The 115,343-nt window shown below is 25.2% G+C and carries 145 protein-coding genes, 3 rRNA genes, 7 pseudogenes and 2 riboswitches; of the genes and pseudogenes, 47 read left to right on the forward strand and 108 right to left on the reverse strand.

Annotation, left to right across the window (positions count from 1 at the left end; translation table 4 throughout):
- Positions 1–174 precede the first annotated feature (174 nt).
- A complete protein-coding gene (locus SDAV_RS06100) occupies positions 175–1,503 on the forward strand; it encodes an Mbov_0401 family ICE element transposase-like protein (protein ID WP_114564904.1) in 1,329 nt (442 codons plus the stop codon).
- A gap of 122 nt (positions 1,504–1,625) precedes the next feature.
- On the opposite strand, the gene SDAV_RS06105 is transcribed toward SDAV_RS06100, so the two are convergent.
- From SDAV_RS06105 to SDAV_RS06225, 29 genes and pseudogenes are all read right to left on the reverse strand, one after another.
- Positions 1,626–2,360: a hypothetical protein gene (locus SDAV_RS06105; protein ID WP_114564906.1), complete on the reverse strand. Its 735-nt coding sequence runs from the start codon at positions 2,358–2,360 to the stop codon at positions 1,626–1,628.
- 12 nt (positions 2,361–2,372) lie between these two features.
- Entirely contained in the window at positions 2,373–2,609 is a 237-nt protein-coding gene (locus SDAV_RS06110) for a hypothetical protein (RefSeq protein WP_071937724.1), read from the reverse strand.
- Complete coding sequence (locus tag SDAV_RS06115; protein WP_114564135.1) at positions 2,609–2,902, reverse strand: hypothetical protein; 294 nt, start codon at positions 2,900–2,902, stop codon at positions 2,609–2,611. The genes SDAV_RS06110 and SDAV_RS06115 overlap by 1 nt, the downstream gene beginning before the upstream one ends.
- Positions 2,895–3,905, reverse strand: coding sequence for a hypothetical protein (locus SDAV_RS06120; protein ID WP_114564134.1), 1,011 nt, complete (start codon positions 3,903–3,905; stop codon positions 2,895–2,897). Before SDAV_RS06120 ends, SDAV_RS06115 begins: the two co-directional genes overlap by 8 nt.
- 4 nt (positions 3,906–3,909) lie before the next feature.
- Positions 3,910–4,119 (reverse strand): DUF2649 family protein, encoded by a 210-nt coding sequence (locus SDAV_RS06125; RefSeq protein ID WP_114564133.1) that lies wholly within the window; start codon positions 4,117–4,119, stop codon positions 3,910–3,912.
- Between the two features lie 220 nt (positions 4,120–4,339).
- Positions 4,340–4,543 carry a hypothetical protein gene (locus tag SDAV_RS06130; protein ID WP_114564132.1) on the reverse strand — a complete coding sequence of 68 codons (204 nt, stop codon included), beginning with the start codon at positions 4,541–4,543 and terminating at the stop codon, positions 4,340–4,342.
- Positions 4,544–4,674: 131 nt separating this feature from the next.
- Positions 4,675–4,857 carry a hypothetical protein gene (locus SDAV_RS06135; protein ID WP_114564131.1) on the reverse strand — a complete coding sequence of 61 codons (183 nt, stop codon included), beginning with the start codon at positions 4,855–4,857 and terminating at the stop codon, positions 4,675–4,677.
- A 19-nt stretch (positions 4,858–4,876) separates the two neighbouring features.
- Positions 4,877–5,098, reverse strand: a complete 222-nt coding sequence (locus tag SDAV_RS06140) for a hypothetical protein (protein ID WP_114564130.1) — start codon at positions 5,096–5,098, stop codon at positions 4,877–4,879.
- A gap of 194 nt (positions 5,099–5,292) precedes the next feature.
- On the reverse strand, positions 5,293–5,424 hold the full coding sequence (locus tag SDAV_RS14045; RefSeq protein WP_281268771.1) for a hypothetical protein: 132 nt from the start codon (positions 5,422–5,424) through the stop codon (positions 5,293–5,295).
- Between the two features lies 1 nt (position 5,425).
- A complete protein-coding gene (locus tag SDAV_RS06145) occupies positions 5,426–5,740 on the reverse strand; it encodes a hypothetical protein (protein WP_114564129.1) in 315 nt (104 codons plus the stop codon).
- A 377-nt stretch (positions 5,741–6,117) separates the two neighbouring features.
- Complete coding sequence (locus SDAV_RS06150; RefSeq protein WP_114564128.1) at positions 6,118–7,125, reverse strand: rolling circle replication-associated protein; 1,008 nt, start codon at positions 7,123–7,125, stop codon at positions 6,118–6,120.
- A gap of 136 nt (positions 7,126–7,261) precedes the next feature.
- Positions 7,262–7,540, reverse strand: a complete 279-nt coding sequence (locus SDAV_RS06155; protein WP_114564127.1) for a hypothetical protein — start codon at positions 7,538–7,540, stop codon at positions 7,262–7,264.
- Positions 7,541–7,673: 133 nt separating this feature from the next.
- Positions 7,674–8,135, reverse strand: coding sequence for a hypothetical protein (locus SDAV_RS06160; RefSeq protein WP_114564907.1), 462 nt, complete (start codon positions 8,133–8,135; stop codon positions 7,674–7,676).
- A gap of 274 nt (positions 8,136–8,409) precedes the next feature.
- Positions 8,410–8,631, reverse strand: a complete 222-nt coding sequence (locus tag SDAV_RS06165; RefSeq protein ID WP_114564908.1) for a hypothetical protein — start codon at positions 8,629–8,631, stop codon at positions 8,410–8,412.
- Positions 8,632–8,648: 17 nt separating this feature from the next.
- Positions 8,649–8,939: a hypothetical protein gene (locus SDAV_RS06170; RefSeq protein WP_114564909.1), complete on the reverse strand. Its 291-nt coding sequence runs from the start codon at positions 8,937–8,939 to the stop codon at positions 8,649–8,651.
- 57 nt (positions 8,940–8,996) lie between these two features.
- Entirely contained in the window at positions 8,997–9,251 is a 255-nt protein-coding gene (locus SDAV_RS06175; protein ID WP_114564910.1) for a hypothetical protein, read from the reverse strand.
- 26 nt (positions 9,252–9,277) lie between these two features.
- Positions 9,278–9,400, reverse strand: a complete 123-nt coding sequence (locus SDAV_RS14050; protein ID WP_281268772.1) for a hypothetical protein — start codon at positions 9,398–9,400, stop codon at positions 9,278–9,280.
- Between the two features lie 256 nt (positions 9,401–9,656).
- Positions 9,657–9,947, reverse strand: a complete 291-nt coding sequence (locus SDAV_RS06185) for a hypothetical protein (protein WP_114564911.1) — start codon at positions 9,945–9,947, stop codon at positions 9,657–9,659.
- 2 nt (positions 9,948–9,949) lie between these two features.
- The gene (locus SDAV_RS13280; RefSeq protein WP_245938304.1) at positions 9,950–10,591 is read right to left on the reverse strand and encodes a hypothetical protein; all 642 of its coding nucleotides are present in this window, start codon (positions 10,589–10,591) and stop codon (positions 9,950–9,952) included.
- Positions 10,592–10,665: 74 nt separating this feature from the next.
- Positions 10,666–10,956, reverse strand: a complete 291-nt coding sequence (locus tag SDAV_RS13285) for a hypothetical protein (RefSeq protein ID WP_245938305.1) — start codon at positions 10,954–10,956, stop codon at positions 10,666–10,668.
- A 426-nt stretch (positions 10,957–11,382) separates the two neighbouring features.
- The gene (locus tag SDAV_RS06200; RefSeq protein WP_114564913.1) at positions 11,383–11,574 is read right to left on the reverse strand and encodes a hypothetical protein; all 192 of its coding nucleotides are present in this window, start codon (positions 11,572–11,574) and stop codon (positions 11,383–11,385) included.
- A gap of 86 nt (positions 11,575–11,660) precedes the next feature.
- Complete coding sequence (locus SDAV_RS12025; protein WP_155522136.1) at positions 11,661–11,834, reverse strand: hypothetical protein; 174 nt, start codon at positions 11,832–11,834, stop codon at positions 11,661–11,663.
- A 1-nt stretch (position 11,835) separates the two neighbouring features.
- Positions 11,836–12,015, reverse strand: a complete 180-nt coding sequence (locus SDAV_RS06205; RefSeq protein ID WP_114564914.1) for a hypothetical protein — start codon at positions 12,013–12,015, stop codon at positions 11,836–11,838.
- Positions 12,016–12,488: 473 nt separating this feature from the next.
- Positions 12,489–12,620 (reverse strand): hypothetical protein, encoded by a 132-nt coding sequence (locus tag SDAV_RS14055; protein ID WP_281268773.1) that lies wholly within the window; start codon positions 12,618–12,620, stop codon positions 12,489–12,491.
- A 1-nt stretch (position 12,621) separates the two neighbouring features.
- A complete protein-coding gene (locus SDAV_RS12030) occupies positions 12,622–12,795 on the reverse strand; it encodes a hypothetical protein (protein WP_186823329.1) in 174 nt (57 codons plus the stop codon).
- Positions 12,771–12,986: a hypothetical protein gene (locus SDAV_RS06215; RefSeq protein WP_114564916.1), complete on the reverse strand. Its 216-nt coding sequence runs from the start codon at positions 12,984–12,986 to the stop codon at positions 12,771–12,773. The genes SDAV_RS12030 and SDAV_RS06215 overlap by 25 nt, the downstream gene beginning before the upstream one ends.
- 391 nt (positions 12,987–13,377) lie before the next feature.
- Positions 13,378–13,677, reverse strand: a complete 300-nt coding sequence (locus tag SDAV_RS06220; RefSeq protein WP_114564917.1) for a hypothetical protein — start codon at positions 13,675–13,677, stop codon at positions 13,378–13,380.
- A gap of 117 nt (positions 13,678–13,794) precedes the next feature.
- Positions 13,795–13,971, reverse strand: a pseudogene (locus SDAV_RS14710) (rolling circle replication-associated protein); the annotation flags it as partial.
- 284 nt (positions 13,972–14,255) lie between these two features.
- Positions 14,256–15,338 carry a DDE-type integrase/transposase/recombinase gene (locus tag SDAV_RS06225; protein WP_114564918.1) on the reverse strand — a complete coding sequence of 361 codons (1,083 nt, stop codon included), beginning with the start codon at positions 15,336–15,338 and terminating at the stop codon, positions 14,256–14,258.
- 116 nt (positions 15,339–15,454) lie between these two features.
- Here SDAV_RS06225 and SDAV_RS12035 point away from each other — a divergent pair, with 116 nt between their 5' ends.
- Entirely contained in the window at positions 15,455–15,925 is a 471-nt protein-coding gene (locus SDAV_RS12035) for a lipoprotein (protein WP_186823330.1), read from the forward strand.
- Positions 15,926–15,936: 11 nt separating this feature from the next.
- Here SDAV_RS12035 and SDAV_RS06235 read toward each other — a convergent pair whose 3' ends face one another.
- The 10 genes and pseudogenes from SDAV_RS06235 to SDAV_RS06280 form a co-directional block, all read right to left on the reverse strand.
- Positions 15,937–18,126, reverse strand: coding sequence for a spiroplasma phage ORF1-like family protein (locus SDAV_RS06235; protein ID WP_114564919.1), 2,190 nt, complete (start codon positions 18,124–18,126; stop codon positions 15,937–15,939).
- Between the two features lie 11 nt (positions 18,127–18,137).
- On the reverse strand, positions 18,138–18,374 hold the full coding sequence (locus tag SDAV_RS06240) for a hypothetical protein (RefSeq protein ID WP_114564276.1): 237 nt from the start codon (positions 18,372–18,374) through the stop codon (positions 18,138–18,140).
- A 64-nt stretch (positions 18,375–18,438) separates the two neighbouring features.
- Positions 18,439–18,852: pseudogene (locus tag SDAV_RS14430) on the reverse strand (hypothetical protein); the annotation flags it as partial.
- Positions 18,852–19,055 (reverse strand): DUF2649 domain-containing protein, encoded by a 204-nt coding sequence (locus SDAV_RS06250; protein ID WP_105299284.1) that lies wholly within the window; start codon positions 19,053–19,055, stop codon positions 18,852–18,854. The gene SDAV_RS06250 and the pseudogene SDAV_RS14430, both read right to left, overlap by 1 nt.
- 152 nt (positions 19,056–19,207) lie before the next feature.
- Positions 19,208–19,657, reverse strand: a complete 450-nt coding sequence (locus tag SDAV_RS06255) for a DUF3627 domain-containing protein (protein ID WP_114564920.1) — start codon at positions 19,655–19,657, stop codon at positions 19,208–19,210.
- On the reverse strand, positions 19,641–20,000 hold the full coding sequence (locus SDAV_RS06260; RefSeq protein WP_114564921.1) for a hypothetical protein: 360 nt from the start codon (positions 19,998–20,000) through the stop codon (positions 19,641–19,643). The genes SDAV_RS06255 and SDAV_RS06260 overlap by 17 nt, the downstream gene beginning before the upstream one ends.
- A 380-nt stretch (positions 20,001–20,380) precedes the next feature.
- The gene (locus SDAV_RS06265) at positions 20,381–20,632 is read right to left on the reverse strand and encodes a hypothetical protein (protein WP_071937632.1); all 252 of its coding nucleotides are present in this window, start codon (positions 20,630–20,632) and stop codon (positions 20,381–20,383) included.
- Positions 20,632–20,781: a hypothetical protein gene (locus SDAV_RS06270; protein ID WP_015979229.1), complete on the reverse strand. Its 150-nt coding sequence runs from the start codon at positions 20,779–20,781 to the stop codon at positions 20,632–20,634. The genes SDAV_RS06265 and SDAV_RS06270 overlap by 1 nt, the downstream gene beginning before the upstream one ends.
- Positions 20,782–20,911: 130 nt before the next feature.
- Positions 20,912–21,406 carry a hypothetical protein gene (locus SDAV_RS06275; protein WP_114564922.1) on the reverse strand — a complete coding sequence of 165 codons (495 nt, stop codon included), beginning with the start codon at positions 21,404–21,406 and terminating at the stop codon, positions 20,912–20,914.
- Between the two features lie 267 nt (positions 21,407–21,673).
- Positions 21,674–22,285, reverse strand: coding sequence for a hypothetical protein (locus SDAV_RS06280; RefSeq protein ID WP_114564923.1), 612 nt, complete (start codon positions 22,283–22,285; stop codon positions 21,674–21,676).
- A gap of 1,025 nt (positions 22,286–23,310) precedes the next feature.
- Between SDAV_RS06280 and SDAV_RS06285 the strand changes: the two genes are divergently transcribed.
- The 6 genes from SDAV_RS06285 (at position 23,311) to SDAV_RS06310 (ending at position 27,078) form a co-directional block, all read left to right on the forward strand.
- A complete protein-coding gene (locus SDAV_RS06285) occupies positions 23,311–23,520 on the forward strand; it encodes a DUF2649 family protein (protein ID WP_114564924.1) in 210 nt (69 codons plus the stop codon).
- Between the two features lie 249 nt (positions 23,521–23,769).
- On the forward strand, positions 23,770–24,534 hold the full coding sequence (locus SDAV_RS06290) for a hypothetical protein (RefSeq protein ID WP_245938582.1): 765 nt from the start codon (positions 23,770–23,772) through the stop codon (positions 24,532–24,534).
- Positions 24,527–24,889, forward strand: coding sequence for a hypothetical protein (locus SDAV_RS06295; RefSeq protein ID WP_245938307.1), 363 nt, complete (start codon positions 24,527–24,529; stop codon positions 24,887–24,889). The genes SDAV_RS06290 and SDAV_RS06295 overlap by 8 nt, the downstream gene beginning before the upstream one ends.
- Complete coding sequence (locus SDAV_RS06300; RefSeq protein WP_114564925.1) at positions 24,889–25,158, forward strand: hypothetical protein; 270 nt, start codon at positions 24,889–24,891, stop codon at positions 25,156–25,158. Before SDAV_RS06295 ends, SDAV_RS06300 begins: the two co-directional genes overlap by 1 nt.
- On the forward strand, positions 25,140–26,543 hold the full coding sequence (locus SDAV_RS06305; RefSeq protein ID WP_114564926.1) for a spiroplasma phage ORF1-like family protein: 1,404 nt from the start codon (positions 25,140–25,142) through the stop codon (positions 26,541–26,543). The genes SDAV_RS06300 and SDAV_RS06305 overlap by 19 nt, the downstream gene beginning before the upstream one ends.
- 145 nt (positions 26,544–26,688) lie before the next feature.
- On the forward strand, positions 26,689–27,078 hold the full coding sequence (locus tag SDAV_RS06310; RefSeq protein WP_114564927.1) for a lipoprotein: 390 nt from the start codon (positions 26,689–26,691) through the stop codon (positions 27,076–27,078).
- 14 nt (positions 27,079–27,092) lie between these two features.
- Here the strand turns inward: SDAV_RS06310 and SDAV_RS14650 are convergent.
- Positions 27,093–29,127 (reverse strand): annotated as a pseudogene (locus tag SDAV_RS14650) (spiroplasma phage ORF1-like family protein).
- Positions 29,128–29,211: 84 nt separating this feature from the next.
- On the opposite strand from SDAV_RS14650, the gene SDAV_RS06320 reads away from it, so the two are divergent.
- The 6 genes and pseudogenes from SDAV_RS06320 to SDAV_RS06340 all read left to right on the forward strand — a co-directional run.
- Complete coding sequence (locus SDAV_RS06320) at positions 29,212–29,427, forward strand: hypothetical protein (RefSeq protein WP_114564928.1); 216 nt, start codon at positions 29,212–29,214, stop codon at positions 29,425–29,427.
- Entirely contained in the window at positions 29,427–29,633 is a 207-nt protein-coding gene (locus SDAV_RS06325; RefSeq protein WP_114564929.1) for a hypothetical protein, read from the forward strand. Before SDAV_RS06320 ends, SDAV_RS06325 begins: the two co-directional genes overlap by 1 nt.
- A gap of 143 nt (positions 29,634–29,776) precedes the next feature.
- Positions 29,777–29,923 carry a hypothetical protein gene (locus SDAV_RS12040; RefSeq protein ID WP_186823331.1) on the forward strand — a complete coding sequence of 49 codons (147 nt, stop codon included), beginning with the start codon at positions 29,777–29,779 and terminating at the stop codon, positions 29,921–29,923.
- The gene (locus SDAV_RS06330) at positions 29,880–30,932 is read left to right on the forward strand and encodes a hypothetical protein (protein ID WP_151202509.1); all 1,053 of its coding nucleotides are present in this window, start codon (positions 29,880–29,882) and stop codon (positions 30,930–30,932) included. The genes SDAV_RS12040 and SDAV_RS06330 overlap by 44 nt, the downstream gene beginning before the upstream one ends.
- Positions 30,899–31,525 (forward strand): DUF3688 family protein, encoded by a 627-nt coding sequence (locus tag SDAV_RS06335; RefSeq protein ID WP_114564931.1) that lies wholly within the window; start codon positions 30,899–30,901, stop codon positions 31,523–31,525. The genes SDAV_RS06330 and SDAV_RS06335 overlap by 34 nt, the downstream gene beginning before the upstream one ends.
- Before the next feature lie 200 nt (positions 31,526–31,725).
- Positions 31,726–32,040: pseudogene (locus tag SDAV_RS06340) on the forward strand (transposase); the annotation flags it as partial.
- A 195-nt stretch (positions 32,041–32,235) separates the two neighbouring features.
- Here SDAV_RS06340 and SDAV_RS06345 read toward each other — a convergent pair.
- Both SDAV_RS06345 and SDAV_RS06350 read right to left on the reverse strand, forming a co-directional pair.
- Positions 32,236–32,445, reverse strand: a complete 210-nt coding sequence (locus SDAV_RS06345; RefSeq protein ID WP_114564932.1) for a hypothetical protein — start codon at positions 32,443–32,445, stop codon at positions 32,236–32,238.
- 14 nt (positions 32,446–32,459) lie between these two features.
- Positions 32,460–33,860, reverse strand: coding sequence for a BMP family ABC transporter substrate-binding protein (locus SDAV_RS06350; protein WP_114564933.1), 1,401 nt, complete (start codon positions 33,858–33,860; stop codon positions 32,460–32,462).
- A gap of 84 nt (positions 33,861–33,944) precedes the next feature.
- Positions 33,945–34,044, reverse strand: a riboswitch (purine riboswitch).
- Between the two features lie 540 nt (positions 34,045–34,584).
- On the opposite strand from SDAV_RS06350, the gene ispG reads away from it, so the two are divergent.
- On the forward strand, positions 34,585–35,655 hold the full coding sequence (ispG, locus tag SDAV_RS06355) for a flavodoxin-dependent (E)-4-hydroxy-3-methylbut-2-enyl-diphosphate synthase (RefSeq protein ID WP_114564934.1): 1,071 nt from the start codon (positions 34,585–34,587) through the stop codon (positions 35,653–35,655).
- Between the two features lie 32 nt (positions 35,656–35,687).
- Here the strand turns inward: ispG and SDAV_RS06360 are convergent, their stop codons facing one another.
- Positions 35,688–36,161 carry a dual specificity protein phosphatase family protein gene (locus SDAV_RS06360; RefSeq protein ID WP_114564935.1) on the reverse strand — a complete coding sequence of 158 codons (474 nt, stop codon included), beginning with the start codon at positions 36,159–36,161 and terminating at the stop codon, positions 35,688–35,690.
- Positions 36,162–36,163: 2 nt separating this feature from the next.
- Entirely contained in the window at positions 36,164–37,090 is a 927-nt protein-coding gene (locus SDAV_RS06365) for a deoxyribonuclease IV (RefSeq protein WP_114564936.1), read from the reverse strand.
- A gap of 79 nt (positions 37,091–37,169) precedes the next feature.
- Here SDAV_RS06365 and SDAV_RS06370 point away from each other — a divergent pair, with 79 nt between their 5' ends.
- Entirely contained in the window at positions 37,170–38,150 is a 981-nt protein-coding gene (locus SDAV_RS06370) for a hypothetical protein (protein WP_114564937.1), read from the forward strand.
- Here the strand turns inward: SDAV_RS06370 and SDAV_RS06375 are convergent.
- The 6 genes from SDAV_RS06375 to greA all read right to left on the reverse strand — a co-directional run bounded on the left by SDAV_RS06375 (position 38,147) and on the right by greA (position 43,132).
- A complete protein-coding gene (locus SDAV_RS06375; RefSeq protein WP_114564938.1) occupies positions 38,147–39,433 on the reverse strand; it encodes a YitT family protein in 1,287 nt (428 codons plus the stop codon). The two genes, SDAV_RS06370 and SDAV_RS06375, sit on opposite strands and share 4 nt — an antisense overlap.
- A 104-nt stretch (positions 39,434–39,537) precedes the next feature.
- The gene (gene fib, locus SDAV_RS06380; protein ID WP_114564939.1) at positions 39,538–41,076 is read right to left on the reverse strand and encodes a cytoskeletal motor fibril protein Fib; all 1,539 of its coding nucleotides are present in this window, start codon (positions 41,074–41,076) and stop codon (positions 39,538–39,540) included.
- A 279-nt stretch (positions 41,077–41,355) separates the two neighbouring features.
- The gene (locus SDAV_RS06385) at positions 41,356–41,598 is read right to left on the reverse strand and encodes a hypothetical protein (RefSeq protein WP_114564940.1); all 243 of its coding nucleotides are present in this window, start codon (positions 41,596–41,598) and stop codon (positions 41,356–41,358) included.
- A gap of 63 nt (positions 41,599–41,661) precedes the next feature.
- On the reverse strand, positions 41,662–42,216 hold the full coding sequence (locus tag SDAV_RS06390) for a hypothetical protein (RefSeq protein WP_186823332.1): 555 nt from the start codon (positions 42,214–42,216) through the stop codon (positions 41,662–41,664).
- The gene (locus SDAV_RS14060) at positions 42,198–42,329 is read right to left on the reverse strand and encodes a hypothetical protein (RefSeq protein ID WP_281268776.1); all 132 of its coding nucleotides are present in this window, start codon (positions 42,327–42,329) and stop codon (positions 42,198–42,200) included. The genes SDAV_RS06390 and SDAV_RS14060 overlap by 19 nt, the downstream gene beginning before the upstream one ends.
- A gap of 332 nt (positions 42,330–42,661) precedes the next feature.
- Entirely contained in the window at positions 42,662–43,132 is a 471-nt protein-coding gene (greA, locus tag SDAV_RS06400; RefSeq protein WP_053391013.1) for a transcription elongation factor GreA, read from the reverse strand.
- A 131-nt stretch (positions 43,133–43,263) separates the two neighbouring features.
- Between greA and SDAV_RS14655 the strand changes: the two genes are divergently transcribed.
- The 5 genes and pseudogenes from SDAV_RS14655 (at position 43,264) to SDAV_RS13310 (ending at position 46,722) form a co-directional block, all read left to right on the forward strand.
- The gene (locus tag SDAV_RS14655) at positions 43,264–43,464 is read left to right on the forward strand and encodes an N-6 DNA methylase (protein WP_222611532.1); all 201 of its coding nucleotides are present in this window, start codon (positions 43,264–43,266) and stop codon (positions 43,462–43,464) included.
- Positions 43,465–43,476: 12 nt separating this feature from the next.
- A pseudogene (locus SDAV_RS14435) lies at positions 43,477–43,942 on the forward strand (hypothetical protein); the annotation flags it as partial.
- A complete protein-coding gene (locus SDAV_RS06415; RefSeq protein WP_114564943.1) occupies positions 43,935–44,339 on the forward strand; it encodes a hypothetical protein in 405 nt (134 codons plus the stop codon). The pseudogene SDAV_RS14435 and the gene SDAV_RS06415, both read left to right, overlap by 8 nt.
- Positions 44,339–44,575 (forward strand): hypothetical protein, encoded by a 237-nt coding sequence (locus SDAV_RS06420; protein WP_114564944.1) that lies wholly within the window; start codon positions 44,339–44,341, stop codon positions 44,573–44,575. Before SDAV_RS06415 ends, SDAV_RS06420 begins: the two co-directional genes overlap by 1 nt.
- 11 nt (positions 44,576–44,586) lie before the next feature.
- A pseudogene (locus tag SDAV_RS13310) lies at positions 44,587–46,722 on the forward strand (spiroplasma phage ORF1-like family protein).
- Positions 46,723–46,748: 26 nt separating this feature from the next.
- On the opposite strand, the gene SDAV_RS06430 reads toward SDAV_RS13310, so the two are convergent.
- On the reverse strand, positions 46,749–47,174 hold the full coding sequence (locus tag SDAV_RS06430) for a lipoprotein (protein WP_114564945.1): 426 nt from the start codon (positions 47,172–47,174) through the stop codon (positions 46,749–46,751).
- A 116-nt stretch (positions 47,175–47,290) separates the two neighbouring features.
- On the opposite strand from SDAV_RS06430, the gene SDAV_RS06435 reads away from it, so the two are divergent.
- Positions 47,291–48,391 carry a DDE-type integrase/transposase/recombinase gene (locus SDAV_RS06435; RefSeq protein ID WP_114564946.1) on the forward strand — a complete coding sequence of 367 codons (1,101 nt, stop codon included), beginning with the start codon at positions 47,291–47,293 and terminating at the stop codon, positions 48,389–48,391.
- Positions 48,392–48,617: 226 nt separating this feature from the next.
- Here SDAV_RS06435 and SDAV_RS06440 read toward each other — a convergent pair whose 3' ends face one another.
- The 9 genes from SDAV_RS06440 to oppB form a co-directional block, all read right to left on the reverse strand.
- Complete coding sequence (locus SDAV_RS06440; protein WP_114564947.1) at positions 48,618–48,836, reverse strand: hypothetical protein; 219 nt, start codon at positions 48,834–48,836, stop codon at positions 48,618–48,620.
- A gap of 185 nt (positions 48,837–49,021) precedes the next feature.
- Positions 49,022–49,327: an MMB_0454 family protein gene (locus tag SDAV_RS06445; RefSeq protein ID WP_114564948.1), complete on the reverse strand. Its 306-nt coding sequence runs from the start codon at positions 49,325–49,327 to the stop codon at positions 49,022–49,024.
- A gap of 31 nt (positions 49,328–49,358) precedes the next feature.
- Positions 49,359–49,916 carry an elongation factor P gene (efp, locus tag SDAV_RS06450; RefSeq protein ID WP_114564949.1) on the reverse strand — a complete coding sequence of 186 codons (558 nt, stop codon included), beginning with the start codon at positions 49,914–49,916 and terminating at the stop codon, positions 49,359–49,361.
- 141 nt (positions 49,917–50,057) lie between these two features.
- On the reverse strand, positions 50,058–50,705 hold the full coding sequence (locus SDAV_RS06455) for a hypothetical protein (protein WP_114564950.1): 648 nt from the start codon (positions 50,703–50,705) through the stop codon (positions 50,058–50,060).
- A 1-nt stretch (position 50,706) separates the two neighbouring features.
- Entirely contained in the window at positions 50,707–52,884 is a 2,178-nt protein-coding gene (locus SDAV_RS06460; protein ID WP_114564951.1) for an ABC transporter substrate-binding protein, read from the reverse strand.
- 2 nt (positions 52,885–52,886) lie between these two features.
- Positions 52,887–55,121, reverse strand: a complete 2,235-nt coding sequence (gene oppF / locus SDAV_RS14065) for an oligopeptide ABC transporter ATP-binding protein OppF (RefSeq protein ID WP_114564952.1) — start codon at positions 55,119–55,121, stop codon at positions 52,887–52,889.
- A gap of 1 nt (position 55,122) precedes the next feature.
- Positions 55,123–56,826, reverse strand: a complete 1,704-nt coding sequence (gene oppD / locus SDAV_RS14070) for an oligopeptide ABC transporter ATP-binding protein OppD (protein WP_114564953.1) — start codon at positions 56,824–56,826, stop codon at positions 55,123–55,125.
- A 30-nt stretch (positions 56,827–56,856) separates the two neighbouring features.
- Positions 56,857–57,849, reverse strand: coding sequence for an oligopeptide ABC transporter permease OppC (gene oppC, locus SDAV_RS06475; RefSeq protein ID WP_245938313.1), 993 nt, complete (start codon positions 57,847–57,849; stop codon positions 56,857–56,859).
- A gap of 14 nt (positions 57,850–57,863) precedes the next feature.
- On the reverse strand, positions 57,864–59,108 hold the full coding sequence (gene oppB, locus SDAV_RS06480) for an oligopeptide ABC transporter permease OppB (RefSeq protein WP_114564955.1): 1,245 nt from the start codon (positions 59,106–59,108) through the stop codon (positions 57,864–57,866).
- Between the two features lie 205 nt (positions 59,109–59,313).
- Here oppB and SDAV_RS06485 point away from each other — a divergent pair, with 205 nt between their 5' ends.
- Positions 59,314–59,793, forward strand: coding sequence for a hypothetical protein (locus tag SDAV_RS06485; RefSeq protein ID WP_114564956.1), 480 nt, complete (start codon positions 59,314–59,316; stop codon positions 59,791–59,793).
- 144 nt (positions 59,794–59,937) lie between these two features.
- On the opposite strand, the gene SDAV_RS06490 is transcribed toward SDAV_RS06485, so the two are convergent.
- Positions 59,938–60,156 (reverse strand): hypothetical protein, encoded by a 219-nt coding sequence (locus SDAV_RS06490; protein WP_151202510.1) that lies wholly within the window; start codon positions 60,154–60,156, stop codon positions 59,938–59,940.
- 1,073 nt (positions 60,157–61,229) lie between these two features.
- On the opposite strand from SDAV_RS06490, the gene SDAV_RS06505 reads away from it, so the two are divergent.
- The 8 genes from SDAV_RS06505 to SDAV_RS06525 are packed head-to-tail and all read left to right on the forward strand — an operon-like array spanning position 61,230 to position 63,035.
- A complete protein-coding gene (locus SDAV_RS06505) occupies positions 61,230–61,427 on the forward strand; it encodes a hypothetical protein (protein ID WP_114564960.1) in 198 nt (65 codons plus the stop codon).
- Positions 61,421–61,618, forward strand: a complete 198-nt coding sequence (locus tag SDAV_RS06510) for a hypothetical protein (RefSeq protein ID WP_114564961.1) — start codon at positions 61,421–61,423, stop codon at positions 61,616–61,618. The genes SDAV_RS06505 and SDAV_RS06510 overlap by 7 nt, the downstream gene beginning before the upstream one ends.
- Positions 61,619–61,627: 9 nt before the next feature.
- Positions 61,628–61,798 (forward strand): hypothetical protein, encoded by a 171-nt coding sequence (locus SDAV_RS12045; RefSeq protein WP_186823333.1) that lies wholly within the window; start codon positions 61,628–61,630, stop codon positions 61,796–61,798.
- A 3-nt stretch (positions 61,799–61,801) separates the two neighbouring features.
- Positions 61,802–61,939, forward strand: coding sequence for a hypothetical protein (locus SDAV_RS12050; RefSeq protein WP_186823334.1), 138 nt, complete (start codon positions 61,802–61,804; stop codon positions 61,937–61,939).
- Between the two features lies 1 nt (position 61,940).
- Complete coding sequence (locus tag SDAV_RS06515) at positions 61,941–62,129, forward strand: hypothetical protein (protein ID WP_114564962.1); 189 nt, start codon at positions 61,941–61,943, stop codon at positions 62,127–62,129.
- A complete protein-coding gene (locus tag SDAV_RS14075) occupies positions 62,129–62,257 on the forward strand; it encodes a hypothetical protein (protein WP_281268777.1) in 129 nt (42 codons plus the stop codon). Before SDAV_RS06515 ends, SDAV_RS14075 begins: the two co-directional genes overlap by 1 nt.
- On the forward strand, positions 62,257–62,637 hold the full coding sequence (locus SDAV_RS06520; protein WP_114564963.1) for a hypothetical protein: 381 nt from the start codon (positions 62,257–62,259) through the stop codon (positions 62,635–62,637). Before SDAV_RS14075 ends, SDAV_RS06520 begins: the two co-directional genes overlap by 1 nt.
- Before the next feature lie 59 nt (positions 62,638–62,696).
- Positions 62,697–63,035, forward strand: coding sequence for a hypothetical protein (locus SDAV_RS06525; protein ID WP_114564964.1), 339 nt, complete (start codon positions 62,697–62,699; stop codon positions 63,033–63,035).
- Positions 63,036–63,403: 368 nt separating this feature from the next.
- Here SDAV_RS06525 and SDAV_RS06530 read toward each other — a convergent pair whose 3' ends face one another.
- The 21 genes from SDAV_RS06530 to SDAV_RS06625 all read right to left on the reverse strand — a co-directional run bounded on the left by SDAV_RS06530 (position 63,404) and on the right by SDAV_RS06625 (position 82,649).
- Positions 63,404–65,179 (reverse strand): hypothetical protein, encoded by a 1,776-nt coding sequence (locus SDAV_RS06530; RefSeq protein WP_114564965.1) that lies wholly within the window; start codon positions 65,177–65,179, stop codon positions 63,404–63,406.
- Complete coding sequence (locus tag SDAV_RS06535; protein WP_114564966.1) at positions 65,107–65,733, reverse strand: hypothetical protein; 627 nt, start codon at positions 65,731–65,733, stop codon at positions 65,107–65,109. Before SDAV_RS06535 ends, SDAV_RS06530 begins: the two co-directional genes overlap by 73 nt.
- Positions 65,703–66,053: a hypothetical protein gene (locus SDAV_RS06540; protein ID WP_114564967.1), complete on the reverse strand. Its 351-nt coding sequence runs from the start codon at positions 66,051–66,053 to the stop codon at positions 65,703–65,705. Before SDAV_RS06540 ends, SDAV_RS06535 begins: the two co-directional genes overlap by 31 nt.
- A gap of 25 nt (positions 66,054–66,078) precedes the next feature.
- Positions 66,079–66,258 (reverse strand): hypothetical protein, encoded by a 180-nt coding sequence (locus tag SDAV_RS06545; protein ID WP_114564968.1) that lies wholly within the window; start codon positions 66,256–66,258, stop codon positions 66,079–66,081.
- On the reverse strand, positions 66,258–67,391 hold the full coding sequence (locus SDAV_RS06550; protein WP_186823335.1) for a hypothetical protein: 1,134 nt from the start codon (positions 67,389–67,391) through the stop codon (positions 66,258–66,260). The genes SDAV_RS06545 and SDAV_RS06550 overlap by 1 nt, the downstream gene beginning before the upstream one ends.
- Complete coding sequence (locus SDAV_RS06555; RefSeq protein ID WP_151202511.1) at positions 67,297–68,166, reverse strand: hypothetical protein; 870 nt, start codon at positions 68,164–68,166, stop codon at positions 67,297–67,299. Before SDAV_RS06555 ends, SDAV_RS06550 begins: the two co-directional genes overlap by 95 nt.
- 20 nt (positions 68,167–68,186) lie before the next feature.
- Positions 68,187–68,345: a hypothetical protein gene (locus SDAV_RS06560; protein ID WP_186823336.1), complete on the reverse strand. Its 159-nt coding sequence runs from the start codon at positions 68,343–68,345 to the stop codon at positions 68,187–68,189.
- Positions 68,311–68,505 (reverse strand): pyridoxal-phosphate dependent enzyme, encoded by a 195-nt coding sequence (locus tag SDAV_RS06565; protein WP_114564972.1) that lies wholly within the window; start codon positions 68,503–68,505, stop codon positions 68,311–68,313. Before SDAV_RS06565 ends, SDAV_RS06560 begins: the two co-directional genes overlap by 35 nt.
- A gap of 30 nt (positions 68,506–68,535) precedes the next feature.
- The gene (locus tag SDAV_RS06570) at positions 68,536–68,784 is read right to left on the reverse strand and encodes a pyridoxal-phosphate dependent enzyme (RefSeq protein WP_334199354.1); all 249 of its coding nucleotides are present in this window, start codon (positions 68,782–68,784) and stop codon (positions 68,536–68,538) included.
- An 88-nt stretch (positions 68,785–68,872) separates the two neighbouring features.
- The gene (locus SDAV_RS06575) at positions 68,873–69,850 is read right to left on the reverse strand and encodes an ABC transporter ATP-binding protein (RefSeq protein ID WP_114564974.1); all 978 of its coding nucleotides are present in this window, start codon (positions 69,848–69,850) and stop codon (positions 68,873–68,875) included.
- A 25-nt stretch (positions 69,851–69,875) separates the two neighbouring features.
- Positions 69,876–71,729, reverse strand: a complete 1,854-nt coding sequence (locus SDAV_RS06580) for an ABC transporter permease (protein ID WP_114564975.1) — start codon at positions 71,727–71,729, stop codon at positions 69,876–69,878.
- 359 nt (positions 71,730–72,088) lie between these two features.
- A complete protein-coding gene (locus SDAV_RS06590) occupies positions 72,089–72,676 on the reverse strand; it encodes a nucleoside 2-deoxyribosyltransferase (protein WP_114564977.1) in 588 nt (195 codons plus the stop codon).
- Between the two features lie 16 nt (positions 72,677–72,692).
- Positions 72,693–73,304: a bifunctional 4-hydroxy-2-oxoglutarate aldolase/2-dehydro-3-deoxy-phosphogluconate aldolase gene (locus SDAV_RS06595; protein WP_114564978.1), complete on the reverse strand. Its 612-nt coding sequence runs from the start codon at positions 73,302–73,304 to the stop codon at positions 72,693–72,695.
- On the reverse strand, positions 73,304–75,292 hold the full coding sequence (gene tkt, locus SDAV_RS06600) for a transketolase (protein ID WP_114564979.1): 1,989 nt from the start codon (positions 75,290–75,292) through the stop codon (positions 73,304–73,306). Before tkt ends, SDAV_RS06595 begins: the two co-directional genes overlap by 1 nt.
- Positions 75,293–75,339: 47 nt before the next feature.
- Positions 75,340–75,963, reverse strand: a complete 624-nt coding sequence (locus SDAV_RS06605; protein WP_114564980.1) for a deoxynucleoside kinase — start codon at positions 75,961–75,963, stop codon at positions 75,340–75,342.
- Positions 75,964–75,982: 19 nt separating this feature from the next.
- Positions 75,983–76,693 carry a purine-nucleoside phosphorylase gene (gene deoD, locus SDAV_RS06610; RefSeq protein ID WP_114564981.1) on the reverse strand — a complete coding sequence of 237 codons (711 nt, stop codon included), beginning with the start codon at positions 76,691–76,693 and terminating at the stop codon, positions 75,983–75,985.
- A gap of 401 nt (positions 76,694–77,094) precedes the next feature.
- Positions 77,095–77,279: riboswitch (cobalamin riboswitch) on the reverse strand.
- 104 nt (positions 77,280–77,383) lie between these two features.
- Positions 77,384–78,160 (reverse strand): hypothetical protein, encoded by a 777-nt coding sequence (locus tag SDAV_RS06615; RefSeq protein ID WP_114564982.1) that lies wholly within the window; start codon positions 78,158–78,160, stop codon positions 77,384–77,386.
- 54 nt (positions 78,161–78,214) lie between these two features.
- Positions 78,215–78,943, reverse strand: coding sequence for a hypothetical protein (locus SDAV_RS06620; protein ID WP_151202513.1), 729 nt, complete (start codon positions 78,941–78,943; stop codon positions 78,215–78,217).
- Between the two features lie 746 nt (positions 78,944–79,689).
- Complete coding sequence (locus SDAV_RS12055) at positions 79,690–79,830, reverse strand: hypothetical protein (protein ID WP_186823337.1); 141 nt, start codon at positions 79,828–79,830, stop codon at positions 79,690–79,692.
- A 14-nt stretch (positions 79,831–79,844) separates the two neighbouring features.
- Positions 79,845–79,967, reverse strand: a complete 123-nt coding sequence (locus tag SDAV_RS14080; RefSeq protein ID WP_281268778.1) for a hypothetical protein — start codon at positions 79,965–79,967, stop codon at positions 79,845–79,847.
- A gap of 1,128 nt (positions 79,968–81,095) precedes the next feature.
- Entirely contained in the window at positions 81,096–82,649 is a 1,554-nt protein-coding gene (locus SDAV_RS06625) for a hypothetical protein (protein WP_114564984.1), read from the reverse strand.
- A 618-nt stretch (positions 82,650–83,267) separates the two neighbouring features.
- Between SDAV_RS06625 and SDAV_RS06630 the strand changes: the two genes are divergently transcribed.
- Entirely contained in the window at positions 83,268–83,765 is a 498-nt protein-coding gene (locus SDAV_RS06630; protein WP_114564985.1) for a hypothetical protein, read from the forward strand.
- A gap of 60 nt (positions 83,766–83,825) precedes the next feature.
- Here SDAV_RS06630 and recD2 read toward each other — a convergent pair whose 3' ends face one another.
- From recD2 to SDAV_RS13335, 5 genes are all read right to left on the reverse strand, one after another.
- Positions 83,826–85,988: an SF1B family DNA helicase RecD2 gene (recD2, locus tag SDAV_RS06635; RefSeq protein ID WP_114564986.1), complete on the reverse strand. Its 2,163-nt coding sequence runs from the start codon at positions 85,986–85,988 to the stop codon at positions 83,826–83,828.
- 15 nt (positions 85,989–86,003) lie between these two features.
- Positions 86,004–87,137: a tRNA 2-thiouridine(34) synthase MnmA gene (gene mnmA, locus SDAV_RS06640; protein WP_114564987.1), complete on the reverse strand. Its 1,134-nt coding sequence runs from the start codon at positions 87,135–87,137 to the stop codon at positions 86,004–86,006.
- A gap of 122 nt (positions 87,138–87,259) precedes the next feature.
- Positions 87,260–89,032: a PMP-22/EMP/MP20 family protein gene (locus SDAV_RS06645; protein ID WP_114564988.1), complete on the reverse strand. Its 1,773-nt coding sequence runs from the start codon at positions 89,030–89,032 to the stop codon at positions 87,260–87,262.
- 169 nt (positions 89,033–89,201) lie between these two features.
- Complete coding sequence (locus SDAV_RS06650; protein WP_245938314.1) at positions 89,202–89,813, reverse strand: hypothetical protein; 612 nt, start codon at positions 89,811–89,813, stop codon at positions 89,202–89,204.
- A 464-nt stretch (positions 89,814–90,277) separates the two neighbouring features.
- Positions 90,278–90,652: a hypothetical protein gene (locus SDAV_RS13335; RefSeq protein ID WP_245938315.1), complete on the reverse strand. Its 375-nt coding sequence runs from the start codon at positions 90,650–90,652 to the stop codon at positions 90,278–90,280.
- A 260-nt stretch (positions 90,653–90,912) separates the two neighbouring features.
- Here SDAV_RS13335 and SDAV_RS06660 point away from each other — a divergent pair, with 260 nt between their 5' ends.
- From SDAV_RS06660 to SDAV_RS06665, 3 genes are read left to right on the forward strand one after another with little or no spacing between them, the layout of a single operon-like run.
- Positions 90,913–91,566, forward strand: coding sequence for a DNA-methyltransferase (locus tag SDAV_RS06660; protein ID WP_186823338.1), 654 nt, complete (start codon positions 90,913–90,915; stop codon positions 91,564–91,566).
- Between the two features lie 31 nt (positions 91,567–91,597).
- A complete protein-coding gene (locus tag SDAV_RS12060; protein WP_186823339.1) occupies positions 91,598–91,762 on the forward strand; it encodes a hypothetical protein in 165 nt (54 codons plus the stop codon).
- Complete coding sequence (locus tag SDAV_RS06665; RefSeq protein ID WP_114564990.1) at positions 91,755–91,940, forward strand: hypothetical protein; 186 nt, start codon at positions 91,755–91,757, stop codon at positions 91,938–91,940. The genes SDAV_RS12060 and SDAV_RS06665 overlap by 8 nt, the downstream gene beginning before the upstream one ends.
- 132 nt (positions 91,941–92,072) lie before the next feature.
- Here SDAV_RS06665 and SDAV_RS06670 read toward each other — a convergent pair whose 3' ends face one another.
- The 3 genes from SDAV_RS06670 to SDAV_RS06680 form a co-directional block, all read right to left on the reverse strand.
- Entirely contained in the window at positions 92,073–92,567 is a 495-nt protein-coding gene (locus SDAV_RS06670) for a hypothetical protein (RefSeq protein ID WP_114564991.1), read from the reverse strand.
- A 2-nt stretch (positions 92,568–92,569) separates the two neighbouring features.
- Positions 92,570–92,812, reverse strand: a complete 243-nt coding sequence (locus tag SDAV_RS06675) for a hypothetical protein (protein ID WP_114564992.1) — start codon at positions 92,810–92,812, stop codon at positions 92,570–92,572.
- A 378-nt stretch (positions 92,813–93,190) separates the two neighbouring features.
- On the reverse strand, positions 93,191–93,412 hold the full coding sequence (locus SDAV_RS06680; RefSeq protein ID WP_114564993.1) for a hypothetical protein: 222 nt from the start codon (positions 93,410–93,412) through the stop codon (positions 93,191–93,193).
- Here SDAV_RS06680 and SDAV_RS06685 point away from each other — a divergent pair.
- Positions 93,396–94,157 (forward strand): hypothetical protein, encoded by a 762-nt coding sequence (locus tag SDAV_RS06685; RefSeq protein WP_114564994.1) that lies wholly within the window; start codon positions 93,396–93,398, stop codon positions 94,155–94,157. The two genes, SDAV_RS06680 and SDAV_RS06685, sit on opposite strands and share 17 nt — an antisense overlap.
- Positions 94,158–94,246: 89 nt before the next feature.
- On the opposite strand, the gene SDAV_RS06690 is transcribed toward SDAV_RS06685, so the two are convergent.
- Positions 94,247–94,720: a hypothetical protein gene (locus SDAV_RS06690; RefSeq protein ID WP_114564995.1), complete on the reverse strand. Its 474-nt coding sequence runs from the start codon at positions 94,718–94,720 to the stop codon at positions 94,247–94,249.
- A 462-nt stretch (positions 94,721–95,182) separates the two neighbouring features.
- Here SDAV_RS06690 and SDAV_RS06695 point away from each other — a divergent pair, with 462 nt between their 5' ends.
- From SDAV_RS06695 to SDAV_RS06730, 7 genes and pseudogenes are all read left to right on the forward strand, one after another.
- A complete protein-coding gene (locus SDAV_RS06695) occupies positions 95,183–95,332 on the forward strand; it encodes a hypothetical protein (RefSeq protein ID WP_071890527.1) in 150 nt (49 codons plus the stop codon).
- Complete coding sequence (locus SDAV_RS06700) at positions 95,332–95,589, forward strand: hypothetical protein (RefSeq protein ID WP_105299281.1); 258 nt, start codon at positions 95,332–95,334, stop codon at positions 95,587–95,589. The genes SDAV_RS06695 and SDAV_RS06700 overlap by 1 nt, the downstream gene beginning before the upstream one ends.
- A 324-nt stretch (positions 95,590–95,913) precedes the next feature.
- Positions 95,914–96,264, forward strand: a complete 351-nt coding sequence (locus tag SDAV_RS06705) for a hypothetical protein (RefSeq protein WP_114564996.1) — start codon at positions 95,914–95,916, stop codon at positions 96,262–96,264.
- Positions 96,248–96,700: a DUF3627 domain-containing protein gene (locus tag SDAV_RS06710; protein ID WP_114564997.1), complete on the forward strand. Its 453-nt coding sequence runs from the start codon at positions 96,248–96,250 to the stop codon at positions 96,698–96,700. Before SDAV_RS06705 ends, SDAV_RS06710 begins: the two co-directional genes overlap by 17 nt.
- A gap of 152 nt (positions 96,701–96,852) precedes the next feature.
- Positions 96,853–97,056 carry a DUF2649 domain-containing protein gene (locus SDAV_RS06720; protein ID WP_105298526.1) on the forward strand — a complete coding sequence of 68 codons (204 nt, stop codon included), beginning with the start codon at positions 96,853–96,855 and terminating at the stop codon, positions 97,054–97,056.
- Complete coding sequence (locus SDAV_RS06725) at positions 97,056–98,069, forward strand: hypothetical protein (protein ID WP_114564998.1); 1,014 nt, start codon at positions 97,056–97,058, stop codon at positions 98,067–98,069. The genes SDAV_RS06720 and SDAV_RS06725 overlap by 1 nt, the downstream gene beginning before the upstream one ends.
- A gap of 100 nt (positions 98,070–98,169) precedes the next feature.
- Positions 98,170–99,411 (forward strand): annotated as a pseudogene (locus SDAV_RS06730) (spiroplasma phage ORF1-like family protein); the annotation flags it as partial.
- Between the two features lie 11 nt (positions 99,412–99,422).
- On the opposite strand, the gene SDAV_RS12655 reads toward SDAV_RS06730, so the two are convergent.
- From SDAV_RS12655 to SDAV_RS06785, 12 genes are all read right to left on the reverse strand, one after another.
- Positions 99,423–99,875 carry a lipoprotein gene (locus SDAV_RS12655; RefSeq protein ID WP_222611536.1) on the reverse strand — a complete coding sequence of 151 codons (453 nt, stop codon included), beginning with the start codon at positions 99,873–99,875 and terminating at the stop codon, positions 99,423–99,425.
- Between the two features lie 145 nt (positions 99,876–100,020).
- Positions 100,021–101,427 carry a spiroplasma phage ORF1-like family protein gene (locus tag SDAV_RS06740; RefSeq protein ID WP_114565000.1) on the reverse strand — a complete coding sequence of 469 codons (1,407 nt, stop codon included), beginning with the start codon at positions 101,425–101,427 and terminating at the stop codon, positions 100,021–100,023.
- A 12-nt stretch (positions 101,428–101,439) separates the two neighbouring features.
- A complete protein-coding gene (locus tag SDAV_RS06745) occupies positions 101,440–101,676 on the reverse strand; it encodes a hypothetical protein (protein ID WP_071937724.1) in 237 nt (78 codons plus the stop codon).
- Positions 101,676–101,969, reverse strand: a complete 294-nt coding sequence (locus SDAV_RS06750) for a hypothetical protein (protein ID WP_114565001.1) — start codon at positions 101,967–101,969, stop codon at positions 101,676–101,678. Before SDAV_RS06750 ends, SDAV_RS06745 begins: the two co-directional genes overlap by 1 nt.
- Positions 101,962–102,972 carry a hypothetical protein gene (locus SDAV_RS06755; RefSeq protein ID WP_114565002.1) on the reverse strand — a complete coding sequence of 337 codons (1,011 nt, stop codon included), beginning with the start codon at positions 102,970–102,972 and terminating at the stop codon, positions 101,962–101,964. The genes SDAV_RS06750 and SDAV_RS06755 overlap by 8 nt, the downstream gene beginning before the upstream one ends.
- 4 nt (positions 102,973–102,976) lie before the next feature.
- Entirely contained in the window at positions 102,977–103,186 is a 210-nt protein-coding gene (locus SDAV_RS06760) for a DUF2649 family protein (RefSeq protein ID WP_114565003.1), read from the reverse strand.
- 220 nt (positions 103,187–103,406) lie between these two features.
- Positions 103,407–103,610, reverse strand: a complete 204-nt coding sequence (locus SDAV_RS06765; protein WP_071937759.1) for a hypothetical protein — start codon at positions 103,608–103,610, stop codon at positions 103,407–103,409.
- A 131-nt stretch (positions 103,611–103,741) separates the two neighbouring features.
- Complete coding sequence (locus SDAV_RS06770; protein ID WP_114565004.1) at positions 103,742–103,924, reverse strand: hypothetical protein; 183 nt, start codon at positions 103,922–103,924, stop codon at positions 103,742–103,744.
- Between the two features lie 19 nt (positions 103,925–103,943).
- The gene (locus SDAV_RS06775; protein ID WP_114565005.1) at positions 103,944–104,165 is read right to left on the reverse strand and encodes a hypothetical protein; all 222 of its coding nucleotides are present in this window, start codon (positions 104,163–104,165) and stop codon (positions 103,944–103,946) included.
- Positions 104,166–104,267: 102 nt separating this feature from the next.
- Positions 104,268–104,405, reverse strand: coding sequence for a hypothetical protein (locus tag SDAV_RS12065; RefSeq protein ID WP_186823340.1), 138 nt, complete (start codon positions 104,403–104,405; stop codon positions 104,268–104,270).
- Between the two features lies 1 nt (position 104,406).
- Complete coding sequence (locus tag SDAV_RS06780) at positions 104,407–104,754, reverse strand: hypothetical protein (RefSeq protein ID WP_114565006.1); 348 nt, start codon at positions 104,752–104,754, stop codon at positions 104,407–104,409.
- A 473-nt stretch (positions 104,755–105,227) separates the two neighbouring features.
- On the reverse strand, positions 105,228–106,157 hold the full coding sequence (locus tag SDAV_RS06785; RefSeq protein ID WP_114565007.1) for a rolling circle replication-associated protein: 930 nt from the start codon (positions 106,155–106,157) through the stop codon (positions 105,228–105,230).
- A 276-nt stretch (positions 106,158–106,433) separates the two neighbouring features.
- Between SDAV_RS06785 and SDAV_RS06790 the strand changes: the two genes are divergently transcribed.
- The 3 genes from SDAV_RS06790 (at position 106,434) to SDAV_RS13345 (ending at position 108,666) form a co-directional block, all read left to right on the forward strand.
- A complete protein-coding gene (locus tag SDAV_RS06790) occupies positions 106,434–107,522 on the forward strand; it encodes a DDE-type integrase/transposase/recombinase (RefSeq protein ID WP_114565008.1) in 1,089 nt (362 codons plus the stop codon).
- A 334-nt stretch (positions 107,523–107,856) separates the two neighbouring features.
- Entirely contained in the window at positions 107,857–108,183 is a 327-nt protein-coding gene (locus SDAV_RS13340) for a hypothetical protein (protein WP_245938316.1), read from the forward strand.
- 12 nt (positions 108,184–108,195) lie between these two features.
- Complete coding sequence (locus SDAV_RS13345) at positions 108,196–108,666, forward strand: GNAT family N-acetyltransferase (RefSeq protein ID WP_245938317.1); 471 nt, start codon at positions 108,196–108,198, stop codon at positions 108,664–108,666.
- Between the two features lie 138 nt (positions 108,667–108,804).
- Here the strand turns inward: SDAV_RS13345 and SDAV_RS06800 are convergent, their stop codons facing one another.
- Positions 108,805–109,149 (reverse strand): hypothetical protein, encoded by a 345-nt coding sequence (locus SDAV_RS06800; protein WP_114565009.1) that lies wholly within the window; start codon positions 109,147–109,149, stop codon positions 108,805–108,807.
- On the opposite strand from SDAV_RS06800, the gene SDAV_RS12660 reads away from it, so the two are divergent.
- Positions 109,138–109,440 carry a DDE-type integrase/transposase/recombinase gene (locus SDAV_RS12660; RefSeq protein ID WP_222611537.1) on the forward strand — a complete coding sequence of 101 codons (303 nt, stop codon included), beginning with the start codon at positions 109,138–109,140 and terminating at the stop codon, positions 109,438–109,440. The genes SDAV_RS06800 and SDAV_RS12660 overlap by 12 nt on opposite strands.
- A gap of 376 nt (positions 109,441–109,816) precedes the next feature.
- On the opposite strand, the gene SDAV_RS06810 is transcribed toward SDAV_RS12660, so the two are convergent.
- The 4 genes from SDAV_RS06810 to SDAV_RS06825 form a co-directional block, all read right to left on the reverse strand.
- Positions 109,817–110,065, reverse strand: a complete 249-nt coding sequence (locus tag SDAV_RS06810; RefSeq protein WP_114565010.1) for a lipoprotein — start codon at positions 110,063–110,065, stop codon at positions 109,817–109,819.
- Positions 110,066–110,184: 119 nt separating this feature from the next.
- Positions 110,185–110,291, reverse strand: a 5S ribosomal RNA gene (gene rrf / locus SDAV_RS06815).
- 72 nt (positions 110,292–110,363) lie between these two features.
- Positions 110,364–113,281 (reverse strand): 23S ribosomal RNA (locus tag SDAV_RS06820).
- A 272-nt stretch (positions 113,282–113,553) separates the two neighbouring features.
- Positions 113,554–115,072: ribosomal RNA gene (locus tag SDAV_RS06825) — 16S ribosomal RNA — on the reverse strand.
- The 16S, 23S and 5S rRNA genes sit together here, the layout of an rRNA operon.
- Positions 115,073–115,343 lie beyond the last annotated feature (271 nt).

Below are 115,343 nucleotides of genomic sequence, written 5' to 3' on the forward strand. Positions count from 1 at the left end.
TTTTAAATTAAGATATAATGTTTTTGTTATCAAAAAAGTATCAAAATTGTATTAAATAATATTAAAAAAATTAAATATTGAAAAAACAAGTTAAAAATAACTTGCTTTTTTTAGGTGTTTATTTTAATGTGTGTGATGATTTATTTTTAAATCAAGAAAGGAAACAACTTTAAAATGGATATTAATAATATTATTAATGGGGAAAACTTTTTTAATAAAACATATGAAGATTTGAATAGATATGCTGTTGGAGAAATTGCATATAGGTTAGAAAAGTACGATGATCTTATTTTTCAAAATTATCAAAAATATGATAAATTTAAACATTATCGAGTAAAAGAAATAAGAACAAAAACATTAATTACTTTAAAAGGTAAAATAACATTACGCAGACGACGATATTATAAAATTAATCCAATAACAGGGAAAGAAGAATATATTTTTATTTTAGATAAATTTTTAGGAATTAAAAAATGACAAAGACTGGGGAATGACGTCAAAGAAAGAATTTTATTGTTTTTAAGTGATGATAAAAAATACCGCGATATTTCAGATGCATTAGAACAAGCAAAAATTAGTTTAATGACAATTTCAAATACAATAAAAAACGCAACAACAAACGACAAATATTATATTAATGATACCAATATCAAAATAAATGTTCCGCATACTTTATATATTCAAGTGGATGGAACATACTTAAAAATGAAAGTGTGATATGAAGGAAAAAAGATTAAAAAACACACCTTAATTTCTACCGTTCACACTGGATATGATCAAGAAAAATCAACCGAAAAAAGACATGTAATTGCAAATAAGTTAGGTGTTTACGAAATAGATAATATTCCAATTTATATTTCTAAAAAAACAAAATTAACCCGTTTTGTTGTTAAATTAATACTTTTGATAATAAGTAATTATAATATTCAAGATGATACCGAAATTATGATTTTAGGTGATGGAGCAGATTGAATTAAAGGGGTTAAAAAAGTTATTGCAAATCGTTTTCCTAATAACAAAGTTCATTATACAATAGACAAATTTCATTTAGTAAAAAGATTTAAGGATTTATTACCCCACCGAAGAAAAATTAAAGAAAATAAAGAAACTTTTAAACAAGTTGTTGATTATTTTTATAATGGAAAATATTATGAATTATTACAATGTTTAAAAGAAAGTGAGTCATTTATTCCTAGTTCTAAAAATTTTTTAAGAGAAACAATTAACTTAATTAAAAATAACGAAGAGGGTATTAAAAATCAAACATTATGAAATAATATTGGTTGTCATATGGAGGGTGATGTTTCCCATTATGGTAAGGGCATATTTTCTAAAAAAGGAATTTATAGCAAAAAAACTGTTAAAAATAAATTGAATACTAGTATGCTAAAATTAAGAAATAATATTAAGGATTTTAAACAACCAGAAAAACCACCAGAAAATAATAGTATTTTATATAATAATTTTAATAAAAATGAACAACAAAACTTACATCTTTATTAATTTTATTTTTAAATTAAATAATTTTAATAAAAATGCATTTTTTGCTGTGATTAAATTTAAAAAAATATAAAAATTTGTTGACAATAAAATTAAACATGGTATCTTTAAATTAAGTATGTGGATTATTTATTCCATAATTTCTTAAATATACTAAATACCCTTAAATAATTTATACAATCATAATCTAAAACTTGAAATAAATTATCCAACGAATAAAAATTTTGTTTAACATCATTAACAAAATAATTACTGTTAGATTTTTTAAGAATATCCATATTAAGCAATTCTTTATAATTAAAATTTAAAACTAAATAATTCATATCAAAATGTTTATAACTCTGATTGGCAATAATTGGCATAAATAAATATTGTATAATTTCTCAATTAAAAGTAAATTCATATTTTATATTGTTTTTATAAATAAAAATATCTAACAATTTATTTGGCGTTTTATAATCTATTATTAATCTACCCAAAGAACCCACCTCAGAAATATCTTTTGGGTTTCAACTTAATAAATAACTTCAACCAGTATTTTTAATTTTATTAAATCAAAAATTACTATCATTTTTATCAGCACTTACATTTGGAATAAAAGGAGTTTCAACACCAAAACTAAATGCATAATTACTAGGGTCTAAACCTTGCATAAAATAATCTTGTCGCAACATTAAAGTAGACTGAAAATCATATTCATTTGCTTTTGCATAAGTTAAATCACTAAAATTATCATTATTTCTTGTTTCTACTTTACAAACATTACTAATATAATTTATAGTTGTAGCACTACAAAAAAGAAATATTCAACCAAATATTAAATAAAAAATAATAAATATATCTAATAATCGTTTTCGCATTGTTTTGACCCCCTAAACAATAAAAATAATTCTAATACCCATAATAATAATTCCAAACGCCATATATAACTGGAAAATAGGATGTGTCGCAATAATAAATAACTGTGCTACTAATTTATAAAAATCATTAGCAGACTCCAAATAATTTTTAACAGTAGAAAAACCTAAATCTGTTGCCACAACAATATTAGCAATAAAACCAAATCCAACAGTTAAACCAATAACAAAGAAAAATATTAACTTTAACATTATTTATCACTATCCTTATTATTACTTTTAGAATTATTACTTATATTTTTAACTCCATTAGATATTTGCTTTCTTGCTTGTAAAGAAGAACGAGAAACTGAACTTAAACCACGAGAACTATTAACCAATAACATAATGACATTTATAACACCACCAATTACTCAAATTACAAATAAAGGAATATTTGTACCTGGCAATTTTAAAGTTCACATTCAATCCATTATTTTCATAAAAATATCAACCACAACATTAATAGCACCATTTCATACATCATTAGCAAGTAAATTAATCATTTTCTAACTCTCCCAAATTCTTTAATAAATGTTCCATCCCCATCTCTCGTAATTCATTAAGCGTAATATCTTTTTTAACAATACTAGGTCAATTTTGTTTAATATAACTTGGTACTTTATCATTTTTTAAATCACGCACAAATTTTAAATATTTACTATCATATTGCATTGCAATAGATAAAGGAATTGTTATCTTAACAAAATTAATACCAATATCTTTATTAGATTTTTTACGAACTCTTTTCCCGTTTGCTGTTCGTTTAACTGTTTCCGTTTTTCATACTAAATAATCATCTAAATCATCAAAGAAACCTATTTTCATTTTAAAATAAGGAAAAAATATACTAGGTGGAATACATTGCATAGGAACAATAATCATATTAGTAATTTCTCTATATTCCACTCAATTCTGATTAATTCGTTGTCCAGCAAAAACAATGTTATTATCAAACTGACGACATAATAAAAAATATGGAATTAAACCACTAAACTTTTTATTGTTTTCTTCGGGTTTAGCACCATTCATATACAAAAATATTTCATCAAATAAAATTAAACTATCATTTGACGGTATCTTATAATTTTTATTTTTAAAATCTAAGTGGTTTAAACCTAAAACTCCAATTTTTTCATCATTAATAAAATAATTAGAATAAACATTATCAAATTTAGCAATTTGTGATAAATAAGTCATCAATAAAGTTTTACCAGTACCCAAAGCACCGTTAATAATTGATATTGGACTACTTTTAACAATTTTAATTAATTTCCGTGTTTGAAAAAAATCACTAAAAAAAGACCAAAAGAAAATAATATTAAAAATTACTAAAAAAATAAAAAAGATAATATCTATAACTGATGTAGAACTAAAATATATAAACTGTAAATTAAAACAAACAATAAAAAAATAGAACAAAATATTTGCCATAAATCAATTTACATATCAATAAGAAACCTTAATATTTTTTTGTCTTCTAAATAAATTAAAATAATTTTTAAACATATATCTACACCACCAATCTAATTGTTTTATATAAAATAAATATTGATAACCAAATTAGAAAAAAAACAACTAATCAAATACCTATCATAATCACTGCATAAGTAATATTATCAATAGAACTACCAACAAAGTTATCAATTTCAGTTTTCGGAATAAAATAAAAAATTTGTAAAAGACCTTGATATACTCGTTGCAAAAAAGTATTTCAATCCATTATTTTATCCACCTAAAAATACAACTTAAAATTAAAAATAACATACCAAAAACAAGTATTAAAAATACAACAAATATAACAATATCTAAAATAACAGGATGATTAACTCCGAAAATAATTGTCATAAATTCATAATATAAATCTCATACACTTTGCATTTTTCTTATTCCTTTCCTAAATGTTAACTACTAAAATCAAGGTTAGAGTTTATTATTAAATATTAAACTCCGTGAATTAACTTTCTGATTGTTTCAATTCCCAAAACCACAAACATTAAAACTAACGGAATAATTAATAACATATGTGACCCTAAAAAAGTAATAAATCAGTTAGTAAAAGCAATCGCTCAATCAGCAAGAATTGCAGCAAAATCGCCTATTTGTTTAATAACATCAGCGTCGCCCGCTAATAAATTTAAATTCATTAATAACACCTCATTTAAAATACTTTCTATTAATAATAAAACCTTCGCATACTCTAACCTTGATTTTAGTAATTAACACTAAAAACTAAAATCAATTTTTATACTTGCGAAGGTATTTGATTGATATTAACTTATTCAACAGACTTATCTGCTTTTTTAATTTTTCGTTTTCCCCATTCTTTAAATTCTACTTTTTTAGAACAATGCGGACAAATTAAATACTTATTTTTAAACCTAAATATTGTATTAACTGTTAAAAAAATCAATAACATTAACATTGCAATTACTAAAATAATTGTTGCAAAAACGGTCATTAATTATCACCACCTTTTTTTAATTTTTGCTTTCTATATTTAACATATAATTTTTGACTTGCTCCACTAATAATTTAAAATGTTGTTCTTCCATAACACCAATATTAATAACTTTATGACTAAGATACAATTTAATTGCTTTTCTTAACATAAATAATGGTATTTTAGTAGGTAAACATTGATGTATAACATTAACTAAATACTCTAATCGCTGTTTATATAACTTAGTTTGCTTTTTCATTAAAAAAATCCAACATAAACAAAAAACAATATAAACCAAATAACTAACAATAAACAAGAAACTATAAAAATAATTCAGTCTCAATTAATATTTAATTTATCTTTATTTTTTGTCATTATTTAACCTTAATAATTTTTTTATGTTTAGGACAAATAATATCTTGTCTATTACATAAATAACAATCTGATTTTTTCTTAGTCATTATCTAACCTAGAATAATATTGATTAATTAAAACAACATTTTCATTAACACAATTCCAACAATAACGAGACCCATTTTCTCAAACAATATCATTAATACAAACCATACATAACTGTTGTTGCATATTAACTATTGCTTTCTGTTATTGTTGAATTATTAGAATATTTATTAATAAAATCTTGTTCGGTTTCATAAGGCAATATTTTTGATATTTTACCGTTAAAACCAATTTCTACATTATAGAAACTACCTTCAATCATTTCAGGCAAACTATTTTGAAATTCACTATCTTTACGAACTCATTTATCTTGGTATTCTTTACCAACTATTTTTTTACCTTCAACTCGTAAAAATGTATATACATCATAATAATTTTCTTTATTTGACTTATCTTTAATAACTTGATTGTACTTAATATCACTTAAATAAACTTTAAACATAACTAAAAAATTCCTTTCATTTACATATATGTAAATAAAGGTTTCACAAGGTTTAAAACTTTAAATAAAATAAATGTTAAAAAATAAAAACTAATTTAATAAAAAATTAATACAAAATGAATGTAAATATAAATGCAAAATAAAAACATTTACCTATATTTAAAGTTTCCTGGCTGAAAACCTTTATTGGTTTGAATACTTAAATATAACTAAATGTTATATATAATATTCTAATTTAATTTTACATAACAAAATCAATATGTCAACTAGTACATATTTCAAAGCAAAAAATAAATTTATTTATAAATTTATATACTCACCTTGTTTTTTTTTTTTTTTTTGTTTTAATTAGTTATGTGGTATAGGTTCTGGCTGAACTATGCTACACAATTAGTACTTTCCATTTGGAAGGTACTTTTTTTAATATACCTTTGTTTACCTAAATTAAGGTATTTATCTAATTTTTTTCGTGTTTTATATATGCCAATATCCGTTATTTTATTAAAAAACCGGAATATTTTTTTATCATACGGAACATATTCTTCCATTTGTCAAAAATAATCTTTATTTCAATCACTATCAATACTAACACCCATTAAATAACCATCTTTATTATTAAACATAAAATTATGTTTCGTTCCTTTTAAAGATGCAATTAATTCCATTTCGCACATTTCAATAACACCAACCTTTATAAGTGGGTCAGTACAATTTGTACTAAAACGATATGCTTTGATATTTAAGTCATAAATATTTTTACTTTTTTCTTCGCTTTGTGCTTTTACAATATATTTAGCAACATATTTACTAACAAATTCATTTGTACCAGTTTTAACTGGTAAATTTTTATTATATCCATAAGGTCAACATTTTCTAACTACTTTATTAGGGATATATTCACTAAATATTATATGAAAATGTATTCTTCCTTTTTTTTGATATTCATAAGCAACTAAATATTTTAAGTCTTTATATTTATTTTTTTTATATTTAGAAAAATAATAATTTAATCTTCGAATAAATAATCTAAAATGATGGTTTGCTTTTTTAATATCTTGGACATTTTCAGCATAAGTTAAAGTTAAAAAACTCATATTTTTACAACCACTAAAATTATGAATTGCTTTACGAATACAATTTGCTTGAGAACGAACACGACTATTTACTAATTTAGTTTCATTTTCACCAGTATTTTTAATACCAGTTGGATTGCCATTACCAAATTTATTAATACATTCTAACGGTAATACAATCGTTTTAATATAAGGACCATAATATACTTTTTTAACATAATATTTTTGATTAACAAAATTACTACTATCAATATAAGGTCTGTATAGAACTTCTCCAGTCAAACGATTATAAGGATTTATATTTACATTCATTTTTTATTTCCTTTCTAAAACAAAAATAAAAAAACATTTACTTATATTTAAAGTTTCCTGGCTGAAAACCTTTATTGGTTTGAATACATTAAACATTTGGATAAATGTTTTTTTATTCTAATTTATTTACTAATTTTTATTTATCCTCAGTATTATTATTACCTTGAATTTTTGCTTTTGTTTGTTCTATAAAATCATCGTATGAAATTGAAGTACTTTTTTCAATTGGATTTTTAATTTTTTCATCTAATTCTTTATATTTTTGTTCTCAATATTTTTCATTATCTTTTTTTAATGTTTGGTTAAGCGGAGCATATAAGGCATCCATTTCTTTTCTAAAATCATCTGATTTTTTTCATCCAGTAATAGTTGCAAAAGCAACTCCAAATTCTAAAATAGTTTTTAAAATAATCATTTTCCCTCCTTTTTATTTCTAATTTCTATTATATTTATTTTTGATTAGTTGTCAATTTTTAAACTTTTAATGTCCTTAAAAATCCTTTGGGACAGTTGTGTTACTTAATAAATTAATTATTGTTTAATTTAAATTAACAATAATAATCTTTTCATTGTCTATTATTTCATTTAAATTTATTATTATATTTTCTATTATTAGTATGAAAATTAATAGTATAAATAATTTCTTCTGGAATTCTTTTGTTTTTAATATAAATATTACTATTTTCTTTTAATTTTATTTTTATATAACCATTAACATATTGTTGCTTCAAATCTTTATCTTCCAAAAATATATCACCTATAATTTCTAAGTTTTCAATAAATATTTCTTGCGAAAGAAATATTTCTTTTTTCTCTTTTAAATTATTAAGAATTGTTTGTTTATCAACTTTATTTTTATATATATATCCAATGTTTATATTATTATTAGTAATAATTTCCTGTAAAGTTGGTGCTTTTCTTTGATTATTATTTGGCATCATTGCCATTAATGGGGTTACTCCACTTGTTGTTATAGTAGTTGCTCCGATTAAACTTAGTATTTTTGTCATATATAATATTCCTTTCTTTTTTAATTTATATGTATTTAATAAATACAATAATTTAATTATATTTATCATTTTTATATTGTCAATTTTGTTTTCTCCCGTTGTGCTAGTTAATCTAGTTAATCTAGTTAATCAAGGAAAGGGGCTTCGCCCCTAGGTCGCTTCGCGACCTGTACCCCAGCAAACAACACACGGGGAGGACATAAAGTCCCTCCTCCGTGGTGTTTGCCTATCTATTTGTCTCTGTCTGTGTCTGTCTTTGTTTTGCTTGTATTTATTATAAATATCGCATAACACCATTAAACATCGCTAATGAGATAATAGCACCAAGGAATAATTTAAAAGTTATATCAAAGGCAAATAAATTACTAATATTTTCTCAAAGCAAATTAACATTATGGATAGTATTTCCCAAGGCATTAATATATTTACCAACCTCTTTAATACCAGGCAAATTATTAAACGCTCAAATAAGAGCATTAATAATATGTTTATCCAATCTATATCACGGAGCATCTAAATAAGGTAATTGTCATATTTTTCCACTGAAAATACCTCATATATACTCGGTAATTTATCAGTTTCAGTGTTTCAATTTGAATAAAAATAATATGAAAAATCTTTAACATCTACTTTATAAGCATTATAAAACCGAACTATTGGACTAGAAAAATAATTATCACTTCCAGCTCCGCGTAAACTAAAATACAAAGCCTTTGGATATAACAAAAAACCATTTTTTACAAAAAACAAAGAAAAAAACTTAACATATTCATAAGGATTACCAACATCAAAAATACCACGCAAAGTATTTGAATAAACAAAATATAAAATTCAAAATAAATTTTCTAAATTTCAATTACCTTATAAAACATTATCAATATAATATTTTGGTTCTGCTAATTTAAAATTCTCTTCGGTAATTTTATATTTTTCAAAAAGACTGCGATAACTAAAATCAATTTTTATTATATGATTTATCAACAAATTTTTTAATCAAAAATTTTTGTCTTTTGGTTCAATACTAACTCCATAAAACGGTTTTGCCAATCTTATACCAAAGGAAAAAGCATAATTTTCAAGACTTAAATTATGCATAAAAAAATCTTGTTTTATCATTAAAGTACTTTGTAAATCATATTTATTTAATTCATTGATAGTTTTTTCGCTAAAATTGTCTTTTTTTCTGAAATAGTGCCATTAAAAAGAAATATTCACCCAAAAGGAATTAATAAAACAAGAAAAAAACTTAATATTTTTTTACGCATAACATATTTTCCTTTCTATCTAACCACAAATATAACCCTTATAATCATAAGCATAATTCCAAAGACGATAAACAATCTAAAAATAGGGTGGGTTGCAATAATAAATAAATTAGCAACTAATTTATAAAATTCGTTTGAACTATTAAACCATTGTTTTATTGTTGCCATTGCTGTTTCTTATGCTAAAAAAATATTTGCAACAAACGCAGAACCAATAATGCCTATTACAAGAAAAAAAATCATAATAATTTAATCATTATTTTTCACCTTTATTAGCTTTAATATGTTTAATTTGTTTGCTATCTTTCAAACGAATAGCACCTAAACCCGTAGACATGGCAGAAGCGGTATTTTGAGACATTGTACTTAATTCTGGTGCTGAACCAACCAAACGCATAACAATTCCTAAAATACCCCCTATAATTCAAAGAACATATAAAGGGATGTCTGTTGCTGGCAATTTTAAAGTTCACATTCAATCCATAATCTTCATAAATATATCAATAACAACATTAAAAGCATCATCCCAACTCGTTAATAAATTCATAATTATTTACCTCCTTTTTGTAAATTTTCAACTAATCTTGTTGCTCCCATTTTTTCTAAATCTTCTAAACTATCAAAATTAACATAATCTCAATAAGTCAATGATTTATCTTTAACTCTGTCATTTTTAATATCTCTAACAAATTGTAAATATTTTGTATCATAATTCATAACATCTAATAAAGATACTGTAATTTTAAAATTACGCATACCAATAGCACTAGCATTTTTTAATTTTACTTTTTTACCATTAGCAGAACGCTTAACACTTTCAGATTTTCAAATATCATAATTATCTTTATCTTTAAAAATACCAATATTAAATTTAAACTTAGGAAAAAATCAAATAAAATATTTTAATATTCCCTTAAATTGTAAAAGCGGTGTTTTGCAGTCTAAAGGCAACATTAATGCGGTTGCTAACTCTCTATATTCTACTCAATGATGTTTTTCTCTTTGTCCAATAAATACAACATTAATATCATATTGACGCATAAGAACCAAAATCGGAATAACGCCACTATATTTTTTCATAGCACCATCTTTAACCTCATTAGCAGGAATATATAAAGCCATTTCATCTAAAACAACTAAATTACTTTCACTATAAGGTATCGGATTTTTTAAATTATTATTATCAAACATATCAAATGTTCCTAGTGCGATATCATTGTTAAAAATTGGATAATTAGAATATTTAGTTTCATATTTTGAATATATTAATAAATAGTTGCTAACGCTGTTTCCCCAGAACCTAAATCACCAATCACCATCGTTATAGGGCTTTGTTTAATAGTTTTAAAAAATGCAAGTTGACTTTTTAAGTCTTTAAAAAATAAAAATATTACATATATACTAAATATATAAACAAAAACTATAAAAATAATATTTAATCAACCACTAAATATATTTTTTTTAAATATAATTAAACAATTTAAAACAATCATAATTAATGTAAAAAATCAATTCATTAAATATCAATTTATAATTCATTTTCTAATATTTAACATTTAAGATACCACCTTACATATTTTAAAAATCATATAAATAACAAACCATATAGTAAAGAAAATAAACAATCACATAACTACCATACAGACATAATATTCAACAGTTTTATCAATCAAACCTAATTTATTAGCGGGAATAAAAAAAGCAAACTGATATAAACATTGATAAACTTTATCTAAAAACTGATTTCAAGTCATTAACAAAACCACCTAAATATCAATCTAAATATTCAAAATATAACACCAATAATAAAAGTTAAAAACAAAGTAAAACAAATATAAACCAAAGCCGGTGGCATATCTACACCAAATATAATCTGCATAAATTCAATATAAATATCAAAGACACTTTTTTCTAACATTTTATTTATTCCTTTCTTTTCAGTAATATTCAATACTTTTTAACTTTTTAGGGGTTAAAAACTACTAATATCCGTGTATTAATTTTCGCAAAGTTTCAATCCCTAAAACAACGAACATTAATACAATCGGAATAATTAAAATAGCGTTTGCACCCAAAAAGGCTAAAAATCAAGTTGTAAAACCTCCGGCTCATTTAGCAAGCATTCCGGCTCAACCCTCAATCGCTTTAATAATTCCTGTTGTACCTGCATCCATAAAATATATTTTCCTTTCTAAATTAATAACTAGTATCAATATTTTTAACCCCTAAAAAGTTAAAAAGTAATATAAAATATTACTAATTAAATTTTATTAATAACTTTTTGTTGTCTTATTTGTTCTTTAAGAGATTTAATAATTCCACGATTATTTTTAATTTCTTTGCGATGTTTAAACGCTACAATGCTATCAGCAATATAAAATATTAAAACCAAAAATAATGTAATAAACACCATAATATATAAAAATGTAATCATATTATTTAACCTCCTTTTGTTTTCTTTTTTCCAATTCAACTTTTAATTTTCGAATTTTTTTACTTTGTCTTAAAATTATTGATGTTTCTTTTTCTTTAATAATTTTTATAATTCCAGCAATAAAATAAGCATAAATCGGCACCATAAAAAATATTAAAATACCTGCTGATACATATTCCAAATTAATCAGCCTCCTTTTCATTTTTTCTATTATTAACTTTATTTTTAATTCATAAAATTAATTGAACAATATAAGAACCTATTAATGTTCAAAACATATAAATATCCAACATCCATTAAAATTGCTATTAAACCGAATTTTTTTAAAAAAAATTCTAATTCTTTAACATCAACACAAGCAGGTATTAATAATGACCCAAAAACAATTCATAAAATAAAATATGAATTAAAATTTTTCATCAATTATTTTTTAAAAAATTTAATACTTTAATTTTCATTCCAATTTTCCTTTACTGCTTCTCATCGCTCGTTAGTAATTTCATCTATCGAAACCAAATATGACCTTAACATTAATTCCTCTAATTTAACAATAATTTATCTTTATTCTTTGCTCATTATTTAACCTTAACAATTTTTTTATGTTTAGGACAAATAATATCTTGTCTATTACATAAATAACAATCTATTTTTTTCTTAGTCATTATCTAACCTAGAATAATATTGATTAATTAAAACAACATTTTTATTAACACAATTTCAACAATAACGAGACCCATTTTTTCAAACAATATCATTAATACAAACCATACATAACTGTTGTTGCATATTAACTATTGCTTTCTGTTATTGTTGAATTATTAGAATATTTATTAATAAAATCTTGTTGTTTATTGTATGGAACAACTTTAACAACGCTAACTTTGTTATATTTTCTTCCCGTTTTTCTATCAGTGACAACCGGAAATTTAATATCAATTAAATAATAATTACCTTTTTTCATTTCTGGTAATTCATTAGCCAATTTACTTTCTTTATTATATATTCGTCTGGCATTGGCATATAATCTTCATCAAGTTGCATAAAGGTAAAAATATCAAAAAATAAACCTTTATTATCATTTTTTTCACCATCTTTTTCTTTACTATCCATTTGATGGTTAAAATCAATTTGAGCTAATAATACTTTATACATAATAAAGTACTCCTTTCTTCACTTAATTAAGTAAATAAAGGTTTCATATAGTTTAAAACTTTAAATAATTATAAATGCTGAAAATAAATTAAAAATAATTAACAAATTAATTGAAAAATATAATTAAAAATGAATATAAATATAAATGCAAAATAAAAACATTTATTTATATTTAAAGTTTCGTGTCAGAAAACCTTTATTGGTTTGAATACTTAAATATAACTAAATGTTATAAATAATATTCTAATTTAATTTTACATAACAAAATAAATATGTCAACTATTACATATTTTCATAACAAAAAATAAATTTATTTATAAATTTACATTCTCAACTTGTTTTTTTCTTTTTTTTTGTTTTAATTAATTATGTGGTATAGGTCGTGTCAGAACTATGCTACACAAGGAGTATTTTCCATTTGGAAAGTACTTTTTTTTATATATTTTTGTTTACCTAAATTAAGGTATTTATCATATTTTTTTCGAATTATATACCTATCTAAATCAGATATTTTATGAAAAAACCGAAATATTTTTTTATCATATGGAACATATTCTTCCATTTGTCAAAAATAATCACTATGTCAATCACTATCAATACTAATACCTAACATATGCTTTTTTTGTTTATCCGCAAACATATAAAAATGTTTTACACCACATAATGCCATTTTTAACTCTTCTTTCGTCATTTCAATAACACCAACTTTAACAACTGGATCGGTGCAATTTGTACTAAAACGATATGCTTTGGTATTTAAGTCATAAATATTTTTTGATTTTTCTTGACTATATGCTTTTACAACATATTTAGCAACATAATTACTAACAAATTCGTTTGTACCTTTTTTAACGGGTAAATTTTTATTTAATCCATAAGGTCAATATTTCCTTATTAATTTATTAGGGATATATTCACTAAATATGATATGAAAGTGAACTGCTCCGCGTTTTTGATATTCATAAGCAACTAAATATTTTAAATTTTCATATTTATTTTTTTATATTTAGAAAAATGATATTTTATTTTTTTAATAAATAATTTAAATTGATGATTAGCCCGTTTTACATCTTGCATATTTTCTGCATAAGTTAAAGTCGTAAAACCTAAATTTTGACAATTTATTATACCACACACATTTTAAAGATTACAAGAAAATAATAAAAATATTTATTTATAATAAAAAAATATCATAAAATAAATAAATAAAAAATATAAAATTAAACAAACTAAAAATTAGTTTAAATACAAAAAATAATAATTCGCAAATTATTTAATTAAACTATTCAAAAAATTAAATGGTGTCTGAAAATTTAAAGACTTATGTACTCTTTCAAAATTATAAAAATAATAATAATCATTTAATTTATTCTGTAAACTAACTGCATTTAATATTTTTTCTTCAAATACAAATAATTTAGTATAATTTTGATGAAATCTTTCAATCTTACCGTTTGACTGTGGAGAGCGAACTGGTGTTGTTTGATGCAAAATATTTTTATCTGTTAAAAATTGAGTAAAATTAGTTTTTTTAACACTAATTTTTTGATTATTACGATAATTATTAATAAATTCAGAACCGTTATCAGTTCTAATCCGTGTTATTATAATACCAAATATATTTTTAAAATCACTAATTGCTTTTTTAACAGCATCAATAGCATTATCAGTACTTAATTTATCATAAACATATCCTAATGCTAATCTTGTTTTTTCATCAATAAAATCATAAACATAATACTTTTTATCAACTGGAAATTTACTTGGTACAAAATATTTAGCGTCCATCTGTAACAAACCTATTTCTTTAACTTCATATCTTGGATGTTGTTTTTTAATTTCTTTAATTTTATTTTTTATTTTTAATCATCTTTCATCTTTTTTAAGTCAACGAAAAAATGTTTTTAAATTTTTTGGTGCTTTATTTTTTAATTCTTCTCCATGAATTCCTTTTTTTAAATTATAAAACAAAGATAAAACACCACCAGCATGTTTATTACAATATTCAAAATATAAATCACAAATATTTTTGCGAATATGATTACTATATTGATAATTAATATTATTAGGAATTGTTGACTTTAATAATAATTCAGCAAAATCATTATTTTTATATGCAATTAAAATTTTATTCGCTCAATAATAAAAAGTTGAAAACTTATTTTTAAAATATTTTTTAATTAAATCTTTCAACAAAAAATTACCATTATAATAATCATTACACAAATTAATATATGAAAATATTTTTTGTTTTATTCTTTTATAATATTTATTTTTATAATTTTTACTCAAAAAACTCTTTAATTTTGATTGTAAATCAAACAAATTAAAATTATTAATAATATATTTCATTAATTTACACCTACCATCAAAAATATATAAAATTAATATTTAATACGAATAATTGATATATAATTGATATGTGATAAAATCAATTATATATAAAACAATAAAAAGGAGCAATCTATATGAAAAAATGACTTAGCATAATAGAAGCAATCGGATTAACCGCAACAAGCACAACAACACTAATCAGTTGTAAAAAAGAAAATAATAATGAAAACGGTGGAGGGGATAATAAACCAGAACCACAATATAATTCACAACAACCACCAGAAGGTAGTAATTGAAAATTAATTGGTAAAAATAATTTTGATAATGAATTTAGTACAAAAAATAATAAATCATATTTGTTTCTTAATTTATTTGATGTAGGTAAATATGGTATATATTTATCAAAAAATAATGGTAATATATCACAAAAAAGAAATAATATTTGATATTTAGAAACATATAATCCAAAAGATTTCGTAATGTTTAACACTGCAAATATAAAATCACTTTATCGTTGAGTTGGTGATAGTGAACCACAAATACCTACCATTGATAAAAACACCGGTGAAATTACAGATTGAAAAGAACAAAAAGGAACTGAATAACAGTTCCTTTTTTATATTAATCGCACAAATTTCATAAAAATAATTAATAAAAAAATATTTGTTATTGTACTATACAATGCGGGATTAAATTTTCATACTTCAAATATTTGACTAAAAAAACTATATACTGTTTCAAAAACCTTACCAACACCACTCGCTAATTCATTAACTTGTTTAACACCGGGAATAGTATTGACAATTCAAATCACCGCATTTTTAATATGAGCACCAAAATCTCATCAACCTTTAGGAGTTATATATTGCACTTGAAATCATTGTTTATCGGGAAACAAACCACCATTATTAATTTCTTGTCAATTATAAATCCCAAAATTAAAATCATAATATCGGTACATATCATTCTCTTTTTGTGCTTGCAATTCAAAAACATTATAACCGATTTTTTGTTCTTCAATTTTTTTATATTGCAAACCATATTTATTTTGTAAATCACCGCCAAAAACATAACCCGAATTTAACTTAATATCATAATTATTAGCAACCGAAAAATCATAATTAAAAACACTACCATAATTATTAATCGTATAAAACCGATTTTTAAATGCTGAATATAATTTAATATCTAACTGTTTATATTTATCTGAAAAATAAAAATATCGTGGGTAAATTTTAAAACCATTATTTACTAATAAGCCATATTTTTTATTATAACCTTGAACATAAGTATTATTCTCTAAATCAAAAATCGTACGTAAATAATTAGTATAAAATTTCTGTGAAATCTTAAACATACTATTTAATAATTTATCAAATTGCAATTTATCGTTAATATTCTCACTCAACAAAATATTATTAAAATTTTGTAATTTTAACGCAAAAAAGTTAACTAAAACAGTATCATATTGTAAATTATCAATATATCCATTTTCAATAAACGAACTACGATTTTGAAACACTGGCACCAAAGCACTTCCAAAAAACGACTGTAAAAACTTAGATAAATCAAACTGACCGCTAAACTGTTGATAATACTTTAAATCTTTACTATTTAATGATGAATAAATTGAACCATTAAAATTAAAAACTTCACCCATTCCCATTCGCATAAAAATAAAATTAAAACTTAAATCATCATTATTAATATTATTTAACTCTAAACTACCAGAAATAATTAAATTTGCTTCATCAACAGTCAAAATCATCCGATAAATTGCTTTTTTAATATTTTTAACACCCAATTCATCAACCGTTTCAAAATCAAAAATTATCCGCTTTGTTACAACCTTATTCGGATTTTCATAATCCGCACTACCACCTTTCTGAACTCTAATATTTTCCTGCAAAACAGAATATAAAGACAAACTAATAAATTCTTTTACACGATTTTGTTGATAACTATTTCAATCAATAATTTCACCGGTGTTTTTATCAATGGTAGGTATTTGTGGTTCACTATCACCAACTCAACGATAAAGTGATTTTATATTTGCAGTGTTAAACATTACGAAATCTTTTGGATTATATGTTTCTAAATATCAAATATTATTTCTTTTTTGTGATATATTACCATTATTTTTTGATAAATATATACCATATTTACCTACATCAAATAAATTAAGAAACAAATATGATTTATTATTTTTTGTACTAAATTCATTATCAAAATTATTTTTACAAATTAATTTTCAATTATCTTGTTTCAACTTAACTCTTGGATAACGATTTTCTTTATAACGATCAACATTCTCCACAATTTGTTTAGATACATCAAACATCTTATATTTTACGGCAAAAGCATAAATAAAATCAGTTAAATCATCCAAAAAATTCTCCTTTTTAACATCATAAAATTTTTCAACCATATATCGACTTTTTAAACTATGTCATTGTCGATAATAATTCAAAAATATTTCATCAGGTTTATCATAAACAACTCCGGTTGAATAACTATCTTGTAAAAAATCTAAATACCATTTATCATTAAACAATAAATTTTTTGATGTTTTTAAAGTTGGATTAATAAAATAATTTGTTTCCGACCAATTTTCAAAAAAACTACTGCGTAAAAACATTGTATTAATAAAATCAGTTTCATTAATACCTTTACCAGTACTATTCTCTTGTTTAAGCATATAATGCTCCTCATTTAAGGGTCTAAACGCCGTTAAAGTAATAAATGGAATAACCAAACCCAAAAAACTTAAAATAAATATGGCAAATAAAGATAACGATTTTTTCATAAACTCAACTCCTAACTATACAATGTTTTTGAAACAATAAACCCAACAATATATAAACTTGATATCGTTAACATTAACGGATGACTAAACAAAACTGCCATTCTCCCAAATAATCAAAACAACCAAGTATCAGAATTATATAAATCCATAATAATATTTTTTGCTGATGTAAATTGATTAATAATAACAGTAATAAAACCAGTACCAAATATCGCAATCGCCGCCACCAATAAAACTAATTTAATCATATATAAACCTCCAACTTATTTTTTTATTCTTCGCGTTGTGTGTACTCTTTTAAAACCTTGTTCTATCATCTGGGGGAACCGGTTTTGTTCTATCGGTAAAATCTAAATTTTTAAATGTTAAAACTTTAACTTTATCATCTTCTAACGGATAATTACTATAAATTTCATCTGTCAATAATTTCATAGTTTGCGACAAATAAGTTAAAAGTAATGTTTTACCAGTTCCTAACTTACCAATAATTACCGATAACGGATTATCTCAAACAAAATTTACTAACCCAAAAGAATTTAACTGATAAAAAATATTTTTTCACAATCATCACACAAAATATACACATTGCAAAGCAAATAATATTCAAAATACTAAACCAACACAATACAAAGAAATTAACCAAAGTAATAAATCAATTAAACTAAACAAAAGCATTGAACCACTAATATAACAATAGTTTTTAAAGAAAAATATAAATTTTTTCATTATTTAAAATACCCAACTATTTTAAAAACCATTCACAAGAAAAACCAAGTTAAAAACAAAATCACAATTCAAACACCAACCATCAAAGTTAAATATTCATTTTGCGTTAAATTCCACATTGTAATACTTTCAACATTCGTTTTATCGATAAACAAAAATATATGAATAAAAAACTCTTTTAATTTAATTCAATCATTTTGCATTTTTAAAAACTCCACATTTTTTGAATAAGTTTAAAAAACATTCCAAAAAACAAAACAATAAATAACACAAACGATATAACATATAAAAACTCAGGGGCATTTGAACCAATAATATAACTAACAAATTGAACTCAATAATCATATAAACTCATTTAATTTAAACTTTCTAAATCATTAAATAATTCTTGTTCTTTTTCAACACTTCAATTTGTTAAATTATTATTGTTATTATTTGCTTTTACTTTTTTAGGTTCACTTAAAAATAACGCTTTTTTCATTTTAGTAAAATAATTTTGTTTATATTGATTATATAAATTAATTAATTCTGTTCCAGTTAAATATTTTCAAATATTTCGCTTTAAATTTTCATCATATTTTACAATAGGGTAAGAATTATCATAAATCAAACCGATTGCTACTTGTTCCGAATGTTTTTCACTCGAATAAATAAACTTATTACTCAATCAAAACCCAATATGGCGATTATGATTGGGTAAATTAATAAAACTTGCTTTATCTGTTGTAAAAGGGATAAATTCCTTACTAATAAAATAATTTTCTACATTCTGATTTTTCTTAACAAAATTACTCAATTTTATCATCTCCTCGTCTTACTGGTCTTAACATTGTGCCTTTTCCTAATCCTCCAATTATATTTTCTAACGGTAACATTCTTTTCTTTAACAACATAACTTTATATTCTTTAATTTCGCATATATGACATTGAATTATAAAAAATAAAAGAATAAATATTAAAAATAAAAATAAAGAAAAAAGTAAAATACCAACAATTATTTCTCTATTTGAAAACAAAACAAGACCTACAATAATTTCAATAAGAACAATGAAAAATTGAAAATAAACAAAACCAAAAACAAAATTCCTAATAATAAAATCTCTCTTTAATTTTTTACATTCCTTAGTTGTTTTAAATTTCATATCCATAATATAGTCTCCTAACTAAATATTTGTTTAATAAACAATGTTATAAATAATGTTTATATAATGTTTTTTAATTGTAATAAACACTGATTATTAACAATGTTATACATAATGCTAATATATTGTTTATTTAATGTTTAATAAACACTGTTAATAAACATTGTTAAATATAAAAATAATAAAAATTGGCACACTGAAAATAACTATTAAGAACTTTAATAGTAAATATAATAAGTTCATTTTTCTATTTAATAAATTCATTTTTTACAAATGTGATAGCATCTATTTTTTGATTATCATGAATGGTATCACCAATTAAAACAATTATTTCACTAAAAATTCCTAGTGTGCCTTAACTAAGATATAATCGATTATAATAAATACTAAAATCCTTTAACCATAACACGGAAAAAGTTTAAGATTTTAATAATACAAAATATAGCAAATGGAATTAATATAATTCACGCTTCACCTAAGAAAACCATTATCTCAGGTAAAATATTTGTTATACCTTCTTTAACTTTTCATAATGCACTAGTCAAACCCGTTCAAATACCAGTCATACCCTCAGTCATAGTTTTAGGTGTAGGTGCTGTTAAAAAATTAAACGCTGTTGTTAAATACATACCTAACATTATTTATTACTCTCCTTTCTTTCAATTTCTTTTTTATCTTTTTTCTTTCCTCGAATTTGACGAATTTTTTGGTAAATTAATAAACCAAAATAAAGAAAAATTGCTAATACAATAACAACACTAAATATTGTCGTTAATCAAGTTGGCATAATACATCTCCTTTCTAAAAACTAAAAAATTGAAATTTGCAAACTCGCTCCGCTCGTTGTCGCTTCGCTCCATTAAAAACACTACTGAATAAATTATCCGCTAATAAATTACGCGGAATAATTTATTCTTTTACTTTTTAATTTCAATATCTTTTGCAATCTTATTAACAGTATTAATAACATTATCTTTTCCATACTTTTTCACTAGGAACCGCAAAATAAAATATTGCTTTGTTTGCATAATTTCAACTCCTCAATTAAAAAAATTAAAAAAATTTACTTTCCAAAACTGTAAAAACCAAAAATACAAAATGTATGTGGTTTCTACACCTAAATTTTGACAACCATTAAAGTTATGAATTGCTTTTTGAATACAATTTCTTTGTGAACGAACACGACTATTTAATAATTTAGTTTCATTTTCACCGGTATTTTTAATCCCCGTTGGATTTCCTTTTCCAAAACTATTAATACACTCTAACGGTAAAACAACTGTTTTAATATATGGACTATAATATACTTTTTTAACATAATATTTTTGATTAATATAACAATCAGGGTTTATATAAGGTTTATATAAATTTTCCCCAGTTAAACGATTATATGCATTTATATTTACATTCATTTTTTGTTTTCCTTTCTAAAACAAAAAAAAAAAAAACATTTATTTATATTTAAAGTTTCGTGTCAGAAAACCTTTATTGGTTTGAATACATTAAACATTTTGATAAATGTTTTTTTATTCTAATTTTTATTATATTTTTAATTTTAATGTCAATTTATTTTATATAGTAATGATAAGTATAATTAAAAATATTTATCATAAACTTTAATTACAAAATACAAATAAAAAACAATTAATTTGTTGTTTTTTAAATCAATATTTATAGAATTAAACTTTTTTTAAAAAAGTTATTATATTTTCTGGTTTTATAAATAATTTAATTGAATTATTATTTTCTGAAAAACCTTGTGCTCTAAATAACATTGTCAAATAAAAATTATCATCTGTTTTTTTGAAAAAATTTAAATTATAAATAATTTCTACTTCATAATATCTATTTGGTTTATATTGATAAAAATTTAAATTAAAATTATTTTTGTTTTTATCTGAAAGAGAAATATAATTATAATATTCATTAGGTTTTAAAGCATTAACTATATATGTATTTTGGTTTAATTCTTTATCGAAAACAGATAAATACATATTAAAATTTTTAAAATAAAAACCATTAAAATTTTCTTTTAATTCTTCAAAAGAATTAATATTTAATTCTTCTGTAAGATTTAATTCACAGTCAAATAATATTTCATTTTCTAAAAAAGAATTAGGATTAAAAGTATATTCTTTTGTAATAAAATTTATGTTAGCATTTTTATCTATAAAGTTATTATTACTATTACTTGAACTTGAAGAAGAATTATATGGTATCATTGCCATTAAAGGTGCTCCTCCACTCGTTGTTATAGTAGTTACTCCGATTAAACTTAGTATTTTTTTCATATATAATATTCCTTTCATTTTATTTATATGTATTTAATAAATACATAACTTAACTATATTTAATTATTTTTATCTTGTCAAATATTCTTATTTTTCCGTTTCTCCCTTTGTGTTACTTAATCAAGTAAAAGGGCTAAAGCCCTCTGTTTGCCCTGCGGGCAACCATTCACCCAGCAAACAACACACGGGCAAAGATAAACTTTTTGCACCGTGGTGTTTGCTTATCTGTTTTTTTCTTTGTCTGTGTATGTATTTGTATCTGCTTTTACTTTTAGGGTTTTTTTATGACTGCTTACTTTTAGTGTCTAATTTACCTCTTAAAACGCTTTATACAAACAAAAAAAGACATAGATTACTAGTCCTAATCTATGTCTTAATATTGAGATTTTTTTGATGTTTTCTCATGAAAATTATAACACTTTATAGGACTAGTACAAAGCATAATTTAGTTTTTATGATTTCATTATATATCATATTTTTATTTTTTTAACTATTCATTAAATTAATTTATACTTATTTAATCAATAATTAAAAAAATCACATTCCATAAGATTACACTCATTTATTTATCCTACATTTTGCTTTATTAAATACCATTTGACACGCCAATATTTAACAGTCAGCAGAGAAGCAACATTTTTATATTATTCTAACCATTATTATTTTGTTTAATTTTTATGTTAAATTATATATTGTAATTGTTTACTAATTGACACATTCACATATGTTATTAATTATTCCGTTAGTTTTAATGTTTGTGGTTTTAGGAATTTAAACAATCAGAAAGTTAATTCACGGATATTAATATTTAATAATAAAATCTAATCTTGATTTTAGTAATTAACATTTAGGAAAGGAATAAGAAAAATGCAAAGTGTATGAGATTTATATTATGAATTTATGACAATTATTTTCGGAGTTAATCATCCCGCTATTTTAGATATTGTTATATTTGTTGTATTTTTAATACTTGTTTTTGGGATGTTATTTTTAATTTTAAGTTGTATTTTTAGGTGGATAAAATAATGGACTGAAATATTTTTTTGCAACGAGTATATCAAGGTCTTTTACAAATTTTTTATTTTATTCCGAAAACTGAAATTGATAACTTTGTTGGTAGTTCTGTTGATAATATTACTTATTCAGTAATTATGATAGGTATATGATTAGTAGTTTTTTTCTTAATTTGATTATCAATATTTATTTTATATAAAACAATTAGATTGGTGGTGTAGATATATGTTTAAAAATTATTTTAATTTATTTAGAAGACAAAAAAATATTAAGATTTCTTATTGATATGTAAATTGATTTATGGCAAATATTTTGTTTTATCTTTTTATTGTTTGTTTTAATTTACAATTTATATATTTTAGTTCTACATCAGTTATAGATATTATCCTTTTTATTTTTTTAGTAATTTTTGATATTATCTTTTTTGGTCTTTTTTTAGTAATCTTTTTCAAACACGGAAACTTGTTAAAATTGTTAAAAGTAGTCCAATATCAATTATTAACGGTGCTTTGGGTACTGGTAAAACTTTATTAATGACTTATTTATCGCAAATTGCTAAATTTGATAATGTTTATTCTAATTATTTTATTAATGATGAAAAAATTGGAGTTTTAGGTTTAAACCATTTATATTTTAAAAATAAAAAATATAAAATACCGCCAAATGATAGTTTAATTTTATTTGATGAAATATTTTTATATATAAATGGTACAAACCCTAAGGAAAATGATAAAAAATTTAGTGGTTTAAAAGCATATTTTTTATTATGTCGTCAGTTTGATAATAATATTGTTTTTGCTGGACAACGAATTAATCAAAATTGAGTCGAATATAGAGAGATTGCTAATATGATTATTGTTCCTATGCAATGTATTCCACCTAGTATATTTTTTCCTTATTTTAAAATGAAAATAGGTTTTTTTGATGATTTAGATGATTATTTAACATGAAAAACTGAAACGGTTAAACGAACATCAAACGGAAAAAGAGTTCGTAAAAAATCTAGTAAAGATATTGGTATTAATTTTGTTAAGATAACAATTCCTTTATCTATTGCAATGCAATATGATAGTAAATATTTAAAGTTTGTGCGTGATTTAAAAAATGATAAAGTACCAAGTTATATTAAGCAAAATTGACCTAGTATTGTTAAAAAATATATTACGCTTAATGAATTACGAGAGATGGGAATGGAACATTTATTAAAGAATTTAGGAGAGTTAGAAAATGATTAATTTACTTGCTAATGATATATGAAATGGTGCCATTAATGTTGTAGTTGATATTTTTATGAAAATAATGGATTGAATGTGAGTGTTAAAGTTGCCGGGTACAAATATTCCTTTATTTGTAATTTGAGTAATTGGTGGTGTTATAAATGTTATCTTTTTGTTAGTTAATAGTTCTCGTGGTTTAAGTTCAGTTTCTCGTGCAAGTTTAGAAGCAAGTTCTAATATTGTCAAAGGTGTTAAGGGTACTGTTTCATTTTCATATAAATCTGGTAAAAAAGTTAATAATTATGTTGGTACTCGTTCAGCAAATAAAAAGGCAAGAATGTCAGCAAAAATAAATAAGGAGAATGATAAATAATGTTAAAATTAATATTTTTCTTTGTTATTGGTTTAACCGTTGGTTTTGGTTTTATTGCTAATATTGTTGTGGCAACAGATTTGGGTTTTTCTACTGTTAAAAATTATTTGGAGTCTGCTAATGATTTTTATAAATTAGTAGCACAGTTATTTATTATTGCAACACATCCTATTTTCCAGTTATATATGGCGTTTGGAATTATTATTATGGGTATTAAAGAATTATTTTTATTGTTTAGGGGGTCAAAACAATGCGAAAACGATTATTAGATATATTTATTATTTTTTATTTAATATTTGGTTGAATATTTCTTTTTTTTAGTGCTACAACTATAAATTATATTAGTAATGTTTGTAAAACGGAAACAAGAAATAATGATAGTTTTAGTGATTTAACTTATGCAAAAGCAAATGAATATGATTTTCAGTCTACTTTAATGTTGCGACAAGATTATTTTATGCAAGGTTTAGACCCTAGTAATTATGCATTTAGTTTTGGTGTTGAAACTTCTTTTATTCCAAATGTAAGTGCTGATAAAAATGATAGTAATTATTGATTTAATATAATTAAAAATACTGCTTGAAGTTATTTATTAAGTTGAAACCCAAAAGATATTTCTAAGAGTTTTTTGGGTAAATTAATTATTAATTATGAAACTCCAAATAAATTGTTAGATATTTTTATTTATAAAAACAATATAAAATATGAATTTACTTTTAATTGAGAAATTATACAATATTTATTTATGCCAATTATTGCCAATCAGAGTTATAAACATTTTGATATGAATTATTTAGTTTTAAATTTTAATTATAAAGAATTGATTAATATGGATATTCTTAAAAAATCTAACAGTAATTATTTTGTTAATGATGTTAAACAAAATTTTTATTCGTTGGATAATTTATTTCAAGTTTTAGATTATTTTTATTCTAATGTTTTAAGAGTTATATTTGATATTTCGAATTTTAGAGAATGTATTTATTTTACATCTAATAATGGTAATTTAGGTTTTGTGTTTTTTGTAAAAAATGGTTTTTTATTATATCCAAAATCAATGGTTTTTAATATTTTAAGATTTCCTGATACAGATATTTATTATTTAAAACCACAAGTGCAATTGTATAATGCTTATACGATAAATAGTACTAATGATTATTTTTCTTATTATTCAAATTGAGATTATAAGACTAATATTTTACCTTCTAATAATGATAAATGAACTCAATCAATAAAATTATTAGATATGACAGATAGGTCAAAATATCAAGGTTTTAATTTAATTAGATTTAATACAACCAGATTAACAGAAGATAGGTCTATTTCAATTAATGGTTTTAATTTTAGTCTTTATAATGCTACTGATTGAAGTGGTGAACTTAATTATGGAAAAATTTGACAATTACCTTATAAAAAAGGTGCTTGATACCGTTTAGATATTCATATTGAAAATGCGGCAATTTTGATTGTAAATAATTTGCCTGGTATGAAAGAAATTTATAAATTTGTTAATGGGATAGTACATGTGTTTAGTAATGTTTCTGAATTGTTTAATAATATTGGTAATTTGTTTGCTTTTGATATTACATTTAAAATTATGTTAAGTTCTATTTTAGTTTTAGCAATGGTTAACGGACTTTTACGCTATTTTTAATAGTAAAAATAATGTTGTTGGTAAAAAAAGTAAGGTGGTGTGGTGGTTTATCCACGCACCACCTTACTTAAAGGGGTAAAAGTCGCGGAGCGACTTAGGGGCGAAGCCCCTTTCCTTGATAAAACAATAAAAAGGAACAATCTATATGAAAAGAATACTTAGCATAATAGGAGCAATCGGATTAACCCCAACAAGCACAACAACATTAATCAGTTGTAAAAAAGAAAATAATAATAAAAACGAAGAAGATAATATACCTATTACACCAACAACAGAAGAACAACCACCAAAAGATAATTATTGAAAAGAAGTTTTAAGTGTTTTAGGAGAAGGAAATACTAATAAATGATATATAGGTATTTTCAAAAAAAATAATAAATGAAATATTATAAAATGAAATGGTAACAAAGAATTTTATTCATATTATTATGATAAAGTTTATCGTTGAGATGGTAATAATGAACCAGAATTACCAACTATTAACAAAAATACTGGTAAAATTACTAATTGAAAAGAACAAAAAGGAACTTCTTAATAACAGTTCCTTTTTTATATTAATCGCACAAATTTCATAAAAATAATTAATAAAAAGATATTTGTTATTGTACTATACAATGCAGGATTAAATTTTCATACCTCAAATATTTGACTAAAAAAACTATATACTGTTTCAAAAATCTTACCAACACCACTCGCTAATTCATTAACTTGTTTAATTCCTGGAATAGTATTAACAATTCAAATCACCGCATTTTTAATATGAGCACCAAAATCTCATCAACCCTCTGGCGTTACATATTGCACTTGTCATCATTGTTTATCAGGAAACAACCCACCATTATTAATTTCTTGTCAATTATAAATACCAAAATTAAAATCATAATATCGGTACATATCATTCTCTTTTTGTGCTTGCAATTCAAAAACATTATAACCGATTTTTTGTTCTTCAATTTTTTTATAATTTAAACCATATTTATCTTTTAAAGCATCTTCAAAAACATAACCCGAATTTGAATTAATATTATAATTATTAGCAACCGAAAAATCATAATTAAAAACACTACCATAATTATTAATCGTATAAAACCGATTTTTAAATGCTGAATATAATTTAATATCTAATTGCTTATATTTATCAGAAAAATAAAAATATCGTGGGTAAATTTTAAAACCATTATTTACTAACAAACCATATTTTTTATTATAACCTTGAACATAAGTATTATTTTCTAAATCAAAAATCGTACGTAAATAATTAGTATAAAATTTCTGAAAATATTATTAAAATTTTGTAATTTCAACGCAAAAAAGTTAACTAAAACAGTATCATATTGTAAATTATCAATATATCCATTTTCAATAAACGAACTACGATTTTGAAACACTGGCACCAATGCACTTGCAAAAAACGACTGTAAAAACTTAGATAAATCAAACTGACCGCTAAACTGTTGATAATACTTTAAATCTTTACTATTTAATGATGAATAAATTGAACCATTAAAATTAAAAACTTCACCCATTCCCGTTCGCATAAAACTAAAATTAAAACTTAAATCATCATTATTAATATTATTTAACTCTAAACTACCAGAAATAATTAAATTTGCTTCATCAACAGTCAAAATCATCCGATAAATTGCTTTTTTAATATTTTTAACACCCAATTCATCAACCGTTTCAAAATCAAAAATTATCCGCTTTGTTACAACCTTATTCGGATTTTCATAATCCGCACTACCACCTTTCTGAACTCTAATATTTTCCTGCAAAACAGAATATAAAGATAAATCAATAAATTATTTTACGCGAGTTTGTTGATAACTATTTCAGTCAGTAATTTCACCAGTATTTTTGTCAATTGTAGGTGTTTCTGGTTCACCATCACCATCTCAACAATATAAATTAATAATAGAATATCAATTATTATATATAGGATAAATATAAAATGTATCGTTAATAAATTGTTAATAATAGGAGAAGTTGATTTTTCATTTTGATTATTTTTAAATTTAATAATTTCAATTGATTGATTAGTTGTATTTTTTGCAATTATTATATATCACTTTTCATCATATATACTAAATTGATTATTAATATTATTTTTATCAATTAATTTTCAATTATCTTGTTTTAACTTAACTCTTGGATAACGATTTTCTTTATAACGGTCAACATTCTCCACAATTTTTTTAGATACATCAAACATCTTATATTTTACAGCAAAGGCATAAATAAAATCAGTTAAATCATTCAAAAAATTCTCTTTTTTAACATCATAAAATTTTTCAACCATATACCGATTTTTTAAACTATGTCATTGTCGATAATAATTCAAAAATATTTCATTAGGTTTATCATAAACAACTCCGGTTGAATAACTATCTTGTAAAAAATCTAAATACCATTTATCATTAAACAATAAATTTTTTGATGTTTTTAAAGTTGGATTAATAAAATAATTTGTTTCCGATCAATTTTTAAAAAAACTACTGCGTAAAAACATTGTATTAATAAAATCAGTTTCATTAATACCTTTATCAGTAATATTACTAATTATTATAAAATTAATCGTCATCATGTTCCCGCTATTGCTAAAGGAGCACAACAAACCCAAGCCGAAGTTGCGGGAGTAAATATTCAAACAAACGCATCTTATGAACAAATGATATATATTAGAGAAATTAAATTAACTGAATTTATTATTAAGTTAATTAAATATGATAATGCTATTTTAAACAGTAGAACATTCAATATTAAAAATATTGATGAGTTAATTGTTGATGTTAAATTACCAGTAAATGCCACTTTAAACAGACAATTAAAAAATGATGAATTTATTATCAATGCTCCTAATGAAGAGCAAGGGGGACAAGAATAATGTTAAAACCATCAGAAAAGATGTTATTACAATTAAATGATGAACCAATTGACTATTCAATTGATAATATCCCCCTAGATTTTGCCAGTCAATCACAATATAGCGACCCTGACTTAGAACAGTTATTTACTGAAGACCGTGCAAGAACCTTATATATTTATAAAATTAATAATCTCTTGTTAAGACAAAGGAAAAACCAAGCTTAAACTACTCTCAAAATAGCGTTAAAATTGGTTTTATTGATAAAGATGAATATATTAAAATTACTGGTTATGAAATTAGTGACTTTAATTTTAAATTACAAATTCAGCAAAATACGACAATCCAAGACAACAGTACAAGTTATATAATGATTGATGAAAAAGATGTTTTAATTAATGATATTTCAAAACAAGACAAAGAATTTTTAGAAACATTAGACTTAAAAATAATTTCTATTAATGAACCAATTAGTGAAGACAATAAAAAATGAATGTTATATCATTGAAGAATATAAACACCCCTATTCATTAGAGGGGATTGATATTATTAAATCTATGCATTTAATTAAAATAACTGACTTTAAATGAAAAAACCAAAATAGCATTCATTTAGTATTACAAAAATCATTGCTTGAAGACACGGTATTTACTGGAATTGAAATTAAATATCCTAAATCTATGTTATTTGGTAATATTAAATGCTGAGGTAATATCAATGGTGTTTATTCTTATCCCTCATCAAATATTGAAAATGCTAGTTTAGTACCATTATTATCAATGCCAATTGAAACAAACCCTAATTTAAGAGTATTTCAATATTGATTTACCGAAAGTTTTTTACCATGAAGTATTGCTAAAAACTATATTAAAGGTAAAGATATATTAGGTTTATTAGATATTAAAGAATTAAATATTTTTTTATTAAATTATTTAACATATCGTTATAATTATGATAGAAAATTTCAAGGAGCAAAATATGATGAAAAAGGTAATCCTACTAATAAAGCAGCAGAATTACGCCAAAAATTCGAAGGACAAAAACCCGAAGATGTAATTGATGGTTTATTTGAAAACTGAAAATTAGATAATTATAAATCTTTAAATGATAATGCTGTCAAAAGATTTAAACAAATTATTTATATGTTATCAAACTATACATATAGTAAATACGCAATTAATAAAGGTTATAATGATGATGTTAAATTATTTGCTCCTTATTATTTTGAATTAATTTCAACTCCTAATAAAATAGAAGATGGTTATTGAGAATTTAAAGATTGTAAAGTACTATTAAATTCATCATATTTTATTTTTTCTGGTGGACCTACCCCACCTAAAAATTACTGAAAAGAAGTTTATGCAAGTGAAAGACCATTTAATGAAGTTGATAATAGATATTATTTTGTGGTATGGCGTAGTGATAAAAATGATGATTGAAAAATTATTAAATTTAACAATAATGAAAAAATAAAAGATGACATCCAAAAACTTTGGATGTACAAAATAATATTAAACTTTGCTTAACTAACTATGCAGAAATTCCAATTGATATTGATTTATCGATTGATGCAAACGCAATTAATCGTTGAAAAAATGATAATGGTACATATATAAAATCAGTTTATCGTTGAAATAATGACAGTGAACCAAATACACCAATTATTGACCCAAAAACTGGACAAATTACTGATTGAAATTTAAAAAATCAAAATAATATCAATAAAAATGATGAAATTAAAGTAACTGTTAAAAACAAAGATATTTCAGAAAACTCCATTTATCAACTAGAAGCAAACTATTTTAATTGATTATCAATAACAAATGAATTAAAAACAAATAATATCCCTTCCCTTATTCCTGCTGAAATTAAATTATCAGATGGAGAATATGGTAAGTATTTAACTAATTTAATTGTTTCTAATTTAGATAATATTAAAATAACTTTTTATAATTATCAAAAACTATTTAATTTAAATCAAATTGAATTATCTGCTATATGGGGTTATGGAAATTATGATATTACAATTTATACAGAAAAAGAACAAATTAATATTAATAATTTACAATTATTTAATAAAAATAATGAAAAATTATCATTAATTACATTAGAAATATAAAAAGTCATTTTCAATAAATGACTTTTTATTATGTATTAACTTTTACATTGCCATCTTTATCAATATCTAAATTAGGTAATTTTTGTTCTTCATTATTTCAACGATAAACTGATTTTATATATGTACCATTATCATTTTTTCAACGATTAATTGCGTTTGCATCAATCGATAAATCAATATCAATTGGAATTTCTGCATAGATTGTTATAAATAATAATTTAATTGGAAAAATAAAAGGAATAATAACAGATAGAGGTAAAGAATTTAGTGAATGACGAGAAATGGAAATATTTGCTGAAACACAAGTATATTTTTGTGATGCTGGTAAACCTCGTCAAAAACCTTTAATTGAAAATATAAATGGTGAGTTTAGAAAATGATTTCCTCCTGGAACTGATTTTAATAATGTTAGTCAAAAACAAATTGATTGATTAGTTAATAATGTAATAAATGAAAAACTCCGATCGTGTTTAAATTGAATAAGTACTAAAGAAATGTTTTTGCAGAATATATAAACAATAAATATTTAAAAATGTATATTAAATTATAAAATATGTCATTAAAATAATAAGATATAAATTTATTTGTGTAAAATTTAATAAATGCTTTTTTAGTGTGCTTAAATATGGATAAAATAAAAGAAAAATTAAAATATTTTAATTTTTTTTAAATTTATGGTTGATTTTTGTAATTTTTATTATATTACTTAATTAATAAAGATTTGTTACACTTCATTTTACATAATTCATTTTTAAAAAAAATAACCGATTATCTGCCAATTCACGCCATCTTTTTGATTTTTTAATTTTAGGTAATGGTACTATTAGCCTATTGTCTAAAACTCTTTTTGAATCATTTTTTTCAACAAATGTTATATCTTTAAAATCTTTACTAAGGTTATTTAAAAAATCATTTTTCATAAGCCTTAAGAAAATTATAACACCTTTTCAATTGCTGCTAATAAATATGTTTTTAATTTTGTTTGTGTTTCATATGTATTTTGTAAAGTATTTGTAAAATTTTGTGCGGAAATTGGGGCATGATTATCAATTCCACTTTTGTAAACATATTGTAATATTTTTACTATCTTATCAAACAAAGTATCTTTGCTATGATCATCAGTTGTATTATGTAAAAAATCAACTAAATCTTGTTTAACTCATTTTGTTGTTTCAATCCCTGTTCAACTTGGATGGTCAAGAGAAGTTTGGTCAGTATTAATTCAACAATTACTTGTTTGTTTTGTCTCATCTCATATATTATTTTGTGCATCATACCCACATTGTGCTGAATAAATATTTTTTAATGCATCAAAAGTTGAAGTGGCAATTTGTTTTAAAGCACTAGTCACAACATAATTTTCGCCATAAATTTTAGATTGTTCGGTATCAACACCAACTATCTTAGCATTGACTTTATTAACTTTAATTTGATTAATTGTATCTTGAACTTGTGCACCAGCAACCGGAAAAATAATACGAGCGCCACGATCTAATAATTCATCACTAATAATTTTGCCATCACCAGCTTGAAATGATTGTGAAAATCATGATTCATTCTTTTTTAAAACATTTTGTACTTTAACAATTGATTGTAAAGTTGTTATTTCTGGATTAATATTTTGGACTTGGTTTAATATATCATGTTTTATATTATTTCATTTACTATTTACTGAAGAATTAATAATAGTATTAAATAAATCAATTCCAACTAAAAAACCTCACATATAATTTGAAACAGCAACTGGATTATCCATCCCACCATAACTACCAACTTTTAAGTGTCCATTATATTCGTTTTGGTGCGCATTTAAATAAATGCTTGTTGCTAAACTCGCATAAAAGCCAGAAGCTTCAGCTTGATAAATAATTCCAATAATATTTTTTGCTAATGGTGCCTTCTGGTCCATATTAAGATGAATGTTCTGACTACTTCCATCAATATAAATAATATTATCAAGTAAACCCGCTGCTCAACCAATGGTATTACCATGGTTGAAACCAGGTAAAACTAGTGTTTTTGTTCCTGCAATTGAAGATGTAATATAAGCATTTTTATAATCACCAGGCGTTTGACTAACTGATTCAAAGTAACTTGCTCGTCAGTTTGAACTTTTTCAATTTTGTGGTGGAACAATTTGATTTTTTTGTGCAAAAACATATTTACTTGCTCCCTCTCATGCGGATTGATTAAAAGCAAGATCATTTACAGTTCCCCCATCAGTAATAACCCAAATACTATTATCAAAATTATACTTCTTTACACAAGCAAAAACACTGCTCACTGAAGTGCCAATGATACTTATCATCATCAAACTTTGTAAAATTCGTTTCATATTTTTTGCTCCTTTTTTACTTAATTTTTGTAAAAACAAAAAGATCAACCTGGTTTTTCATTAAAATGAGTGGTTAATGTTTAAAAAGCAAAAGCATTAACCTATAGCGTCTTTTTCCAATGGTAAGACGTAGAAACACTAGACCATATTACTAGTATATACAGGTATATCATTTATTTTTATACTTATATCATAACTTCTTTTTTATCAAAAAGCAATTAAAATAAAAAAACAACCCGGGTGAGATTGTTTTTTAGGGTATCCATGAAGTATAAGATAATATAATACAAAGTATGGTCATATTGATAGGGCTAAACTTGTGCTGTTTATTATTAATTTAATAAAAGTACAATTTTTATACTTCCATAGACATTTATTATTATATAGTTCAAAAAATAAAATTCAATAAGATTTAAATAACTTTTTAGATTTTTTTAAATTTGTTGTACTTTATTCTACAATTTACATTTTAGAACAAAATTGAAATAAAATTAAAACAAAACAGCGTAAATAATGAAAAACTAATTTTAGTCTTGTATTTCTTTGCATTTAGTCGTATGATTATTTTGAAATTATTTTAAAGGATTTAGGTAACAATTTTGTAATAAATTAAAGTACTGGGTTGTTTATTAGTGGAATTTTAATCCCCTACTGGTGTTTAGAATTTCCCCCACCATTTACAATAACATACCAAAAAGATTAAAAAGACAAGGACGTGCAAAAAATGAATAAACGAAATAATACACGAAAAGTAATGGTTGGTAATGTTCAAATTGGCGGACAAAATAAAGTTGTTATTCAATCAATGACTAATACAAAAACACACGATGTTGAAGCTACTTTAACGCAAATCAAGCAACTATATCAAGAAGGTTGTGAAATTGTTCGAATTGCTGTTTTAGGAAAAGATGATGCTGCTGTTTTAAAAACAATTGTTGAACGTTCTCCTTGTCCATTAGTTGCAGACATCCATTTTAATTATGAATTTGCTTTAATTGCTGCTGATGCTGGTATTAGTAAAATTAGAATTAACCCAGGAAACATTGGGAATATTGAAAATACAAAAAAAGTTGTCGAAAAATGTCTTGAAAAAAAGATTCCAATCCGAATTGGGGTTAATTCTGGTAGTTTGCCATTAGATCTTGTCAATAAATATGGTTGAACTCCTAAAGCAATGATTGAAAGTGCTCGTCGTCATATTGAAATTTTAGAACATCTTGGTTTTTATGATATTATTTTATCTTTAAAAGCAACCGAACCATTAATGGCAATTGAAGCTTATACCTTAGCTAGTAAAGAATGAAATTATCCTCTTCATCTAGGGATTACTGAAGCTGGTAGTCATCATACCGGAACAATTAAATCATGTAGTGGTTTGTCACCGCTTCTTTTTAATGGTATTGGTGATACGATCCGAATTAGTTTATCAACTGATCCAATAGCGGAGGTGGAAGTTGCTAAACGAATGTTAAATTCATTAGGACTTTATGATAACATTGTTGATGTAATTGCTTGCCCAACATGTGGTCGTTTAGAATATGACCTTTTCCCCGTTGTAAAAGAATTAGAAGAATATACAAAAGATTTAAAAATTCCATTAAAAATTGCCATTTTAGGTTGTGTTGTTAATGGTCCAGGAGAAGCTAAACAAGCTGATTTAGGAATTGCTGGTGGTAAAAATGGTGGAATTATTTTTAAAAAAGGTAAAATTTATAAATCATGTAAACAAGAAGATCTTGTTCCAGAATTAAAACTATTAATTGATGAATATTATCAAGAATGACAACAAAAATAAACGTTAAAAAACTAGGTAATTACCTAGTTTTTTTAATTCGAAATTAAGTGACTATATGGAAACTCATTTAGCAAAAAATCAAACCAACCTGGATTTGGATTAATATAGGGATAAATTCGTTCAAATTGCTCCAATGCACTATCAAAGTCATCATGATTAATGTATCCTTTTGCTACTAAATACATAAAAACAATTGATGCACTACGGTTAATTCCTCAAACACAATGAACATAAATTTTTTTATTTTTAATATTATTATCAATAATCTTTAATGCTTGAATTACAATATTAGGATCTAATTCTTGTAATGTTGGATAATCCTTAAAATTAAAATAAACATGTTTGTCATCAATTCAAAGATATTCTTGATTATCATTTTTAATATTATATTTTTGAATTTGTTTGCGATAAATTTCTTCAGCACAACTAATTACTAACGCAGCATCTTGTGGAACACTATGACGATCACCAAGATACAAATTATCGATAATTTTCTTTGCGGACATTTTTATTCTCCTAAATCTATTTTTATTTTACAATTTTGTTGAAATGGGTCAGTAAAATGTTTTGCCTTAATCATCGCAATTTCATCCTTATAAGGAGCAAATGCATGATTCTTTTCTCCTACATATGGTGTCTCTAAAATCTTAATTATCCCATCTAATTTAGGATGATAAATTATTCTTAAAAGGGTTTCAAATCCCAAGTAACCATAACCAATGTTTTCGTGCCGATCTTTATGGGAATTTAAAGGATTTTTACTATCATTAATATGTAAACATAATAACCGGTTTAAACCAATTAATTGATCAAATTCTATAATAATATCATCTAATGCTTTTGTCAAGCGATAACCAGCATCATGCATATGACAAGTATCTCAACAGATTCCTAATTTATCATTTAATTTAACATTATCAATAATATATTTTAGTTGTGTAAAATTTGTTCCTAATTCGCTTCCTTTACCAGTCATTGTTTCTAAAGCAATTTTTGCTTTTTGATTAGGTGTTAAAACTAAATTTAATCCTTCAATAATGCGATCTAATCCAACTTGTTCTGGTGCACCAACTGAGCTTCCAGGATGTAAAACAATTGTTTTAATTCCAATTTCATCAGCACGAGTAATTTCTTTTTTTAAAAACTCAACAGCTATTTCAAAAGTACTAGGATTAGTTGTGTTTGCTAAATTAATAATATAAGGAGCATGAATAATAATATTATTAATATCAAAATGATGTTCTTTTAATTGTTGATAAAATTCTGGAATAAAAAATTGCTCCGTACTAACGCGAATAGTATTTTGGGGTGGTCCTGTATAAAACATCATTGCATTAGCATTATTATTTAAACTTTCATTTAAAGCACCAAGCAAATAATTTTGCTGCTTGTTCATACTAACATGACTTCCTATAATTAAATTATAATCTTTCATTTTAAGGTCTCCCTTTCTAATTAATTTTATAATATCATATATAAGATAAGAAAAATAACTTATTTATGAAAGGATCAAAATGATTAACAAAAAAAACATTGAAAAAATTAAACTAACAATTAATCAAATTTACCAAAAAATTATTATTAAAAAGAATGATAAAATTGTAGCTTGACAAGGAATTAATCTATTATGCTTGTTAAGTTTAATTTTTAATTTTTTGTTAACAATTTTTAATTTTGTTGCAGCATATAACCTACATTTTACTATGCGCAAAGCTGTCTTCTTACCTCTTGGTATTGTTTTTTTACTAATAACTTTAATAAATTTTATCTTATTAATTTTTGTTAAAAAACATCAGAAAAGATTAATTAATCAACTTAAAATTAATTTAAATAAAACATTATTAATTAATATCTATAATTATATCTTTAAGACCATTTTTAAAACATTAACAATTAGTGATATTAGTTCCCAATGAACAATTACACCGAATAATCTGCCACACTTATCTGATTTTAAAGTAAATGACAATATTATCATTGGCCAATATCGCGGTTATAATTTTAACTTTGGTTCTATTAATCAAGCAACAACTACGGTTGTTGATAATCTTCAACCAAATTTAATTCCGAAACCTTATAACCTTCAATATTATCGTTATTTATTTTTAACAATAACTGTTCCTTCTCTTAATGATCAAAATTTTGAAATTACACGAAAAAATAAATATCAAAAAAATAACTTAATTTTTGATAACTTTTTTTGATATGACCAAACTAATACCGATTTAACATTAACTCTTAAAAACCTTATTCTAGAAAATATGACAACAACAAAAATGATCCCAAATATTAAAGTAACCAACCAAACATGATCATTTCAATTAGCAACTAGTGCAATAAATCATAGTAAAGATAATTATAATAGTTTATTAAATATTAGAATTACTTTAAATGAAAAAGTCATGTTAAAGAATATTTTACTAATGCTAAAACATGACTATGAAATATTACAAAAAGGGTTTGTCTGATTAAATTTAATTGCACAAAAAGATTAATATTTATCTACTTTATAATTAGCAATAAGTTTGTCTAGTTTATGAGCTAAAATTTTAGCTTCTGGATCAGAAACAATAATCGCAGCTTTAATTTTCTTATATTCTAAAACTGAGGTGGAAACAATAATCACTTCATTATTAAGATCATTTCCTTCATAATGATCACGTGCTGGTAAACGAATAATATCATTAGGATAATGAACATATTGTAACCCTGAGACAATAGCATCTGCTTTTGAAGTAATAACCATTAAACTACGATATTTAAATTTCGGGAAGATAATATCAATTGTAATTGCTTGTACTACGACAAATAAATATGAAGCAAATAAGGCAGGACCAAAGAAGTATTTAATTTTATGACTAGTTAAATCACTACCATATAAACCACCATTATCAATTTTAAAACCAAGGCGTTGAATTTGATCAATATGTGCTGCTCAGTCTTTTCCAAAATAAATACTTGTTAATTCACTACGACTTAATAATGTTGTGTGAATTGCTAACATTACAACAATAATAATATAATTAACAATTCGATTATAATTAGCAATTGAAATTTTCTTTTTAGATGAATAATAAGCAAAAACAAAATCAGTTCCAGCTGTTGATGCTCCCCCCTTATAAACTAAGCCATAAGCAATTCCATTTAAAATTGCTGCTACCGCTGCAAAAACAAATAATCAAATCTGGTACATTCCACCATAATTACTAAAAATATTTAAACTATTATAATTAACAATAAAAAATAATTCTTGCGGATTAATAACCGGGATATAAGCAAATGCAAAGTGAAAACCATTTTGCAAACCAATATAAACAATTGTACGAAGAGAAAAACGAAGTCCAACTTTAATGACACCAAAAATAAATAATGGGATATTAAACACAAAATAAAAAACTCAGTACATACTTGTTTGCATTTGTAACTGATCTTGGTTTGGTCAAATTCCAACCGCAATTCCACGGGCAATCCCTCCAATTCCACTTGGAGTAATCCCATTACTTGTTGTTGCTGCAATAAAGTAATCATAACTAGCCATTCCTAAAAAAGCAGCAAAAATAATATAAGCATAATCACGGAATAAACGTGATTTAAAATAATCTTTAAAACGTAAATTAAATTCTTTTCGTGAAATCCGTTCACGACTACGGGTTTTTCTTTCCGTTGTTTTTTCTTTAGGATAAAAATATGATGGTTTGTTTGTAATACTATCAGAGTTAACTCCAGTGTTGTTACTATCTCCTTCTGCTGTTAATCTTTTTTCTTCTTCGTTAACCATTCTTCGTTATTTCATACCCTTTCTTAACCTTAATTATTACTAATAAGTATAACATTATTTAAAAAATAAAAAACAACCAAAAGGTTGTTTTTTAATAAAATTAATTATTCACTTTTTAAACGAATTGTAACTTTGAATGAACCAACTTTGATTGGATCATAATCATTTCTTGTAATATCAACTACAGTATAATCTCGTTGTAACTTTTGGTTTAAAGTTCCAAATTTAACACCTCTGTTTGCTCCTTTGTTTGAAGGAATAAACACTGGAATTTTTCGATAATCTAATGCTGGAATTGTCATATAAACAACAATTTGTTGATATGGTGAGTCAACATCTTTCAATGCTTCATTTAAGTATTTAACAAATTCATTACTTACTAATTGTGTTCCAAAGTTTTTATCTTCCACAAATTCATGTGATTGATTATGGGTAATGTAAAACGAAACTTTTGCATCACAATTTACTAATAAGTATTTTTGTTGTACTGTTGCACCATTATATGTATATGATGATTTATCTTGACATTTTTCAGCAATTGCTGCTGCTATTTCATTTGCAACTGTTTCAATTTTATATAATTTTTCATTATTTAAATCATATTTTGCTGATTTATTTCATAATAATTCATCATCATTGACACGAACTTGTTCTAAAAATAATAATTTACGTAATCACTTTTTAGGAGCATTTTTTCATTCATCTTCCCCTAAAATTACTTTACTTGGTCCTTCTGCTTCTTTTGTTTTTGAACGCATTACTTGAATAATATCTAATGCAACAGGATTTTTTTCTTGTTTATCAACTAACATTAATGAAGGCCCAAACCCTGATAATACTTTATGTGTATTTGGTTTAAATAATTTAATTCATTGGTCATGTTTAATTTCAAATAATTCATTAATTGAATCTAAATCATCTTGTGAAGATTGTGATAAATCAATAATATAATTTGAACTTAATAAGTTAAATAATCTTCTTAATAAATATTTTAATGTATTAACTGTTTCATACATTTTCAATTTATGAATTGGATCATTATCTCATGGTGATAATGCATTATTATAAATAATTTTTAAAGCAATATAATTAATACTTGATTTTTTAGCAACTTGTGCAATTGCCCCTGCTTCAGTATCAATTACATCAATAGTATGCCCATATTTATCAACCATTTCCTTAAATTGTTTTGAGTTATAAATCAGCATATCTGCTGTTCCAGTAACTCCTTCTGTTAACCCTAATTTAAAGTCTTTAACAACTTTAGCGAATTCACCATCGAATTGGAATGATTCAGGTTCATTAACAATTTGTCCATATTTAATATCTTTAAAAACTGTTAAGTCAGCATCACGATAAATAAATTTTGTTGATATTGTTGTGTCTCCTGTGTCATGCTTATCGTTTGTTGACAATGCTAAGTCTACATTTAAAATTGTTTGTAAACCAGGATATTTTTCTAATAAGTAAGTAATTGCCATTGCAGCATTTGCTTTACCATATCCTACTGTTGATATAATGAAAGTTTTTCCATGGTATTTAACATGTTGAATTACACAGTTCTTTCACCAATATTTTTTTACTGTTTTAATACTGTGCTTATCTTTCATCGTGAAATATGCTGTTGAAATTACGCCGATCATTTATTTTCCACCTCTATTTTCATATTTAATTTCTAAAAATTGTTTATTTTTAGTGCATCTTACTATAATTAATATTTGATTATATGCAAAATACAACTATGACTATTCTATCGTATTTTGTCTTAATTATCAATGACAAATATTAATGTTTTTTATTTTTAAAATAAATAAAAATTATTTTTTGTAATTAAATTTAAAATAAAAATTATTTTTATTATAATTAAACATTATACATATAAAATTTCACTACTATATACTATTCTTATTTTATCATAACTGTTATTTAATTACTGTTTTAATTTTTTTTATTTTTTGATAATAATCATTAAGTTTTGAATCTTCATTTATATTTTTATATTCTATTTTTATTCCAAATTGTTTAGTTGCTTTCTTTTGTTCTTCATTTGATGAAATAATCATAATATTTTTATCTTGATTTTGATGTGAAGTATTTGCAATTGAAGTTGAAATACTAGGTCCAATAATACTAATCATTCCATATAATGATAATATTTTTTTCATTTCTTTTTTCCTTTCAATTTGAATAAAAAAGTTGCAAAAATAATGTTGCAACTTTTTTATTAATTATCCTTGTGCTTTTTCTGTTAACTCATTAACTTTCTCTTGTGCCGCTTTTAAGTCACCTTCTAAAGCAGTTTTCTCCTCAGTAACTTTTTCTAAATTAGTTTCAAGCTCTTTTATTTTTTGTTCTAAAGAAAGTTTATTTTGTTCACTATCTGCTAACTTCGCTTTTAACTGAGTAACTTCCATTTCCAAAGTAGAAGCTTTTTCTTGTGATTCTTTTGTTAACTTACTAATCTCTAGTTTTTTTAGTTCTATCTCTGCTTTAAGACTAGTATTGTGACTTGTTGCATCAGCAATTTGTTTTTCTAATCCTTCTTTAACTTGCTGCATCATCTGTAATTGTATTTCAAGAACTTTCTTACTTTGTTCTAAAACAGTTTTATCTTCCTCACTAGCTGCTATTTTCTTTCAAAGTAAATCAATTGTTGAACTTAATTCTTTAATTTGTACTTCAGTATCATAAATTACTGGAATAAAATCTCTTAATTTTGGTTTCCCAACATTAGTAGTTAAATAATTATCCTTTCAATCAAAAATTATCCGCCATAATTTCATTCTCCTAATAATTTACTATTATTTTCTAAATTGTAAGGATACATTGCATATCCTGCTGGAATAGCAGTTGATCCAATTGTTAGTGTACTTAATAAACTTAAAAGTTTTTTCATTTTTTTATACTCCTTACTTTCTTAGGCAACACTAAGATAATTTTATGATATCCTCAAAACAAATAAAATAATTTTCCGTTTTTAAATATTTAATAATATTTTTTTGTAAATTATAATATAAAGTGCAATAAATAGGTACAGATACTCTACTATTTCAGGTAGCATGGATTCTATTTGAACTGGATTGGGTAATGCAATGATGAAAGTTAAAGATGCTATTAATGTGTTATTACAGTTAATAATCTTCAAAATCATTAATTTACAATTTATATTTTTTGTTTTAGCAAAAAAATTATATTGACAATGTCAATACAAAATTGTTTTTTTATTATTTATTCTACAGTTAAAATTTTAACTTTATAAGGTTCTTGAATTCCCTTAATTTCAACTAAATCTCCAGCTTTTTTGCCAATAATAGCTTTTGCAATTGGTGATTCATTTGAAATTGTATTTTCAAAAGGATTAGCTTCAACAGCACCAACAATTTTTAATTCATATTTTTTATTAATCAATAAATTAGTAAATGTTACTGTACTTCCCAATTTAATAATTCCTGTTTTTGATTTAACTTCCTTAATTTCTTTTGCTTTTGTTAATAGTGATTCAATTTCTTTAATTCGTCCTTCAACTTCTGCTTGACGGTTTCGTGCTGCATCATAATCAGCATTTTCTGATAAGTCTCCCTGTGCACGAGCTTCTTTTAACTCTTCAATAACTTCGGGACGAATAACATTAATTAAATTATCTAATTCTTCTTGTAAGTCTTTAATTCCCTCTTTAGTTAACAAAATTTCTTCATTCATGGTGTTCTCTCCGTTCCTCTCTGTTTTTTAATTACAACAATCATTATTATACCTCAAAAAAAGCAATAATAATGGGATTTTTTATTTTTTATCAAGTAATAAAGCCTTAATTTTTGTTGCAATCATATCAATTGCATTGATGCCTAATTGAAGCAGAAAGGGATATCATTGATGATGCATTTGAAATTTTTATAGGGCATGCTTTAAAAGGTGGTCAAGGACAATTTTTTACACCAAGAAATGTAGTAAAAATGATGGTTGAAATATTAGATCCAAATGATGAAGACTTAATAATAGATCCTAGTTTTGGTAGCGGTGGTTTTTTAATTTAATCTTTACGATATCAGCGTGAGGGTATGATTTGAAATAATATTCGCCAGTTAGCAAGTGGAATTATTATTCCAATTTTATTGAAAAAACCCGTTGCTAAAAAAGGATTTAATTTTTTTAATCGTTTCTTTATTATGCGAATGGGAATTTTTCAAGATATAACGGATTATGAAATTTGAAAAACAAAATCAGTAGAACGAACAGCAGAAGGTAAAAGAGTAAAACATAAGTCGGATGTTGGGTTAGGAATTCGGTTTTTTAAAATAATTATTCCCCTTGAATTCGCTAATAAGTATGATAGTCAATGGTTAAAGTTTGTGCGTGATTTAAAGAATGATGAAATTGTTAATAAAAAAAGAATATTATTGGTCAGAAATCACAAAATTAAGAGTTAAAGAACGATTGGAGTTATTTGATATTGATATTTTGAAAAAGAATTTAAAACCTAAAAAAGAGAAAGGAAATAGTAAAGATGATTAATTTATTAGTTGAAAATAATAATAGTAATTGAGACAAGATTTTTAGTTTTGTTTTTGATATATTTTTGTTTATTTTTGATGTAATTTGAAATACAAAATTACCGATGACAAATACGTCAATTGCTTATTTTTTAATCTTTTTTATGGTTATTAAGTTATCGATTTATGCAATTCACGGCACATCAACACAATATAATAATTTATTTTCAACAGTTAATAATGGTGTTTCACAAGTATATTCGTCAACAGTTCGCGGTGTTTCTGATACTAAACAAGGTATGCAAAAACATATTAAAGAGCGTAAACATTTTAAAATTAATCGTAATAAAAAACAATTATCAAGTTTAGCAAAACAAGCAAAAACAAGAGAACAAGGATATAGGAGAGTGCATAAGTAATGATTAAATTAGTTTTATTGGTGGCGGCGATTGCGATATTTGGAACTGGTTTTATTACTGCTATTGTTAATCAATTTACATCAGCAAAAAATATTATTATGGATTTATATAATTCTGATGCTTGGTTGTTTTGATTATTTGGCAGAATGGCAGTTTTGTTTAGTCATCCGTTAATGTTAACAATATCGAGTTTATATATTGTTGGGTTTATTGTTTCAAAAACATTGTATAGTTAGGAGTTGAGTTTATGAAAAAATCGTTATCTTTATTTGCCATATTTATTTTAAGTTTTTTGGGTTTGGTTATTCCATTTATTACTTTAACGGCGTTTAGACCCTTAAATGGGGAGCATTATATGCTTAAACAAGAGAATATTACTGGTAAAGGTATTAATGAAACTGATTTTATTAATACAATGTTTTTTACGCAGTAGTTTTTTTGAAAATTGGTCGGAAACAAATTATTTTATTAATCCAACTTTAAAAACATCAAAAAATTTATTGTTTAATGATAAATGGTATTTGGATTTTTTACAAGATAGTTATTCAACCGGAGTTGTTTATGATGAACCTGATGAAATATTTTTGAATTATTATCGACAATGACATAGTTTAAAAAGTCGATATATGGTTGAAAAATTTTATGATGTTAAAAGGGAGAATTTTTTGAATGATTTAACTGATTTTATTTATGCTTTTGCCGTAAAATATAAAATGTTTCATGTATCGAAAAAAAAATTGTCGACAATGTTGACCGCTATAAAGAAAATCATTATCCAAGAGTTAAATAATAAATGATATTTTTATGTTCGTCAATTTGGTAGTGAATATATATATATATATATATATATATATATATATATGAAAAATTTTATTTTGATGATAATTTTATAAAAAATAAAAATACACACTGACAACATTTAAAAAATGGAACAGATTTTATATGAAAAAATAATTCTGTTTATTGTTTTAATGGAAGCAGTGAACCACAAATACCTATTATCGACAAAAACACTGGTGAAATTACTGATTGAAATAGTTATCAACAAAATCGCGTAAAAGAATTTATTTCTTTATCTTTAACTGCTGTTTTGCGGGAAAACATTAGAATTCAGCAAGGTGGTAGTGCGGATTATGAAAATCCGAATAAGGTTTGTGCAAAGCGGATAATTTTTGATTTTGAAACGGTTGACGAATTGGATGTTAAAAATGTTAAAAAAGCAATTTATCGAATGATTTTGACTGTTGATGAAGCAAATTTAATTATTTCGGGTAGTTTGGAATTAAATAATATTAATAATGATGATTTAAACTTTAATTTTAATTTTATGCGAACGGGAATGGGTGAAGTTTTTAATTTTAATGGTTCAGTTTATTCATCATTAAATAGTAAAGATTTAAAGTATTATCAACAGTTTAGCGGTCAGTTTGATTTATCTAAGTTTTTACAGTCGTTTTTTGCAAGTGCATTGGTGCCAGTGTTTCAAAATCGTAGTTCGTTTATTGAAAATGGATATATTGATAATTTACAGTATGATACTGTTTTAGTTAACTTTTTTGCTTTGAAATTACAAAATTTTAATAATATTTTGTTGAGTAAAAATATTAACGATAAATTACAATTTGATAAATTATTAAATAGTATGTTTAAGATTTCACAGAAATTTTATACTAATTATTTACGTACGATTTTTGATTTAGAAAATAATACTTATGTTCAAGGTTATAATAAAAAATATGGTTTATTAATAAATAATGGTTTTAAAATTTATCCACGATATTTTTATTTTTCTGATAAATATAAGCAATTAGATATTAAATTATATTCAGCATTTAAAAATCGGTTTTATACGATTAATAATTATGGTAGTGTTTTTAATTATGATTTTTCGGTTGCTAATAATTATGATATTAATTCAAATTCGGGTTATGTTTTTGAAGATGCTTTAAAAGATAAATATGGTTTAAATTATAAAAAAATTGAAGAACAAAAAATCGGTTATAATGTTTTTGAATTGCAAGCACAAAAAGAAAATGATATGTACCGATATTATGATTTTAATTTTGGAATTTATAACTGACAAGAGATTAATAATGGTGGTTTGTTCCCCGATAAACAATGATGACAAGTGCAATATGTAACGCCAGAAGGTTGATGAGATTTTGGTGCTCATATTAAAAATGCGGTAATTTGAATTGTCAACACTATTTTTGGTGTTAAACAAGTTAATGAATTAGCGAGTGGTGTTGGTAAGGTTTTTGAAACAGTATATAGTTTTTTTAGTCAAATATTTGAAGTATGAAAATTTAATCCAGCATTGTATAATACAATAACAAATATCTTTTTATTAATTATTTTTATGAAATTTGTGCGATTAATATAAAAAAGGAACTGAATAACAGTTCCTTTTTAACCTTTTCAATCAGTAATTTCACCAGTGTTTTTGTCGATAGTAGGTATTTGTGGTTCACTGCTTCCATTAAAACAATAAACAGAATTATTTTTTCATATAAAATCTGTTCCATTTTTTAAATGTTGTCAGTGTGTATTTTTATTTTTTATAAAATTATCATCAAAATAAAATTTTTCATATATATATTCACTACCAAATTGACGAACATAAAAATATCATTTATTATTTGGTTTTAAAAATTCATTTTTTCTATTATTAAAATTAATTAATTTTCAATTACTATCTTCTGGTGGTTGTTGTGCTTTTGTTGTTGGTGCAATAGGTTTAGTATCTTTTTTATTTTCTTTTTTGCAACTCATTAGTGTTGTTGTGCTTGTTGCGGTTAATCCGATTGCTCCTATTATGCTAAGTATTCTTTTCATATAGATTGTTCCTTTTTATTGTTTTATATATAATTGATTTTATCACATATCAATTATATATCAATTATTCGTATTAAATATTAATTTTATATATTTTTGATGGTAGGTGTAAATTAATGAAATATATTATTAATAATTTTAATTTGTTTGATTTACAAGCAAAATTAAAATATTTTTTAAGTAAAAATTATAAAAATAAATATTATAAAAGAATAAAACAAAAAATATTTTCATATATTAATTTGTGTAATGATTATTATAATGGTAATTTTTTGTTGAAAGATTTAATTAAAAAATATTTTAAAAATAAGTTTTCAACTTTTTATTATTGAGCGAATAAAATTTTAATTGCATATAAAAATAATGATTTTGCTGAATTATTATTAAAGTCGACAATTCCTAATAATATTAATTATCAATATAGTGATGATATTCGCAAAATTATTTGTGATTTATATTTTGAATATTGTAATAAACATGCTGGTGGTGTTTTATCTTTGTTTTATAATTTAAAAAAAAGAATTCATGGAGAAGAATTAAAAAATAAAGCACCAAAAAATTTAAAAACATTTTTTCGTTGACTTAAAAAAGATGAAAGATGATTAAAAATAAAAAATAAAATTAAAGAAATTAAAAAACAACATTCAAGATATGAAGTTAAAGAAATAGGTTTGTTACAGATGGACGCTAAATATTTTGTACCAAGTAAATTTCCAGTTGATAAAAAGTATTATGTTTATGATTTTATTGATGAAAAAACAAGATTAGCATTAGGATATGTTTATGATAAATTAAGTACTGATAATGCTATTGATGCTTTTAAAAAAGCAATTAGTGATTTTAAAAATACATTTGGTATTATAATAACACGGATTAGAACTGATAACGGTTCTGAATTTATTAATAATTATCGTAATAATCAAAAAATTAGTGTTAAAAAGACTAATTTTACTCAATTTTTAACAGATAAAAATATTTTGCATCAAACAACACCAGTTCGCTCTCCACAGTCAAACGGTAAGATTGAAAGATTTCATCAAAATTATACTAAATTATTTGTATTATTATTTGTATTTGAAGAAAAAATATTAAATGTAGTTAGTTTACAGAATAAATTAAATGATTATTATTATTTTTATAATTTTGAAAGAGTACATAAGTCTTTAAATTTTCAGACACCATTTAATTTTTTGAATAGTTTAAGTTTAATTAAATAATTTTAAATTATTAAGTTTTTGTGTTTAAACTAAATAAGTTTATTATATTTTAATTAATTAATTAATTAATTAATAATATGTAAATTAACTCATAAAATATGTTATTAAAATAATAAAATATGTATTTATTAATTAAAATTTAATAAATTATTTTTTAGTGTGTTTAATTTTATATTTTTTATTTATTTATTTTATGATATTTTTTTATTATAAATAAATATTTTTATTATTTTTTTTTTTTTTTCTTGTAATCTTTAAAATGTGTGTGGTATAATATAAATTTATTATTTTTTATTAATTTTGGTAAAAATTTATCATTACTTTCTCTTTTCTTTCTTTTGCAATTTTCTATATCATTTTTTTCATAACTACTAGCAGCAATAACAGTTTGCATTGTATTTTCACTGATAGTTAATACACATAATAAACTTAGTAATTTTTTCATTTTGTATTTCCTTTCTGAAATTGTGATAATTTTGTTATGTTGCTAAATTAATAATTGATAAATTTTTAATATAAAATAATACTATCATTGAAAGCAACCAGAATAAATAAAAATTTGGTAATAACTTTGCAAGGTATTACCAAATTCATAATATTTTTTTCTATAGTTACTTCGCTATTAAATTATTAATGATGATAAGTGATACTAATATTTTTTGGTTTAATTTGTAACGAATAACTTAATTCTTTCATAATTGCTTCATTAATTTCAACTGTTAAATCATTTAGGTTTTCTTTTGCCATTACTTTTCCACTAATATAAATGTGCAATAATGAATTATCAATCATGTGACATTCAACTTTATCTGCAAAATATTGGTGAGTCATATCACGGATTGCATATAAAATAATCTTTTTAATTGTTAATAAACTAACAACAATTGTCCCACGATGATTATTTTCAATTGTTAATTCATTAAAATTATTATTCATCTTCAATCTCTCCTTTTATAAATTGTTAAAATTAAGCTCGTCCGGAATATTTTCCATCACTAGTTGAAACAGTAATAACTTCTCCTTCTTTAATAAACAACGGAACCTGTAATTCTCAGCCAGTTTCTATCACTGCTTTTTTCATTGCACCAGAACTAGTATCACCTTTTACTGCTGCTTCTGCCTCAGTAACTGTTAGATCGACCTTATCTGGTAAAATAATTTCCAATACTTCACCATCATATTTGGTAACAGAAGCCATTACTCCTTCTTTTAAAAAGTTTTTTTCTCAAACTAAATTAGTTGAGGGAATTTCTAATTGCTCATAAGTTTGCTTATCCATAAAAATGACATTCGTACCATCATCATATAAATATTGCATTTCAACCTTATCAATCATTGCTTTTTCAACTTTATCACCACCAGTGAAAGTAATATTTGTTGTTGCATTGCTACGCAAATTTTTAACTTTTGTTTTAACATGTGCTTGCCCACGACCAGATTTTGAATGTTGTGCTTCAATTACTACGTAAATATTACCCTCATATTGAAACGTTAATCCTGGGCGGAAATCGTTTACACTAATCATCTTCTTCTTCCTTTTCTATTGTTCGTAGTTTAATTATATCGTAATTTTAAACAGATAGTTATTAAAATCAATAAAAAGGAGAAAATTTCTTTTAAACAAATTTTCTCCAAATATTTTAATTTTATAAAATTGTAAGGTAACCTAAATATTAATACGATTTTCACCACGATATCGATTTGAGGTTGATAACGTCTTAATAATAACATAATCATTTTTTTTAGTAATTGCAAAATGACGGGGTGAGAAATAAAATTTTGGATTTAAGATAGCAAAATAAACCATCATATTCTCAACTGGTAAGACTTTTAACACTTTCGCTTCATAATTAAATGTAATGGTATCTAATGCAAGTGGTTGGGTTTGATATAATGTTATCGAAATAATATTAGTTTTATCTGCAAAATGGATACTATTCTTATTAGCAATAATTTGTACTCATAATAATGCTGTCTTTGCACCGCCACTTGCTAGTGGTTGTCAAGGTAAATCAGTTCACGATTTTGAAATGCCATCCTTGTCATAATAAATAAATTTTAATTCCGCATTTGGAATTTCACCATGATATTCGTTTGTTTCTAATGCATCATAAACTGCATTTTGAAATATCGTTTCAGTTACTTTTGTGGTTGGTTGTTGTGTTTCAAAAACAGGAATTAAAGCTAATTCACTTTTAAATAAAGATAACGAAATTTTACTACGATCACGCGTTTCCATTCTAACACAACTGACAACAGTCGCAGGAATACTAATAACCATTAAAGCCGTAAAAGATGTTAACAACTTTTTCATATTAATAATCCTCCCTAAAAGCCACATAATCAGTTTGAATAATTGCTAATTGTTGTTGATAACGTTTTTCAATAATTTGTCGTTCTTGTGTCGTTAGTAAGTACGGATTTAAAACCATTCCTCAATGTTTATATTTTGAACTACCATACCCAATTGTAACTTGTGTTCGTGGTGTTACATATGAAATTCGAATTTGATATGATCCATTTGGAACATAAACTGGAATAAACATAAAATTAGTATAAATAGAATTAAATTCAACTTCGGCAAAACCTCGATAACGATCAGCTAAGCGAACGGGATCAGTAATTTCATCACTTGCCGCAACTTGGTTAGTATAATTTTTAAAAACATTATAAAAATTTTCAATTGATGTTGTATTTTTTAAAAGATTTCAATATGGATTATTCAATTGATCCTTAACTGTTTCATAGTCTGGTGCAAGGTTATTCGTTAATTTTAGGTCACTAAAAATCCGTGAAGTTCCAAAATAATATTGTAAATCACCACCTAAGGAAAAGGTATGTAAGTAAGTATATGGATCAGCATAATCTGGTGATCATCCTCCTGCTCGCATATCTCAATCGGCTTTTTTACGACGGGTTTCATATTCTGTAGCATCAACAGTAATATCTGGAATAATTTTAATTACATCATTTTCAGCGTTAAATGAGTCAATCATATTCAATAAAAATTTATTAATTGTTAATGTGTATGCTCCATTCATTAAAAAGCGAAATTCAACTTGTGAAGCACCAATATTTGTTTGTAATCAAGTGCGAATATCATTTAAAATATTATCATCATTTTTTAATAAATCTTTGTTATGATATAAAGCATCACTACCATCTTTTAATAGTTGGCTGGCAGCCATTGCATTACCATCTAAAAAATGGTTTGCATATGCTTCTTCAACATATGATGCATAATCAACATCCCCATTATAAACAAAATAACGTGCAGTATAAACATTTCGTAAAAACTTGGAAGTTTGTGAATCATCTAGGGCTTCGGAATAATATTTAACAAATTTACTACGGTCTAGTTGGGTTGCTAAATATTTTCGAACTTTATCATATTGTAACGCCTTACTTGAATTTAATGCTTGCTTAGCACGAACTGGGTTTGAATTTAAAATATCACTATTCGCATAATTATGAATAATTGTAAATGTTGTTGGATCAGGATTAATAATACTTGATGAGCCACTAAAAATTGGATTAGCAGGATTAGAACCAACATATTTCTTTCAACCATTACTATCTGTTGGTTCAACTATAAAATCATTAACATCACCTGATTCAAATAAAACACGTTCACGCGAAACATCATTATTTGCTAAATAAGTATAATTTAATTTATCAATGTATGTTAATTTGGCATGTAGATAAGCAGGGTTTTTTCGCAATAAAATTTGTGAAGTTGAACTATATTTTTCAACTAAATATGCTCCTGAATATCAAATATTTTTATAATTGGTCCCATAATTATAACCTTGTCGTAACGCCTTTTCTGGTAATGGTGCAAAAGCTAAATAAGTCATTAAAGTATCAAAATATTCTGCTGACTTTGTTAATTTAATGGTAATTTCATCATCAGCCTCATTAATTGTCATTCCTAATTTTTTTCAATTTGGATCATTATAATAATAATCTGGTTTATAATTACCTGCCTGAAAATACTCTCAAATTTCTTGTGCCCCACTAATAAAAGTTCGTCATAATCCTGATGTTGCCGATAAATTCTTTGGAAATAAAGCAAACTTAGCAGTATTAATCATATCACTAGCTTTAACTTGCCGTTGAAAATTACCTTGATAATCAAATCATTTTGCTTGTGGTGAAATTTTATATTTTCATTCACTTTGATCAGCATTAGGAATTCCAACATATTTTGATGTTTTATCTTTTTGCTCAGCAAGATCACCGAAACTACGATTATATTTATCAGTTGCTACTAATGTTCCAAGAACATCAGCTAAAATTTTATTATCATCAACTAACATTGTTGATGCACTTGACCATGATGTTAAGGGGTATTTAAAAATAGAACGAAAAACATTATCGGTAATTAAACGATTTGCTAACAAATCTAAACTAATTCCACATGAAACAACTAATGGTGTTACTGTTGTTATTGCCGTAAAACTAGCAAAAAATGCCAATTTCTTTTTAAACATCGTTACCCCTCCTTTCTGCCAACTGCCATAGCAAGTTTAGCTTTTGCTGCAGCAATTTCACGTGAATTCCCAAATAAATAGTGCCCCGTTTTAATTTCAGTAAACTCTGGTAAATCAAATAAGTAATCTCAATGTTCTTTTTCTGGTTCATAGATAAAATGAACTTTTTCTTTTTCATAATTTGGATTAGGTAACGGAATTGCTGATAATAATGCACGCGTATATGGATGTAATGGATTAGTAAATAACTCTTCAGCCTTTGCTAATTCAACAAGTTGACCATGATAAATAACAGCAATTCGGTCAGCAATAAACCGAACAACCGATAAATCATGGGCAACAAAAATATAAGTTAAATTATATTGTTGTTGAAATTTTTTTAATAAGTTTAAAACTTGGGCTCTAATTGAAACATCTAATGCTGAAATTGGTTCATCAGCAATAATAAATTGTGGTTTCATAATTAATGCCCGAGCAATACCAATTCGTTGTCGTTGTCCTCCTGAAAATTCATGTGAATAACGTGATAAATGTTCTGGTAATAATCCAACCTCTTTTAAAATGTTTAAAATTAAGAAATGTTTAACATCACGATCTTTAATTTGCTCTAACTTTAATGGTTTTTCATTTTTTCCTAAATTATTATTATAATAAGTTAAATATAACTGGCGAGCAGTATCATTTTGATATAATTCAGGAAAATTTGTTAACCCTTCTCCAATAATTTCTTCAACTGAAATTCGATCGTTTAATGACGAAGATGGATCTTGAAAAATCATTTGAATTTTTTTCTTTTGTAAACGATTTTCTCGCCTTGTGGGTAATTTAAACAATTCCGCATTTTTAACAATTTCATCAATTAATGGTAAATCTAATAAATCTAATAAACGATTAGAAGCAATAATGTCCGATTCTGAAGTTTTATACTTCTTACCTACTCATTGATAATATAATTTAATTGTTGTTTGATCACGAAAAACCCCATGTCGTGCTAAATATGATAAATCAGCAAGCATCATTTGTTGCTGTTCTAATGTTGCACTTTTCTTAATCAAAATCATTAATCCTTCTTTTCATTCATTATTTGGTAATGCTGCTAAACTTGTTTTCAAATTAGACGTGGTTGCTAATTCATTTAATGTCTTTGCCATATCTGTTGTTGCAATTTTTATCATTAAAGCACTGGTTTGATATGCTTGATGTAAGGCAATAATTGCTTGTGGATTTGTTTGCGATTCTAATTCCAATTTTTGTAATTCCTGTAAATATGCCTTTTCAAAATCATTTTTAAAAACATTAAAACTTTTATTATAACTTAAAATATATTTTTTTCGTTTTCCCTTCGGAACAAAAAGAATAAAAACTGCCCGTTGATTTTTATGTAAAAAATGAATTTCATTTAACAATTTAGTATGAATTGATAATAAATTTGCTAATTGTTCAAAAGAAGCATCATAATATTTTTGTGCTTGTTCTAATACAAGGTTTTCTTTTAGAGCATTACGATTTTCTTCTAATTTTAAAAGAACTTTATAAATTTGATTCCCTAATAAAATATTTCCTTCAATAATTTCAATATTTCCGCTGACACGACCTTTGATTTCTTCTTCTAGGGCAAGAGATAATGATGGAATTGATTTATGCAAATTATCCATAAAACTAAAAATTCGTTGATAAGCTTTTAACATATCTTTTAATAAAATTAAATTATGTTCATACATTTCTTTTACTAATGTAAAATGATTGTTACTATGATTAAAATTTAGTAAATCAACTTTCTTTAATTCAAGGTCAGTTGTTATTAAATATTGCTTATTTGTATAGGGTATTAATTCTTTCGTATTAACAACATATTTTTTATTTTCAAAATAACGATAATAACTAATTTTTAAATTATTAATATAGTTACTTAAATTTTTATTTAATAACATATTATTATTTCGTAATAATCGCAATTTTTCATTAATATCTAAATTAATTTTATATAATTGTGGTGGTTTTCCCCGAATCAAATGCTTATCCATATAAATGGTTCCATCTTTAATTGGTTGCACACCAGCAATGGCACGGCCAATCGTTGTTTTACCACTTCCCGACTCACCAACAATACTAAAAATTTCTCCACGGTAAATATCAAAACTTGCCCTTTTAACTGCATTTATTTTTTTATTTTGTTGGCGAAATTGAATTAACAAATCGCGAACCATAATAAACTGTTCTTGTTCGTTTTTGTTCATCTTAATCACCTACCTTTGTATCATTTTTAATTTGTTCTAACTGTTGTAATTGCTTTGGTTTTGTTACTTTTGCAGCTCGTGGATCTAATAGTCATGTTTTTGCATAATGTGTTTCACTTACTTTAAACATTGGTGGTTCTAATAAATAATCAATTTTCATCGCATGTTGATTACGAGGAGCAAATGGATCTCCATATACTTTTGCATATAATGATGGTGGTGAACCAGAAATTGAATAAAGGTCTTCCCCTTTTTGACCAAATTGTGGTAAAGAAGATAATAACGCTCAAGTATAAGGGTGTTTTGGATCAAAAAAGATATCATTCACTGTTCCATACTCAATAATCTGACCAGCATACATTACAGCAACCCGATCAGCAATATTTGCAACAACGCCTAAATCATGGGTAATAAAAATAACAGTAAATTTATATTCTTTTTGTAATGATTTAATTAAATCCAGAATTTGTGCTTGAATTGTAACATCTAAGGCTGTCGTTGGTTCATCACAAATTAAAACTTTTGGTTGACAAGCTAAAGCAATTGCAATAACTACCCGTTGGCGCATTCCACCCGAATACATTCCTGGGATATCATGATAACGCTTTTTAGCCTTTGGAATTCCAACTTTTTCTAGTAATTCAATTGCTGTTTTTTTTGCCATTGCTCGTGACATTTTACTATGTTTTCGTAATACTTCTGAAATTTGAAAGCCAACTGATAATAATGGATTTAACGATGTCATTGGATCTTGGAAAATTGTTGCTATTGTTGGACCACGTAATTTACTAATTTGTTTTGCCGCTTTTAATTTATTGATAAATTCAAAATTTTTAATTAAATTTCATTCTTCATATACATTAGCAAAATTATCAGCATCCAATGGTTTTCCACTCGCCATTAACTGATTTAATTTGTTAATCCGATAGCGAATCCCATCGGTATAAGTTTTTTTACTAAAATAAGTTTGAATTTTACTAAATTCTGTTGGCAAAGGAATAATTTTTTGCTCAAAATAATTTTTTAAAAACTGAATATTTTTCCCTAATAATCGTTTTTCACTTCAAGTTAATTTTTTAATTTTGTCAATTTCATTCTTATAACCAACAATTCGATTTTGTAAAAATTCAATCTTTTTTTGTTTTAATTCAGGATTTAACAACATCTCTTGTTGATTTTTATATTCCTTTAATTGTGCATTAAGTTTTACTATTTTATTATTAATTAGGTTTGAATAACTAAAACTAATTTGTTTTTTTAACACTTCAATTTTATTTTGTAAATCAATAATTGCTGTTTGCAAATTAGTTAATTCCAAATTATTAATCATTTTTATTTTTTGTGTTGTTCTAATAATTTGTTTTTTATTATACTTAATAATATTTTTTTGTAAGTTATTATCTAATAAAATTTTATGGAAATCAACTAAATGAACTGGTTTTCGAAAATACGCTAAATCATCCGCTAAAATATTTTTTGAAGGCGAATAAACAATTGAACCATTACTAATTCAGCCATTACTTTCTAACATATTAGTAAATGTTTTCGTCATAACTGACTTACCACTCCCCGACTCACCAACAATTGCTAATGTTTCACCATCATAAATATCAAAAGAAATATTTCGAATAGCAGTTAAAACATTGGCACGAGTTTTAAATTTTATTATTAATTTTTTAATTGAAATAACAATTTCTTTTTCCATAAAGCAATATCTCCTTTTAATACTTTATTTTTATTTATAATGGTTTTTGGGGTCTAATGAGTCAGCAAATACTTTTCCGAATAAGAAAAATAAAACCGATGTTCCAGCAATAAAACAAATAGGAATAATTAATAAATGTGGATAATCTTGTCACTTACTAGATGCTAATACTTCATTTAAAATAAATCCTAATGTTGTATTTTCACGTCCTTGGACAAAACCAAAGTTAAAGTAATTTAATGTTGAATCAATTGCAATAGCCATTGGTACAGCAAAGGATGCTGTTTGAATAATTAATGGTAAAATTCGTGGCATAATATTTTTTGTCACAATTTTTGGCCCAGATGTTCCTAACATTTTTGAAGCAAGATTATATTCGGTATTTCGGACTAAAATAATTTGGACTCGGATAACCTCTGCCAAAGTAATTCAACTAGTAAGTGATACGGCAAAAATAATCACGGGCATTGTTTTACCTAAAGCAAAAATAATAATTAATCATAAAATTAGTGTTGGTACTAAATTTAAAAATCGTGTAATTTCAATAAATAAAATATCAAATTTTTTATAAAATCCTCAAATTGAACCAACAATAACACCAATTAAAATTTGAATTAAGGCAATTATTAATGTAAATAATAAGGTTGTTCGCATTCCAATTCAAATTTTATCTCAATAATTCTCACCATTCATCCCCACCCCAAATAAATAAGTTGCATTTGGAGCTAAAGGTTGTTGATAATTAGGAATTGGTAAATCAGCAGGTAATGGGTTCGCAACTTTACCAATTGGGACAATCGATGTTAATAAGATAATTGCAAGTAATAATAATAAACAAACAATAAAAGTTTTTTTAGTAATTAAAATTTGACCAACTACTTTTCAATAACGATATGATTTCGTTGAAATTCGTTCATTCTCTTCTAGTTGAGGACCAACAATTTCAAATAAACTTGGATCTAAATTATTAATATCATAACTTTGAAAATCAAGTAACTCTTCTTCTGTAACTCTTCGCATCATCTTTTCTCCTCTCTTTATTTTGTTAATTTTACTCGTGGATCTAATATCGCCATCATAATATCGGCTATTAAACTAGTAACAATTCCAGCCGTTGCTGTTAATAGAATATATCCCATGACAACAAAGGAATCCTTGTTTCCAACACCCGAGACAATAAATTTACTCATCCCCGGAATTGCTCAATTTTGTTCAGCAAAGATACTTGCTCCAAAAATTGTTGTTACAAAAGCTGCTGGTAATAAACGAAAAATTCGAATCCCCGCATTACGGAAAATATGAATATAGAAAATATAACGATTAGTCATTCCTTTTGATAGGGCAAACTTAGTATAATCAGCAGTCATTTCATCAATAACATATCGTCTTGTATTAATAACAATTGGTGGTGTTATCATTAAAAAAATTGCAAATACTGGTCAAAATTTAGTATCAAAAGTTCCCGAACTAAATAAACCATGAGCATAAAAAACATTAATTGAAATTAAATAAATCCCTACGACTAAAACAACCGGTGGAATTGCTAAAAAAATAATTGACCCAGCATTAATGGTATTATCAACACCACGTTCTTTATTTTTTGCCGCATTGATTCCTAATGACGCACCAATTAAATAAGCTAATAACACTGCAACTGACCCAAAACCAAATGAATACGGAATTGCTCGTGCAAAGATATCTGACACTAATTCTCCTGGTTGTGCTACTGCTGTTGAAAAAACAACTCCTAAGTAAAATCATGTTGTAACTTTTTCACCAACTAATTCACCAGTTATTGTATCAAAAGCACTATTAATAATTATTGTTTTTTTAATAAAAGGCATAATATTTCGTAAATATGTTCCTAATTGACTTCAAATTGAGCCATATACTCCAAAAATTTTCATTCTTTGCTCCAATAAAGCATTATATTCTGGTGTACCTGGTAAAATATTTAATTTATCAATATCAATGTCTTTAATATAAATATCATCGGGAGTTACTAATCGCAATAAAATAAAAATTACACAAATTGCTAGTAATAAAGTAATAATTGCAAAAAAGATTCTTTTTAATGAATAACCTATTAATGGAAAACGATCAAAAAAATCCCGACGGTGATGATTAAAAATTGCCATTTTATATTTCATTTCAGTAAAAAGTGATGTTCGTTTATTTGCTTGTTGATAATCTAAATCAACATTAACAAACTTATTATCATATTCTTTACTAATATCAAAATTGGTTTTAGAAATATCTTTCTCTTTTTTAATATTTTTCATATATTTTTTCCCTCCCTAGTTCTAACGAAAAATAAAATGTCCCTTTTATCAAATTTTAATAAAATAATGTACTTAAAATAACTTATTCAAAATAATGTACTTGATACAAAATATAATTTTATATTATGTAATTATATTTTACTTTTTGTAAAAATACAATATAATTTAATAATAAATTTAAAAAAATATTAATGTGAGGGAAATAATGGCAAAAAAGAAAAATATTTTTAAAGAATTACATCAATTAAAACGTGAAGAAAAAGAAATTCATGAAAAAGAAGTTAAAGAAATTGTTGAAGAAACATACCATAATCAAACAATAAAATTAGAAACTTATCAAAAACTAAAAAAAATTACTTGATACCATTATTTAATTTCTATTTTAACTAGTACATTTTTACTTGGAATTAGTTTTTTATTAGGAATTTTTGCCTTTAAAGATATCAAAAAAACAGAATGAATTGTTGTTAGCTTCTTTGTTTTAATTTTATTAATCTGATTAATTTTAGGCTTATATAAAAATAAGCAAACCGCAGTTTACTTTAATGATCATCGTCGCCGTTACCAATCCACTTTAACTGACGAAGAAGCAATAATTAAAAAAACACGAAAAATATTATTAATCATTGCTGGAATATTATTAATTTCTTCAGTAATTATCTTTTTTACATTTATTTTTATATAAATTAACCAACCTTAAATTCTAGCATCTGTAAAAATACAAAGTCACTATCATTAATAACTTGTTTAGTGCTAGGTCTAATAAAGAAACTATAAAAATTTATCTCATAAAAGGGAAAAAATGTTTTTAGTCATGGTCTAAATACTTCTACAGCAAAAAACCTTGCTTTTTGATTAAATTAATTTTATATTTTTGATTCCGGTGGTTATTTAGGTATATCTTGAACTTAGAATTTAAATCTCATTTATATTTTTCTTTAAAAAAATTAAAAATGGGTCTAAAAATTGGCGTAAAATCCTTTGTTTCTTCTTTTTGTTCTCAAACACTAGCACTTTTAACTAATGCATAAAACTCATTTTGCCGCATCTTAAAAACCAAACGATAATTATTCTTCCATGTTTCTAATTTATAATAATGTCAAAAAATCTATTACTATTTCCGCAAATTCCTGTAAATCTAAATCAACTTTCTCTTTCCTAACTAAAACCCTAATTTTTGTTTTAAAAAATATTGCACTATTTGGTTTTGGAAATGGTAAATTTTCAATTCTACTTTGGTTTAGAATAAAATTGTATAGAATTCTCCTTATATAATAATAATCACCATGTGTTGACATATTTTTTTATAAAATTTTAAAAAGTTTTCTACTGTCAATTTTTTCTCAGGATACCCCTCTCCCGCTCAAACCAACACAGAGCCACTTTCATATAAGAGACTCGTAATATCAAAGAATTTATTATTCACATTAGTTGTAAGGGTTAAGTGAACATTATCATAAAATTTAATTTCTTCCTTTTTTAGTTTTTCTTTAATAAATGACCAAACTAAGAAATCTGGGTTAATATCGTTAAAAAACAAGTCTTCCGTACAAATAATTTTATAAAAAAGGCATCCTGTACGATGAACCCGTAAAAAGCAACTCTTGTTAGAGTTGTTTTTTATTTGAAAAACAACTTTTGAAAAACAACTTAATAGCAGAGTGGGACATTTATTTAAAATAACTAAGTGTTTTTTTCCACATAGGCGGCCTAGCCCAGCGGTAATCAGTCCGGAAATAATAGACGCAATAAATTGCGATAGTCGTGATAAGTCCAAGGCTAATATCGAACGACAATAAAAATTGAGATAGTGACTTAAATAATTAAATTTGCGATTAGCATTAGGTCCTTCAAGGTGCGAGTGAATTTATTTTAAAAACTGAACGCTTTGACCTGAAATGGTGCGGATGAAGGAAGACATATATATGTCTGGTGTCTAATTTAAAAATATAGTTGCAGATTTTTAATTAGAAGGTAAATATGAAAAAGAAATATTGTCTTAAAAAAGATATTGAGGTTATTGTTTTAAATGTAATAAACAAAAGCAATATATTATTAAACACAATGAAATTACTGATGAACATTGAGCATTAGGTAAAAAGAATTAGGATTAAAAAATCTATGAAATGTCAAAGAATTAATTGTAATAATAAAAATGCTTATTTTGGAAATAATTATATTGAAAAAATTGGTGATAAATTAGAGTGAAATTTAGGTTATAAAAAAGAAATTATATTATGTGAAGAACATTGATTACAAACTTATCAATTAGAAAATTTAATTATAAATAAAAAAAATAGGGGAAATATAAAATGTTAAAAAATGAAATTAATTATAAAAATGCTTGATTAACATTTATTGGTATTAATTGAAAAAAATGTAAAGATAAAAAATATAAATGTTATTGAAAAGATAATTCTATTGAAATATTTACATTATCAGAATTATATTTTAATTTTAAAAATACAAGTAAATTAAATAATTTATTACGAGTAAAAATGATTAAGTAGGATTAAATTATGACTAAAAAATACTTATTAATTATGAAAAGTGATTTTTCAAATGATATTTTAACTAAATCATTTTATACATTAGAAGAAGTAAAAATTACAGCGGGAGAAAACTCTTCTTTTAAAACAACCATTATTGATTTAGAAAATGAAAATATTAAATGAAAAGGATGTGAATAATATATGTGAAAAGATGAAAATGGCAAAGTTTACACAGAAGAAGATTTATTTAATGAAGCATTAGAAGAATGTCATTCAGAAGAAAGTGCTTATGACTATATTGATACTTTAATTGCAAAAAAGAATTTGGAGGAATTATAAAATGAAAACATTACAAGATTTAATTAAAGATTTAACAGGAGTTACTGTTGAACAAAATAAAATAAATAATTATTTAAGCAGAAAATTTTTAGATTTACAAGATGCTGATTTACGAGGTGCTGATTTAAAAAATATTGAAATCACTAAAAAACAATTAGACCAATTAATTGTTATTGAGGATAATGAATAATGAATATAACAGAATGAATTAAATATGAAAAGTTAGAAAAAGAAAATGAAGCACTTAAAAAAGAACTTGCTGAGTTAAAACAACAACAATTATATTATGACAAATTACCTAGTAACGATGTGAAATAATGAGTGATATTGTAAAAAATAGAGTAAATAATATTACATTTCAATTTCCTTTAAAAGGAGATGATTTTAAAAATGAAAGTATTTTATCATATAATGTTCAAAAATTTAAAGAAGAAAATAAACAAGAATTAACTGAGTATATTTTTAGACATATTAATCATTATGCATTAAATGGTTATCAAGATGTGCATTTAAAAGATATTCCAAGTGCTATTACTAAAAATAATTTTGTTTTTAAAGAATGATTAGAACCTGTTCAAAAATTATTAGATGAACATAATAGAATTGGTAAAATAATTACTAATTATAGGAATTATACAGAGTTGAAATTAATAATAATTTGACACAAGTTCGTAAACAAAAACAACAAGAGTTTTTAAAAGAACAAGAATTAAAAAAACAATAATTAATTGAAAAAGCAAATAATTTAACACCTGAGATGGGATTAGATATAGATCAAATACAAGATGAACAAGTTCGTGTTATGGAAAAAGTAGCTAAAATTGATAAATCATTAGAACCAAAACAATTAAAAAAAGTTGGTATTAATTTAATAAAAGAAAAATTATTAATAAAAGATATTGAAATATTAGGTATTGATGATGAATTTTTAGAAAATGCTAATCAATATGAATTAAAGCAATTAATTAAATATTTAATTGTTGATGAAAAGTTAGTTAAAAATACAATTAAAGCACAATTAGATACAAATACTGATAATAAAGTAGTTGTTGTGGTGAAGATCCAAAATGTTAAAATAAAATTATTGGTAATTTAAAAGTAATTTGTTCTTCAAATAAACCATTTCATAATGATGATAATAAATGATATTTTGTTATTGTAAAAGGAGATAACACTGATTGAAATATTATTAAATTCCAAAATAACAATAAAACAAAAAGTATATATAATTCAAATAATTATGAAATTGATTTAGCCAAAGGAAGCAAAAATTATTCAGGTTTAGTTATTTTTATTAAAAAAGATGATAAAAAATTCCCTCATACATGAGGACAAGATAACGGTAAATATTTTAAAAATGTTTATCAATGATTAGGTCAAAATGAACCTACAAATAATGAAATACCAAAAATAGATGAAAATGGTAATATTATTGTTTAAAATTATAAAAATAGGGATAAAAACCTATTTTTGTTTTAAATTAATATTAGCAGAGGAAGTGGTTTTTATTAAAAAGTGAGCACTTAATTTTCTATTGGCTGGAAATGCTAATTTTCCTTTTATAAATAATTCATAATTAACTTTCATTTTTAATTTAACACCCTCATTGTAAAATATAATTTGTGTTTTAAAATGATAACCATCATCATATTGTCTAAATGGATATTGATATTCTTCTAAATTATTAAAGAAAGTATATCCACTTTCATTAATATTTTCAATTTTAATATTAGTTTTTGTTTCTAATCTTTTTGTTCAATTAAATTCTGGATCAATACTATTTGCTTCAAAGGTTATATTTCCATCATTTTCAAATGTAAAACTATCGTAATTATTTTGAACTTGTTTTCATTCAGTTGCTCCAAAAATTCCAAAATCAAATAACATTATATCTTGTAAATAATTTTTTTGGTCTTTTGTGCCACCTTGACCATTGTCTTGAGCGGAAACATCTAATTTACTATCTGCTTTACTAAAATTAATTTGTACTGGATAGAAATTAATACTTGGTGGTGGGTCTGGTAATTTAACAGGTCATTCATGTACCATATCATCATCAATATATTGGTCTAAATAACTAAGTGAATAAAGAGTTAATCAATCTCGAACTGAATTATTATATAAACTTGTAGTTTGTAAACTAACAAAATAACTCATAATTGAATATGGGTCATATATATCAATATCATCATAAAACATATAAATACGACAGGCAGTTTTCCCTAAATTATAAAACCCAACTGCATCAATAATATATCGCCCACTTCCAACAATATCAGTTAATAGATTATTACTTTCCATTGTAGGTAATGATACACTTTCTTCATTAATTAAATAAACACTATCTTCACTATTAAATGCTTGGGGGATCATAACACTACTAATTTTATAATATTTTCCATATTCTTTTTTAGTTTTTTTAGATCAACATGATGCTATTATTTTATCTGTTAATGTAAATGCTCAACTTGTATTACTTGCACTAGCACCAATAATATCATTTACCTCATCTTGAGTATTATATCTAAATGCATCTAAGGGGATATTACCTTGATTTTTTGCTTGTGTACCACCACTTCCAACAATAGGTCAATAACTTTCATCATAAAAAGTATAATTTGCTTTTCCAATAAATAAAGGAATACCATTATTAATATTTGGATATAAATTATTAGTATTTTTATTTATTTCTTTTCAATAAATCGGAATTCCTAAACTTATTGCATTTAAGAATTTACCAACAATCGGAATATCTCTCTGAGTTCATGCAATACTTTCTGTTACATCTATTGGTAAACTAATAATATGATTAACCATAATACTAAATAAATTTAACATATCTTTTAATTGCCCACGATTTTTACTTGGATTAATTTTATTATGTCCAATATCAAAATTATATTTAAAATAACCATTTGCTCTAACATCATAATCACGATTAATAACACCATTATCTTTATAATTTAAAGCAACATCTTTAATTGTTAAATTATTTGGGTTAGTTGCTTGGGTTAATTTTCTATCTGTATTCAAATAAACCTCATAATTCTTTTTAATTTCTTGGTTAGATTGACCTTGTTTTCTTTTTAATCAATTATCATATTGACCATTAATAGCCGGTATACCATTTGTTAATAAATAAGTAGTTAATGGTTTTGATGATTTTGTTAAACTATCAGCAACTGGATTTTTAAATCATCAATAAATAATCTTCTTTGAGGATATACTTTTTCATTTCATTTCCCTAAATTTTCAATAGGGCGACCAAAAATAATTGGTGCAGTAAAACCATTATTACCTAATAATGTTAATTGAATACTTTTAATACCATTATCACCAGTAAATTTCTCATTAATTTCATAATCTTTTGGAATACCTAAATTATCTCATATTATTTTAGGTATTACATAACCCTCACCTGGTGCTGAAAATTGTACGAATTGCTGAATAGTTTGTCCAGTAGTATTAATATAATCTTTAACATAACTAAAAGTAATAACTCAATATACTAATTCATTTAAATCATTATATTTTGGTTGAGCATTTGAAATAAACATTAATAAATTATCATCAACATCTTCTTTATCAGATTGTAAAGGAACTAAATAAAATCTTAAAAAATCTTCTCTTTGAAAATTATAAGTAGTTTCAATCGTAATTGTACGATCAAGATATCAAACATTATATTCACCAAAATATTCTTCACCACCTAATTTAGAAAATTCAACAGTATCATTAATATTAACAATAATAGCAAAATTATCTAATGCTTTATCAATTTTTTGTAAATTCATAACATAAACATTAAAACCATTTTCATTATTAATTTTTTCTCAAATATCATTAACTGGATAATTATTATCAGGATTATCTTTATTAATAAAAACTTGTTTTGTTGCATCTCATAAATAAGTTTTTTCGGTACTAGTAATAATAAATAACTAACTTTATCCGTTAAACTATTTTTAAATTCATTAATAGAATAAGTAAATCAATCTTTATTATTTTGGAAAAAATCATAATTTCAAATATCAGGTATAGCACGAGATCTAATTTTAATAGCATTTTTTCATTGTGCAATAATTCCTTCTTTCCCATTAAATATTTGTGACATTTGTGTAAAGTTTTGTGGTACTCCATTACTTAGGTTGAAAACCTTTATCAGTAATATTTACTAAACCAGTTTTAATAATAAATGGAAAAAAGAAATAATTACTTTTAATATCAATATCTAATTTAGTTAAATCAGATCTAACACTATTATCCATTATTCTTTCATTTAAGTTTTTAAAAATACTATTAATATTAGGTACTTGCATTATTGTATATCTCCTTTAATATCTTCTTCTCTTGTTTGATTATCATCAATATAACTCATTTCTTGATCTAATTGTTCTTTTTGTTCTTTTTTAATTTCTTCATACATCATTCGTGCTTTTTTATTTGTTACTTTTTCTTGTTTATGAATTACTCTAACATGAGTAATAGTTCCATTATTTATTTGTCTATCAATTACCTCAGATTGAGTAATTTCATTAACTATTGATATATCTATAAATTCTAAGGTATAAGGTCTAAAATTATCATTATTCTGACTGTTATCATCTAAACTATCTCATTTTTTATAATGCTTAAATATATAATCAAATAAGCGATATAATTTAGGAAATCGTAAAGATCTTTTTTGTAAAGTAGTATAAATATCTAATTTATTATTCATTAATAACTCTGTTTTATTTGTATAATTATTACCTGAAAAATTATCATATTCATAACCTGCACCATTAAATATCATTTTCATAGAATAATCACTATCAATAGTTATTTCAGTATAATTTTGTTGAGCATGAATTAAACCAACACCAGTAGTACCAGTCATAGCATGTTGTTGAACTGTACTAGTAATTAAAGCATCTGCCTGTAATAATTCTTCATCACCATTACCATTATTACCAAGTGGAGAACTATTTTTTTGTCCTACAAAATGAGTACGATTTATAATTCTTTCAATTCTTTTATAATAAATATTATCTTGTACATCTTTAATTAAATTAAATACAGGTAAACAATCTGGCACAGCATCTGTGGTTGTTTTTGTACCATTAACTAATTTAGGTAAATTTGTAAATTCAACAATAGGCAATATATCTATTCCAGTATCATATTCCATTATAGATACTGGTCTTAATTTACTTTCTAATTCTCCATAAGTTTGTCAAATACCAATTTCTAAATCTTTTGCAGTATAATAAGTTATTTTTGCTTTTCTTGGATAAAATTGTACTTTTTGATATCACATATAATCAGATTGAGCAGGTAATATTCACATTTCTGCATATTGTTCTATTTCTGAATATTTAGCAATACGAACACTTGAACCAATAGGTGCAACATCAATAGTTAAATCATCAGTTTCTGTTTTTAATAAATACATTACTAGTAGCATTAACACCAATTAAAGCACCAATTTTATCATTACCTTGTTCTCTAAATATTTCAAAAGGTAAATAACCAGCAGTAGCAGACTTATCACCTCAAAAGGCATCATTATAAAAACTATAAACATTAGCACTCATAAACCCATTAAGTCATGGAAAATTAGGTCATTTATCATCTTGTGTAATTGTTAAATTACCAATTCAGTCCCATGGAATACCAAACGAAACAAAATTTAAAAACTTTCCAATAGCAGGTATCGTAAAAGGATTAAATACTAATTTTTGTGTATAGTTTAATGGTAATGTAGTAATTTGGCGATTAATAAAATTATTCATATTTAAAATATCTCAAATATTACATAAACCCATTTTATTATATTCAATTTGAACTTGACCAATAGTATTACCAAATTCATCTTTTCTTCTAAAATAAGATGATGCTTGGGTACTAATAATATTATTAATAGTTCCACTATTTACTTTTACTTTATTTGGTGGTGTTATTTTTCAACTTTTAGACCAATAAGGTTTAGAATTTGCCCCCTCTTCACTAATAGTTGTTCCAACAGTTGGATTAGTAGCTGTTGATGTTGTTTTATCTGTTATTATCATTATCATACCTTCATTATTTTTTTCAATTCAAAAATCAGACATTGATTGAATATGTTCTTTTCAATCTTTATAACCAGTAATAATTGTTGGTTGAATCCCCTGAATATCATATCAACTTACTTCTGGTGAAGCATAAGTATTTATTTTATCAGGAGGAGCAGGATACATATTATACATTAATAAATCTCTTGAATTCATTACTTTTTTATTAAATTGACCTTTAATAATTTACCTTGAACAGAAAATGGTTTATTCATTTTTCGTGCTTCATAATAACTTGGAACATTTTGGGTTTGTACTCCAATTAATTTACACTTTGGATTAACTGCTTTGATATAAGTGGCAATCCCTGACAAAATGCCCCCCGCCAATTGGAACAAGAACATAATCAAAATCTTGTAATTCTTCTAAAATTTCAATTGCAATTGTCCCTTGGCCACTAATAACATCAAGGTCATTAAATGCATGACCAAAAACTTTTGGTGCTGTTTGCGGCATCACGATTGTTGCTGGCACTTTTAATAAATTAGCTGCAAAGCTAACCCCCTATGAATGATTCCCAGCACTTGCTGCTACTCCTTTTGCAATTATTTCATGTTTTAGTTCCATCATTTTTGCTAACGACCCACGTAGTTTAAATGAACCGGCACGTTGTAAGTTTTCTAATTTTAGATATACTTCATTGCCCATAATTTGACTTAATTTTGTTGCAAAAATCAATGGTGTTTTAATAATGCGGCTTTCATTTTTTTCTATTGGACCTAATTTAATTATAATAATAAAAAAATACTTTAATGCCCATTAAAATATTTTTAAAGATTACTTTTTTTAATTTTGTTACATAATTACATTTAAAATTTATGCTGGTTAATTAACCTTGTTGCTATTTCTTCAACTGTTTATTTCGTAATTTACGATTAGTAGTCATATTAGGAGGTAGCGTAATATTTAATTTTTGTAATAGAAAATCAAATGAAAATTCAACTTCACTAATTTTAGCAATTTTAATTTGTTTTTTTAATGCATATTGAGTAACATAATATAAATGTAATGGTGAATTTAAAACAAAATTTAACGAATTATTTGCTCGATCATATCAGTTTAATACTCGGTTTGAATTAAAATAACGAATCATTGCTTGGGGATTATTAGTCACTAGATAATAACTATTTTTAATATTAAAGGCAGCTAATTGCCCCGTATAAATTTGCGTTCCATTCATTACCATTGTAAATTCATCAATATAGTCTTTAATTTCATCTAGTAAATGGGATGAAAAAAAGACAGTTTTACCGCGAAGTGTTAATTGTTTTAAGTAAAAAATAATTTTTTTTCGATTATTAATATCTAATCCCGCTTCTGGTTCATCTAAAATTAAAATTTCAGGATCATGAATAATACCTTGAATAATCATTACTCTTTTTTTCATTCCTGATGAAAATGAATTAACATCTTTATCGCGGTGTTCTCAAATTTCTAATGATTTCATTAAATATTCAATGCGGTCACGAAGATATTTCCCTCGTAAACCATTTGTTTTTCCTAAATATTTTAAAAAATTATAAGAACTAATATTTTCAGGAAAAGTAACAAACTCAGGAACATAACCAATCATTTTTTTCATACTAATTTTTGTTGCTTTTTTACCAAAAATTGTAATATCACCATTAAACCCCTTTAAACCACCAATTAAAGATTTAATGAAAACTGTTTTTCCACTTCCAGAAGCACCTAAAATGGCATGTAATTTTCCACGACTAACATTAAAATTAAATGGACCAACAATACTATTTTTAAACTTTTTGCTAAAATTACGCGAAGCAATTGCCACATCGCTAAGTACTAATGCATTATTATTCATGTTTTAACATCTCCTTTCCCCTACTTTAAGTAATATTTTTGCGACGTAAAATTAAATAAGCATTAATTAAAAATAAACCAGATATTCCTAAATAAACATATAACAATAAATTAATATTTAAAAATGGTGGTACATCAAGGTCAACTTTTTTATCTTGTTGTAATGCTATTGGGAAATCTTGATAACTCATTAAATAATTGTTTTGAACACTAAAATCAATATTACTTCGTTGCAATGGTTCAAATCAAAATGGAACATATGATAAAGAACTTGTTCAAATTTGATTTCAATGTTCAATAATATTAATTTTAGAAATTAATTCATAAGTTTGAATTAAATCATCATATTTTTGTCATTCGGTATTTATTTTAATTGGTACACCTTCAAGTAATTTATAATCCATTATTTTTTTTAAAATATTAATTTCAATTTCTCTTAAAACATAAAGTGTTTTAATTTCAAAACCATCTTCAATTCTATCTTCGGCGCCAAAATAATTAAGAATTCAATCTTGAAACTCAGTACCATTATCATATTCTGAATCAACTGGTGATATCCCAGTTCGAGCAAATTCAGAACGAAAAACATTTACTGGATTAAATCCATTTGGCTCAGATAACTTTCGTTCTTCTGTTCCTACTTTACTATCAGATGATGATAAACTATAATAGGATTTATCTAAATCAAAGTAAAATAATGAATTTCCATTTAAATCATTTGTTCTAAGATACAAGTCTCACGATTTTGCACTTCTTCCAATAAAGTTAATAGCATCAAGTAATTCTTGATGAATTTCATTATTTGAATCTAATTCTCCTGGTGATTTGAAAAAGAAATTTGTCGCAAAGTTTACTTTCATTTGAAGATTACTTCCGCCAACTTTATTAATAATTTCAAAAATGGTTTCATCCTTATTATCATATTTATATTTTGTTATTTTATCTCACTTATTAAGTTGGCTAATTGTATAACTAGCTTCTTTTGGTTTTGTTAAACCTAATGATTGATAAAATTCTAATCGTTTAATTCGCAAAGTAGGATCACTTATAATATTTTCATAGTCTCGCGTTTTAAAAACTTTATCTAAATCATCATAATCTCACGAATTATAAAAATATCAAATTTTGCTAGTTAAATTATCATATTTAATTAATTTTTTTTCTAAATTTCTTTTAAAATTAATTGTACTTTTAATAATATTCACAGGATAAGGCTGATTAGTCATATTAGTGTCAACAAATGATAAATCAATTGTATTAGCTAAACTCATAATTAACGAATATGGCATCCCACCAACTAAAAATAAACTACAGAAAATAACAACAATTAATAAAACTACTTGTGAATTTAAAAAAGTTACCGCAAATAAAATACCACTTGATGCAAAAAAAGATAATGCTAAAGAATATAAAAATAATTTCAATAATAAATTTTGATAAACTTGTAAATACTCTGGATCATTATTAATTAAATAACCAATATAACCAATTCCTAAAGCAAATAAAATAATTGTTCCTAAGAAAAAGATAATCAAAATTCAAAGTGAAATTAATTTTAAGAAAAATAAAGTAAATCGAGAATATGGTTTGGAAATTAAAAGTAAATATGTCCCATCTTCAAATTCTCGACCAAAAATTTTAATGATAACTAACAACACAAACAATAATAATAAAATATTATTAAAAATAAACACTCCGTATTGAAAATTTTTTAAAAAATCATAAATATTTGTTGAAGATAAAAAAAGAGTAATTGCAATTGCACCAAATAAAACAAGTGACAATAACACTAAAACTCAAACTGCCATTGAACGGCGGATTTTAAAAATTGAAAATGATATTATTGAATATCATGAATTTGATTTACCTTTTTTAAGCATTTTATTCTCCATCTATTTTCTTAAATTACTCAATTTATGTCTCTTAATTTTATAGCAAGGTATTCATACAATATATATTTTATCATTTTTTAATTTGTTTTACTAGTATAACTAATTTTTAAATTGGCATCGTGTAATCGAAGTACAACAAATCAACTCCTTTCTGAGTTGATTTGTTGTACTTCGATTACACGATGCCAAAAAGAGTTGCATTTTCGAAAAATGATGTTATTATTAAAAATAACAAGAAACAAAAATTACTGCTTGCATTTACAGGATCCAAATTCTTTTCTATTAATTTCACAGCATAATAAAAAGAGTTATAAATCATATAACTCTTCATTAATTTATTAATTAATTTAAATAAAACAATCAAAACCATGATATAAAGTATCTTCTCTTTCTTTAAAAATATCTTTAATATCATATTTTTTTCGATACTCTTCAATTCTTCCCGTTTCAATAGCTTTAATTGCTTCACAAGCTAATTTATGCGAATTACATAATGTCATTTGAGGAACATCACCATTATTTAATGGTTCATAATATAATGCTCCTGTAATCATTTCGTTTAAACCAAAACCAGGATATTCTCCTTTTAAAATTCCTTGATGTAAACGAAAGTCAGAAATAATTGGGAATAAATATTTATTTTTATTATGAATTGCTTGTTCAACTACTAAACCAAATTCCATATGAGTTCCTGAATCTCAACCATCTAATTCTAAAATAACATAATCTGCTTCAGTTAAACCAACATAATCTAATTCAAAAATTGCTTTATTTGTAGGACGTTCTTTTTGATTTGTTTCAAAATCAACTGGATTTCCAATAATAAAGTCTGGAAACATTTCGCGCAACATATCTCCTTCACGTTTTCTTGTGTTTCATTGGGCCTCAGTAAACATACTACCCGCATTGTAAATTAATTTTTTATTATCTCTCATATTATTTTTTTCTCCTTTATTGATTAATTATTGTTTCAAATGTTTTAAATTTTTCCATATCAAGACCTATACTATTAATATCACCAGTGATAAAAGCACCGACAGCAATTAAATCATATCCTAAGTTTTTTGCTTCTTCATAATTTGTTAAATTAATTCCTCCTGAAGCCATATAAACTTTTGTTGGAAAAAATGTTTTAATTGTTTGAATAAAATTTAATTTAAATGCTGTTGCTGGGAAAATTTTAATAATTTCTCATTTAGCATTAACAATATTATTAACTTCTTGTAGTGTCATTGCCCCCGGAATATACAGTAAATTATTTTGATGACAATATTCACTAACTGCTTGGTTAAAAACTGGCCCTACTAAAAATTGAGCTCCGGCTGTTGCTGCTTGCATTGCTTGTTCTAATGTTAAAACTGTTCCTGCTCCAACTAAAATTGTTGGATACTTGTTACGAACAAAATTAATTAATTCTGCAACATTAGGAATTGTGAAAGTTAATTCTAAACATTTAACTTGTAAATTAATTAACTGTTCACAAATTTGTTGAGCAACAACATAATTATGATTTCGAATTACATAAAAAGTTTTATACTCTAATATTTTTTCTAATGTAATCATTATTCTCCTAAATATGCTGTAATTCTATTAATAATAGAAGTTTGATCTAATTGCTTATACTTAATAACAGCATCCGCACTTCCCGATAAACCATAATCATCAACACCTAACATTAAGCCAGTCTTACCAACAAATTTATATCAAACATAATCATTTGAAAATTCAATTGCAATTACTTTTGTTATATTATTTGGTACAATTTTTTCCCGATACGCTTTTGACTGTTGTTCAAATAATTCAACAGAGGGCATTGATACAACACGAATATTTTTCTTAATTGTCTTAGCTGCAACAATTGCTGGTGCTAATTCAGTTCCTGTTGCAATAATAATTGCCTCCAATGGTTTTGTCTCATCTTCAGCAACAACAATATATCCCCCTTTTAACGTTTGTTCTCAACATGTTTCTGCTAATTGATATGGGGTATATTGTCGCGATAAGATTAAAGCTGATGGAGCACTTTTTGCTTCTACGCTTGCTTTCAAACACCCAATTGCTTCTTTAATATCCGCTGGACGAAACACATTTAAATTCGGACAATTTCGTAGCATTGCTAATTGTTCAACTGGTTGATGTGATTTTCCATCAAAACCAACACCGATTGAATCATGTGAAAAAGCAAAAATTACGGGTAAGTTTTGAATACAAGCCATTCGAATACATGGTTTCATATAGTCAGCAAAAATTAAAAATGTTGAATTAAACCCTTTCAAACCTTGGTGTAATTCAACACCAATGCTAATTGTTCCGGCAGCAAATTCACGCACTCCAAAATGAACATTATTATTTTGTGGTGTTGATGTTGTTCATGAACCATTATAACCAATAATTTTGGTTGCAGTTCCCAAATCAGCACTACCTCCAAACATATTATTTAAACACTTTTGTTGATAATATTTAAACACATCACCCATAATAATTCGTGTTCCTGCTTTTTTATCTTTATCAGTTGTTAATAACGCTTCAAAAGCTTTTAAATCAACCGATGGAATTACAAATAATTCTTCATATTCATTTGGAAATGTTGCTTTGTAAGCAGTTATTTTTTTCTTTCATTCTTCATATTTTGTTGCTCCTCGTTTTGCAAAAGTGTCTTGTCAATGTTTTTTAACATCATTATCAACATAAAATTGAGGATGATTAAAATCATAAAATGCTTTTACTTGTTCCATCTCCTCGAGAGTAAATGGTGAAGAATGCATAGGTGAACCTTGTTTTGGATGCCCATAACCAATAATTGTTTTACATTCAATTAATGTTGGTTTATCAGATTTTTGCGCTTGTTCAATTGCTTTTTGAATTGCTGGTAGATTCTCATCTGCGTTTTCAATTCGAATATAATTTCAATTTTGCGCTTCAAAAAAACGTTGATAATCAATTTTTAAAACAGCATCACATTTTGTATCTAATTGGCAATCATTTGAATCATATAACATAATTAATTTATTTAATTTTCATACCCCAGCTAATTGGATTGCTTCAATTGCTCCGCCTTCTTGCAAATCACCATCGCTACATAAAACATAAGTATAATGGTCAATGATTTTATAATCTGGTTTATTAAATTTAGCTGCTAAATGTTTTTCAGCTAATGCCATTCCAACTCCATAGCCAACTCCTTGTCCTAGGGGACCAGAAGAATTATCCACTCCAGGAGTAACACCATATTCTGGATGAGCTGGCGTTTTTGAATTAATATGACGATAATTTTTTAAATCATCAATTGTTAAATTATAACCAGCTAAATGTAAAATCGCATATTGTAAGGTTGAAGCATGTCCTGGAGATAATACAAAACGATCACGATTAATTCAATCAGGTACTGCCGGATTAGAAATTAAATTATTTAAATAAATTGCTTGCATCAGTGGTGCTGCACTTAATACAATCCCTGGGTGGCCAGTTTTATTATAAATAATAGGATCTAGTCCTAAAATTCTTAAATTACTTAAACTTTTTGTTTCTATATTATTATTTGTGCTTTTCATTTTAATTTCCTCCTTATTAAATTAAAATATTAATAATAATTATTTTTTTAAATTAAACAAGGAACTTTATTATCAAGAGGTAATAAATGTTGCATAATAATGCTTATTTTTTCTGAAAAATCATCATTGTCAGCATCAATAACAATAAATTGATAATCATTTTTTAATTCATGATATAAAATTTCATATTGTTCATTTAACTTTTCCCAGTAATAATATGGGGTTTCTAATTCTAATTGACGCCCACGTTGTTTAATTCGTTCAACCGCTTTTTCAGTTGAAACTTTTAAATAAAAAATGACATCAAAACCTAACTTTTTCTTCAAAATTGGAACAATAACATTTTGAAAAAAACGATTATAAACTTTAAAATCAATTTCATTCATAATTTTTAATAAGTGGGAAACTCGCACAAAAACAGGGTCTTCTAAAATTGTGCGGTCAAAAACAGTATCCTCTAAATTATCAATGTTAAAAAATTGCTCAATTCTTGTTGTTAACATATAAATTTGCATTTTAAAGGCAAATCCTTCCATATCTTGGTAAAAATCTTTAAAATATGGATTTTCTTCTAATGGTTCTTTAAACAAATTATAGTTTAATTGTTTACATAATTCTTCACTAACTTTTGTTTTTCCTGCTCCAACGGTTCCAAAGACTGCAATTTTCATTTTATTGCTCCTTTCGTTTTTAACCCATTAATTGAACAGCAGTATCTAATGCTAATTCAACCATTGTCATAAAATTATTTTGGCGTTCCAATGCTGTAGTAACTTCTTTAGTTACAAGATGGTCAGAAACTGTTAATAATGTTGCTGCATGTTTTTGCGTAACAATTGCATTAGTAAACAAAGCATATGATTCCATTTCAACAACATCTAACTTATGAATATGAGTAAAGTCTAATGAATCATCATAACGATAAAAAACATCTGCTGCATGAGCAATTCCCGTGTGAGTTTTAATTCCTTTTGCTTGTGCTACATTTTCAATTTCATTAAATAATTTTTCACTTGCAGCAATTAAATTATTATCAATATTAGCTGCAATTTTTGCATAATTACTTTCGCCAAATGCTTCACGAACATTAAAGATATCATAAACTTTAATATTTGGATTATAACTTCCAGCTGAACCAATTCTAATAATATAATCAACATCATAAAACTTAAATAATTCGTATGAATAAATTCCAATACTTGGACAACCCATTCCACTTCCAGCAATTGTTACCTCAATGTTTTTATATTTGCCAGTATACATTAACATATTTCGAACTTCATTTACTAATTTTAAATTTGTTAAATATTTCTCAGCAACGGTTTTTGCCCGTAATGGGTCTCCCGGCATTAAAACAACTTTTGCAATTTCTTCTTTTTTGGCATTAATATGTGGTGTCATTTTTTTATTCCTCTCTTTTCCGCTTAATTTAATTACCAATAAATACCTATCAATGCTATTTTTATTTAAAAAGTAAGGATATTTAAACAAAACGAAAAAGAATATTGTTGCATATCCACATAAATGATGTTTAATTTCTACGATTATTTTAATTAATAGTTTAAGACAATAGCAAAAATAAAACCATTTTAAATCAAATGCTATTAAACTCTTAATTATTAATTAATTTTATTATTTATTATCTTTTAAATAATACCTTTTGATAGGATTACTGCTTTAAATTAACAACTAAAAAACACTTTTTGACGTCTTTCAAATTATTATTTAATAGTTTTCACTAATAAATAATTAATCATCTAACCCCAGAGATAATAACTATAAGTGCAACATTGATATTTTACCAATGTTTTTTTAGAACGGTCTACTGGCTTAGTTTCACTTTACTCACTATTCCTTCTCAAGAAATATTTTCTCAATGGAATGATGTTAGCTTTCATCCACTTTACAGTTGCTGGGACAGCCTAGGATTCACACCTAATTCCCGTAACATCCAAAATTGCTTTTTAAAGTTGTTAAAATAATAATATAAAGTTTACTTTTAAAATGCAAGTTAAAATTAACAAATTATTTGTGGAAACCACATACATTTAAGACCATTTCTATCGTTAGATTAAGTATACCGATTTTTTATTAATTTTCAAATAAATTAAATCTAAAAAATGACAAAGTACATTCAAATGCATTAATAGCATCCAATTTATTTCATCCAGGACGTTTGTCTCTAATATTCGTTTTTTTTCTTCCAGAAGATAACAAGCGTTCTATCGTAAAATGTCGATCAACTATTTTTCATCCTTTTTCACCCGTAACAAAAATCCGACTAATACTATTTTCAAGACTTTTTTCATCTCAATTATGATTAATAATTAATTTTTCTCGAACAAAATCGCCTACTGTTCGTGCATCATGCCCAATTCTATATTTTAAATCTTCTTTTAATTTATGGTATTTTAAAGATCAATCATTAAATTTATTTGCCATACTAGAAACCTTTTTAGTCATATCCTTAAATTCAGTAGTTGAAATTGATTGTTCTTCTAAAATATAAATTTCAGTTGGAACATCATTTTTGTTTATTTCTACCCCAACTAAAATTTGTACAGCATCGTCTTTTCCTTGAATACTATCTGCATAATCAGACCCAACAGCTATAAAACTAAATCAATATTTATTAATATCTTTTCATCAAAATTCAGTTGGATCAAAAAACTTTGCTCCTTCTATTAGTTCTTTTCGATAAATATATTTTTCCAAAGCAAATTGATGTTCTTTTCCTAAAAATAAAAAATCGTATGTTTGTGGATTATTTTCCTTTAATCAGTTACCTAAATCAAACGTACGTTTATTTAAGTTTTTATCATTAACTTTTGTAGTAACTCGAATAACGGTTATACCTATTCCATTCATATAATTTGGATCATTATAACAAGAAATATAATTGTCTTCTAATTTTTTTTCAATTTATTTAGTAAGCGGAAAAATCGATTGTACAAATGTTTGATAAATTATATGATCAGCATCATGATTATTAAATCCAAATAATACCATTTGTTCTTTTCTTAAATTTAATTCAATTTCATCATCTTTATAACAAAGCTCTGGAATAATTTCTTTTGATGTTTTAATATTTTGCCCCCGGGAAATTTGAATTATCATATTAAATAAACGATACATATATTCTTCAATATCTAAGATAACTGTATCTAAAGGTATGACTTCATCAAGTCCAAAAAACCACACTCCCCCTACTGGCGCATCTTGCCCTTCTCATGTAGAACCATTATCAAATCCAACAATTTTAATAATTCTACCATTGGGTCATTTGTATTCAAATCGATTGTCGTTATTGGTTACCTTAATTATTTTTTCTTTGATAGCTTCTTTAATTGTGACTCCAAACTTTTCTAAGTCATTAATAACCCTGGTTATTTTTTTATCAAAGTTGTCGCGTGCTGAATTATATTGGTACCGTACTAAGATGGAACTCCAATCTGTAAAATTGCAAGTAAAGAATAATGCTAATAAACAAAATAAATATGATTTTTCAAATCCTTTAGCTCCAGTTAAAATTTTAAATACTGCGGTTCAAAAAAATGGTTTACAAAATTTTTTAATAAAAGCTTTTGATAAAATATCAATATTAAAATTACAATTATTTTCTGATCAATTCAATTCTATAGAGTACTCCATTATAATTCCTCCTGTCAGTAATTGATGCACTATTTTTTACTATTTGTCAAGAAAATTCGGGCGAGCAAACCAAACAAAAAAACACACCTTGCGGCGCATTCTAAAATAATGGAGACCTCTACAATTATGCAAATATTCATTAATTCATTAACATTCATTAATTCATATATCCATCATTCTCCACTATTTTTAAATGGGAGTCAAGGGGTGTCTTTTTTTGTTTGGTTTTGCAAGTCCTCCGGCATATAAAAAAACGCTTATAATATAAGCGTTTTAATTCCCTTCGAAGCATCATCTTTATCAAATAAATTAATTTGAAATTTAGTAATTAAACCAGTCTCATCAATAAGTTCAAATTGTCATAAGCCATATCCGTTTAAAGAGCTAACTGACAATTCTTTAATAATTTCAGGGTTTTCTAATTTAAAATTTCCACTATTTACAAGCTCATCTTTATAACTATTAAAATTTAATTCTCCTATACCATAATCATTTCATAATTTTTCTTTGTCTTTATCATCATTAGTAATTATTCGAACAAAATATTTTGAATATTCTCCATTAGCTAATTACTGATCAGCAGGTAACGTTGATGGTAATGCACTCGTTTCTAAAGATTTATTTAATTCCGGGAAATTATATTTTGATTAAAAACAAAATTATCTTCAGTAAAATATCCATAATTTGATTTTAATTTTACTTTTATATCTGTATAGTAAACTTAATCTTGAGGTTGATCATGTGCATTAGTAACTTCAAAATTGCAAATCATAATGATTTTTATGATGTGAAATACGACAATTAGTGGGTTTACAATTAACTCAATCAAATGATGTTGTTATTTCATTCCAAGTTTTATTAATATACAAACTTTTATATTCTGTCATTTTATCTATACTCCTTAATTATTTTTGCGTAAACCTAATGCTCAATGTTCATCTTTAATATCATTTGCCGTTACTGGATAAGCTCGTATCATTAATTCTTGTAATTTATTAATAATTTTTTTATTTAATTTTTTCATCAAATATTTTCCTTTCTGTAAAAAAACATAATATTCCTTTATAGATAATTTATTTTAGTATTTAATTACTTCGCTGCCCGCTTCACTTCGGGAGTGAGCGGGGGCGGATAGGATATTTTGATAGAGTTTACCCCCCACGGAAATAAACAAAAAAACAGTTTAACCAGTTATTAATTACGCTTCATCCATCCCTAGACAACTTTATCTAAAGAAAATAACCTTTTGGAGCTCCTCCCTCTTGTTTTTTTAGTGTCCGATATTGTTTTTTTCGGTTTAACAACACTCTTTTTATGAAAACAAGCCAAAAAACACATGCACTGACATTTCGCGGGCGACTAACCCCGCCGAGAATTAAAGAAATAAATATGGTTAAATCCAATCGCTTTCACACTTTCTTTAAGGCTTCGTGTCATAGATGAGTTATCCATCTTTAAGCATCAAAATATTAAGTTTTAGTATTGCATTATTCATCAGATAGTACCTTTATTAAAAAAATAATATTATTAGCTGTTAAACCAAAAAAATATAATAAATCACAGAAAGGAAATTATAAAAATTAACTAATTGATGGAGAAAATAGTTTAATTTTTAATTTTAAAGATACTATCTGATGAATAATGCAATTAAAAAAATCGCTCTGATAAGCGATTACTTTAATTTGTATTTAATTACTTTATTTATATTTTTTATAAAACCTCAACTTTTTTCTTACTACCATAAAAATTGTAAATAATATTTATGGACCTTATTAAGTATTTTTACTCCTTTCAATCCCAATATAAAATCAAAAAATAGTAAGCAATCTATCCCAACAAAAAAATAATAGATAACATAATAAAACAAATAATAAGCAATCAATAACAAATAGTTATTTATTTGCAATATTATTAAATAAATAATTTAGGTTTAGTTTTAAATTTTGTTATATTCCTTATTAGTAGTAATCAGCAACACAATAACATTTATAAACTATTAAATGAATAATGTGACAATTATTATTCACATACTAACCTTAATTATTAAAATAAACGGACCAGATTTATTATTTACATACCTGCTAGCATTAATGCTAGCAATTTTTATTGTTAATTTAAAAAAGCAAGGTTTTCTTGCTTTTTTAAATTAAACTTATTTTTTAGTAAATTCTAAGGTAAATAATGTTGATGTTCATCCAGTATAATAAACCGCATTATTTTTTCCAAATAATAAATCAAAGTTTCAAACTGCTCGCCGACGAAGTGAAAAAGTATCTTTAGTTTCATTTAAACTCACTTCTTGAACACGTTTTTCCCAATTACCAGTTGTAAAAATATCAATTCCTGGTAAATTTTTTGCTTGATTTGCTTCTTTAAAATCATTAATTAATATTTTTAAAACATCTTTGTATTTTCGGGTTTTTAAATTTAAAATTTTAGTAAAAGCTTCTTTGCTAAGATGGAATACTCCTGAATGCTCATTTGATTCTAATTTAAAATGATTATAAAAAGCAACTACTAACCGTCCATATTCCATTAACTTATTTGTTAAACCTTCCTCTGTAATTTCAACTTGAACTTTTAATGCTTGCCCATCATTCATTACTGCTCCAGATAATGGAAACCCTGCCACTTGAATTTTTGCTAAATTCACATGAAAATCAGCTAATCATAAGTTCTGACCTCCAGTATTAAAAACATTAACTAATGAACGATAAAACTTAACAAAATTTTCTGGAGTAATTTTATTAGGTTGATATCCTTTTCCGGTTCAAACATATGAAGCTGTATTTTCTCGAACAACATTAACACCATTAGTAGTATTATTAATTGCACTTGTTAGTAAACTCAATAAAGTTATTGAAGAATTATATTTAATATTATTTACAAACTTTTGCAATTCGCTATCACTTTTAATTTTACTTTGTAACTTTTCTAAAATAATATTATCTAAATTAGCAAAACCAGCTGTATAGTTTACATCAAAATTTTGATAAATTGTAGCAAATTCAGGTGTTTTATCAATTTGAAAAATTCCTTCTTGATTGAAAAAATTAACAATTACTCTTGAAATTTTTTGAACCATCCCATTTAAAACAACTTTCATTTTTTCTGGATTATCAGTAATAACATATTGGATTACATAATCTGAAGTTGTTGTTAAAAGTTTAAACTTAGCTTCAAATTGAAAATGGAAATCTAGCCTAACTGCTTTTACTGTTTCTAATCCTGGTCGATCTAAAATTGATTGCAATTGAACCATATCAATAAAATTTAATTCATAACTTAAACTATCATTTAATAAATTAATTGGTTTACTATCAGGATAATAATTTGAATAGTCATTATAAATTTCATTATTAATATTATTAAACACAGCAAGAAAGCCATTTTTTAATGTTGCTAAAGCATATATCGCATCTTTATCCATTTGGTCTAATTTTCTACTTTCATTTTTCTTGTCAACCATTGTATATAGTTTATCAAATTTATTTTGATATTCAGTACTATTAATTTTATTTTTATTTTGTGCATAAACTGAAAAATTGTTGATAGCACGTTGTGAAATTTTATTTAAAATTTCCATATCTTTTCCAATACCATTTTCAGTATCATCAAGTTTAAGCGGCTTTTTACAACCTATAATTGGACTATATCCTGTCGTTGAAAAAAAAGTCATTCCTAATAAAATCATTAGTTTTTTCATTATTTAAAATCCCTTCGTTATATCTAATTTTATACTTTCTAATTATAACTTAAAAAAATTAAAACTTAAATATTATAATTACAGTTTCTGGTACGAACTGATGTTAAAATTTCTTTTTTAATTCATATTTTTAAAATCATCTACAATCTTCACTTTATCATAATTATTTTATATTAACAATATTTTCAAACTAATTTTCTTTTTATATCTTTATTTATATCTTTATTATTATAAAAAAGCAATAAAATTGACTTTTTGAAAATATTTTCAATGAAAACAAAATGTGTAACTAAAAGGAGATTTTAATTACACATTTTAAATATAAACTAATGAAAACTATAAAATATATGTTTCTCTGTTTGCTTAAAATTAAGTTAATTTATTAATATTAATTTTAATCACCCCCATTATAACAAAAAAACTGGTTTGGTGAAAAAAAGTAAATTATTTTACTGCTAAATCAATAAGTTTCAAATAAACAAAATGATTTTAAGTCTTATTTATCATTACCACTTTTTTATTACTACTGTAACAACACAAAATACTATAATAATCCACCAACTTATATTTAATTAAAACATAATTTTCCTAACTTCCAACAAGAACAAAAATATTATTGTGTTCCAGCATCAGTTAAATCTATTAATTATTAGTTACATAAATAATAATGATTTATTATCGCAAGATGAATTAGCTAATGAAATGAAAACAAATGATGGAACTTTGATGGAGAATGCTATTCCAATATTAAATAAACATATTAATTTGCAACTACATCCAAATTTTTTAGAATATAAAAACTATGTCTTAGAACAAAATTTTGGTAAAAAAGATGAGCAAAAACTATGATTACAAAATCTAGTTAAACTTAGTCTTAAAAATGATATGCCAGTAATACTTGGCATTAAAGGCAGTCCGCCTTGATGACCAAATAGTCAAGTAAAACATGTTGTTATTATAATAGCAATATTGATTGATGATAATCCGGATGAAACCATTTACTATGTTAGTGATACTTTTGATAGCACTACTAATAAAACTTTTACAGGCCATAATTTAATAAATATGTTTACAATAGCATCTGCTAATCTTGGCGCCATTGCAACTCCTCTATAATTTAATAAGTTTTATGTTAAATTTTTTATGATAACATTAAAACTAGGCAAAATATGATAATTATTGTTCTTTTAAAAATGTTTTAATTTTTTCTTGTAAAGTTGTTCGCCGTTTTTGTGGTAAATTATTAACACCATATAAAAATGCTGATGGTTCACCAATTAAATATAATTTAGTTTTAGGACGAGTAATTGCTGTATAAATTAGATTTCGTTTTAACATCATTCAAAAACTTTTTGTTATTACAAAAATAATATTATCATATTCACTGCCCTGCAATTTATGAACACTACAAGCATAAGCCAAAGTAATATCATAATAAAGTTCTTTACTATATGCAATTACATTATCGTATTTTACTAAAATTACATCATTTAAATTTTTATCTTTTTTAATATCAACAATAATGCCAACATCGCCATTATAAATTTCTAATTCAGGTCGATTTTTAAGTTGCATAACTTTATCATTAACTCGGAAAAAACGATGCCCAATCTTAATTTCTTTTTGACCACTTGCATGATTCATTCGATTTTGCAAATAAGTATTTAATGCATTAATTCCAACTGGACCATTATACATTGGGGCAATTACTTGAATAGCATTATAATCTGCTCCATATTCATCACTAAGTTTTTGATATAAATTACCAACAATTGTTAATAATGTTTGTGAATCAGTTTCATTAATAAAAGTAAAATCTTTTTTGTCAAATAAATTATTACCTTCAAAATGTTCTTGTTCAATTGCATAAGATAGTTCTAAAATGTCATTTCCAGCTTCTTGACGATAAACTTCTTCTAATTTAATAACATTAAAAACATCACTTTGAATAATATCTCGTAACAAATCACCACAAGCAACTGACGGTAATTGATTTGGGTCACCAATTAAAATTAATTTACGCAAATTAACACTAGCTTTTGCAATTTGTGATAATAACAAACTATCAACCATACTAAATTCATCTAAAATTAAAATATCATTTTCCAAAGGATTATTTTCATTATAAAAAAATTGATTAGTCAAAGCATCATATTTTAATAATTTATGAATTGTTAAAGCTTTTTGCCCAGTTTTTTCTCGTAATCGTTTGGCTGCTTTTCCGGTTGGTGCTGCTAATACAATTTTTGATTGTTGGTAAACTTTTTTTAAAAGACTAACAATACCATCAACAACTGTTGTTTTACCCGTACCAGGTCCTCCAATAATAACTAAAAAATTAGAATGCACAGCAGCCTTAATTGCTTTTGTTTGATTAATATTATAAGTAATTTGTTTTTTATTCGTTAACTTTTCTAACTCTTCTGTTAATTTTTGATCATCATATTGATCAATTGTATTCAAACCAACTAACATTGCAGCAATATTAATTTCACTATGATATATTTCTGCAACATAAATTTTATCATCCTTAAAAATTAATAATTTAATTTCTTTACTATATTTTAATCCGACTAACAACTGTTCTTTTGTTAAAAAAGGAAAATTCTTTTGTAATATTTTTGTTAATTCATTTAACGTTAAATAAGTATCACCATTATTATTACAAAATTCTTTTGCTAAATATCAGGCATAATAACCTATTCGAATGTTAGTAAAAGGCTCTTGTTCAAATGCTAAATAAATCTTATCAATTGTTTTAAAAGCAATATTATCTTTTAATAGTAATGAATAAGGATCTTTTTTTAATAAAGCATAAATCTGATCAACATTATATTTTGTTTTTAATAAAGATAAAACTTGTAATGATAATCCTTTTTGATTAAATTGATGATTTAATTCATCATCACGGCTCATTGACTTAAATACCTTTGCAATAATATTAGTTTGCTTAACACTAATACCCGGAATTTCATGTAAGACTGATAAATTTTCTTTAATCTTGGTAATCACATCGGTTTGATAATAATCAATAATTATTTGTGCTGCTTTTTCACCAATTGTGGGAAATAAACTACTAGTTAAATATTTTAAAACCTCATCATTACTCCGTGGGGAAAGTTTATGAATTTCCTTAACTTCAAAATTTTCACCATAGCGTTCATTATAGACAAAGTCCCCTTGTAATTCATATAATTGTTCTGGCTGTAAAGTTGATAAAAATCCTTTAATAAAAATAAAATGTGTTTTATCATTTTCTAATTGAAATTTGCAAATCCGATAACCATTATTGGACTCAAAAACAATTAATTTTAAATAACCCCGTATTTTTTCAGCCATTTTAGTGATCCTTTCTTATAAATATCATAATTTTTGATTATCTAAATAAACATCATTAATAACTCCGCCCCCAAGGCAAACTTCATCATCATAAAAAACAGCAGCTTGTCCTGGCGTAATCTCTTTTACTTTTGTTGCAAATTGCACAAGACATTTATTATCACTTAAAACTGTTACTTTAACAGGAATATCTTTTTGACGATAACGAAATTTAGCTGTACAATTAAATTCTTTTTCATGTAAAGTATTAATTAAATTAACATCAGTAATAATACAACTCGTTGAATATAGTCATTTTTCTTCACTACTTTTTGCAACATATAAAATATTGTTTTCTACATTTTTACCAGCCACAAAATATGGTTCACTCATCCCACCTAAATTTAAACCACGACGTTGACCAATTGTATAATACATCACCCCATTATGATGACCAACAACTTCTTTTGTTTCAATATCAACAATATTACCATTTTGATTTGGAATATAATTTTGTAAAAAGTTTTTAAAATCACGTTCTCCAATAAAACAAATTCCTGTTGAATCTTTTTTATTAGCTGTGCTTAAATTTTGTGCACTTGCAATTTCTCTAACTTCTTTTTTTGTTAAATTTCCTAATGGAAAAAATGTTTTTGATAATTGCCCTTGGTTCAATTGACTTAAAAAATAAGTTTGATCTTTATCCCGGTCAATTCCACGTAATAATTGATATTCTTGTAATTTTTCATTAAATCGTACTTGAGCATAATGTCCCATAGCAATAAAATCAGCATGATAGTTATTAATTGCATAGTTTAAAAAATAGTCAAATTTAATATACTTATTACATAAAATATCTGGATTAGGAGTTCGCCCTTTTTGATATTCATTAATAAAATGTTTAAACACATATTCTCAATATTCTTTAATAAAATCAACACGGTGCAATGGTACTTGTAATGTTTTACTAACATTAACAGCATCATTATAATCAAGTTCTTGTGGACAAATCACATTATTAATTGCTTTATTTCCTAAAATATCATTATTTAATTGACTGTCTCAATTACGCATAAAAATACCTTCTAAATCATAGCCTGCTTTTTGTAATAAATATAAACTAACTGAAGAATCAACTCCTCCAGATAATCCGACAACAACTTTTTTCATTGCACATCACTTCCTTTTTTATAAATAATAATTAATTAGTACTATTATTTTAACATTGAAAATTAAAAATCCCAAGATAAGAAATTGTTTTCCTATTGTTTAAATAATTTACTATATAAATTTTAAGACCTTTCTTTTTTTCTTTTTAAAACTGCTGCTAACATTAAAATATTTGCCAACAATAAAAAACTATAACTAATAATTTGCATAATATTACTGGACCAATTAAAAATATTGTTCATAAAAAAATAACTATATAATGCAATCCCAATCACACTACATAAGAAAAGTAAACTTAATGGTAAAAAACAATAAAGCTGAATTTTAAAATTTGATACCAAACAAAATGGAAGAACAACAATAATTGCATAAATCCCAATTAAAATTAACATAAATATTCGATTCACGAAAAAATAATGATGATTAACAGTAATAAAATTAATTTTACCAAAATTAACTACAAAAAAATTATATAAATCTAAAGCTGAATTATTAATTCAATTATTTAAAACTAAAAATGCACTACATAATACTATTAATCCAATAATCGTCATAAGCCGTGCAATTAAAACAATTGGATCACGTCATTTAAGAATGTTGTTTTTCTTAATTTTAGTAATTCGTTGACGCCCATTTGGTAATTGCTTAATTTGATAATTATTATTAAACATTGTTGTTGCTTGAACAATAGACTTTGAGTCCTTATTTGTCAAAGGAAAAACATTAGGATTAAGGTTTTTTGCTTTTCTTCTTCCAATTTGTTTTATTTTAATTTTACTGCCTTGTTTTATCAAATCTTCTTTGACATTAGAATTAAATAACTTAGAATAAAAATTATCTATTTGATAAGTTCCCTCTGATTCTTCAAGTTCAATTGCTCGAGAAGTTTCATCTTGAAGTTTTACTTTTTCTGATAAAACTTGTGAAACTTTTTTTGTTTCCAAATTCTTTTCTTCTTGATGATAATATTTATTGGTTGTTTGTTCCACTCCTAAATTTGGTCATTTTGTTATATCCCATTCCATCGTATCAATTTCATCATAAAATTGATTTCCCTTGTCAGGACGAACAATTAAATATACTCCTTTTCCTGTTTTTTTATTTTCATTTTGTTTATTATCAAACTTTTTATTATAAGTTTCTTCTTCAATATTTTTTTCTTGGATTGGAGGCATATTATGTGTTATTTTTTGCGAAACATTTATTTTTTGACCTGGTATTTTATTATAACTTTGAGTAAAAAAAACATCTTTTTGTGGTGATGATTTTGGTAAAGAAAGTTTAGGAAAACGATTTGTTAGAACTGACTTTGATTTTATAGTTTGTTTATTATCAATATTAGTTAATGACTTCTTTAATTTTTCTTGATCTTTTTGCATTATTTTTTGAGCAACAGCACGAGCTTGTGATTTAACTTTTGTATGATCAATTTTAACTTCAACAGTTTCATTGTTAAATTGAGCATCATTATTTTTCTTATTAAAATTTAATAAATCAATGTTTTTTGTAATAGTAGGTGGCTCATATAAATGTTCTTCATTATCCAATTGAATTTTTTCATCAAAAGTTGATTTAATTTTATTTAATCGGTGATGAAAACTTGTTTTTTCTTGTTGTAACTTTTCAGTTTGATTATGTAAAATTTTTAATGCATTTGGATTATCTAAATTTAAAATCATTTTCCGTGGTTGTACAAATGAATTTAAAGCAATATTTTGATTAACATTTTGGGTTTTAGTAAAAAAATAATTATTCTTAAAAAAATGACTATTTTCTTGTAGAAAAAAAGTTGCATCATTATTTAAAGTAAACTCTTGCTGTTCAATGCTTTGATCATTATGCGCACTTTGCTTAATTGGTTTAATTTTTAAAATTTTAATATCATTACTCTTCATTATCAACACCCATTTCAAGAAAGCTCAAAACTAATACATATTAATTATATCCTAAAACAGTTAAAAAAAAAGGAAATATTGGGTCTTTTTCGTAATAACAAAGAAACAATAAAAAGCAATTAAAATTTTAATTGCTTTTTATATTTATAAAATTATTTATTACATTTCCTTAGGAACTGCGTTCATAATCTATTTGATTAGACTCTAATTCTTCTACTGCATCAAAAAATTCATCATTATCATCGGTTCTATCATTATCAATCATTTGTTCACTATTTGAATTTGAAGGTGAAGCTGTATTAACTTCAATAAGAATTTCTTTAAATCTATCAGCAAGAGCTTGATTTGAAGCTGAAATATGTGACATCATTTTTAAGATGTCAAAATTATCTAAAACAATTTCAATTTGTCTAAAGTCAGGTTCTAAATACTCATATATATTATCTCTTTTTGCAATCTTCTTCATTTCTTCAAGTTTACGCTTTGCTTCTCTTTCAACTTGTTTGTAATATATTTGAGCATTAATAACAATATTTTGTTGAACATTAATTTTTTTTCTTTCTTCTTTTGTTCTTATATTAAGTCATTTATTATAATTAGTTCAATAGTAATTTTTTTTCAATAACCAATTTTTTGCACTATTTAATTTTTCGCTAATTTTATCAGCAGTAAAATTTCATGCTGATTTAGTTTTTTTACGCACATTATTAGTTCATGCTATTACTTTATATGCTAAATATATTTTTCCTAAATTTTCAAACATTTTTCCTAAATAACCCATAATATTAATATGCCCCTTTCACAACTAAAAAGAATAAAAATGATATTTTATTACTTTTTCATTTTATATTTTTAATTTATGTTTTTTCTACTCTTTATAATATTATTTATAATATATATCATTTAATGTAATTATTTTTTTAAATGAAATAATTTATAATAATTTATTAATAAAAACAGTTAATTAAAGTCATTTATTTTAAGAAATATTAACCATTTCATAAAATCATTTACAATATTAACTTTACCATATTAATTTTAAATTAACAAACCGCTAAGTTAAAAATCTGATTATTTAATTAATATTAACTAAACATTTTGATAAATAAAAAAGACTAAAGCATTAGTCTTATAATTAGTCATAAATTTTAATTTTAAATTTCTTTTGATAATCGTAAATCAAAATTAAACTTCTTATTTATTTTATAGAAACTAAATTTAAAATCAACTGCAACCAAAATTTGGCTAAGGTAAAAAATGATTATTTTGAATAATTGTCGTTAATTTTTCTCACTTACCATTTTGATTTTTAAACATTAATTGACCAGTCCCACTTATCATCTCAACTTCACTATTTCTAATTATATATTCATTTATTTTTAGATGATATAAAATATCCTTCCCCCTCATATTCATAATTACTGAACCAAAGAAAACAGAAAAGGTAGAAAAACTACTAACTACTTTCGGATTAATCCCTTTCCAAGTTGTTGGTGATAAAAGATTATGGGCAATAACATCAATTGCTTTGTCATTACTTTGTGAAAAAATATCTAACATACTTGCTAATAATAATGATTGTTCTAAATTAAGACTAACATAACTTTTTAAATTTCACATGCTTAGTTCAGCTTGCTCACCAATTAAATTTTGATTTACAAAATCATCAGAGTAAAGATAAAAAAAGAAATTTTTAAATTACCAACAATTTTTAAAATATATTTATTATTATTTGAACTAAGTTTAGTTTTATAACCACTTAAGAAATGAAATATTAAACTATCAAAATTAGTTTTCGTATGATGATAAAATCAACAATCTGTGTCAGTTCCATATTCTTTCCCAATTATGGTTTTAAAAATGAATATAATACTGGATTTGTGCAACCTGATATTGCTAAAAAATTAGAAAATAAAGAAAAGCATATTAAATATAATTTAAAAAAAATACAAGATCCTAATTGTTCTAATATTCAATATCAAATTCGTAAAAGAGAACTTGAATTTTTACAGGGTGAATTTATTAGTAGTTTTGATATACCATCATATTTTAAAGAATGAATGCGAATTATTAAAAAACCAAATTTTATAATTTATTTATCAAAACAACAATTAAAAGATTATTTAATTGAAATAGAAAATTATAACTTAAAGTTTGAATTAATAATTTACAAAAAAACAAATGATGCACCTACTAATGCTGCATATCGTAAAGATAAAGAATTATGTTTATATATTTACAAAAAACCAATTTCTTATAGTAATGTTTGAAATCAAGATATGAAAACTATTTATCAAATTACTAATAGCAATAATCAATTTATAGGAAATATAAAACACCCTACTATTAAAGATATTAATTTAATTAAATTACAAATAAATAAGCATAGTAAAGTTGGAGATATTGTATTAGATTGTTTTTTAGGAAGTGGTACAACCGCATATGCTTGTGAACAATTAAATCGGCGTTGAATTGGAATAGAAATTAATGAAAAATATTATAAATTAGCCAAACAAAGATTAAATAACATTTAAACTACATTATTTTTTTTAAAGGAGATTATTTATGAAAAGAAAATTAATTCGTAATATAAATGTTTACTTAAATGAAAAACAAGAAAAAGTTTGAAATGAATTACCTGAATTATATACCAATTCACAACGAATAGAACATCTTATTAATTTTTATATAAAACACAATAACAATAAAGGAAAAAACGATAATGAATAAATATATTTTATGTTATCGTTCTGAAAAAGGTAATCGCCCTTGTAAAAATCCTCTTGGTGAATATATAACTGGTACTGATATTGAAGATGTAAATATAAATTCAACATGAGACTGAGAATATTTAATCAATAAATATGGTGAAAAGAATTTAATTATCTTAAAAAAAAATAAAAAATAACCTTAATTGGTTATTTTTTTAAATGTTATTTATTTCATCTTTTTTTTAAGACAATATTGATTTCAACTTTTAACTTGTTCTATTGTTTGTTTACAATTATGACAAATATTAACATTATGTTTTTTAAGATATTTACGAAAATATTAATCAACCAAATAATATTAAATATAAAATATAACTTGGTATTTTATAAACTTGTTCTAAACATTTACCAATCGGTAATTTAATTACTGGTATTTTAGGTATTTTTGTTGTTAATCAAGCAGTACTATGTAATATTGGATAAGAAATAATAATCCCAGCATATCCAAAAAAACCACCATCAGTTATATCATGTTGACCAAACATAAACTCTTTAATTGGTTCTAAATTTGGTATTCAATTAAAATGTAATCTAGTAAAAAATAAACCATATAAACTTAAAAAAGGTGTATGATATAAAATTGATAAAGCATTATATCGCATAATATATGATTTTTTAATATGAAATGGATATTTATCATATTTTAAAAACTTACGATTTTTTCATGCTTTAAAACTTTGACTTGGATTTCTTTGTTCAAAACCTAATCTTTGTCAATAAGTACCATTTTCATTTTTAATAATAATATTTTCTTTATCTATCATATTTACACCTCTTGTCGTAAAACCCGAACACTATTTATTTTTACATTATTACCAGTATTACCATCAGTTAAATAAACTCGACCAGTAGCATTATATAGTGAAATACTATAATGGGTTTTATCCATATCATCAATAAAAGCGATTGATTGGCGTTTAGATAAAGTTTTATTTGCTTTTTTTTCTGTAAAATAAGGCGGATCAAGTCGTAAGTTACCTTCAGATGTACTCCGATTAGTTGGTGACATTCTAACTTGATAACGATATTCTTCTGAAAATTCAGGAATATCAATATAAGTTGAACTATCAGGTTTAAATGATGATATAGGTACTGGTTCTCATTTTATTTTTTTACCTATATAAAATATTCATTTTATTACTTGTTCAAAAGTATCTTTAAAACTTTTATTAAACGATAATTTATTATTTTCAATACCAAATTCATCTGATAATAATAATTCTAAACTATTATAATCTTTTTGATGTAACGGGGCATTAACTGTTATTGAACTACCACTTTGTGCTTTTTTAACAATATATTTTCCATCTTCTTTATCAATATAATCTTTATTTAAATCACTATCTTTAATAACATCAGATGGTATATCACCACCTTGTTTTGCTTTTTATACATTATTTTCATAATAAATCGTATCATTATCAAAAGGCACTGATAATTCATTATTAGAATTATATATAATACTTTTATTATCAATTTTAACGGAAATATTTTTTATATAATTATCAATATAATTTGCTAATAATTCCCTTGATATTTCAATTTGTCATATTCCACTTTTTTCAGTACTAGATCATGGAATAATTGATAAAGTGTTAGATGTAAACATACTATTTTTTCATACATATTTAGCATCTGCTTCACTTAACATAATTGGTCGATCTTTATGATTAGTATCAGGCTTAAGTCAAACACAAAATTCTGCTTTACCATTTTATGAAAAACAAGAATTTACTTCTTTTCAAGAACTATTAACTTTTTTAAACCAAAATATTAAAGCTTCCTGAGAATACATTGTTAAAAATTTTTGTAATACTTATAAAGAACAACTAAAAAAACTAATATTATTATTCTATAATATTCTTGCAAATATTTTTAACAAAAATAATGTAAATGATATTTTAAGACAAATTAAAGTTGAAAATTTAAATAATGTTTGAAGATATGCTAATTCATGTAATAGACAAGTTGTTCTTAATTCGACCACTTTAAAATGTGACTATGCAAACACAGCAATTTATGAATGAACAAGTGGGTTTAAAACATCAAATAGTATTTTTAAAACTTTATTTCATGAAATTAGTCATATTATTCACTTTTATTCTCTTTCTAGGAATATTAATCCTATTGAACATCTAAAAGAATTTTTAGTAAAAAAAAAAATAATAATTCACACAATTTGGATAGAGAAAAAAAATCAATTATTTCATCTTAGCGAATATTCTTTTAAAAGTTCTTTTGAATTTTTTGCCGAAGGATTTTCATACTGATTTTTAACAAATGATACATTAAAAACCAAAGCATGAGAATTTTGACATGAGTTTTTAACTTTTTATTTGCCAAGTTTAAGATAATTTTATTTTTATTTAAAACTAAATTAAGTGACTTAACAATTTTATTTTAAATTAAAAAACACTGATAAACATCAGTGCAAGTTATTTAATTAACGTGAAACTTGATCTAATAATTTTTGTCATTTTTGTGACTCTTTTTCTCATGATTCTTTTGATAAAATCATTTTTCGATCACGCATTGCTTTTTTAACACGTGAAATATTTGTCAAACGAGCTTGTTTTTTAGCACGTTCTTCATATAAAGCATTATTTTTAGCAATTTCTTCTTTCCGTTTTTGTTCTAATAAAGCAATTTTTTCTTGTTCAATCTTATCAACATCTTTAAGTTTTGATGCTGCTTTAAGTTCTTTTTCCTTTGCTAATTTAATTTTTTCTTCTCATTTTTTTGCTGCAATAGCACATGCTTCATTATTTTTTTTAATTCATTCTTCATGCATTAGTTTTTCTTTTGCTGCTTTTATATCAGTTTTAGTAGTTAACTCTTTTCCTTCCTCAATAATTTGATTTATTAAATCAACTACTGGTAATTCTTCTTGCATAACAATTTTCTTTTTTATTGCCATAAATAAACTCCTCATCTTTTTATGTTTCGTTTCCTATATAAGAATATTTATTGATATTTCTAAATAGACTATTGTCATTATATCAAAAAAAATAAAAAATTTAAAATATTCCTTTTGTGTATTCCATATATTTTGTAGAAACCACATACATTTTGTATTTTTGGTTTTTACAGTTTTGGAAAGTAAATTTTTTTAATATTTTTAATTGAGGAGTTGAAATTATGCAAACAAAGCAATATTTTATTTTGCGGTCCCTAGTGAAAAAGTATGGTAAAGATAATGTTATTAATACTGTTAATAAGATTGCAAAAGATATTGAAATTAAAAAGTAAAAGAATAAATTATTCCGCGTAATTTATTAGCGGATAATTTATTCAGTAGTGTTTTTAATGGAGCGAAGCGACAACGAGCGGAGCGAGTTTGCAAATTTCAATTTTTTAGTTTTTAGAAAGGAGATGTATTATGCCAACTTGATTAACGACAATATTTAGTGTTGTTATTGTATTAGCAATTTTTCTTTATTTTGGTTTATTAATTTATCAAAAAATTAAACAAATTCGAGGAAAGAAAAAAGATAAAAAAGAAATTGAAAGAAAGGAGAGTAATAAATAATGTTAGGTATGTATTTAACAACAGCGTTTAATTTTTTAACAGTAACTACACCTACACCTAAAACTATGTCTGAGGGTATGACTGGGATTTGAACGGGTTTAACTAGTGCATTATGAAAAGTTAAAGAAGGTATAACAAATATTTTACCTGAGATAATGGTTTTCTTAGGTGAAGCGTGAATTATTTTAATTCCATTTGCTATATTTTGTATTATTAAAATCTTAAACTTTTTCCGTGTTATGGTTAAAGGATTTTAGTATTTATTATAATCGATTATATCTTAGTTAAGGCACACTAAATAGATGGTATCACATTTGTAAAAAATGAATTTATTAAATAGAAAAATGAAATTATTATATTTACTATTAAAGTTCTTAATAGTTATTTTCAGTGTGCCAATTTTTATTATTTTTATATTTAACAATGTTTATTAACAGTGTTTATTAAACATTAAATAAACAATATATTAGCATTATATATAACATTGTTAATAATCAGTGTTTATTACAATTAAAAAACATTATATAAACATTATTTATAACATTGTTTATTAAACAAATATTTAGTTAGGAGATTATATTATGGATATGAAATTTAAAACAACTAAGGAATATAAAAAATTAAAAAAAGAATTTATTTTTTTTAATTTGTGTTTTGGTTTTTGTTATTTTTTAATTTTCATTTGTTCTGGTTTTTCTATTGTTGTTATAATTTGGTCTTTAAATGTAGGAGATATTATTTATATTTTAATTTCCTTTTTCTGTTTAATAGCTTCTGTTTCCTTTTTATTATTATTGATTATAGGTCATATAATACAAGTTAAGGAATTTAAAGTTACAGTATTTAAGAAGCAATTATTACCGTTAGAAAATATAGTTGGAAAATTAGGAGAAGGTAAAATGCTAAGAAGTGGAGATGATAAAATTGAGTAATTTTGTTAAGAAAAATCAGAATATAGAAAATTACTTTATTGATAAGGAATTTATCCCTTTTACAACAGAAAAAGCAAGTTTTATTAATTTACCTAATCATAATCGTCATATTGGTTTTTGATTGAGTAATAAGTTTATTTATCCTAGTGAAAAACATTCAGAGCAAGTAGCAATCGGTTTGATTTATGATAATTCTTACCCTATTGTAAAATATGATGAAAATTTAAAGCGAAATATTTGAAAATATTTAACTGGAACCGAATTAATCAATTTATATAATCAATATAAACAAAATTATTTTACTAAAATGAAAAAAGCGTTATTTTTAAGTGAACCTAAAAAAGTAAAAGCAAATAATAATAATAATAATAATTTAACAAATTGAAGTGTTGAAAAAGAAGAACAATTAATTAATGATTTAGAAAGTTTAAATTAAATGAGTTTATATGATTATTGAGTTCAATTTGTTAGTTATATTATTGGTTCAAATGCCCCTGAGTTTTTATATGTTATATCGTTTGTGTTATTTATTGTTTTGTTTTTTGGAATGTTTTTTAAACTTATTCAAAAAATGTGGAGTTTTTAAAGATGCAAAATGATTGACAAGAATTCAAAGAGTTTTTTATTTATATTTTTTTGTTTATAGATAAAACGAATGTTGAAAGTATTACAATGTGGAATTTAACGCAAAATGAATATTTAACTTTGATGGTTGGTGTTTGAATTGTGATTTTGTTTTTAACTTGGTTTTTCTTGTGAATGGTTTTTAAAATAGTTGGGTATTTTAAATAATGAAAAAGTTTATATTTTTCTTTAAAAACTATTGTTATATTAGTGGTTCAATGCTTTTGTTTAGTTTAATTGATTTATTACTTTGAATAATTTCTTTGTATTGTGTTGGTTTAGTATTTTGAATATTATTTGCTTTGCAGTGTGTTTATTTTGTGTGATGATTGTGAAAAAATATTTTTTATCAGTTAAATGCTTTTCGGTTAGTGAATTTTGTTTGAGATAATCCGTTATCGGTAATTATTGGTAAGTTAGGAACTGGTAAAACATTACTTTTAACTTATTTGTCGCAAACTATGAAATTATTGACAGATGAAATTTATAGTAATTATCCGTTAGAAGATGATAAAGTTAAAGTTTTAACATTTAAAAATTTAGATTTTACCGATCGAACAAAACCGGTTCCCCTAGATGATAGTGTTATTTTATTTGATGAAAGTTATTTGTATATTGATGGAACTAGTCCTCACGATGAGAAAAAAGTTCATAGTGGTAAAATACCGTGAATTGTTTTAGCGAGACATTTTGGACATCGTGCGTTGTTTACTGCTCAGCGTGAGGGTATGATTTGAAATAATATTCGCCAGTTAGCAAGTGGGATTATTATTCCAATTTCATTGAAAAAACCCGTTGCTAAAAAAGGATTTAATTTTTTTAATCGTTTCTTTATTATGCGAATGGGAATTTTTCAAGATATAACGGATTATGAAATTTGAAAAACAAAATCAGTAGAACGAACAGCAGAAGGTAAAAGAGTAAAACATAAGTCGGATGTTGGGTTAGGAATTCGGTTTTTTAAAATAATTATTCCCCTTGAATTTGCGAATAAATATGATAGTCAATGATTAAAATTTGTGCGTGATTTAAAAAATGATGAAATTGTTAATAAAAAAGAATATTATTGGTCGGAAATCACAAAATTAAGTGTTAAAGAACGATTGGAGTTATTTGATATTGATATTTTGAAAAAGAATTTAAAACCTAAAAAAGAGAAAGGAAATAGTAAAGATGATTAATTTATTAGTTGAAAATAATAATAGTAATTGAGACAAGATTTTTAGTTTTGTTTTTGATATATTTTTGTTTATTTTTGATGTAATTTGAAATACAAAATTACCGATGACAGTTGGTACAAAGCGGATAATTTTTGATTTTGAGACGGTTGATGAGTTGGATGTTAAAAATATTAAAAAAGCAATTTATCGAATGATTTTGACTGTTGATGAAGCAAATTTAATTATTTCTGGTAGTTTAGAGTTAAATAATATTAATAATGATGATTTAAGTTTTAATTTTAGTTTTATGCGAACGGGAATGGGTGAAGTTTTTAATTTTAATGGTTCAATTTATTCATCATTAAATAGTAAAGATTTAAAATATTATCAACAGTTTAGCGGTCAGTTTGATTTATCTAAGTTTTTACAGTCGTTTTTTGCAAGTGCGTTGGTGCCAGTGTTTCAAAATCGTAGTTCGTTTATTAAAAATGGATATATTGATAATTTACAGTATGATACTGTTTTAGTTAATTTTTTTGCTTTGAAATTACAAAATTTTAATAATATTTTGTTGAGTGAAAATATTAACGATAAATTACAATTTGATAAATTATTAAATAGTATGTTTAAGATTTCACAGAAATTTTATACTAATTATTTACGTACGATTTTTGATTTAGAGAATAATACTTATGTTCAAGGTTATAATAAAAAATATGGTTTATTAGTAAATAATGGTTTTAAAATTTACCCACGATATTTTTATTTTTCAGATAAATATAAACAGTTAGATATTAAATTATATTCAGCATTTAAAAATCGGTTTTATACGATTAATAATTATGGTAGTGTTTTTAATTATGATTTTTCGGTTGCTAATAATTATAATATTAAGTCAAATTCGGGTTATGTTTTTGGCGGTGATTTACAAAATAAATATGGTTTGCAATATAAAAAAATTGAAGAACAAAAAATCGGTTATAATGTTTTTGAATTGCAAGCACAAAAAGAGAATGATATGTACCGATATTATGATTTTAATTTTGGAATTTATAACTGACAAGAGATTAATAATGGTGGTTTGTTCCCCGATAAACAATGATGACAAGTGCAATATGTAACGCCAGAGGGTTGATGAGATTTTGGTGCTCATATTAAAAATGCGGTGATTTGAATTGTCAATACTATTCCTGGTGTTAAACAAGTTAATGAATTAGCGAGTGGTGTTGGTAAGGTTTTTGAAACAGTATATAGTTTTTTTAGTCAAATATTTGAGGTATGAAAATTTAATCCAGCATTGTATAGTACAATAACAAATATCTTTTTATTAATTATTTTTATGAAATTTGTGCGATTAATATAAAAAAGGAACTGTTATTCAGTTCCTTTTTGTTCTTTTCAATCAGTAATTTCACCGGTGTTTTTATCAATGGTTGGTGTTTCGGGTTCACCATCACCATCTCAATAATAAATTATTGCTTTTGAACTTCATGCTGCGGTATTATTAATATATTTTGCATCTTTTTTAATTATGTTTCATTGTTGGATTAGATATGGATAAATTACAATATATTTCCTATCATCTTCTTTTACATATTTATTTTTATCAGTAGAAGCAATTATTTTGGGTGGTACTAAAACATCATTAACCCTAGGAATTAATTTTCAATTACTATCTTTTGGTGGTTGTTGTGGATTATATGATGGTTTTGGTTTATTATCTCCTTTCCCGTTTTCATTATTATTTGGTTTTTGACAACTAATTAATGATGTTGTACTTGTTGCGGTTAATCCGATTGCTCCTATTATGCTAAGTCATTTTTTCATATAGATTGCTCCTTTTTATTGTTTTATCAAGGAAAGGGGCTTCGCCCCTAAGTCGCTCCGCGACTTTTACCCCTTTAAGTAAGGTGGTGTGGTGGTTTATCCACGCACCACCTTACTTTTTTTACCAACAACATTATTTTTACTATTAAAAATAGCGTAAAAGTCCGTTAACCATTGCTAAAACTAAAATAGAACTTAACATAATTTTAAATGTAATATCAAAAGCAAACAAATTACCAATATTATTAAACAATTCAGAAACATTACTAAACACATGTACTATCCCATTAACAAATTTATAAATTTCTTTCATACCAGGCAAATTATTTACAATCCAAATTGCCGCATTTTCAATATGAATATCTAAACGGTATCAAGCACCTTTTTTATAAGGTAATTGTCAAATTTTTCCATCATTAAGTTCACCATTTCAATCAGTAGCATTATAAAGACTAAAATTAAAACCATTAATTGAAATAGATCTATTTTCTATTAATGTAGTTGTACTAAATCTAATTAAATTAAAACCTTGATATTTTGACCTATCTGTCATATCTAATAATTTTATTGATTGAGTATATTTATCATTATTAGAAGGTAAAATATTAGTCTTATAATCTCAATTTGAATAATAAGAAAAATAATCATTAGTACTATTTATCGTATAGGCATTATATAATTGCACTCGTGGTTTTAAATAATAAATATCTGTATCAGGAAATCTTAAAATATTAAAAACCATTGATTTTGGATATAATAAAAAACCATTTTTTACAAAAAACACAAAACCTAAATTACCATTATTAGATGTAAAATAAATAAATTCTCTAAAATTAGAAATATCAAATATAACTCTTAAAACATTAGAATAAAAATAATCTAAAACTTGAAATAAATTATCCAACGAATAAAAATTTTGTTTAACATCATTAACAAAATAATTACTGTTAGATTTTTTAAGAATATCCATATTAAGCAATTCTTTATAATTAAAATTTAAAACTAAATAATTCATATCAAAATGTTTATAACTCTGATTGGCAATAATTGGCATAAATAAATATTGTATAATTTCTCAATTAAAAGTAAATTCATATTTTATATTGTTTTTATAAATAAAAATATCTAACAATTTATTTGGCGTTTTATAATCTATTATTAATCTACCCAAAGAACCCACCTCAGAAATATCTTTTGGGTTTCAACTTAATAAATAACTTCAACCAGTATTTTTAATTTTATTAAATCAAAAATTACTATCATTTTTATCAGCACTTACATTTGGAATAAAAGGAGTTTCAACACCAAAACTAAATGCATAATTACTAGGGTCTAAACCTTGCATAAAATAATCTTGTCGCAACATTAAAGTAGACTGAAAATCATATTCATTTGCTTTTGCATAAGTTAAATCACTAAAATTATCATTATTTCTTGTTTCTACTTTACAAACATTACTAATATAATTTATAGTTGTAGCACTACAAAAAAGAAATATTCAACCAAATATTAAATAAAAAATAATAAATATATCTAATAATCGTTTTCGCATTGTTTTGACCCCCTAAACAATAAAAATAATTCTAATACCCATAATAATAATTCCAAACGCCATATATAACTGGAAAATAGGATGTGTCGCAATAATAAATAACTGTGCTACTAATTTATAAAAATCATTAGCAGACTCCAAATAATTTTTAACAGTAGAAAAACCTAAATCTGTTGCCACAACAATATTAGCAATAAAACCAAATCCAACAGTTAAACCAATAACAAAGAAAAATATTAACTTTAACATTATTTATCACTATCCTTATTATTACTTTTAGAATTATTACTTATATTTTTAACTCCATTAGATATTTGCTTACTTGCTTGTAAAGAAGAACGAGAAACTGAACTTAAACCACGAGAACTATTAACCAATAACATAATGACATTTATAACACCACCAATTACTCAAATTACAAATAAAGGAATATTTGTACCTGGCAATTTTAAAGTTCACATTCAATCCATTATTTTCATAAAAATATCAACCACAACATTAATAGCACCATTTCATACATCATTAGCAAGTAAATTAATCATTTTCTAACTCTCCCAAATTCTTTAATAAATGTTCCATCCCCATCTCTCGTAATTCATTAATCGTAATATCTTTTTTAACAATACTAGGTCAATTTTGTTTAATATAACTTGGTACTTTATCATTTTTTAAATCACGCACAAATTTTAAATATTTACTATCATATTGCATTGCAATAGATAAAGGAATTGTTATCTTAACAAAATTAATACCAATATCTTTATTAGATTTTTTACGAACTCTTTTTCCATTTGCTGTTCGTTTAACCGTTTCAGTTTTTCATATTAAATAATCACCTAAATCATCAAAAAAACCTATTTTCATTTTAAAATAAGGAAAAAATATACTAGGTGGAATACATTGCATAGGAACAATAATCATATTAGCAATTTCTCTATATTCCACTCAATTCTGATTAATTCGTTGTCCAGAAAAAATAATATTATTATCAAACTGACGACATAACAAAAAATATGGAATTAATCCGCTAAACTTTTTATTGTTTTCTTCCGGTTTCGCACCATTCATATACAAAAATATTTCATCAAATAAAATTAAACTATCATTTGGTGGTATCTTATAATTTTTATTTTTAAAATCTAAATGGTTTAAACCTAAAACTCCAATTTTTTCATCATCAATAAAATAATTAGAATAAACATTATCAAATTTAGCAATTTGCGATAAATAAGTCATTAATAAAGTTTTACCAGTACCCAAAGCACCGTTAATAATTGATATTGGACTACTTTTAACAATTTTAATTAATTTCCGTGTTTGAAAAAGATTACTAAAAAAAGACCAAAAGAAAATAATATCAAAAATTACTAAAAAAATAAAAAAGATAATATCTATAACTGATGTAGAACTAAAATATATAAACTGTAAATTAAAACAAACAATAAAAAAATAAAACAAAATATTTGCCATAAATCAATTTACATATCAATAAGAAACCTTAATATTTTTTTGTCTTCTAAATAAATTAAAATAATTTTTAAACATATATCTACACCACCAATCTAATTGTTTTATATAAAATAAATATTGATAACCAAATTAGAAAAAAAACAACTAATCAAACACCTATCATAATTACTGAATAAGTAATATTATCAATAAAACTACCAACAAAGTTATCAATTTCAGTTTTCGGAATAAAATAAAAAATTTGTAAAAGACCTTGATATACTCGTTGCAAAAAAATATTTCAGTCCATTATTTTATCCACCTAAAAATACAACTTAAAATTAAAAATAACATCCCAAAAACAAGTATTAAAAATACAACAAATATAACAATATCTAAAATAGCGGGATGATTAACTCCGAAAATAATTGTCATAAATTCATAATATAAATCTCATACACTTTGCATTTTTCTTATTCCTTTCCTAAATGTTAATTACTAAAATCAAGATTAGAGTTTATTATTAAATATTAATATCCATGAATTAACTTTCTGATTGTTTGAATTCCTAAAACCACAAACATTAAAACTAACGGAGTAATTAATAACATATGTGATCCTAAAAAAGCAATAAATCAGTTAGTAAAAGCAATCGCTCAATTAGCAAGAATAGCAGCAAAATCCGCTATTTGCTTAATAACATCAGCATCGCCCGTTAATAAATTTAAATTCATTAATAACAGCTCACTTAAAATACTTTCTATTAATAATAAAACCTTCGCATACTCTAACCTTGATTTTAGTAATTAACACTAAAAACTAAAATCAATTTTTATACTTGCGAAGGTATTTGATTGATATTAACTTATTCAACAGACTTATCTGCTTTTTTAATTTTTCGTTTTCCCCATTCTTTAAATTCTACTTTTTTAGAACAATGCGGACAAATTAAATACTTATTTTTAAATCTAAATATTGTATTAACTGTTAAAAATAACAATAACATAAACATTGTAATTACTAAAATAATTGTTGCAAAAACGGTCATTAATTATCACCACCTTTTTTTAATTTTTGCTTTCTATATTTAACATATAATTTTTGACTTGCTCCACTAATAATTTAAAATGTTGTTCTTCCATAACACCAATATCAATAACATTATGGTTAAGATATAACTTAATTGCTTTTCTTAACATAAATAATGGTATTTTAGTAGGTAAACATTGATGTATAACATTAACTAAATACTCTAATCTCTGTTTATATAACTTAGTTTGCTTTTTCATTAAAAAACTCCAACATAAACAAAAAACAATATAAACCAAACAACTAATAACAAACAAGAAATTATAAAAATAATTCAGTCTCAATTAATATTTAATTTATATTTATTCTTTGCCATTATCTAACCTAGAATAATATTGATTAATTAAAACAACATTTTTATTAACACAATTTCAACAATAACGAGACCCATTTTCTCAAACAATATCATTAATACAAACCATACATAACTGTTGTTGCATATTAACTATTGCTTTCTGTTATTGATGAATTATTAGAATATTTATTAATAAAATCTTGCTCGTTATAATTTTCTGTATATGGTTCAACAATATTAATTTTTCCATCCCATTTAAGCGAAACATAAAATAAATTACCATCAATTAAATAAGGTTTTAATTTTAAATAATTTTCATCAGTTATTTTAAATCATTTTGATTTTGACAAATCTTTCGTACCTTTAAAAGTACCATTTTCTAATTTAATAACTGGTGTAAATGTATAACTATCTCATTTACTTTCATTACCTTTGTCATCTTTAATAATTTTACCCGTTGCAATTTCTATCAACTGTACTAGAAATCTATTCATAAGATTTCTCCTTTCTTTTAAAAAACTATATAGTTTCTTAAAAGATTTCTTAAAAAATTGAAACTTAAAATAACTATTATAATTAAATCAAAAACAACCACGTTAATTTTTTAATTATTAAAAAGGAGTTTTATTATGCTTAAAATTGCTATTTGAATACTAGAGTTTTTATAGTGTTTTTTATTTGAATAAGTTTATAAATAAGCATAAAAAAACATTTAATTATATCTAAGTTTCGGTTGAGGAAACCTTTTAAGATTTGAAACTCAAACATAATAAAATGTTTAAGTTAAATTAATAATACAATAAAAATTAAAATTGTCAAATTTTCAGCACAAAAAATAAATATATTTTAAAATATACATCCCCATCTTGTTTTTTTTTTTTTTTTTTGTTTTAATTAATTTGTGGTAATTGTTGGTTGAGGCGATTACCACATTTTTTAATGAGTTTTTAACTCATTTTTTTTATTTTTAACACCTTAAATTTGTATTTTTATTAACAGTAAAATTATTATTTTTAACTAAATTTCTAAATATTTTTCTATCAGCAGAAACATATTTTTTATATTCTCTAAACTTATCTAAACCATAATAACTATCACAACTAAAACCAATTTTATAACCGTTTTCATCACCAAAAGCAAAATAATTCAAGTTATCTTTAACTGAATAAATTAAATCTTGTTCAGATAATTCAACAACACCGACTTTAACCTTTGGATTTTTACAATTTTTACTAAATTGATATGCTTTGATGTTTAAATCATAATGATTTTGTGACTTATCATTATTAGCAGTTTTTACAATATATTTAGCAAGATATTTAACTACATCTTCATTAGAACCAGCACGAACTTTAATATTTTTATTAATACCATATTTTCAATACTGTAAAACAATACTATTAGGTATTTTTTGATTTAATATGATATGAAAATGGACTGCTCCACGTTTTTGATACTCATAAGTATACATATATTTTAAAATTCCTTTATGATGTTTAGAACGAATAGGATTGTTTCATCAACGATTTATATTATTAAAAAATAACTTTAAATCATTTTTACATTTTTTAACATCTTTCTCATTAACGGCATAAGTTAAAGTTAGAAAACTTAAATTTTTACAATTTCAAAAATTTTCATATGCTTTGCGAATACAATTTCCTTGCGAGCGAATACGACTATTCCATAATTTTTTATCATTTTTTCCAGTATTTTTAACTCCCATTTTATTACGAAGATTATTATTAACTAATTCTAATGGTAAAACAATATTTTTAACATAATTACCATAAAATACTTTTTTTAAATAATATTCTTTTTTAACATAATTTAAAGCATTCATAATTAAATTATGACCTTTATTTGTTAAATTATCTTGAATAAAAACATTATTCATTTTTATAAACTCCTTCCAAATAAAAAAACACTAAATTATATTTTAAAAGTTTCGGTTGAGGAAACTATAAATAGTTTGAAACTTTCAATATAATTAAGTGTTTATATTTGAAAGTTATTTTTATTGTAATATATTATTTTTAATTTTGCAATATTTATTTTAATGATGTGCAGTTGTGTTAGTTAATATATAATTGATTTTATCACATATCAATTATATATCAATTATTCGTATTAAATATTAATTTTATATATTTTTGATGGTAGGTGTAAATTAATGAAATATATTATTAATAATTTTAATTTGTTTGATTTACAAGCAAAATTAAAGAATTTTTTAAGTAAAAATTATAAAAATAAATATTATAAAAGAATAAAACAAAAAATATTTTCATATATTAATTTGTGTAATGATTATTATAATGGTAATTTTTTTTTGAAAGATTTAATTAAAAAATATTTTAAAAATAAGTTTTCAACTTTTTATTATTGAGCGAATAAAATTTTAATTGCATATAAAAATAATGATTTTGCTGAATTATTATTAAAGTCAACAATTCCTAATAATATTAATTATCAATATAGTGATGATATTCGCAAAATTATTTGTGATTTATATTTTGAATATTGTAATAAACATGCTGGTGGTGTTTTATCTTTGTTTTATAATTTAAAAAAAGAAATTCATGGAGAAGAATTAAAAAATAAAGCACCAAAAAATTTAAAAACATTTTTTCGTTGACTTAAAAAAGATGAAAGATGATTAAAAATAAAAAATAAAATTAAAGAAATTAAAAAACAACATCCAAGATATGAAGTTAAAGAAATAGGTTTGTTACAGATGGACGCTAAATATTTTGTACCAAGTAAATTTCCAGTTGATAAAAAGTATTATGTTTATGATTTTATTGATGAAAAAACAAGATTAGCATTAGGATATGTTTATGATAAATTAAGTACTGATAATGCTATTGATGCTGTTAAAAAAGCAATTAGTGATTTTAAAAATATATTTGATATTATAATAACACGGATTAGAACTGATAACGGTTCTGAATTTATTAATAATTATCGTAATAATCAAAAAATTAGTGTTAAAAAGACTAATTTTACTCAATTTTTAACAGATAAAAATATTTTGCATCAAACAACACCAGTTCGCTCTCCACAGTCAAACGGTAAGATTGAAAGATTTCATCAAAATTATACTAAATTATTTGTATTTGAAGAAAAAATATTAAATGCAGTTAGTTTACAGAATAAATTAAATGATTATTATTATTTTTATAATTTTGAAAGAGTGCATAAGTCTTTAAATTTTCAGACACCATTTAATTTTTTGAATAGTTTAAGTTTAATTAAATAATTTTAAATTATTAAGTTTTTGTGTTTAAACTAAATAAGTTTATTATATTTTAATTAATTAATAATATGTAAATTAACTCATAAAATATGTCATTAAAATAATAAAATACGTATTTATTAATTAAAATTTAATAAATTATTTTTTAGTGTGTTTAATTTTATATTTTTTATTTATTTATTTTATGATATTTTTTTATTATAAATAAATATTTTTATTATTTTTGTTATTTTCTTGTAATCTTTAAAATGTGTGTGGTATACTACAGTATTCCATATATTTTGATTCAAAGGCAAAAAATGGTAGAATTAAAAAGTGGTAAAAAAGGAATAATATCATGCTAACATTTAACAATAAAAAATTAGATCAATTAGTTGCAAACTTTATTCATTATATGGTTGACCCTAAACATGACAATGGTAAACATCTAATTGAAAGTGATTATAAGAATTTCTTTCATCATATTGATTCACGTAATTCAAAAAGTAATTTAAATGTTGTTATTAGTTCACATCTCATAACAGCTGAACAATTTGCAAAAGCTATTGAAATTATTGAACAATATCATCAAACTAAAACACCTTTTACTTGATGTACTATTACCAACGATAATAATAAATTTGAAAAAACATTTTTTGAAAAAACTGGCCTTCAACATTTTTAAACAGCCATTGGAATGCTAATTGACTTAACAACTTTTAAAATTGCTAATCGTCCAAATGATAATGAACAATTTCAAGAAATAACAACAGAAACAAATGTTCTTAATGTTGTTGAAATCATTAAAAAAGCCTTTGATTTATCATTAATTGATTTAGCAAAATATCAATTAATTTGAGAATTAAATGAAGAACAAAAAATTATTTATTTTACAACTTTAATGAAAAATCAAGTCCCTGTTTCAACAAGAAACTTATATTTTGAGTCAGAATTAGCAATTATTGACGACATTGCTACTCATCCTGAACATCAAAAACAAGGTTATGCTAAGGAAATGTTAATTCATTTATTAAACCAAGCAAAAAAAGCAAATTACCACTATGCTGGTTTAGTTGCAACACCAGATGGTTTACATTTATATAAGAAACTGGGATTTGAATCACAACAACTATATTTTAATGTTTACACAATGCATTATTCAAAATAATAATTCATTTTTTTCTTATCCTATTTATGATTTATGATCTGAATATATTGAACAAAGCTTAACTTTAATATTGCTATATCGTTCAATATTTGTTGGTTCATATTTTAATGTAAAATGCATAAACATACGGTAGTTTCCTTAAAAATATTTAACTCAAAAATCATTAATTAAATCTCAATCACTTCAAATTTGATTAACTAACATCAAAAGAAATACCTCTGTTTCAATTGATGAATCAATCGTCATAGAATCCAATAGTTTAGTTTTTACATCATGGATAAATTTATTCTTTTTATCATTTTCGTTGGTAAAGCTAATATTATTAGCAGTTCCTCATAAATTTTTAATTTCTTTTCATAAGTTAGGTTTAGTTTTAATAATAATATCAAATTTTTCTTCATTCGGTAGGACATCAGTTATAATTTGATAAACTTTTATTTCATTCTGAAATGCAATAACTGGCTGCTTTGTTTGTATTATCATTGTTGAATTGTACAGATGGACGCTAAATATTTTGTACCAAGTAAATTTCCAGTTGATAAAAAGTATTATGTTTATGATTTTATTGATGAAAAAACAAGATTAGTATTAGGATATATTTATGATAAATTAAGTACTGATAATGCTATTGATGCTGTTAAAAAAGCAATTAGTGATTTTAAAAATATATTTGGTATTAGAATAATACGGAATAGAACTGATAACGGTTCTGAATTTATTAATAGTTATCGGAATAATCAAAAAATTAGTGTTAAAAAAACTAATTTTACTTAATTTTATCAAACAACACCGGTTCGTTCTCCACAGTCAAACGGTAAGATTGAAAGATTTCATCAAAATTATACTAAATTATTTGTATTTTAAGAAAAAATATTAAATGTTGTTAGTTTACAGAATAAATTAAATGATTATTATTATTTTTATAATTTTGAAAGAGTTCATAAGTCTTTAAATTTTCAGATACCATTTAACTTTTTGAATAGTTTAATTAAATAATTTTAAATTATTAAGTTTTTGTATTTAAACTAATTTTTAGTTTGTTTAATTTTATATTTTTTATTTATTTATTTTATGATATTTTTATAATTATAAATAAATATTTTTATTATTTTTGTTATTTTCTTGTAATCTTTAAAATTTCTGTGGTATACTAAAATATTTCATAAAAATCAGTAAATACAGGATAATTTTTAATGGCTGAAATAATATTATCTTGATTAGAATTACTATTTCCTGAATTATCAATTAAATCTTGGGCTAATGAAATATCATTAACTTTATTTTCTGAGTAATTTTTATCTTTTGATGTAATAACATCATTATCTTTACAAGCAACAGCGCTACTTGTTCCTGAACTAACTAAAGTTACTGCACTTAAGATATTTAAAACTTTTTTCATATATGTTGTTTTCCTTTCTTAATAATTTATAGTGGTTGTGAGATGTTTTTCATTATAACATATTTGTAAAATACTAAGAAAGTAAAAATATTTTAAAAAAAGGTCAAAACCTTTTTTCAACCTGGCACTGACCTATTTTCACCTTGCGGCTATCGTCGGCGTAATAGTGCTTAACTTCCGTGTTCGGGATGGGAACGGGTGTGTCCACTATGCCATAAGCACCAGATTATATCTGAGGGAAATTATCCGCTCAAAACTAGATAATAAACTGTCTAAAATTTGTAAATAAGCTCTCGCTTTTTTGAAGTCCTCGACCTATTAGTATTGGTTAGCTGAACACGTCGCCGTGCTTACACATCCAACCTATCAACCTTGTCGTCTTCAAGGGGTCTTACTCCATAAAGGATGGGAAATCTCATCTTAAAGTATGCTTCTCGCTTAGATGCCTTCAGCGATTATCATTTCCACACATAGCTAACCAGCTGTGCCACTGGCGTGACAACTGGAGCACCAGAGGTGTGTCCATCCCGGTCCTCTCGTACTAGGGACAGATCTCTTCAAATTTCCTACGCCCACAACAGATAGGGACCAAACTGTCTCACGACGTTCTGAACCCAGCTCGCGTACCGCTTTAATGGGCGAACAGCCCAACCCTTGGAACCAACTTCAGCTCCAGGATGCGATGAGCCGACATCGAGGTGCCAAACCTCCCCGTCGATGTGAACTCTTGGGGGAGATCAGCCTGTTATCCCCAGGGTAACTTTTATCCGTTGAGCGACGGCCCTTCCACACGGGACCGCCGGATCACTAAGCCCAGCTTTCGCTCCTGTTCGACTTGTAAGTCTCACAGTCAAGCACCCTTCTACCTTTGCGCTCTATGTATGATTTCCGACCATACTGAGGGTACCTTTGGGCGCCTCCGTTACATTTTAGGAGGCGACCGCCCCAGTCAAACTACCCACCTGACACTGTCTCTGATCTGGCTTACAGATCTAGGTTAGGATTCCGACATAACAAGGGTGGTATTCCAAGGATGACTCCACAACAACTGGCGTTACTGCTTCAAAGTCTCCCACCTATCCTATACATGCTATATCAAAACCCAATATCAAGCTATAGTAAAGCTCCATGGGGTCTTTCCGTCTAGTTGCGGGTAACCTGCATCTTCACAGGTACTAAAATTTCACCGAGTCTGCAGCCGAGACAGCGAAGGGATCATTACGCCTTTCGTGCGGGTCAGAACTTACCTGACAAGGAATTTCGCTACCTTAGGACCGTTATAGTTACGGCCGCCGTTCACTGGGGCTTCGGTTCAAAGCTTCGCTAATGCTAACTAATCCCCTTAACCTTCCAGCACTGGGCAGGCGTCACCCCCTATACGTCGTCTTACGACTTTGCAGAGAGCTGTGTTTTTGCTAAACAGTTGCCCCTTCCTCTTCACTGCGGCTCATATTACTATGAGCACCCCTTCTCGCTAACTTACGGGGTTATTTTGCAGAGTTCCTTAGCTACAGTTATCTCGCTTGCCTTAGGATTCTCTCCTTGACCACGTGTGTTCGTTCTAGGTACAGGCACCATATAAATAGTACTAGAAGCTTTTCTTGGAAGCATGGAGTCATATACTTCGCTACTAGGCGAACCGTTCGCTCCTCATCACACTTCAAGGTTATGCAAGGCGGATTTGCCAACCTTACCCTCTTTGTGCTTAACCCGGAATCCAATAACCGGGATATACTATCCTTCTCCGTCACTCCATCGCTCTATATGGTGGTACAGGAATATCAACCTGTTGTCCATCGACTACGCCTTTCGGCCTCGCCTTAGGTCCTGACTAACCCTGGGTGGACGAACCTTGCCCAGGAAACCTTGGTCAAACGGCATGAGGGATTCTCACCCTCAAACGTTACTCATGCCGGCATTCTCACTTCTAACCAGTCCAGCAGTCCTCACGGTCTACCTTCATCCCTGTTAGAACGCTCCCCTACCGCCCTGTATATTGTATATAAATACAAAACCCATAGCTTCGGTATTATGCTTAGCCCCGGTACATTTTCGGCGCAAAGTTACTCGACTAGTGAGCTGTTACGCACTCTTTAAAGGGTGGCTGCTTCTAAGCCAACCTCCTAGCTGTCTAAGCGACTTCACATCCTTACACACTTAGCATAAATTTTGGGACCTTAGCTGATGATCTGGGCTGTTTCCCTTACGTGCATGGACCTTATCACCCATGTACTGACTGCCGAGTATACAAAATTGGCATTCGGAGTTTAATTGCATTCAGTACCCCTAGGTGGGGCCATCATACATTTAGTGCTCTACCTCCAACTTGCTAACCTCGACGCTAGCCCTAAAGCTATATCGGGGAGAACCAGCTATCTCCAGGTTCGATTGGAATTTCACCCCTAGCCACAAGTCATCCGCGGTCTTTTCAACGAACGTCGGTTCGGTCCTCCATTAAGTTTTACCTCAACTTCAACCTGCTCATGGCTAGATCACCTGGTTTCGGGTCTATGACAACATACTAAACGCCCTATTAAGGCTCGCTTTCACTACGGCTCCGTATTTTCTACTTAACCTTGCATGCTATCATAACTCGCCGGCTCATTCTACAAAAGGCACGCCGTCACCCATTAACGGGCTCCGACTTCTTGTAGGCATATGGTTTCAGGTACTCTTTCACTCCCCTCCCGGGGTGCTTTTCACCTTTCCCTCACGGTACTGGTTCACTATCGGTGAATAGGTAGTATTTAGCCTTACGCGGTGGTCCGCGTTGATTCCGACAAGATTTCACGTGTCTCGCCGTACTCAGGATACCATTTCGAGTCTTGTCTATTTCATATACGGGGCTATCACCCTCTGTGGCATGGTTTCCCAACCATTTCTACTATAAACAAGTTTTGTAACTCTACTATTATGGTCCTACAACCCCAGATAAATCTGGTTTGGGCTGTTCCCCGTTCGCTCGCCGCTACTAAGAGAATCGCTTTCGCTTTCTTTTCCTCTAGGTACTAAGATGTTTCAATTCCCTAGGTATACCTTCACTATAACTATTTATTCATTATAGGATTATGAGAGATTAATCTCACCGGGTTTCCCCATTCGGACATGTCCGGATCAAAGCTTACTTCCAGCTCCCCGAACCTTATCGCAGGTAGTCACGTCCTTCATCGTCTCCTATTCCCAAGGCATTCACCATACGCCCTTTGTAACTTCAAAGTTTTATAAATTATTTGACCTGATTTTAAATCAGTTTTTGAGAATCATTTACAAATATAACTGTGAAATTTTAGTTATTTTTTAAAAATAACAGAAATTTTGAATTATTGTTATTTTAATTACTTGATTAAAATAACTAGATGTCTATTATCCAGTTTTCAAAGAACAATTCTAATAACATTTACTTGTTATTGTCAGAGAAACTAATCTCTGAAAACTAAACATAACGGTCATTAAAACTAGTTAATTACTATAAAGTATTAACTCCATAGAAAGGAGGTGATCCATCCGCACGTTCTCGTACGGATACCTTGTTACGACTTCACCCTAATCATCAATCCTACCTTGGGCGGCTTCCTCCTTGCGGTTAGAATACCGACTTCTGGTATTATCAACTCTCATGGTGTGACGGGCGGTGTGTACAAGACCCGAGAACGTATTCACCGCGACATTGCTGATTCGCGATTACTAGCGATTCCGACTTCATGAGGGCGAGTTGCAGCCCTCAATCCGAACTGAGATCGGCTTTTTCAGATTAGCTCCCTCTTACGAGATTGCAACTGTTTGTACCGACCATTGTAGCACGTGTGTAGCCCAAGACATAAGGGGCATGATGATTTGACGTCATCCCCACCTTCCTCTAGCTTACACTAGCAGTACCGTTAGAGTATCTCAACTTAATGGAGTAACTAACGGAAAGGGTTGCGCTCGTTACTGGACTTAACCAAACACCTCACGGCACGAGCTGACGACAACCATGCACCACCTGTCTCAATGTTAACCTCCACTGTATTTCTACAGCTTTGCACTGGATGTCAAGCCTTGGTAAGGTTCTTCGCGTTGCTTCGAATTAAACCACATGCTCCACCGCTTGTGCGGGTCCCCGTCAATTCCTTTGAGTTTCACTCTTGCGAGCATACTACTCAGGCGGAGTACTTAATGCGTTAGCTGCAGCACCGAACTTAGTCCGACACTTAGTACTCATCGTTTACGGCGTAGACTACTAGGGTATCTAATCCTATTTGCTCCCTACGCTTTCGTGCCTAAACGTCAGTGATAGGCCAGTCGACCGCCTTCGCCACTGGTGTTCCTCCATATATCTACGCATTTCACCGCTACACATGGAATTCCATCGACCTCTCCTACACTCTAGCTTAACAGTTTTCAAGGCGAACTGGAGTTAAGCTCCAGGATTTGACCCCAAACTTGTTAAACCGTCTGCGCACGCTTTACGCCCAATAAATCCGGATAACGCTTGCCACCTATGTATTACCGCGACTGCTGGCACATAGTTAGTCGTGGCTTTCTGGTAAGGTACCGTCAAATAAGTATCATTTCCTATACTTACTGTTCTTCCCTTACAACAGACCTTTACAATCCGAAGACCGTCTTCAGTCACGCGGCATTGCTCCATCAGGCTTTCGCCCATTGTGAAAAATTCCCTACTGCTGCCTCCCGTAGGAGTTCGGGCCGTGTCTCAGTCCCGATGTGGCCGATCAACCTCTCAGTTCGGCTACGTATCATTGTCTTGGTAGGCCATTACCCCACCAACTAACTAATACGCCGCATCCTCATCCATTAGTGATCCAAACGGACCTTTTAACATTCTCTGATTCCAGAAAATGTCGTATGCGGTATTAGCAGTCGTTTCCAACTGTTATCCCCGCTAATGGGTAGATTAGATACGTGTTACTCACCCGTTCGCCACTGGGTGCAAGCACCCCGTTCGACTTGCATGTATTAGGCATGCCGCCAGCGTTCATCCTGAGCCAGGATCAAACTCTCATTAAAAATATCGTTTTTGTTCCTAGCTTTAATGACGGATATTCATTGATTAAATGATTATCTTTTGTTGTTATGTTTAGTTTTCAAAGATCGTTCTTGTGTCAGCAAAACACGTTTAAGACCATACAAAATTATGCGTTTATTGTCAATAAATTTTGACTCTTTTTTTCATATTTTTAGTATTGTTTTTGATGATGTAAGTAAGTATTTTATTTACAATTAAGTAATAAATTACTACCAACTGACACCTTTATAAGTATATAAAATCCTCATTTTT

The sequence above is a fragment of the Spiroplasma phoeniceum P40 genome (assembly GCF_003339775.1).
Lineage (GTDB): Bacteria > Bacillota_I > Bacilli_A > Mycoplasmatales > Mycoplasmataceae > Spiroplasma > Spiroplasma phoeniceum.